Origin of the sequence: Burkholderia sp. Ac-20384 (assembly GCF_017104605.1) — a bacterium.
GTDB classification, from domain to species: Bacteria; Pseudomonadota; Gammaproteobacteria; order Burkholderiales; family Burkholderiaceae; genus Burkholderia; species Burkholderia lata.
In genome coordinates, this window is the sequence record NZ_JAAGPE010000008.1 from 1 (window position 1) to 82,874 (window position 82,874).

An 82,874-nucleotide genomic window follows, 5' to 3' on the forward strand; every position below is an offset into this window, starting at 1 on the left:
TGGGCCGCGCCGCGAACTCACCGCTCCGCTTGCGCCGGCAGCCGAAGCGCGACCATGAAGCCGCGCGCCGTATTGCGCATCAGGATCTGGCCGCGATGCCGCGCCGCCGTCGCGCGGACGAACGCGAGCCCGAGGCCAAAGCCGCCGCGCGCCGCGCCATGCGCGGATTCGAGCTGCACGAACGTCTCGGTCGCGGCCGTGCGCTGCTCCGGCGCGATCCCGGCGCCGGTATCCTCGACACCGATCAGCCATGCACCGTCCTCGCTGCTGAGCGTGCAGTGCACGTCCGTGCCGGCCGGGCCGTACTTCAACCCGTTGTCGATCAGGTTCGCGACCGCGCGCGTCAGCATCATGCGGTCGCCCATCGTCACGCATTCGGTATCGGGCACGTGCGCGGCGACCCGGCTGCCGAGCCCAGCCGCCTTCTCCCACAGCTGGTCGACGGCGTCGAGCACGATCTCGTTGAGACTCACGACTTCGTGCGCGCGGCGCTCGGACTGCGCGCGGGTCAGGTGGATGAAGCCGTCGGCCAGCGCGAGCGCGCGCCGCGCATGGCCGGCAATGCGCTCCATGATCGCCGGCATCTCGCCGTGCTCGGTCCGGTAGACGTCGAGCAGCGCGAGGATCGAGGTCTGCGGCGAACGCATGTCGTGCGACAGGAAATCGAGTGCCTCGTCGCGCTGCCGGGACATCAGGTAGGAATTCGAGTGATAGCGGATGCGGGCGGCCAGTTCCATCGCGTCGGGGAGCTTCACCAGATAGTCGTTCGCGCCGGCGATGAACGCCTCGCGCTTGACGATCGGCTCCTCCTTCGCGGACAGCACGATGATCGGCACGCGAGCGGTGCCGGCGTCCGCACGCCACGCGCGGACCAGATCGAGGCCGTCGATCTCCGGCATCACGAGATCCTGCAGGATGACAGTCGGCTTCACGTCGCGCGCCACCGCCATCGCCCGGTGCGCATCGGTGCACACATGCAGGTCGATGTCGTGTTCGCTGCGCAGCGCGCGGCGGATCACCTCACCGACGAACGGTTGATCGTCGACGAGAAGGACCGATAACCCCGATTCAAGACAATCCGAGGCATTATCACCGCTCGATTCTTTCATAAATACAGTTTCAAACGCCGATTCTCCAATCGATTCTTTCATAGGAGTTGTTTATCAGACTTGGACGCTATCTTATTTTGGCGGTTGAAAAACCCGCCTGATTCCGCCGATATGGCCTGTCGGCGCTGCCTTGCAGGGCTCCGGACGCCGATTTCTCCCCGTTGGCGGCCGCATTACCTCCGCATCCTTTCTCTCAATAAACATAACCGGCTGATTCTAAATGAAATTAGAACACAGCATCTATCTCCTTCCGGTTTAGTTTTGCCAAATATGCAGAATGAGACGGAAACAGTTAAATCAGATCATTTCCGGATTCGAAAGACGATAACGTTTGCGACACCGGCGCGATAAGGTTTGCATGCGCTGCAAGGCTGGCTGCCTGCCGCATTCAAGGGCCGGATTAGAATCCGCGCAATCGGCGGGTGCGGGAAAGAAAAAAAGCGCACCGGGCAGCGATCGGCCCGGGCGCGCTTCGGGCCGGCTGGCACCGGCTGCTCGATGGCGGGATGACGAAGGCGTGCGGCCTTACCCGCGCGCGTGCTGCGCGGACACTTCCTGCAGGTCGAGGTCGCGTTCGAGCGCGTGCAGCATCTCGTCGTGGATGTGGCCCGAACGGTGCAGGCGCAACAGTTCGGTGCGCCCGGCCTTGATCGCGGCCAGCACGACGTCGTAGTGTGCGGCACGCACTTCTGCCGGATACGTGGGCTCGTTCTTCGCCCGCTCGGTCAATTCCGCGCGATACGTGTACTGCTCGAGCAGGCGCGGATGGATCACGACCCCGTTCTCGTCGCGCACGAGCGGCTGGATCGCCGCGAGCTGCGCCGCCTCGATGTACGCCCACGTCTGCGGCTCGGTCAGGTGGTGCGCCGCGCGTTCTTCGCGCTGCGGCAGGCGCAGCAGCCGGATCAGCGGCCCGATCGTCGTGCCCTGCAGCAGCACGGTGACGAGGATCACCGCGAACGACGCGACCAGGATCACGTCGCGGCCGGGCATCGCCTCGGGCAGCGACAACGCGATCGCCAGCGTGACGACGCCGCGCATCCCGGCCCAGCTCATGATCGTCGCGGCTTTCCAGTCGGGCGCTTCGCCGCGCCGCGCGATCCCGCGCACCGGCCACTTCAGAGCCTCGACCGCGTAGATCCACACGAAGCGCGACACGATCACCGCCGCCAGCACCGCGAACATCGGCGACACCATCGTGGCGAGCACCTGCTCGAAGCCGCCGAGCCGGTGGATCGCGCCGCGCAGCGACAGCCCGATCAGCACGAACACCATCGCTTCGAGCAGGAACACGATGACCTGCCAGAATGCGGTGCCGCGCGTGCGCACGGCTGCCGAGAACACCTCGTGCTGGTGCCAGCCGACGATCATGCCGGCCGTGACGGTGGCGATCACGCCGGACACTTCGACCATTTCCCCGGCGATATACGCGATCCAGCCGGCAATCACCGCAACGGTGATCACGAGATAGTCGTCGTCGAGCAGCTTCAGGAACCACACGACGAGCTTGCCGACCACGATGCCGACCACCACGCCGCCGAGCCCGAGTTCCGCGAAACCCACGACGGCGTGGCCGAGGCTGAAGGTGCCCGACAGCGCCGCGACAACCGCAAAGCGGAACAGCACGAGGCCGGCCGCGTCGTTCAGCAGGCTCTCGCCTTCAAGCAACACCATCAGCCGGCGCGGCAGCGCGACGCGCTCGAGCACGGCCTTCGCGGCAACGGCGTCGGGCGGCGACACGATCGCGCCGAGTGCAAAGCATGCGGCCCACGGCAGCGACGGCGCCACCCAGTGCACGGCAAAGCCGACCGCGAATGTCGTGAACACGACCGCACCGATCGCCAGCAGCAGGATGCCGCCGACGTTGCGCTTGAACTCCTCCCACACCGAGAAGTACGCGCCATCCATCAGCAGCGGCGGCAGGAACACCAGCAGCACCAGTTCGGGATCGAGATTGATCGGCGGCAGGCCGGGGATGAACGCGATGCCGATGCCGCCGATCAGCAGCGCGGCGGCGGGCGGCAACCGCAGCCGCTTGGCGATGCATTCGAGCGCGACGATCGCAAGGAATGACAACAAAACCAGCTTGAATGCCGAGACGGGAGACATGAATCGACCTCGTGAAGAATGAATTCGCGCTTTCCGGTGTCGTACCCCGGTCGGCAGTTTGGCGCGATTACATCACGAGGCGCGGCCCGCAGTCGAGCGCGTTCGGGCAGCGCGCTACGGGCATATGGCAAGCCCGGTGCCGGCCCGGTGCGTGCGACGCCATGAAAAACGGCACGCGGGCCGGCCCGATCGCCCGCCCGCGTGCCGTCGCGGCACCGCGCTGCCTGCGCGTTACCGGCGCCGCACGACCATCAGTCGCGGCTCGGTCATGTCCTCGATCGCGTAGCGGATCCCTTCGCGGCCGAGGCCCGAATCCTTCACGCCGCCGTACGGCATGTTGTCGACACGGAACGACGGCACGTCGTTGATCACGACGCCGCCGACTTCCAGTTCGTCCCACGCGCGCTGCGCATGCGTGAGCGAATCGGTAAACACGCCGGCCTGCAGCCCGAAATCGCTGTCGTTCACGCGCGCGAGCGCATCGTCGAAGCGGTCGAACTTCTCGAGGATCGCGACGGGGCCGAACGCCTCCTTCCGGTACAGGTCCTGCTCGTGCCCGACGTTCTCCAGCAGCGTCGCCTCGAACATCGCGCCGTCGACCTTGCCGCCCGCGACGATCTTCGCGCCTGCCGCGACGGCCGCGTCCATCCAGCCCGACAGCCGGCGCGATTCGGATTCGGAGATCATCGGGCCGACGAACGTCGACGGATCCTTCGGATCGCCCATCTTCAGCGAGCGCGTCTTCGCGATCAGCTTCTCGCGCAGCGCGTCGTACAGATCGGCATGCACGAGGATCCGCTGCACGCCGATGCAGCTCTGGCCCGACTGGTAGTACGCGCCGAACGCAAGGCGCTCGACCACGTAGTCGAGCCGGTCGCGCTGGTCCGCATCGACGATCGCGGCCGCGTTGCCGCCGAGTTCCAGCACGACTTTCTTCTTGCCGGCCTTCTCCTTCAGCGCCCAGCCGACGGCCGGCGAACCCGTGAACGACAGCAGCTTGAAACGCTCGTCGGTCGTGAACAGGTCGGCGCCGTCGCGATGCGCGGGCAGCACCGAGAACGCGCCCTTCGGCAAGTCGGTTTCCGCGAGCACCTCGCCGATGATCAGCGCGCCGATCGGCGTGCGGCTCGCGGGCTTCAGCACGAACGGACAGCCGGCCGCAAGCGCCGGTGCGACCTTGTGTGCGGCGAGATTCAGCGGGAAGTTGAACGGCGAGATGAACGAGCACGGGCCGACCGGCACGCGCTTCGTGTAACCCGTATAGCCCTGCGCACGCGCGGAGATCTCGAGATTGATGATTTCACCGTCGATGCGCACCGATTCCTCGGACGCCACGCGAAACGTGTCGATCAGCCGCGTGACTTCGCCCTTCGAATCGTTGATCGGCTTGCCGGCCTCGATGCACAGCGCCTCGGCCAGCTCGTCGAAGCGCTCGCGAAAGCGCGCGACGCAATGGTCGAGCACGGCCTGCCGCTTGTAGGCCGGCAGCTCGCGCATCGGCTTCGCGGCATCCACCGCCGCGCCGATCGCCGCGTCGATGGCCTTCGCGTCGGCCAGCGCGACTCGCGTTGCGACCTTGCCGCTGAACTTGTCCGTCACTTCCAGATCGGTGTTCGCATAGACGGCTTCGTTGGCGAGGTAGTACGGATAGGTTTCCTTCAACATGGAACGACTCCTTCCTGTGAACGGGACATTCAGAGTTGCGCCGACAGGCGCTTGATCTCGCGGTTCAGCACGCGCTCGTTGTCCGAGTAGTCGATCGGCACGTCGATCACGTGCACGCCCGGCGACGAGAAACACTCGCGCAGCAGCGGCTCGAGATCGTCGGCCGATTCCACGCGATGCCCGTGCGCGCCGTAGCTTTGCGCATACGCGACGAAATCGGGGTTCTGCAGCGTCATCGCGAAATCGGGGAAGTTCATGTTCTCCTGCTTCCAGCGGATCATCCCGAACGCGTCGTCGCGCACGATCATCACGACGAGGTCGAGCTTCAGCCGCACGGCCGTTTCGAGCTCCTGCGAATTCATCATGAAGCCGCCGTCGCCGCACACGGCGATCACCTTGCGCTGCGGATGCACGATCTTCGTCGCGATCGCCGACGGCAGGCCCGCGCCCATCGACGCGAGCGCGTTGTCGAGCAGCAGCGAATTCGGCTCGTGCGCGCGCCAGTAGCGGGCGAACCAGATCTTGTACATCCCGTTGTCGAGACAGACGATGCCGTCGACCGGCATGGCGTTGTACAGATCGTTGACGATCCGCACCGGGTACATCGGGAAGCGCGGATCGTGCTGGCCCTTCTCCAGATGAGCGTCGAAATGCTCCTTGATCATCGCGAAGCGTGCGAAATCCCAGTGCGGCTGCGGCGCGAGCGCCTCCTTCATCTGCCACACCGCGTTCGCGATGTCGCCGACCACCTCGATCTGCGGGAAGTAGACGGGGTCGACCTGTGCACCGAGGAAGTTCACGTGGATCACGGTCTTGTCGTCGGTACGCATGAAGAACGGCGGCTTCTCGATCACGTCGTGACCGACGTTGATGATGCAGTCCGCATGCTCGATCGCGCGGTGCACGAAATCGCCGTCGGACAGCGTCGCGTTGCCGAGCCACAGCGGGTGCGTCTCGTCGATCACGCCCTTGCCCATCTGCGTCGTGAAGAACGGGATGCCCGTCTTGTCGACGAATTCGAGCAGCATCTTGCAGGTGGTCTTGCGGTTGCCGCCCGCGCCGATCATCAGCAGCGGATGGCGCGCGGCCTGGATCGCGTCGACCGCATGCGCGACCGCCTTCTCCTCGGCCACCGGCCGCCGGCTGTAGCTGCGCGGGATCGGCTTGCCGTCGCCCTCCTCGTGCGCGATGTCTTCCGGCAGTTCGAGGTGCGCGGCGCCCGGGCGCTCATCCTCCGCGCGACGGAACGCCTCGCGTATGGCCGACGGGATGTTGCCGATCGACACGATCTGCCGCGTGAACTTCGTGAGCGGCTGCATCATGTCGACCACGTCGACGATCTGGAAATGGCCCTGCTTGCTGGATTTGATCGGCTTCTGCCCGGTGATCATCAGCATCGGCATGCCGCCGAGCTGTGCATACGCGGCGGCCGTCACGAAGTTCGTCGCGCCGGGCCCGAGCGTGGCGATACATACGCCGGTGCGGCCCGTCAGGCGGCCGTAGGTGGCAGCCATGAACCCGGCCGCCTGCTCGTGCCGGGTCAGCACGAGCTTGATCTTCGATCGCCGCAGTGATTCGAGCAGATCGAGGTTTTCTTCGCCGGGAATGCCGAACACGTACTCGACGCCTTCGGCTTCCAGCGCCTTCACGAACAGATCCGATGCTTTCATGGGGACTCTCGGTTGATGCCGCCTGCCCGGCCTACGGACACGCAGCGTTCAGAACGCGCGCCGGCCTACGGCACGCGGACGCTTTACCTACTGGACACAAACCACGGCACTGCCCGCCGCGCAACGCGCGCTGCACGGCGGCGCCTCCGGAAGCCGGAGGACAAGCGGACCCGCCCGCGCGCGGCAAGCACGCACGGGCGGCAAAGACGTTTTTGATTGTAGACGGATTCGGAAGATCCCGACTTCGGCCGAACGGCCAATCGGCACGCAAACGAAGCGCGCGGCCCTACTGTAGCGGCAACGCAAATCAACACATCAGACTTGTGAACCATGGTTGACACATTGCAATCCGTGCCCTACAGTGCGCCTACGTTCAGCATCCGGACCACCGACGTCTTCGACGCCTGGTTTGCCGGCCTGCCGGATCGCGTCGCGAAGCGCCGCATCCAGGCACGCATCGACCGCCTCTCGATGGGCAATCCGGGCGACTGGAAGTCCGCCGGCTCGCCGGTCGTCGAGATGCGGATCGACCACGGCCCGGGCTATCGCGTCTACTACGTGAGGCGCGGAACGATCTGGGTCATCCTGCTCTGCGGCGGCGATAAATCGACGCAACAGGCCGACATCCGCGCCGCGCACGCGATGCTCGCGCATCTCGACATGGAGTAACCGATGGACAAGATCAGCACCCGGCCGTGGGATTCGGCCGACCACCTGAAAACCGAAGACGACATGGCCGACTACTTCGAAGCGTGCCTGCAGGAAGGCGGCGACGATCCGGCCTTCATCGCGCACGCGCTCGGCGTGATTGCGCGTGCACGCGGCATGTCGCAGGTCGCGCGCGATGCGGGCCTGTCGCGCGAAGGGCTGTACAAGGCGCTGTCGCACGACGGCAACCCGAGCTTCGGCACGATCCTGAAAGTCATCAAGGCGCTCGGCCTGCAACTGCACGGCTCGAAAGCGCACGCATGATGCGGGGGCGCGCCCCGTCGCGCCCGCCGCGCGATGCCGGTGGCCGCGTCAGTGCAGCCAGCCGGCCGCCCAGCGCGGCACCAGCGACACCAGGTACAACCCGAGCCCGATCAGCCCGCCGACCAGCGTGCCGTTGATGCGGATGTATTGCAGATCCTTGCCGATGTTCAGCTCGATCTGCCGCGACATCTCGCCCGCATCCCAGTTACGCACCGTGTCGCGGATGTGACGCATCAGGAAATCCGCGAAATCCGGCGCCATCTCGTGCACGGCCTTCTCGACGTGCTCGTTCAGCGACGCGCGCAATGCCGGGCTCTCCGAGAGCCGCGCCCCGAGCCAGCCGCCGAGCATCGCGGCCTGCCGGTGCAGCGTCGAATCGGGGCGCGCAAGATCGGCCTTCAGCCACGCGCGCAGCTGATCCCACAGGTCGCGCACATACTCGTTGAACGCGGCGCCGTCGCGGATATAGCGCTTGATCTCCTCGCCCTTCTCGATGAAGGCGGGATCGTGCTTCAACCGCTCGGTCAAGCGCACGACCGTCCGGTCGAAGCGCTGCCGCAGCTCGTGCTCGGGATCGGCCGCCACGCCTTCCAGCACGCGGCTCACCGCGCTCGCGAGCATCCGCGCGCCGTTCTCGCCAAACCACTGCGTCGGCATGATCTTCTCGACCTTCGGGTACTGCGTCTTCAGCCATTCGACGATGAAGCCCGCGATCACCTCGCGGTTCTCCTCCTTGTCGAGCACGTCGACCACCTGTTCGATCGCGTCGTCGAGCAGCGCCTGGTGGCGGCCGTCCTTCGTCAGCGTATCGAGGATCGCGCCGGCCGACTGCGACAGGTCGACCCGGTCGATCACCGCGCGAAACGCGTCGTGGACGAACGACTGGATCCGCGCGTCGTCGGTCATGTCGAGCGCGAAACTCATCAGCTTCGTCACATAGCCGCCGAGCGCCTCGGTGTTCGCCGGCTCGCCGAGCCACGCGCCGAGTTTCTGCGCGGGATCGTGCTGGCGAATCTGCGCGGCGAGCGCGTCGGGGCCGAGGAATTTCTCGCGCACGAACACCGCGAGGTTGTCGGCGATCTTGTCCTTGTTCTTCGGAATGATCTCGGTATGGCGCGACACGAACGGGATCGGCACGCGGCGGAACAGCGCTACGACCGCGAACCAGTCGGCGAGCGCGCCGACCATCGCGGCTTCGGCCACGGCCTTGACGCCGTCGACCCACGGGCCGCGCGGCAGCAGGATCGTCGTGACGAATACCGCGACGGCGGCCAGCAGCAGCCACAGTGCGCGGCGCTTGCTGCGTTTCAGTTCGAGGGCTTTGTCTGGCGTCATGGGCAACCGGTCGGGCGAACGATGCCGCCAATATGCACCGAGTCGACGGCCGCCGACAAATGACCGACCCTTTTTGATGAGCTGATCGCGGCAGCCGTGAACCGGGCGACCGAGCCGTTCACACCCCGCTTTTCAGCCGACGACCCACCCGCCTCCGGCTGGCTTCCTCCCTTCGCAACGACCGCCCCGGCACGTCCCGTCGCCCGCTCAGCCTTGCCAGCCGGACTGTCTCTCAATCTCGCGTTTACCCGGATAGCACGACGTCGTCGCGTCCGCTCAGACTGTATTCACATTTCGAGACACTGTCTCTCATATAGAGACGAACATCATGCTCAAGACACTCAGCAGCGCGCTGCAACTGATGCAGTACTTCACCGCCCAACAGGCCGTATGGGGCGTCCGCGAACTCGCGAAGGAAAGCGGCGTGCATCACGCGATCGTCCATCGCGTGCTTGCGACGTTCGCGGCCGAGGGCTATCTCGTGCAGGACGACGCGGGCCGCTACGCGCTCGGGCTGCGCTGGTTCGAGATGGGCGAGATCGTGCGGCGCTCGCTGTCGCCGTCGCAGATCGTCGAGCCCGCGCTGCACCGGCTCGCGCAGCAAAGCGGCGAGACCGTGTTCCTGTCGCTGCTCGACGGTTACGAAGGGCTGTGCCTCGACATCGCGCACGGCGACCAGCAGTTGCGTTTCTCGATCGAGGAAGGCCAGCGCTTCGCGCTGCATGCGGGCGCGCACGGCAAGGCGATCCTCGCGTTCCAGCCCGATGCGATGCGCGACGAAGTCTTCGCCCGCGCGACGAAGGCCGGCCAGACCGTCGACCGCGCGGCCATCGAGGCACGCCTCGACGTGATCCGCGAGAACGGCTGGGCCTATACCCGCGAAGAAGCGGCCACCGGCGTCGCGGGCCTCGCGGTGCCGCTCACCGCAAAGGGCAGCCGCTCGGTCGCCGGATCGCTCGCGATCTCCGGGCCGATGCAGCGTCTCGACGAATCGGCCGTGCCGCGCCTGCTCGACGCGCTGAACGACGCGCGCCGCAAGATCGAAAGCGTGCTCAGCCTGATGCGCTGAGCACGTTCCACCACCCGTTACCGCTGTCGCACACCACAACAAACGACAGGCATCCGGAGGAGAACCCATGAACGCCCTTCAAGACGCGCCGGCCGGCGAACCCGCCGCGCCCGCCACCCCGCCCGGCGCCACGCGCGTCCGTTTCGCCGAACCCGTGCTGCTGATCGTGTCGGTCGTGCTGTCCGTGCTCGGCGCGATCATCGGCATGCAGCTGATCGTGTCGCTCGGCATCTCGGCGAACACGTCGATCATCGGTGCGCTGATCGCCATCGTGTTCTCGCGCATCCCGCATGAACTCGCGCGGCGCTTCCGCGTGCTCGAACGCCAGAACCTCGTGCAGACGGCCATCTCGTCGGCCACGTTCGGCGCGGCGAACTCGCTGATGATCCCGATCGGCGTGCCGTACGCGATGGGCATGCCCGAACTCGCGACGCCGATGCTGATCGGCGCGCTCGCCGCGATGCTCGTCGACGGCACGATGCTGTACCTGCTGTTCGGCAGCCGGATCTTCCCGGTCACGGGCAGCTGGCCGTCGGGCGTCGCGACCGCCGAAGCGATCTGGGCCGGTGACCGTGGCGGTCGCAAGGCCGCGTTCCTCGGGATCGGCGTCGCGGTCGGCGTGGCCGGCGCGTGGCTCGGCATTCCGATGTCCGCGTTCGGCGCGGCCTTCCTCGGCAACCTGGCCGCACTGACGATGTTCGGCCTCGGCCTGCTGATCCGCGGCTACTCGGTCGCGCTGACCGGCGTCGACATCGCGAAGGCCTACATCCCGCACGGCGTGATGATCGGCGCGGGCATCGTCGCCATGCTGCAGGTGTCGACCGAGATCCGCCGCGCGCGCCGCGCGCCGGTCGACGAAGCGGGCACCAGCGACGTGTCGCCGCTGCGAGCTGGTCGCATCCTCGGCCTCGGCTACGTGGTCTACATGCTGATCGCGCTCGTGATCGTCGGCTGCACCGGCGGCTTCTCCGAAATGTCGACCGGCATGCTGATCGTGTTCGTGCTGTATGCGGCGTTTTCGGCGTACATCCACGAGCTGATCGTCGGCATCGCCGCGATGCACTCGGGCTGGTTCCCGGCCTTCGCGGTCGCGCTGATCACGCTGACGATCGGCATCCTGATCGGCTTCCCGGCGCCCGCGCTCGCGGTGCTGGTCGGCTTCTCGGCCGCGACGGGCCCCGCCTTCGCCGACATGGGCTACGACCTGAAGACCGGGTTCCTGCTGCGCGGCTCGGGCCAGGACCCGGCCCTCGAAATGGCCGGCCGCCGCCAGCAGTTCCTCGCGGCCACGCTCGGCTTCGTCGTCGCCGGCATCGTGGTCGTGCTGTTCCACCACGGCTTCTTCAGCCGCGACATGCTGCCGCCGGTCGATCGCGTCTACGCGGCGTCGATCAAGGCCGGCTCGTCGTGGGACATCGCACGCGACCTCGCGATCTGGGCCGTGCCCGGCGCGCTGCTGCAGTGGCTCGGCGGCGCGAAGCGCCAGCTCGGCGTGCTGCTGTCGACCGGCATGCTGCTCACGTCGCCGCTCGCGGGCTTCGCCGTACTGATCGGCCTCGCGATCCGCTTCATCCTGCTGCGCACGCGCGGCGAACGCGACATCGCCGAGATGAGTGCGTTCGCGGGCGGCGTGATCGCGGGCGATGCGCTCTTCAGCTTCACGCGCTCGCTCATCAAGCTCAAGTAATCCGTTTCACCGACAGGACTTCAGATGGACATCACTGCAATCCGCGCCGATACGCCGCTGACCGCATCGACGATCTACCTCGATACGGCCGCCGCGTCGCTGCCGCCCGAGCCCGTGCTCGACACCGTCAACGACTATCTACGCGACACCGGCCGCGTCGGCATCTACTTGCCCGCGTTCCGCAAGGCCACCTATGCGCGCGTCGATGCCGTGCGCACGCAGCTCGCCACCTTCCTCGGCGCACAGGCCGACGAGATCGCATTCACGAAGAACGCGACCGAAGCGATCTCGCTCGTCGCGCAGGGGCTGCGCTGGCAGCCGGGCGACGAAGTGCTCGTCGCCGATACCGAGATGCTCAGCAACCTGCTGCCGTGGAAGCGGCTCGAAGCGACGCACGGCATCGTCGTGAAGATGATCGCCGCGAACGACGAAGGGCTGCTCGCGCCGGACGCCTTCGCGCAGGCCATCACGCCGCGCACGCGCCTGCTCACGTTCTCGCACGTGCCGAACTCGTCGGGTGCGCTGCAGGACGCCGCCGCGCTGTGCGCGGTCGCGCGCGCACACGGCGTGCTGTCGCTCGTCAATGCATCGCAAAGCGTCGGGATGGTCCAGACCGACGTGCGCACGCTCGGCTGCGACTTCCTCGCGGGCTGCGGCCGCAAGGCACTGCGCGCGACGGAAGGCTCCGGCTTCCTCTACGTGCAGCGCGACCAAATCGACACGCTCGAACCGGTGCTCGCCGGCTGGTGGAACGGCGCGTACGACCGGACGACCGGTGCGCTGTCGTTCGTCGCCGGCGCGAAGCGCTTCGAAGCCGGCTGCCCGATCGTGCCGGCGATCCTCGGCCTTGGCGCCGCGCTCGACTACGCGCAGCGCATCGGCGTCGCGCAGATCGAGGCGCGCGTGCGCGACCTCACCGCGTACGCGGTCGAACGCTTCGCGACGCTGCCCGGCTTCGAGCTGTACGGCCCGCGCGATGCGGCGCGCCGCATCGGCATCGTGCCGTTCAACCTGCGCGGCATCGATCCCGCGACGATCGTCGCGGCGCTCGAGGCGCAGCACTGCATCATCGAAGCCGGCAACTTCATGGCCGACGCGATCCTCGCGCGCTACGGCGTGTCGACGATGGCGCGCGTGTCGCTGCACTACTTCAATACCCGCGAAGAAATCGACCGCGTCGCCGAGCTGATCCGCGCGGCGGCCCGCTGACCCCTGCCCTACCCGACCCGACTACCGATACAGAAACAGGAGCCACCATGAACCAACGCTTTCTGCTGATGAGCAGCTCCCGCAAGGACGCGCTCGGCTATCTCGAACACGCAACCGAACAGATCCACGCGCTGCTCCGCCACGAAGCGCGCAAGATCGTCTTCGTGCCGTACGCCGGCGTATCGTTCAGCTTCGACACCTACGAAGGCATGGTGAAGCCGGTGTTCGAGAAGCTCGGCTACGCGCTCGAATCGCTGCATCACAGCACCGACCCGCGCAAGACGATCGAGAACGCCGATGCGATCGCGGTCGGCGGTGGCAACACGTTCGCGCTGCTCAAACGCATGTACGACGCGAATATCGTCGACGCGATCCGCGCGCGCGTGCACGCGGGCGTGCCGTACGTCGGCTGGAGCGCGGGCAGCAACGTCGCGTGCCCGACGATCCGCACGACCAACGACATGCCGATCGTGCAGCCGCCGACGCTGCGCGCGCTCGGCCTCGCGCCGTTCCAGATCAACCCGCACTTCATCAGCGGCAAGCCGGCCGGCCACAACGGCGAGAGCCGCGAGGAACGTCTCGGCGAATTCCTCGACATCAACGCGCCCGAGCAGGTATTCGCGCTGCCCGAGGGCTCCGCGCTGCTGTCCGACGGCACGACGGGCACCGTGCTCGGCGAGCGCGGCGCGCTGCATTTCGCGAGCAAGACCGACGTGCGCACGCTTGCGGAGAACGTCACCTTCCCGCTCGCCTCGATCACCGGCCCGGCGGGTATCGACCCGTGGCCTGACTTCCAGAAATAAGCGCCGGTTACCCCTTTTAAAAAAACAGTCCCATATCGGTTAGGAGACCTTTTCATGAAGAAGCAGCTTGCCGGACTCGCGCTGTTGGCCGGCGCGACGGGCGTCGCGCATGCCCAGTCCACCGTGACGCTGTACGGCGTCATCGACGTCGCGATCGGTTACCAGACGCACACCAATCCGTCCGGCGATCGCACGATCGGCCTGCAGCAGGGCAACGAGGGCTTCCTGTCCGGCAGCCGCTTCGGCCTGAAGGGCAACGAGGCGCTCGGCAACGGCTGGAAAGCCGGCTTCACGCTGGAGAACGGCTTTCTCGCGAACAACGGCAAGCTCGACCAGCAGGGCCAGTTGTTCGGCCGCCAGGCGTTCGTGAAGCTCGGTCACGAGCGCTGGGGCGAGCTTGCGCTCGGCCGGCAGTACACGACCGGCAACACGATGCTGTACTACGTCGATCCGCTCGGCGTAGGCGCCGCGCCGACCAATTCATGGCAGGTCTACCTGGTCGGCCAGCGCTACGACAACGCGGTCAGCTACACCGGCACCTACGGGCCGATGCAGGTGATCGCCGAGTACGCGTTCGGCGGAATCGCAGGGGACACGCGGGCACGCTCGTCGATGTCGCTCGGCGTCAAGTACGAATCGGGCCCGGTGACGCTGATCGGCGATGCGCAGCAGACACGCGACACGCAAAGCCGCCGCGCGCGGATCTACCTCGCCGGCGCGAAAGCCGCGATCGGCAGCGTGAACGTGTTCGCGAACTACCTGCACAGCGATCGCGACGCCGGCTTCGATTCGTCGAACGGCGGCGCCGACACCGCGTCGATCACGAGCATGGCGTCCGGCTCGCCGACCGCCGCCGTCACGATCAACTCGGTGTTCGACTCGCATCGGCGTGACGACTTCTTCACCGTCGGCGCGAGCTGGCGCGCGACGCCCGTGTGGAACTTCGTGGTCGCGGGCATGCACAACCGCACGCTCGCCGACGGCTTCAACGGCGCGCGCAGCACCGTGTACGGCGTCGCCGACTACAGCCTCAGCAAGCGCACCGACGTGTACGTCGCGACGTCGTACGAATGGACGCGTGGCGGCTGGTCCGGCCTGTTCGGCAACACGACGACCAACGCGGCAGCCGCGAAAGGCTCCGCACTCAACGGCCGCAACGAGCAGCTTTCCGTGCTGCTCGGCCTGCGGCACTTCTTCTGACCCACCGCGCATTCGACCGATGCGGCCCGCGGCGCGGCGCACGACCGCCGCATCGGCAACCTGAATCAAGAGGCATTCGATGGCACTGAAACAGACCCTCGTCATTTTCGACGCGCTCGATGGCGCGACCGTCAACGGGCAGCACATTGCCGCGCTGTTTGCGCCGTATGCGGCGCATGGCGTGACGGTCGAGGTCACCACGGTCAATAACGAACCGCCGGAAGACCCGACGAAGACGACCGACTTCATCACGATCGTGATTCCCGGCTCGCGCGGCAAGACGGCCGGCGGCGATGCACGCACGCTCGGCATCGTCGGCCGCAACGGCGCGATCGGCGCGCGGCCCGCGAAGTTCGGGATGGTATCGGACGCGGACGGCCCGATCGGCTCGCTCGCGGCCGCACTGAAACTCGCGGAGATGAAGGCGAACGGCGACGTGCTGCCCGGCGACGTGATCGTCACGACGCACCTGTCGACCGATGTATCGATGAGCGAGAACAACGGTGTGCCGTTCATGGGGATGCCGGTTTCGTCGGCCACGATGAACCGCCATGAAGTGACGCCCGACATGGATGCCATCCTGTCGCTCGATGCGTCGAAGGGCAACCGGATCGTCAAGCAGCGCGGCTTCGCGCTGTCGCCGACCGCGATGCAGGGTTACATCCTGCGGATGGCGCCGGACCTCGTGTCGATCATGGAATCGACGACCGGCATGCCGGCCGTCACGTTCCCGATCTCACTGCAGGACATCACGCCGTACGACAACGGGCTGTCGCACTTCAACAGCATCATGCAGCCGCACGTCGGCACCGACAAGCCGGTGGTCGGCGTCGCGATCACCGCGCGCGCGGTGGTCGGCGGCAGCGATTCGAGCGCGAGCCACGAAGTCGATCTGGCCGAAGCCGTGCGCTTCTCGGTCGAAGTCGCGAAGCGCTTCACGGCCGGCGCGTGCGAGTTCTACGACGCGAACGAATGGCGCAAGATCCGCAATGTGTATCCGGACCTGAGCGTGTTCCAGGGTTACGGCAACGCCGCTTGACGAAGCAGCGTGCGGCGCGGCCGGATGATCGGGCCGCGCCTTCCCTGTTACATGAACGTCTTCAGATTGACTGCCGGATCCGCAAGCTTCACCGGGTCCGGCACCGCCCCCGCCGCAATCAAGCGACGCGATGCGCCGATGTCGCGCCCCAGGTTCGCCGCGGCCACCGCGACGATCTTGCCGTCATCCCCCAGCCCGAACACCGTGAACGGCCCGTTTGCGGGATCGCCGCGCACGACGACCGTGCGCTCGCTGCCGAACAGCCCGAGCATCTGCAGGTTGCAGTCGTACTGATCGGACCACAGCCACGGCAGCTCGGCATAAGTCTTGTCGGCGCCGAGCACGTTCGCGGCTGCGACGGCCGGCTGGTTTTCGGCCACCTGCCACGATTCGATCCGCACGTGACGCCCGAGCAGCGGATTGAAGTGCATCGTCACCTCGCCCGCCGCAAAGATCGCGGGATCGACCGTGCGGCAGCCCGCGTCGACGCGTATCCCGTTGTCGACATCGAGTCCGGCCGCCTGCGCGACCTCGACGTTCGGCACCACACCGATGCCGACCACGACGAGGTCGGCCGGCACGTCGCCACGATCGGTCTCGACGATCGCGCCGCCGCCCGGTGCGCGACGGATCGCGCGCGGCAGCGTCGCCATCTGGAAGACCACGCCGCGCGCATCGTGCAACTGATGCGCATACGCGCCGACTACTTCCGGCAACGCGCGCTGCAGCAAGCGCGGCGCCGGATCGATCACCGTCGCCTCACAGCCGAGCTGGCGCGCCGCCGCCGCGACCTCGAGGCCGATGAACCCGCCGCCGAGCACCGCCACGCGACGCCCCGGTGAAAGTTGCGCGCGCAACGTACGTGCATCGTCGACCGTACGGACGTAATGCGGCTTGACGCCTTCGTCGATCGCACCACCGAACGTGCGCACCCGCGAACCCGTCGCGAGCACGAGCCGCGCATAAGGGAGCGTCGTGCCGTCGTCGAGCCGCACGCGCTGAACATCGCGCTCGATCGCGTCGACACGCGTGCCGAGCCGTAACTCGATGCGCTGCGCGTCGTACCACGCCGCATCGCGCACGAACGCACGCTGCTCGCCGCCGTCGTTCAGCAGCGCATCCTTCGACAGCGCCGGCCGGTCGTACGGCAACTCGCGCTCGGCGCCGATCATCACGATGCGCGCCGCCGCATCGCGCTCGCGCAGCGCTTCGGCGGTGCGCCGCGCCGCATGCCCGGCGCCGACGATCACGAACGGATCAGCCGACATTGACTTCCACCTGCCCGCCGACGATCCGGATCGGATAGGTTCGCACCGGCTCCGTGATCGGCGCGCATTTCGGCGCACCGGTGCGGATGTCGATCAGCCCCTGGTGCAGCGGGCATTCGACGCAGCCATCCTCTACATAGCCTTCGGACAGCCGCGCATGGCCGTGCGTGCAGAGATCATGCATCGCGAACAGTTCGTCGCCGATCCGGAACACGGCGATCGGCTTCTGGCCGGCGACGCGCGCCGCCGGTTCGTCTTCGGAGAATTCGTCGAAAGCGCCGAGCGGATGCCACTCGGTAAGCGTTGCTTCGGTCATGTCTGTTCCTTGCTTCCGTATCAGATCGGGGTGGCGAGCAGCGTCTGCACGCGCGACGTGTCGTAGATCACCCGCTTGGTCTTGTAGCGCAGCCCGTCCGGCGTGCGCACGACCGTGTCGTAGTACTTGCCGGCCTGGTACACGTTCGACTCGCCGTTGCTGCGCGTCTGCACGACGACGTAGTTGCTCTCGGTGTCGATTTCGCCGTCGCGTTCCGCGACGATCGTCAGGCCCGACGTCATGTGCCGGTACGTGTGCTCTTCATAGATGTTCGCGTGCCGCAGCGACACCACGCGGTCGCGCAGCATCCGCTGGTTCGTGCAGTGGACGATCCCGACCGGCAGCCCGAGGTCGGCGTTTTCCTTCGGCACGATTTCGTACGTGCAGTCCTCGGTGAACATCGTCGGCCATGCTTCGAGCCGGTTGTTGTCGAGGTGCCCGATATAGCGGTTCTGGAGCATGTAAATCTCGAACCACGTCTTCATGTCTTCCGTCAGGTTTTCCATCATTCCGCGCTCCCGCTTCAATAGCCCATCAGCTTCTGGTAGCCGACCCAGAACTTGCGGATCAGGCTTTCGGTGATCACCGTGTCCTGCTGGTCCGGATTGCCGCGCGACATCTCGATCACCGACGTCGCGTCGCCGTCGCGCACCGTGCCGCGCTGCACGAGCTCGGTCGCCTCCGTGTCCTCCATCGAGATGTAGCCGGCCGGCCCGACGAGGTTCGCCTGCTTGATGCGCAGCGCGCGCAGCTCGGGCGTATCGTCCGCGTAGCCGAAGAAGTGGAAGATCAGTTCGAAGTTGTCGGGGCCTTTCGGCAGGATCTGCCGTGCGACCAGCGTGTTGTGGATCTGCTGGATCACGAGCTGCGGGAAGATCGGCTGGATATGGTTCGTGCAGTCCTCGTCGTATTCCGACACGAGGTCGAGAATCGATTCGTCTTCCAGATGAAAACCTTCGTCGAACGAGCGGATGTTCTGCTGCTTGTACGCGGCCGACGTATCGTCGCCCGTCTTCGTCACCGTGATGATGCTGTGCAGCCCGTGGTTCGCATCCGGGATCGAGCGCGCCTTCATCCCGACGCGGAAGATGTTGAAGGTCGTATGGAACAGGTGCAGCATGCTCGCGTGATACGGGTCCTTCACGTTCTCCATGTACAGCTTCCAGTTCGACTTCGAATACTGGCGCGTACAGCCGAGATACTCGATCGGCTTGTGGAAGATCCGGTCGATCCACGGCCGCATCTGCTCGCCGAGATAGTCGGGCAGCGGCATCACGTCGTCGCTGAAGGTGGCGAACACGAGCCCGCGATAGCTGTCGACGCGCAGCTTGCGCAGCCCGTGCTGCTTCGGATCGAAGTCGGCCGGCATCCCGGACATCCCCTTCTGGCCGCGCCGGAACGGCACGCCGAGCAGGTTGCCCGCGTTGTCGAAGCTCCATTGGTGATAGACGCACGTGTGCGAGCTCGCGTTGCCGCGCGACTTGCGGCACACCTGCGCGCCGCGGTGCGCGCAGCGGTTCACCCACGCGGACAGCGTGCCGTCCTCTGTGCGCGTGACGACCACCGGCGTATCGCCGACGAACGTGCTCTTGAAGTCGCCGGCGTTCGGGATTTCCGCTTCCAGCGCGACGAAGTTCCACGTCGGGCCGCGGAAGATGCGTTCCTGCTCGCGATCGTAGACCGCGCGCGAGCTGAACACCTTGTACGGCACGCGCGAGCCGTCTTCGTGCGGAAAGTTCACGTCGGATGCGTCGTCGCGCGTGGCGAAAACGACGGGCGATTCTGTCTGCTCCATGTCGGACTCCTGGTCGATCCGTTTCGTTGAATGCATGGAGCCGATTTTTGAAAAGCTAATATTCGCCGTCTATCCGGAAAGTGCGATTGCGGCGGTGCAATATCCACTTTCGGCGGATTTCTGCGCTAGCATGACGGCACACACGACCCGGCGCACGATCGCGACCCATTGATCGGATCGAAGCGCACGCCGTCTACACCAAGGCTGATGCCCATGTCCCCAACGTCGTTCGAGCCGCTCGCGCTGCGCGCGCACCGGCTGTTCGAATCCCGCGATCTCGACGAGACGCGCGAGCGGATCTCGCGCGTGATGCAGCCGCATGCGCTGCTGCCGAGCGGCCGCACGCGTGGTGCGTCGCACATGGATTTCGTCAGGCTCGGCGGGCTCGGGATCGGCACGATTGCGTTCGGCGACGCGATGCGCGTGCAGGTCGACGCGGTCGACGGCTACTATCTGCTGATGTTCTGTTTGTCCGGCCAGGCCGAGGTGCGCGCGATGGGGCGGCAGCTCGGCGTCGACGGCCAGACCGGCGTGCTGTGCGCGCCCGGCGAGCGCTTCGACGCGGTGCTGTCGGCTGATTGCGAGCAGTTCGTGCTGCGCATCGACGCGGCGACCGTCGGCTCGCTGACCGGCGACCCGCGCGCGACGCTCGATCCCGTGCTGCACGTCAGCGACGCCGCGCTTGCCGCGTGGCGCCAGCAGCTGATGCTCGTCGCACGGTCACCCGAACTGCTCGAACGCGCGAACGCGAACCCGCGCGTCGCGTCCCAGCTCGAGCACCTGCTGATCGACCTGCTGATCGAAGGCCACCCGCCGTCCGTACTGCAGGCATCGCACCGCGACCCGGCACCGGGCTTCGTGCGGCGCGCGCAGGAATTCGTGAACGCGCACTATGCGCAGCCGCTGCAGCTCGCCGATATCGTCCAGGCCGCCAACGTGCCGGAGCGGACCCTGCGCGACGCGTTCCTGCAGTTCCGCGGCATGAGCCCGATGCAATACCTGCGCGCGACGCGGCTCGACCATGCGCGCGAGCTGCTGCGCGGCTCGGCGTCCGACCGGCGGATCGCCGATGTCGCGCTCGATTGCGGGTTTACGCACCTGGGGCGATTCGCGATCGCGTATCGGGAGAAGTTTGGCGAATCGCCGTCGGAAACGCTCGACGGGAAGCGCTGACGCCGCGTACGCTCGCGCGGCCGGCGGCTTGCCCGGCCGGCTCTCGACCCTGCCCGGAACGACATGAAACCGCGACGCGCTCCCCGCATTTGCGGGCGACTGCCGAAACAGACCGTTAGTTGCGATTTATAGAAACAACGACGGTCGTCACCCCGCCGGCACGATCATTTCCCGCGCGATCGCGCAAAACGCCGCCGTGACGGCGCTTTCGCCGTGCAGCCGGCGGCTCATGATGATCGGCGACGTCGCGGCCGGCTCCGGCAACCGCCGGTAGACCACGCCCTTCACGCGCACGCCCTCCACACTCTCCGGCACCAGCGACACGCCGACCTGCGCGGCCACCAGCCCGAGCGCCGTCTGCAGCTCGCGCACCTCGTGAACGGCCGCCGGCACCATCGCGCCGTCGCGCAGCGCGGACAGCTGCTGATCGGCGAAGCTCGGCCGCGGCGTACTCGGATAGACGATCAGCGTCTCGCCCGCGATATCCGCGAGCGTCAGCGGCCGGGCCGGATCGGCAAGCGGATGCCCGACCGGCAGCGCCGCGATCAGCTTTTCCTCGATCAGCGCCTCGCGCACCAGCTGGTCGTCGTCGAAACGCAGCCGGCCGAACCCCACGTCGATCCGCCCGCCCTTCAGCGCGCCGAGCTGTTCGAGCGTGAACATTTCGATCAGCGACAGTTCGACGTCCGGCTGCGCCTCGCGAAACGCGCGGATCACGTCCGGCAGCGCGCCGTACAGCGTCGACGGCACGAAGCCGATCACGATCCGCTCCGACAGCTGCGCGAGCCGCCGCGTCAGCGGGCCGAGCTCGTCGGCCTGGTCGACGAGGCGCTTCGCCTGCGCATAGAACACGCGCCCCGCATCCGTCAGTTTCAGCGGCCGCGCACCGCGCTCGAACAGCGGCAGCCCGATCTCGTCCTCGATCGCCTGGAGCTGGCGGCTGAGCGGCGGCTGCGTCATGTGCAGCCGCTCGGCCGCCCGCGTGATGTTCATTTCCTCGGCGACGGCGATGAAGTAGCGGAGCTGACGCAATTCCATTTCATGCCTCAAAGGTATGGAAGTAGTCGGAAAGAGTGTTGGACGACGCGGGGCGGGAATTCCTACCATGTGCACCAACAGGAGGAATCGCATGATAGCAACTGCCGCCACCATCGAACGCATCGAGACGCTACTCGTCGACGTGCCGACGATCCGGCCCCACAAATTGTCGGTCGCCACGATGAATTGCCAGACCCTCGTGCTGGTCCGTGTTCGATGCACGGACGGTATCGAAGGCGTCGGCGAGGCGACCACCATCGGCGGCCTCGCGTACGGCGAGGAGAGCCCCGAAAGCATCAAGGTCAACATCGACACCTACTTCGCGCCGCTGCTGCAGGGCATGGACGCGACGCGTCCGGGCGCTGCGCTGGCGCGCGCCCGCAAGCTGTTCCAGGGCAACCGCTTCGCAAAGTGCGCGATCGAGACCGCGCTGTTCGACGCGCAGGCGCGCCGCCTCGGCGTACCGCTGTCCGAACTGTTCGGCGGCCGCCGAACCGATGCGGTCGATGTCGCATGGACGCTCGCGAGCGGCGACACGCAGCGCGACATCGCGGAAGCCGAAGCGATGCTCGACGCGCGCCGCCACCGCGCGTTCAAGCTGAAGATCGGCTCGAACGCCGTGGCCGACGACGTCGCACACGTGATCGCGATCAAGCGCGCGCTCGGCGAACGCGGCGACGTGCGCGTCGACGTGAACCAGGCATGGAGCGAGACCGACGCGATCTGGGCCGGCGCACGGCTGGCGGAAGCCGGTGTGAGCCTCGTCGAGCAACCGATCGCCGCGACCAACCGCGCGGGGCTGAGACGCCTCACGCAACTGGCGCAGGTGCCGATCATGGCCGACGAAGCGCTGCATGGCCCCGTCGACGCGTTCGCACTCGCGCAGGATCGCGCAGCCGACGTGTTCGCGGTGAAGATCGCGCAATCGGGCGGCCTGCAGGGTGCGGCGAGCGTCGCGTCGATCGCGGCGGCGGCCGGCATCGAACTGTACGGCGGCACGATGCTCGAGGGCGCGGCCGGCACGATGGCGTCCGCGCAACTGTTCAGCACGTTCGACTCGCTGAAATGGGGCACCGAGCTGTTCGGCCCCCTGCTGCTCACCGAGGAAATCCTCGTCGAGCCGCTGCGCTACGAGGATTTCAAGCTGCACCTGCCGGCGACGCCCGGCCTCGGCATCACCTTCGACTGGGCCCGCATCGAACGGATGCGACGCGACGCCCGTTGACCCCACACGACAACCGAAACCGGAGACACAGATGAACAAGCAAGCCATCGACGCACTGCTGAAGACCTTCGACGACGCCGCCGAGAAGCCGGGCAACCCGCGCGTGCGCGCGATCGTCAACCGGATCGTGAAGGACATCTGCTACACGATCGAGGACTTCGACGTGCAGCCGAGCGAATTCTGGACGGCGCTGAACTACCTGAACGAGGCCGGCAAGGAACTCGGCCTGATCGCCGCCGGTCTCGGCCTCGAACACTTCCTCGACGTGCGGATGGACGAAGCCGAAGCGAAGGCCGGTATCCAGGGCGGCACGCCGCGCACGATCGAAGGTCCGCTGTATGTTGCCGGCGCACCGGAATCGGTCGGCCATGCGCGTCTCGACGACGGCACCGATCCGGGCCAGACGCTCATCATGCGCGGCCAGGTGCTCGGCCACGACGGCGCGCCGGTCGCGAACGCGCTGGTCGAGGTGTGGCATGCGAACCATCTCGGCAACTACTCGTACTTCGATCAGTCGCAGCCCGCGTTCAACCTGCGCCGCTCGATCCGCACCGATGCCGACGGCCGCTACAGCTTCCGCAGCGTGCTGCCGGTCGGCTACAGCGTGCCGCCGGGCGGCAAGACCGAGCAGCTGCTCGACCAGCTCGGCCGCCACGGCCATCGTCCGGCGCACATTCACTTCTTCGTTTCGGCGGACGGTTATCGTAAGCTGACGACGCAGATCAACATCGATGGCGATCCGCATCTGTGGGACGACTTCGCCTTTGCAACGCGCGAAGGGCTGATTCCGGCAGTGAAGCAGGCGGAGGGCGCGGAAGGCAAACCGTATGGCGTCGACGGGCAGTTCGCGCTGATCGACTTCGACTTCTCGCTGCTCAAGGAAAAGCAGGACGTGCCGGGCAGCGAAGTCGAGCGAGCCCGCGCGCAGGCGTGAGTGGCCTTCCGATTCGACGAACCGATAAAGCAAGGAGTGCAGGATGCTGTTTCATGTGGAAATGACCGTCCGTCTGCCGACCGACATGGATCCGGTCAAGGCGGCCACGCTGAAGGCCGAAGAAAAGGCGATGTGCCAGCGACTGATGAACGAAGGAACCTGGCGGCACCTGTGGCGGATCGCCGGGCAGTATGCGAACATCAGCATCTTCGACGTCGAAAGCGTGCAGCAGCTGCATGACCTGCTGAGCCAGCTGCCGCTGTTCCCGTATATGGAGATGGAAGTGCGGGCGCTGTGCCGGCATCCGTCTTCGGTGCGGGAAGACGATCGCTAAGCACGCGGTCGAGCACTGACAGGAAAAACGGGCGGCCTGCGATTGCCTCGCAGGCCGCCCGTTTCATTGCGTCATCCGCAGCGGCGGATCAGGTTGCCGCGCGCCCTACTTCTGCTTCTCCGCCTCCATCTTGTCGGCGACTTCGTCGCCATACACCTTCGCGACGCGTCGCGCGACGATCGCCTCCATCAGCGTCTTGTCGAAATCGTCGGCGGTCTTCCAGCCGCTGCCATCCTTGACGAACGTGAAATCGCCCTTCAACTGCAACATCGACGGCGCGCCGATCGCACCGAGCAGCCGGTCGCGATAGTCGATCAGCAATGGACACGACACATGGTCGCCGTCGATCTGCTTGCAGTCGGCAGCCGGCATGACGCCCAGCACGTTGCTCGTCAGCGTTGTCGGCTTGTCATCGCCAAACATCGGCTTGCCATAGCTCGGCATGCGCGCCGACACCTCCTTGTCGAGTTGCGCGACGCCCGCCATGAAAGCCGTGCTGATGACGTCACGGCCGAGCGGTGCGCCGAGCTTCGGATTGAGGCCCTGCGCACTGTATCGAACCGTCACGTATTCGGGCGGAAACATCTGCACGACAAAGGCGCTCTTGTCCTTGTCGTCGTGCCGGACCACATAGCCGAGCGTCGCGTGCTCGTCGGCGATACTCACGTCCGCCAGGCAGCCGCGCGCGCGATTGGCCTCGTCGTAGCCGACTTCACGGGGGTTGCTGACGTGCGGAAACGACTTGCTGCCCTGGTCGAGCATCTGCATCGGGTTCTTGCGCATCATGTCCATGCGCGCGTCGAACATCAGCGAATTCAGTGCCTTGGTCGTGCTCGACGCGCTGCACGCGGGCGCCGATGCGGGCCACAACAGGTAGGCGCCGACCGCCAGCGCGGCAGCCAGGCCGCCGAAGCCGATCATCATCTGCTTCTTCTTTTGCTCGCGCTGCATCGATGCGACCGTTTCGTTCCGACGCTGTTCGAACCGGGGCGGATCGATCTCCTCCAGCACCGTCAGCAGGACGATTTTCGCGTTGCCGCTCGCGTAGTGGCCGTCCAGCAGTTCATGCGTGGCTTTCGCCTCGGCTTCCGCCGTCGTGTAGCCCTCGGCGATCAGCCAGTCGAGCAGTTTGCGCACGGAATCGGTATCGGGAAACTCGGCCGGTGCATCCCTCAGCCGCTGGGTGACGCGCGCCGCCTGCTCCTCCGTCAGATAGCCGCCTGCTTCGAGTTCGATCAGCAGGACGGCGCGGTTGTCATCGATCGGTTCTGCCTGGCCCGGTTGTTCGAAAGTCATCGTTGTTGTTCTCCGTCGAGACCGATTCGCTGCGCGGGCCATGCCGGCCTATTGTGCAGACGAATCGCGTCGATCTCCGGAAACTACTTGATTCCGGCGCAGGTGTCGATACGCCCGCGCGTCGCTTTCTCGCGCGGGCCGGCCATGCATCATCCATGTTCGTGCGCCAGATGCGCCGCGCACCCCACCTTCCCCGGTGCGATCTCGTCCTTCAGCGTCAACGCCGGAATCGCGTAATCGCCCGCGTTTTGCCGCCGGAACGGGATCGGCTGCGTGGTCCAAAGCGCATCCAGCCGCTTGCCGAGCGCCGCACGCGTTTCGTCGAAGCGCGCGTCGTTCATCTTCCCGGTGCGGTAGATCACGAACGGCGGCAGCACGTCGAAGCCCGGGTAATACAGCATCCCGTGCTGGATCGGGAACAGCACGTCGTCGATCGGCCCGTTGATCCCGCGCGGGCTGTAATGCGATTCCCACCCGCCCGCCGTGACGATCACCATCGCGCGCTTGCCGGCAAACGAGCCTTCACCGTAGCGATCGCCCCAGTGCGTATCGGAATGCTCGCCGACACCGTACGCAAAACCGCAGGCATACACGCGCTCGAACCAGCCCTTCATGATCGCCGGCATCGAGAACCACCACAGCGGGAACTGCAGGATCACCGCATCGGCCCACCGCAGCTTGTCCTGCTCGCGCACAATGTCTTCGCGCTGCGTGCCGGTTGCAAACGCATGCTTCGAGTCGTTCGACGGATCGAAACGCGCACCCGGCTCGCGCCGGGTCAGGTCATCCGCATCGAACGCCGCCTTCCAGTTCATCGCATACAGGTCGGTCACCTGCACCGTGTGGCCGGCCGCTTCGAGATGCTCGACGGCAAAGTCGCGCAACGCGCCGTTCAGCGAGCGCGGTTCGGGATGGGCATAGACGATCAGCACATTCATGTTCGGTACTCCGTTGATTGAATGACTGCAGGATGCCGTGACCAACGGTATATTTGAAATGAATTCCTGATATCCCAGGTATAGCCATGAATAATCTCAGACGACTCGATCTCAATCTGCTCGTCACGCTGGACGTGCTGCTCGCCGAGCACAACGTCACGCGCGCGGCCGAGAAACTGAACATGTCGCAGCCGTCGGTGAGCGTGCAGTTGCAGAAGCTGCGCGACCTGTTCGGCGATCCGCTGCTGCTGCCGGGGCCGCGTGGAATGCGGCCGACCGCGCGCGCGGAGGCGCTGCGCGAGCCGTTGCGCGAAGCGCTCGAAGCCGTCGAGCGTGCGGTCATTCCGGCCACCCCGTTCGATCCCGCGACCGCGACGAACACATGGCGCGTGGCCGCGACCGACTACGGCGAATCGACGATCGTCCTGCCCGCGCTGAGCACGCTGCGTTCGGCCGCGCCCGCCACACGGCTCGCCGTGGTCGAACTGGTACCGCCGCGCATCGAGCAGGATGCCGAACGAAATGGCATCGATCTCGCCTTCCATACGTCCGAAGGGTCGCCGCCCGGCATGCGGCGCTTGCCGCTGTTCGCCGAGCGTTACGTGCTCATCGGCCGCGCCGGGCATCCGAAGCTGAAGCGGCGTCCGACGCTCGCGCAGTTCGGCACGCTCGAGCACGTGATCGTGTCGCCCGACGGCGGCGGCTTCTTCGGCGTGACGGACGAAGCGCTCGCGAAGGTGGGTGCCACGCGGCGCGTCGTGCTGTCGGTGCCGCACTTCCTGTTCGTGATGTCGGCCGTGGCCAGTACCGATCTCGTCGCGATGCTGCCCGAGCGGCTGGTGCGCGACGTGCCCGCGCTGCGTGTCGTGGAAGCGCCGGTCGAGGTGCCCGGCTATGAAATGTCGATGCTGTGGCATGAACGCGTGCATCGCGATCCGGCACATCGGTGGTTGCGGGAGACGATCGCGGCAGCGGTGTAGATCGGTCGACCGCCTGGCGCGGCCGCCCGCGTCGATCGCCATCGCACGAAATCCTTCATCCGGGGCTTGAAACCACGCCGAACACTGTATATATTTACAGTGCTTTTGCACCATTTGACCCGAATTCCGTCATCCACAGACGAACGGACTTTTGTGAGGCGACCATGTTCCAGGCATCCGCATTCGATCCCGAGCAACCCGGCTTCAACCCCGTCCACTTCGAGCGCGCCGCGCAGCGAGCGGTCGTCGATCTGCAACGTGTCGCGGGCGGCCCCGCGCAGCGGGCGCTCGGCCTGCGGCGGCGCACCCATCCTGCGGCCGTCCGCACGATGAGCTGGCAGGCGCTGCTGAACGTCGAAGAGCTGGCATTCTCGAATGCCGGCTTCCTGAACCGCAACGAGCCGGCCGTCGTCGACGCGTTCATCCGGCTGCGCGACAGCCGCCTGGTCGCGGCAGACGTCGAGGAGCCGGTCGACTGGCGCCGCGACGATGACGACCTGCCGGCCATCTACCTGATCGTCAAGGCGATGCTGGACGCGGAAGAGGAAGAACGGGCCGAAGCGGCCTGAGCCGGATGATGACCGTTCGCGGTCGCGGTCTGTCGGGGTAGCGCCGCCACGTTGCGTGGCGACGCGGCCGGCGTTGCGGCTCTTCCCGGTCCTGCGCCAGCGAATCGGTGCAGCGGACGGAGAGCCACGAACCGCCGTGCAGACGGATCACCGCCTCGCGCAGTACGTCCGAGTACCCCCCGTTGCAGCGACTGCCCGTTACAGCCGAGCCGCGAGCCGTGAACCCTGATCGATTGCGCGCTTTGCGTCGAGTTCGGCCGCCAGTTCCGCGCCGCCGATCAGGTGCACCGAACGCCCGGCCGCCTGCAGCGGCGCGAGCAACGCGCGCTGCGGCTCCTGCCCCGTGCAGAGCACGATCGTGTCGGCTTCGATCAGCTCGTGATCGGTACGCTGCTCACCGTACGACACGTGCAGGCCGCGCGCATCGATCAGTTCATAGTTCACGCCGCCGATCATTTTCACCTGCTTCATCTTCAGCGTCGCACGGTGAATCCAGCCGGTCGTCTTGCCGAGCCCCTTGCCGAGCGGCGCGGCCTTGCGCTGCAGCAGCGTCACTTCGCGCGCGGGCGCCGTCACCTGCGCACGCGTCACGCCGCCACGCGTCGCGGCCGGGTCGGTCACGCCCCACTCGGCCTTCCACTCGTCCAGATCGAGCGCCGGCGATTCACCCTCCTGCACCAGGTACTCGGCGACATCGAAGCCGATCCCGCCCGCACCGACCACCGCGACACGCCGGCCGACCGGCTGCTTGCCCGCGAGCACGTCGATGTAGCTGAGCACGTTCGGCCCGTCTTGCCCCGGGATCTTCGGATCGCGCGGCGCCACGCCGGTCGCGAGCACGATCTCGTCGTAGCCGCCCGCGATCAGGTCGCTCGCGTCGACGCGGCGGTTCAGGTGCAGGTTCACGCCGGTCAGCTCGACCTGGCGGCCGAAGTAGCTCAGCGCTTCGTGAAACTCTTCCTTGCCGGGAACGCGCTTCGCCATGTTGAACTGGCCGCCGATCTCGGCCGCGCCGTCGAACAGGTCGACCTGATGGCCGCGCTGCGCGAGCACGGTCGAGCAGGCGAGCCCGGCCGGTCCCGCGCCGACCACCGCGATGCGCTTCGGCTGCGCGGCGGGCGTGTATTTCAGCTCCGTCTCGTGGCACGCGCGCGGATTCAGCAGGCACGACGCGATCTTGTTCTTGAACGCGTGATCGAGACACGCCTGGTTGCAGCCGATGCAGGTGTTGATCTCGTCGGCGCGGCCCTGCGCGGCCTTGACCACGAACTCGGCATCGGCAAGCAGCGGGCGGGCCATCGACACCATGTCCGCGCAGCCGTCCGCGAGGATCTGCTCGGCCACTTCGGGACGGTTGATCCGGTTGGTCGTCACGAGCGGAATGCCGACCTCGCCCTTCATCTTCTTCGTCACCCACGCGAACGCGCCGCGCGGCACCGACGTTGCGATCGTCGGCACACGCGCCTCATGCCAGCCGATCCCCGTGTTGATGATGGTCGCGCCCGCGCGCTCGACGGCCTTCGCGAGCTGCACGGTTTCGCTCCAGTCGCTGCCGTCCGGAATCAGGTCGAGCATCGACAGCCGGTAGATCAGGATGAAATCGCGGCCGACCGCTTCGCGCGTGCGCTCGATGATCTCGATCGGCAGCCGGATGCGGTTCTCGTACGAACCGCCCCACTGGTCGGTGCGCTTGTTCGTATGCATCGAGATGAACTGGTTGATCAGGTAGCCTTCGGAGCCCATGATCTCGACGCCGTCGTACCCCGCTTCGCGCGCGAGCTTTGCGCAGCGGACGAACGCGCGAATCTGCCGCTCGACACCGCGCGCGCTCAGTTCGTGCGGCGCGAACGGCGAGATCGGCGACTTGATCTTCGACGGTGCGACCGCGAACGGGTGATAGCCGTAGCGGCCCGTATGCAGGATCTGCAGTGCGATCTTGCCGTCCTCCGTGTGCACGGCGTCCGTGATCTCGCGATGTCGCCGCGCGGCAGCCGACGTCATCAGCGTGCCGCCGAACGGCTTGGTCCAGCCGGCCACGTTCGGCGCAAAACCGCCCGTCACGATCAGGCCCACGCCGCCGCGGGCGCGTTCGGCGAAATATTCGGCGAGCCGCGGCAGCGTCTTGCGGCTGTCCTCGAGGCCCGTGTGCATCGAGCCCATCAACACGCGGTTCTTCAACGTCGTGAAGCCGAGATCGAGCGGTGCAAGCAGGTGGGGAAAGGTCGTGGTCATGATGAGCGTGCCAATTCGTGCCGGTAAGCGATGCGTGACATCGTAGGCGCGCGCCGCCTTGAACGTGAGGGGGCAAACAGCCATAATGCTTGTCATTTCCGGCCAAAACGACATGACCTCCCCCCTCGCCAAGGATCGCCTCGGGCTGCGCCGGCCGACGATTCCGGTTGCTTATACGCGCCTGCTGCTGCAGGCGCTGGCCGCGCGCGGTGTCGATCTGGCCGCCGTGCGCGCCGGCACGGGCCTGCGCGATGCGGTGCTGGCCGAACCGGACGCGCGCGTCGCGCCGTCGCAATGGGGGCGGCTCGTGCTCAATGCGATCGAGATCAGCGGTGATCCGGGCATCGGGCTCGCGTTCGGGCTGCTGCTGAAGCCGACCGTGCACGGCTTTCTCGGTTACGCGACGCTGACCGCGCGGGACATCCGGGAGGCGCTCTCCGTCACGCAGCGCTACTTCCGGATGCGCAACCGCCAATATCGCCTGACCTATGACGAAGACGAACGCGGCGCGACGCTCGAACTGCACGGCGTGCAAGCGAGCCCCGTGCTGCAGCATCACGTGATGTTCGAGTTCGTGCTGACGGGGCTCGCGCAGAACATCTCGCAATGGGCCGGGCGCACGTCGCCGTCGATCAAGCTGCAATTCGCGTGGCCCGAGCCGCCCTATTTCGCGCGCCATCGAGACCAGTTGCCGCCGGTCGAATTCGGCTGTGCCGCCAACGCGCTGTGGATCGCGCACGACGTGCTCGACTGGCCGCTGCCGCTCGCCGACGAAGTCGCGCACCGGCAAGCGCTCGTGCAGGTGGAGCGCGAGTATGCGCAGGTGCGCCAGGAGGAAGGTGACTTGGTCGAACGCGTGCGGGCGGAGCTGGCACGCGGAGCCGGCGATTACCCGGGGCCGGAGACGCTCGCCGACGCACTGCTCGTGTCGACGCGCACGCTGCGGCGCCGGCTGGAAGACGCCGGTTCGAGCTACCGGCAATTGCTCGATGAAGCGCGGTTTCGCGACGCGAAGCAGTTGCTTGGCGCATCGGATCTCGACCTGAAAACCATCGCCGAACGGCTGCAATTTACCGACCCGGCGAATTTCACGCGCGCGTTCCGGCGCTGGGCGGGGCAGACGCCGAGTGCGTATCGGGAGGCGGCCGCGGGGCTGACGGTACAGAAGCCGGAAAGCGCACGCTAATCCGGTTCGATCGCGGAATCCAGGCTCGTCGACGAACGCGCCGTCAGGACCTCGACGAACATCCCGACGAGCGGCTCGACGACGGGCTGCGTGGCCGGGTCCTCACCGATCACGGCGACTTCGGACGCGGGCAGCGCCGGCCATTGCGCGGACGTCGGCAGGATTTTCATGCCGGCCTGCAGGAACGACTTGCCCAGCGCGGTGACCCCCAACCCGCCCGCGACGGCGGCCTGCACGCCGACGAGATTGCTGGCCGTGCAACCCACCGACCATTCGCGGCGTGCCGCATCCAGGCTTTCCGTCATCACTTCGCGATAGGCGCAAGGCGGCGGCATCATGACGAGGCGCGCGGGGCGGCCCGGGTCGTTCCGGTAGTTTTTCGCGGCCAGCCACACCAGCGGCTCGCGCCAAATTACGCGACCGCGCACTGGCGCGCCGTCGTGCGTCTGCCGGGCGAAAACCACGTCGAGCAGGCCGACCCGATGCGCGTCGGCGAGTTCCGGGCTCGATCCCGTGACGAGTTCCAGCTGAACGGCCGGGAAGCGCTCGCCGAAGCGCGCCAGGATGCGCGGCAGTTGCGCGTGCACGAGATTTTCGGACACGCCGAGCCGCAGCCGCTCGACCTGCGGCGGCTCCCGCAATTCGTTCATGAACGCGTCGTACTGCGCCAGCAACCGCCGCCCGCCGGCGAGCACGCGCTCACCTTCCTGCGTCAGCCTCAGCGAGCGGCTCGTGCGCTCGAACACGCGCACGCCCAGCGTATCCTCGAGCCGCAACACTTTCTGGCTGACGGCCGATTGCGAACGGCCGACGACGTCGGCCGCCGCCGTGAAGCTGCCCGTCTCGGCCACGGCAACAAACGCGTGCAGCAAATCCAGATCCAGCATCGTGCCCCATCCATTCGATAATCTTCTAGATGCAAGAAAGATTATTCGTTTGTCTTCTTGTTCGCAACTTCACACAATGGCTTCGTATCAGCCGGACTCGATGGCGAGTCGCGGCAGGAAACGGATCAACGTCGTTGTTTCAACGGAGCAGGAAGATGAGCAAACGCAATTCGGTCGAGATCGTCGAGCACTTCTGGCGGGAAGTCTGGCAGGGGCGCAACCCCGACGCGGTGGACGCACTCGTCGCCGAGGATTTCGCGATCACGTCGGGTGGTACGGTCATCCGCTCGCGCGCGGCATTCAAGACGTGGGTCGCGGCGTTCCTCGCGAGCATCGACGACTTCCGGTTCGAAGTCGTCGAAACGTTCCAGAACGAAGCAGGTGACCGCGTCGCGAGCCGCTGGCGCGTGACGGGGAAGAACAACGGGTTCATGGGATCGGCCCCGTGCGGGTCGCCCATCGACATGACGGGCACGGCCGTCTGGCATGTGCGCGACGACGGGCTGCTGCAGCACAACTGGGTCGAACGCAATGCGCTCGAAGTGCACCGCAACCTGAAGGGGTCGCAGCTGTAACGCCCGGGCGGCGGCGAACGGGAACGCTCGCCGCGCCGCGCGCGAATCGGTCAGGCCGAACGCGCCGCGTCGCCCAGATCAATCCGCGCGCCGCCATCCCCCTCGCCCGCCTCGATCCGCACCTCCCCCGTCGCGGCGACGATCGCGTCATACACATCATCGGTCACGCACACCACCGGCACCGCGATCGCATACAGCTCGGCCGCCACGATCGCGCCGATCGAGATGATCAGGTCGCGCTCCTTCAGCACGATCGCGACCGGCCCCGTGCCGTTGCGTACGGCTTCCGCGAGCACGCTGCTGCTCGAACTCGAGCCCTTCGCGTGCGGCATCACCATCACCTTGCCGGCGAGGCTCGCACCGGCCTGAGGGTGCCCGCGATCGACGATCTTTCCCGCACCGGAGTCGTAGCCGCCCCAGAAGCTGAGCGGCTTGTCGAGCACGAACGGGCGCGCGCATGCGCTGCCCGGCACGAGCGTATCGCCCGTCAATACCTTGCGCGCGGCCTCAATCATCGAATCGCACCTTTCCTTCGTACGCCGAACGCACGCATTCGCGCATGCTGCCGTACGCGACCGTCACGCCGATGTTCGCGGGCGCATACGACGCCCATTTCCCCGAATTGGTCATCACGAGCCCCGACAGTTGCTTCATCACCGGCGTGATGTACGTGCAGGTATCGACGACGATCTGGATGCCGCGTGCAGCGAATTTCTCCGCGAGGCCGGCTTCGTCCAGTTCCCACAGGATGAACCGGCTCGTGTTCACGTAGAAATCGCAGGCCGGCTTGCCGTCGAATGCATCGAGCAACGCATCGAGCGTGCGGAATTCGGCCAGCGAGAAATGCGGCGTGCCGAGCGCCACTGCGACGAGCGCATCGCCGGCCGCGCCGTGGTTCAGCGTGCGGCGAATCTCGTCGAGGTCGGCCATCGCGACATCGACCGTGCGTTGCGCCGCTTGCCCGTGCAACGCGGCGTCGAGCGTGGGCGCTTCCGGCGTCACGCCGACCGCATGGAACAGCGCGACAGCGCCGCTCGACGCGGCAGCCGCACCGAGCGCCTTGAGTTCGTCTTCGGTGGTGTCGGCCGGCAGCCCGACGATCGCCGGCACGACCGCGCCCGCGATCCGGCCGATCAGCAGCCCGAGCGCGGCGAAATAGATGTCGCGCGACGGCAGGCGGCTGAAGTCCGGCGCGTTGAACACGATCCGCGCGGCGCGGTTCGCTTCGACATGCAGCCCCGCATACGGCGCACGCCCGGTGATCGCGGCGGCCAGGTCGAGAAAATCGCCGTACCGGCTCGTCCGCGCGCCGAGCACCGAGTTCGCGAACACGATCGCGTTCGATTCGGCCCACGCGATCTGCTCGCCCTTCGCGGGACGGTTCTTCAGTTGATACGGCGCGCACGTGAAGCTCGATTCGCAACCGAGCTGCAGATGCGCGTCCATCAGGCGCTGCGCGTCGCGCTGGATCGTGCGGTCGCCGTGGTACAGCTCGGGATGGATCAGGTCGAGCGACCCGACGTTCAGCGTGGTCGGCACCGCGACCTTCGCGCCGGTGTCGACGAAATACTCGACGAAATCGAGGCTGGTCTGGCCGTGATACAGGCAGCCGTCGATATGCGCGGACGTGATGTCGATCAGGTGCGGCGCGGACATCACTTGCGCCGTGCGCGCGACGATCCGCATCGCGCGTGCGACGCCATCGCCGAAATCTCCGCGCAGCATCGCGCTGTCGCGGTCACTCAACCGCAGCATCGGTTGCTCCTCTGACGCGCACCGGCGGCGCCGGCCCGTGAAATCTGTCAGAGGACTCTACAACTGGAAATAAAAACTGTCCAGATCGCGATCGATCCGGACAGTTTAAAAACCAATTCCCACTCTGGAACGCCAATGAAGTGGCCAATGGCTCGAATTTAGCTCCAGTTTGCCGCCAGCCCGCCGTCTAGCGTTCCGCGGTCACACTGAACAGTTCGTCGCGCAGCGCCTTCGCGCGGTCGTGGCCGAACTGCGTCTCGAATTCGTCCTGCGCGGCCTGCCACGCGACCTTCGCCTGCGCGAACGTGCGCTCGCCCAGCTTCGTGAGGCTCAGCGCGTGCGCACGCGCATCGTGCTCGGACGCGGCCGTTGCGACGAAGCCGTCGCGCTGCAGCGGCTTCAGCGCGCGCAGCAACGTCGTGCGATCCATCACGAGCGCATCGGCGAGTTCGCTCATCAGCAGGCCAGGCTGGCGCGTCAGGTTCGCCATGATCGAGAACTGGGCGGGCGTGACGCCAACCGGGGCCAGATGGCGCTCGTACAGTTGCGTGACGAAGCGCGCCGCCTGACGCAGCGCGAGACAGTTGCACGCCTGGGCAATCGAGGTGTCGTTCATGCTTCGCAATTTATATGTGCATATGCATAAAGTCAATGTACACTCCGCCGTAACAAGGCCGGTGGCCGGCCTCGCGTCAAGGAGACGGACATGGACTACATCGACAAGCTGCGGATTTTCCGGTCGGTGGTGGAGATGCGCAGCTTCACGCGCGCCGCGGACATGCACGGCCTCGCACGGCCTGTCGTGTCGCGCGCGGTTGCGGATCTGGAGGCGCGTTTCGGCAGCCGGCTGCTGCACCGGACCACGCGCCAGGTGTCGCTGACCGAAACGGCCGAGCGCATCTACGAGCGCTGCGCGGCCGTGCTCGACGAACTCGACTCGCTCGAAGCGGAAGCGCAGGCGCCGACGCGCGAGCCCGAAGGCCTGCTGCGGCTCGTCGCGCACACGACGGCCGCGCTGAACCGGCTGGTGCCGCTGATCGCCGGCTTCAAGGCCGCACACCCGAAGGTGCGCCTCGACGTGACGCTGACCGAGCGGCCCATCGATCTCGTCGGCGAAGGCTACGACATCGGCATCGTCGTGCCGTACATGCTGACGAACGAATCGACCGTCGTGCGGCTGGTCGAACGGATTCCGCTCGTGATCGTCGCGACGCCCACGTACCTGCGCGCCCATTCGCGCCCGGTCACACCGGCCGATCTCGCCGACCACCCGTTCGTGCCGATGTCACCGTCGCTGCGCCGGCCCGCGCTGTCGTTCCGCGTCGACGGCGACCTGCTGACCGTGCCGTTCCGCTTCGACATCTCGTCGAACAGCCCCGTCTTCAACCGCGAAATGGTGATGCACGACTTCGGCATCGGCGTCGTGCCGAAAACGCTCGTCCAGGCCGAACTCGCGTCGGGTGCGCTCGTGCAGTTGCTCGCGGATGCCGATCTCGTCGACAAGTTCGTCGAGATCAAGCTCGCGTACGCGAACCGCGCGCTGCTGCCCGCGAAGGTCAAGGCGTTCATCGACTACACGGCCGCCTACTGCGACCGCGAAGGCTGGATCGTTCCGGCGGCAGCCTGACGCCGATTGGTACAGCCATGACAACAATCTGATCACGCCCCGCCGCTCGCTTCGCGCCCTATTGCCCCCTAACATGTGTACATGCACAAGACCACGCTCACCGATGACGATTGCTTCGCGGTCCGGCAAGCCGCCCGCCGGATCTCGCAGTTCTACGAGCGTTATCTGTCGCGGGCGGGCGTGACGTCGTCGCAGTACAGCATTCTCGCGCTGCTGCGCGACCGGCCGGGCCTGACGATGGCGACGCTGTCGGCCGTGCTGGTGATCGAACGCACCGCGCTGCTGCGCGCGCTCAAGCCGCTCGTCGGCGCGGCGCTGGTGGCCGGCCGGATCGAGCCGCGATGCCGCCGCCAGACGTTCGCGCTGACCGCTCACGGCGAAACGAAAATCGCCGACGCGCAGGTGCACTGGCTCGCCGCGCAGGAAGCGTTCGAGCAGCGGTTCGGGTCGACGCAGGCGGCCCGCCTGAGAGACGAATTGTTCCGGATCACGCACAACCTGCCGGAACGCTAGCCCCTTCCCCGATCGACGACCCGTCGTCGATCGACTTGATAAGTGTATATACATAGGTGAATCGATGGATACGACCCAAGCCGCTGCTACATCCCGTGAAGCAGCCACACTCGACCAGCCCGCGAAGCAACAGCGCCGCGTGCCGTGGATGCGCATCGCGGTGGGTGCCGTCGTCATCGTCGTCGTCGCCGCCGCGCTCGACTGGCTGTTCGTGCTGCGCTTCCAGGAGAGCACCGACGATGCGTATGTCGGCGGCGACGTGACGGTGCTCGCGCCGAAGGTCAACGGCTTCGTTGACAAGATCCTCGTGACCGACAACCAGCGTGTGAAGGCCGGCGACGTGCTCGTGCAGCTCGATGCGCGCGACTACGACGCGAAGCTCGCGCAGGCCAGCGCCGAAGTCGACAGCGCCCGCTCCGCCGTGACGGAACTCGCGGCGAAGCAGCAACTGCAATACGCGGTGATCGGCCAGCAGGCGGCCGACAAGAACGCGTCGTCGGCCGAGCTGACACGTGCGGCGTCGGACCGCGTGCGCTATCGCGAGCTCGTCAAATCCGACGCCGTGTCGAACCAGATCGTCGAACGCGCGGACGCCGACTACTCGAAGGCCGGCGCCGCCGTCGAACGCAGCGACGCCGCGCTGCTCGCGTCGAAGCGGCAACTCGACGTACTCGGCGCGCAGCTCGCCGATGCGCAAGCCCGCGTGAACACAGCGCTTGCCGCGCAGCGCGTCGCCGCGCTCAACGTCGAATACACGACGATCCGCTCGCCGGTCGATGGCTACGTCGGCAACCGCACGGGCCGCGTCGGGATGCTCGCGAACGTCGGCGTGCCACTGCTGACGGTCGTGCCGGCTTCCGGACTGTGGGTCGACGCGAACTTCAAGGAAGACCAGCTTCGCAAGATGCACGCGGGCGATCGCGTCGACGTATCGCTCGATGCGTCGAGCACGAAACTGCACGGCCGCGTCGACAGCCTCGCGCCCGCGACCGGCGCGACCTTCAGCGTGCTGCCGCCCGAGAACGCGACCGGCAACTTCACGAAGATCGTCCAGCGCATACCGGTGCGCGTGCATCTCGATCCGCAGCCGGGCCTCGACCACGTGCTGCGCCCCGGCCTGTCCGCGGTCGTGACCGTGCATACCGATCACGCGAACTGAACGGGAGATGACGATGACCACCGCGTTTTCCGGCGACCCCGCGTCGCAACCCACCAAGCAGCGCGTGTTCGCTTTCGCGCTGATGTGCGTCGGCTTCTTCATGGCGACGCTCGACATCCAGATCGTCGCATCGTCGCTGCGCGACATCGGCGGCGGGCTTTCCGCCAGCCAGGACGAATTGTCGTGGGTGCAAACGGCCTACCTGATCGCCGAGATCATCGTGATCCCGATGTCGGGCTGGCTGTCGAAAGTGATGTCGACGCGCTGGCTGTTCGCCGCATCGGCGGTCGGTTTCACGATCACCAGCATGCTGTGCGGCGTCGCATGGGACATCAACTCGATGATCCTGTTTCGCGGGCTGCAGGGTGCGCTCGGCGCCGCGATGATCCCGACCGTATTCACCACCGCGTTCGTGCTGTTCCCCGGCAAGCAGCGGCTGATCGCCTCGACGACCATCGGCGCGCTCGCGTCGCTCGCGCCGGCGATCGGCCCCGTGATCGGCGGCTGGATCACCGACCAGTGGTCGTGGCACTGGCTGTTCTACCTGAACCTCGTGCCGGGCATCGCGGTGGCCGCGCTCGTGCCGCGCTACGTGCACATCGACGAACCCGATCTCAGCCTCATCAAGCGCGGCGACTATCTCGGCATCGTGCTGATGTCGGGCTTCCTCGGCTGCCTCGAATACGTGCTGGAAGAAGGCCCGCGCAAGAACTGGTTCGGCGACGACGCGATCGTGATCTGCGCGTGGATCTCCGGCATCTGCGGCTTCCTGTTCATCGTGCATGCGCTGACCGCGAAGGATCCGATCGTCGACCTGCGCGCGCTCGTCGTGCGCAACTTCGGGATCGGCAGCCTGCTGTCGTTCGTGACCGGCATCGGGATCTTCGTGACCGTGTTCCTGACGCCGCTGTTTCTTGCGCAGGTGCGCGCATTCAGCTCGCTGCAGATCGGCATGGCATTGCTGTCGGTCGGCGCGTTCCAGCTGGTCGCGCTCTGTGCGTATGCGTTCGCCGCGCGCTTCTTCAGCCTGCGCGCGCTGCTCGTGTTCGGGTTGATCTGTTTCGGGCTCGGCTGCTACCTGTACACGCCGATCACGCACGACTGGGGCTGGCGCGAACTGCTGCTGCCGCAGGCACTGCGCGGCATCGGCCAGCAGTTCAGCGTGCCGCCGATCGTGACGATGGCGCTCGGCTCGCTGCCGCAGTCGCGCCTGAAATCGGCGAGCGGCCTGTTCAACCTGATGCGCAATCTCGGCGGTGCGATCGGCATCGCGGTGAGCGCGACGATGCTCAACGACCGGCTGAACTTTCACTACCTGCGCCTGAACGAGCACGTGAGCGCCGGCCAGCCGCAGGTCTCATCGCTGCTCGATCGCCAGGCCGCGTACTGGACGTCCGTGGCCGGCAACACGCTGGACACCGCGCAAGCCGGGCTCGCGAACCTGCACCACCTGATCTATCGCGAAGCGCTGACGCTCACCTACGCGGATGCGTACTACGCGCTGTCGCTGTGCTTCGTCGTCGCGCTGATCGCGGTCGTCTTCTCCAAACCCATTTCCCTGAACGCGCCGCCGCCGGACGCGCACTGAGGTTGAGGTCATCACCATCATGAAAAAACTTCTCGTCGCCCTCGCCGTCAGCGCACTCGCCGCAGGATGTGCGGTGCAGCCCGCGCAGCATCCGGCGCTTCAGGATTCGGTTCGAACGCTCGCGCCGGATGGTTGGGATACCGAGGTGCCGCGCGCGGACATCGACGCCGCCGCGTGGTGGGCGCAATTCCACGATCCCGTGCTCGATCGGCTGATTGCCACCGTGCTCAATGACAACCTCGATCTGCAGGCGGCCGCCGAACGCGTGAAGCAGGCGCAGGCGCTGACCGTGCAGAAGCGCGCAGTGCTGCTGCCCGAACTCGATGCGACCGCGCATGCGGCCGACGCACGCCAGAACACGCCGCCGCCGCTCGGTTATGTGCGGCAGGCCGGTGCGGGGCTCGCGCTGAGCTGGTCGCCTGATGTGTTCGGCGGCGAACGGCTCGATCTGCTTGCCGCGCAGGCCGAGCTCGTCGGGCAGAAGCATGCGGAAGATGCGATGCGGCTCGCGCTCGCGGCCGATGCGGCTTCCGCGTATGTCGATCTGCGCTGGGCGCAGCAGGAATTGAAGATCCTGCAGGACAACGCGAAGATCCGGCAGCATGCGCTCGAGCTCACGCGCAAGCGGCAGGCGTTCGGGTTGTCGACCGAGCTTGACGTCACGCGTGCGCAGAACCAGCTCGATGCACTCGAAGCGCGGATTCCACCAACGCAGGCGCAGGTTTCGCATCAGCTCAATCTGATCGCCGTGTATTCGGGGCGCACGCCGGAATCGGTCGATCGGCTCGTGCTCGCGCAGGCTGGGGAGATTCCCGCGCCGCCGGTTGGATCGCCAGGGACGTTGCCTTCGCAGGCGTTGCTGCGGCGGCCGGATGTGCTGACCGCGTACGCGCAGGTCGAGCGGCGTGCGGCGCAAGTCGGGGTGGCGAAGGCCGAGCGGTATCCGAAGTTTTCGTTGAACCTGACGGACGGGATTCTGGCGGCTTCGTATCTCGGGTTGCCTACGTTGACCGATAACCTGTTCAGTGCCGCGTTGAGTGCGACGAGCCCGATCTTCAATGCGGGACGGATTACTGCCGATATCTCGCAGAGCGAAAGCAGGATGCGCGAGTCCGAACTCGGGTTGCGGCAGACGATGCTGCAAGCGTTGAGGGAAGTCGAGGATGCGCGGGCGAATCTCGTCAGTTCCGATGAGGCGTCTCGGAGGCTGGGTAGTGCGCTGGCTGCTTCGGATAAAGCGCTTGGATTGGCGAATCAGCTTTATAAGGGCGGTGCGACGGATTTTCTGGATGTGCTGTCGGCGCAGGAGGTGTATCTGCGGGATTCGGATTCGCTGAATCAGGTCAAGCGCGAGCATGCGCTGGCGGCGGTGGCGCTTTATCGGTCGCTTGGGGGTGGGTGGAGCAGGAATGACGCAGCGGGCGGGCCGGAGGTGGAGGCTGTGGCGAAGAACTAAGCGTGATCACGATACGGCGCCGGCATCAACACTTGCCGGCGCCCCGCCCGTCAGCCACACGATCCCAGACATTGGACCGACGACAACGCGATCAGATAAACCGCCGCCCACGCAATACCCAGTCCTGCGATAACGGCGACGATAACGGTGAAGATACGCGTGATGGGTTTGTGCCAGAACCGGATCGCAACGAACACGCCTGCAGCCAGCAGGAGCACGATGAGGATCGGGCCGAGCACACTCATTGCAGCGTTATCGGTCGAGTGCCAGCTTCGCGCCGAGCCCCAGCAGGATCGTCCCCATCACCGCGTCGATCGGCTTGCGCAGTTTCGCGTAGCCGACTTGCACACGGTTCGTCGAGAACAGCACGGCGACCGTGCAGAACCACGTCAGCGATACGGCGACGACCACGGCCAGCGTCGCGCCATGCACCCATGCCGGCGCATGCGCGGGCAGCAGCGTGACGAACAGGCTGCCGAAGAACGCCGCGGCTTTCGGGTTGGTCAGGCCGACCAGCAACCCTTTCCGGTAGGCGTGCACGCCGCCGCGAACGACCGGCTGGCTTGCAGCCTCAGCCTGCTGTGCCGACTGGCGCAGGCCCGACAGCGTCTTGATGCCCAGATAGATCAGGTACGCGGCACCGGCGATGCGGATCGCCTCGTACAGCCACGCGAGCTTCGCGACGATCAGCCCGAGCCCGAAAATCGCCATCGCCGCCCAAACCGCATGCGACGACGCGATGCCCAGCGCGGCCAGCAGGCCAGCGCGGCGATTGCCGAGTGCATGGGACGAAACGGCGATCAGGTCGGGACCGGGGCTGACGCACGCCAGCAACATCACGCCGCCGACTGCGGCTAGTTGGGGAAGATAGCTCATGGCGGTTCGGGAGGATTCGAGTGAAGGGGGAAAGCCGGCTTACTCTAGCACGCTGATTTTGGTTGCATGCGGGACGGTCTGAGACGCGGCGCGGCGGCAGCCAGCCCCGCTCTTTCGAGCCGCCGCCGCGCTCGTTGCGCCCACGAATTACAGCGGCGGCCGCTTCAGCTTCACCCAGCGCTGCACCGACGGCCGCTCCCACTGCGCACGCGCATAGTCGGCGAGGCGCTGCGGCACCGGATCGTCATTCAGCACCAGACGGTTCAGCATCACCGCCAGATCGACATCGGCAATGCTCCATTCGCCGAACAGGTTTGCCGCGCCCGGTACGAGCAGTTTGTCGGCGGCCGCGAACAGTTTCTGCGCGGCGGCTTGCGCCAGACTCGACAGCGGCTCGCTCGACGGCCCGTAGAACAGCACTTCGGTCGACCGCTCCGTACGAACCGGCATCAAGTCGCTGCGCAGCCATGCCTGCACCTGGCGTGCGCGTGCGCGCTGGCGCGGATCAACCGGATAGAGCCGCGTGCCCGGGAAAGTCTCGTCGAGATATTCGGTAATCGCCGACGATTCCGACAGCGCGAAATCATCGTGTACGAGCGTCGGCACGCGCTGCGTCAGGGATGTCGCCGCGTAGTCGGGCGCGAAATGCGCGCGGTTGCCGAGATCGACGGTCACCAGTTCGTAAGGCAGCGATTTTTCCTCGAGCGCAACGAAGACCGACATCGCGTAAGGGCTCGTGTATTGCGTATCCGCGTAGAGACGGAGATTACCGGTTTGCACTGCTGGCTCCTTGTGGGTGCGGAGGTCGGCGGTTGCTCGTTGATGCACCGACGGCCTCCGGGTGGGTCGTTATTTGTGTGATTGCGTGACAGATTAGCAGCGGCGGAAAAGGCGGTGTTTGCTGTTTTGTGACCGCTGTCGCCGCGAGATCATCCTGCGACGGGCCAGCGGTAACCGATCACTTCGTCCAACGGGTACGCGAGTTCGCGCACTTCTTCCAGTTGGTTGCCGCCGAAGAGATACACCTGTTCGTCGTCGTGACGCAGGTAGAAACCGACATGCCCTTTCCAGCTCGCGGGATCATCACGCGTCAGGATCGCGATACAACCGTAGACGGGGCGCTCCAGCGGCCTCCCCCATTCGAGCCACGAACGCGCAAGCGCGGAGCCCGTGCCGCGAATACCGGCGTGCGTCATGCACCAGTTGACGAACGACGAGCACCAGGAAATCTTGTCGTCGTAGCCGACCAGGTTCGTCTGGTTGTTGTATTCGACGATGCGCGGGTTGATGCTGCCGGGCGGGTGGCGGCGGATGCCGAGTTCGGCCATCGCGACGGGCATCCACGGCGGATGGGCGGCGTCCGGTTTGCTCTCAGGGTTGAATAGGGTCACGTCGTTCTCGGGCGAGTGTGTTGTGCGGTCAATCTTCGCATGAATGCGGCAGCGCGACAGCGCCCTTTCGGCTTGTGATTGCCTTTCAGTCCGCGCCGGTCGTATCGCTTTTTACCGTCAACCGGCCTCCGGGGGGTGGGCAGACACGCCCGCGAGATCGACTACCATATGACAAAACCAACCGGTCTCGACCGCCTCATCCGCGCACCATGACGACACCTTCCGACGACTCCGCCTCGCCCGAACTCGACCGCACGCCGACTCGACCGGAGCGGGATGCGGAATCGACGCCGCGGATCATTACGCTGCCGGCGCATCTGCACAGCATCCCTTCCTGCGAAGGCGTTCCCGATCTGTTCAACACGTACCTCGTCAATATCGGGCTGGCGCTGCTGTTCGGCACGATATTCACGGGGTTGCTCGTCAGTCCGTTTTACGACGGGTCGTTTTTCAACAAAGGCTTCATCGTGTTCATCCTGTGGCTCGTGCTGCTGGGTGTGATCGCGTGGGCCGTGAAGATCTTCATTGGCGGGGCAAGACATGCCGGCGCCTGGTTCGAGGTCGACTCGACCGGTTTCCGCTATGGTCTCGGCAAGCGTCCGGAAACGGCCGCCATCCCGAAAGCACAGTGCATCGAATGGCGCGAAGCCGTTGCCAACCCCGACCGACCCTATGACGTCGAATACAACACGGCGTCCGGCGTCACCAGGAGCCCCGCGAACTTCCAGTTCTGGCGACGCGCCACGCGCGAACCCGTCGCGGCCTATACGCTGCGCATGAATCTCATCCCGACCGACGCCGACGATGCCATTCGCTGCGCGGGCTTCAAGAATCGTCACGACCTGCTCGTCGCCCTTCTGTGCGGCCTCGCGCATCAGGGGCTGCGCTTCAATCGCAATACCTTCATTGCCGCCGGCATTCACCCGGAGACCTGGCAGAAACTCAGAACGCCGTGGCGCAAGGCCGTCGTCTTTTTCTCCATTCTTACCGCGCTCGGCCTGCTGGCCTTCTTCATCTGGGGGCGCCTCTCCCTGATCTTCTCCTTCGCGATCTGGATCGTTTCGTTTTTATATTATTGCGGCGAGGGGAAGTACGACTTCTCTCCGGATATCAAGAACTATCCGCGAGGGCCGATCGTTTTTCGCATCGACGATAGCGAGACGGCCGACGAAAGCCGCCGTTGAAGCAGCGGGCACACTGCAGCGGGTCGGGCTTTTGCCCATGCGCGGGCTTGCGATTCCCTCGCGATCCCCGCTTATGATGTCGTGAGCCACACGCCCCTCACACCCGCCATGCGCATCACGCCCCTGCCGCCCCTTCAGTGCCTCATCGCGTTCGAAGCCGCCGTGCGGCATGCGAGCTTCACGCGCGCGGCCGCCGAGCTGCACCTGATCCAAAGCGCCATCAGCCGGCAGATCCAGCAGCTCGAGGAATTCCTCGGCCGCTCGCTGTTCGTGCGCGAACAGCGTTCGCTGCTCGCTGACGATCGCCGGCGAGCAATACGCAGCGCAGGTGCACCGTCTCCTCACGCAATGCGCGGAAGCCACGCATGACGTGATGAAGCCGTACGGCGATCTCGAACTGACGATCGCGTGCTCGTCCGGTGTGGCGCTGCTGTGGCTCACGCCGCGCCTGCCCGAGTTTCGCGCCGCGTACCGTCAATGCCAACGTAAGCAATCGACCCGTTGCAGTCCTTCGAAAGCGTAGATTCGACGCCACAAAGCGGACGCTCGTTCTGTGTTTCCGCGCTCTACCCACTTGGATAGCCTACCTAAGAAATGGGAAATCTGTTCCAAGATCCTTTCCAGAGTACGCCTCGCGCGTTCCATAGTGCACGATAAACTGATTCATCAAAGTGATGAACTCGGCAGAACTCTTAACGTCCTGAGCTTTAACGAGACCATTACGGTCCGTGGTGGGAGTGCCTGTCGCGAGAAGGAGCAGCCGACTTGTCAAGGCGCAGACCACCAAACATTTGGGGCTATCCATAGAGGTCGACTCAAATGTCTTGTGGTCCACGCAGAACAGAGGCGTATCCGTGGTGCAGAGCGGTCCGGCTCCTGCATTGCCGGGAAAGTAACGAAAGTCCCAATGCAGGCCCTCAAGGGTTGAGAAGACGTCATTCAAGTGTGCGCTCTGAGCCTTCAAGAATGGCTCCCGGTCGGCGATGCCTGCGAGCGTTGCGTCCATGTTGGTCGGCGTGCTATCAACCATGGAGTGAAAAGCGTCCCGGCCGTACTGCGTGCTTAAAGGGGGAATCACTGCCTGGCCTTGCGCGACCTTCGCTACCCCTACCATCCGCGGGTTCCGCAAATGCAGGCTTGCGAGGAACCTGCAAGCTGTCGTGCGCGCCTGCTTTCCAGGCGAAAAGTCGATTTTAAGCGGATCTTCGCGCATCTCCCTCCACAGGTTCCCTGACGCCGTCTCAATCACTTGCAGCGCCCGGTCAACGCTGGGGTCCCATCCCGCGCCGTCGTTTGTATGGTTGGGTACGAACGTGTTGTCCGGCAGGGCGGAGGAGTAGAGGTGGTCCATACAGGCCACCTTATCCAGCGCCTTCGTCACGGCGGTAGGATTACCTGCATACGCAGCCTTGATGTCAGTGACCACGACTTTTCCGCTATTGGGCGCCGTCGTGAACCCACGAAGGTAGAACTGGGGAACCCAGTGCTGATTGATAGCTAAGGCCATGTTATCTCTCCCCCTTCTTGTTGCACGGATGCGCACCGTTTTCCGTGCGCCAAGGCACGGCACGTTCGCGCTGCACGAAAGAAACGTCAAATTGCCAGATAGCCATGAGTTGTGAGTGTGACGGGTAACGTTGCAGGCAAACCATCAAGCGGCCATTCGCGACTGGCTGCTCCTGGCCGAAACCGGACGACCAACTGGACATCACTAGATGCCCTTTCGAGTTCGCACAAGCCCGCCCCTCAGAACTCGATGTGTTTCTCCATGAAAATACTCAATGGATCATCCGTGTAATCACCAAATGGTCCCCGATGCTGATATCCGGCAGACGCATACAAAGCCAGCGCCTCGTTTTGATAAGGTCCGGTTTCAAGCGTGAACAACTTGCAACCTAGATCGATTGCCCGTGCCTCGAGCACGCTGATGAGCTTCTGGGCCACACCCTGCCCGCGGCCGCGCGGGCTGACATACATCCGCTTCAATTCACCGAATTCGGCGTTGAGGACAATCGCCCCGCATCCAATTGCCTTACCTTCGCTGTCCCGCGCTACGGCGAACAGCACATTGGATTGCTTGAGCGACGCAATATCCAGAGCGTGCCGGCTCTCAGGGGGATACAGGGTGTCCTGGTACGCATCCAGATCGGCGATGAGAGCGATCACGTCGGGTTGGTCGGGAGACTCGAAAGCGATAGTCATGGCAGACAAAGCTATGAAAAAAAGAGAAATTGAAGTACCCGCCGAAGTAGCAGCACTCAACATCGATGACCATCCGGTCTTCAGCCGCTGATTGTCAGTGATGTATCCGGTACTGTCGAACCTCTCAAAAATGCGGGCGAATCCGATCGCCCCGTGATATCGCACGACTCAGCGACCATCAAGACAATTGCCTCCTATTGAACAACCGCATCGACCATCGCCTGCGCTTCGGACACAAACCGTGAAAAACGCCTTTGCTTGGGCAATTGCTGCGCGAAACAGGCTGGCCGCTGCTCCTCTGCCACGTGCCCCGCACTGCAAGCGACGATCGTCGGCAACGTCGCATCCCGCCACATGAGATAAACCCGTGCGCCCTGCTTGACCGACACCATCAACGTATTTGGCCCATCCGGCATCCCGTCCTGGCTGTCACCCAGCAGCAACGCCTTCACCACCGCATCAGTCGGTTTCCGCTTCACCGGCACTTCGGCAAACCGAAACTCCGCAGCGTCGCCACCCAGTACGTCGGTGTAAAACGTCTCGTTATCGAAGATAACGGCAACATCGTCCGTGGACTTGATCCCCGCATCCGCCGTCGCAGCCCAAGCCTTCAAAAGCGGAACCGTCGTCGCAACGAGATTCACCTTCCCGTCATTCGACTTCAAGAGCAGTCCATCCGGCCCGGGCGTCATCCCGTTGTCGATGTAGAGGGTATCCACGGTACTCCCCGCCTTCGCGGAAAAACCTTTCGCCCTGACCGTCCCGACAAGCTTAACCAGTCGCGCATTCACCTCAGCCGTATATTTCTTGTCCAGATCCGCCTGATCTTCCATCCGCGCCGCTGTAATCGTGTCGACGGCTTTCTTCCGATAGGCGAGATAAGAATCAGTAGGCGACGCAATCACCTTCGCCCCCACCGCAGCCGCCACCACGACGAGCACCGCCGCCCCCACCCCGATCTTCCACTTGGAAATGCGTTTCATTTTTATAGACGTCACCGAATCCCGCACCAACATACAAAAACGGCTGCCGTGAACCCACGGCAGCCGTCCCTCAGAAACATCTCATTTTAAATCGCGAATACCTGCTCTGCGTCCGCGATCGATGCCTGGGCATTCCCGCGCAGTTACGCGTCAACGCCAGCCGCGATGCCAGCCGTAGTGCGGATGCCACCATCCCCACCCATAGTGCGGGTGATAGCGCCACGAATAACCGGGAGCCGGCATCACGCCGACCGGCGCAACGTAGACGACGCCCGCGGGAGCGACCGCCGGCGGTTCAGCCGGCGCCACCACGCAGCCGGATAGTGACGCGCCCAGCAGCAGCGACGCGACCAGGGTGTAACAGGTTTTAGATTTCATGATCGATCATCCAGACATCGTGGCCATGTGAAGCGAACAGGGGTTACTGCCAGCCCGGATGTCGCGCGCGGTAGTACTCGAGCGCGGCGTTACGCTCCTGCTCGGCCTGCCGTGCCAGTTGCTCGGCACGCGCCATGTGGCCACCGAACTCGCCGCCATGTTCCTGCTGGATCACGTGCATCTCTTCGATGGACCGCTGAAGATCGTGCGTGGCGGCCATCGCCTTGTTGTGAAGCTCGTCGGCGAACGCGGCATTCGCCATCAGCGCAGCGCACAGAATCACGGGAATGGATTTGAGTTTCATGAGTACAGTTCTTCCGTCTTGTCGTGAAAAGGATTGTTGCTGCAGTAGTGAACGCCCCGTCCCTGCCCACTGTTGACGCCGCATCGCCCGGACTTTGTAAATCTGTATTACGCCCCGGACGGTCGGGCTTTCCCCCATGCGTCAGCTTGTGATTTCCTTTCGATCCGCGCTTATGATGTCGCGAGCCACGAGACCTTCACACCCGCCATGCGCATCACGCCCCTGCCGCCCCTGCAGTGCCTCATCGCGTTCGAAGCCGCCGTGCGGCATGCGAGCTTCACGCGCGCGGCCACCGAGTTGCACCTGACCCAAAGCGCCATCAGCCGGCAGATCCAGCAGCTCGAGGAATTCCTCGGCCGCTCGCTGTTCGTGCGCGAACATCGTTCGCTGCGGCTGACGATCGCCGGCGAGCAATACGCAGAGCAGGTGCACCGTCTCCTCACGCAATGCGCGGAAGCCACGCACGACGTGATGAAACCCTACGGCGATCTCGAACTGACGATCGCATGCTCGTCTGGTGTCGCGCTGTTGTGGCTCACGCCGCGCCTGCCCGAGTTTCGCGCCGCGTATCCGGACATCAAGCTGCGGCTGATCGTGCGCGACGGGCTCGCGTCGATGTCGCCGGCGGAGTTCGACGTGGGCGTCTACTACGTGCGCCAGCAGGCGCCCGCCGAATACACCGCGCGCCGTCTGTTCGACGAGGAAGTGTTTCCCGTCTGCGCGCCGGGTTACCTGGCCTGCCGCACGCTCGACGCGGCCGATCTCGCGAACGAGACGCTGCTGCGCCTCGAGGACGGGCAGCGACAGTGGATGTCGTGGTCCGAATGGTTCGACCAGAACGATATCGACCGGCAAAAGGCTCAGCCGCAGGACATCACCATCAACTCGTATCCGCAGATCGTGCAGATGACCATCCTCGGCCAGGGCATATCGCTCGGCTGGCGCTACATGATCGACGCATGCATCGAGGCCGGGCTGCTCGTGCGCGTGACCGACGCATCCGCGAGCCACGGTGGCGGTTACTACGTGATCTCGCCCAACGACCGCGCGCAGAACCATGCCGCGCGCCTGTTCACCCGCTGGCTGTTCGAACAGGCGGAGCGGCAGACGGCGCCCTGACGCATCCGGAACGCAACGCATGCGTCCAGCGCATGCGTGCATGCGAATCTTTCGTTTCAGAAAAAAATCGCGCTGTCCTTAGCATGGGGTTCACGCGGGGCGCCCGTCCCGTCTTCTGCCCAAGGAAGAGACCATGCAAGGAACGCTTTCCCCGCGCGCCGCGCCTGCCGTCGATGCGGCGGTGCAGCAGCGCCGCCGCGCCATCGTCGCGACCGTGATCGGCAACGGTCTCGAATGGTTCGATTTCACCGTCTACAGCTTCTTCGCGGTCATCATCGCGAAACTGTTCTTTCCGACCGGCAACGAACTGACGTCCGTGCTGCTGACCGTCGCGACGTTCGGCGTCGGCTTCTTCATGCGGCCCGTCGGCGGCATCGTGCTCGGCATCTACGCCGACAAGGTCGGGCGCAAAGCCGCGCTGTCGCTCACCATCCTCATGATGGCAGCCGGCACCGCGCTCATCGGGCTCGCGCCGACCTACGAACAGGCCGGCATCGCCGCGCCGCTGCTGATCGTCGTCGCGCGGCTGCTGCAAGGTTTCTCGGCCGGCGGCGAGATGGGCGGTGCCACCGCGTTCCTCACCGAATACGCGCCGCCGGAGAAGCGCGCGTACTACTCGAGCTGGATCCAGTCGAGCATCGGCTTCGCGGTACTGCTCGGCGCGGCGACCGGCACCTTCGTCACGACGTCGCTCGACGCGCAGGCGCTGCATAGCTGGGGCTGGCGACTGCCGTTCCTGCTCGGGATCATCGTCGGGCCCGTCGGCTACTTCATCCGCAGCCATATCGACGAGACGCCCGCGTTCAGTGCCGTCGAAGCGCAGGCGAAAGAAAGCTCGCCGCTGAAGGAAGTGCTGTCCACCTACCCGCGCGAGACGTTCGCGAGCTTTTCGATGGTCATTCTGTGGACCGTCTGCACCTACGTGCTGCTCTTCTACATGCCGACGTATTCCGTGCGCACGCTGCATCTGCCGCAATCGACCGGCTTCGCAGCCGGCATGGTCGGCGGGCTGATGATCATGTGCTGCTCGCCGATCGTCGGCCGGCTCGCCGACGTGTGGGGACGGCGCGTGTTCCTGTCCGGATCGGCGCTGGCCATCCTCGTGCTCGCGTGGCCGATGTTCGCGTGGATCAACCATGCGCCCGGGTTCACGTCGCTGATCGTGTTCCAGGCCGTGTTCGGCGTGCTGATCGCGATCTACACGGGGCCGATCCTCGCGGCGTTCGCCGAACTGTTCCCGACCAAGGTGCTGTCGACCGGGCTGTCCGTCGCGTACAACTTCGCGGTCACGATCTTCGGCGGCTTCGCACCGTTCCTGATCACGTGGCTCATCGCCCGCACCGGCAGCAACATGGCGCCGGCTTTCTACGTGACCCTCGCGGCGGCCGTCAGCTTCATCGGGACGCGCTTCGTTAAGGACGCCAAGCGTGGCGCTTCCGTCAATCGATAAGGATCTCTCTCCATGACCATTACCGTGCTCCAAGGCGGCAACGTACTCGATCTCGAACGGGGCGTGCTGCTCGATCATCATCATGTCGTGATCGACGGCGACCGGATTGTCGAAGTCACCGATCGGCCAGTGGATTTTCCGAATGCGCAGGTGATCGACGTGCGCGGCAAGACCGTGATGCCGGGGTTCATCGATTGCCATGTGCATGTGCTGGCTTCGAATGCGAATCTCGGCGCGAATGCGACGCAGCCGAATATTCTTGCCGCGATTCGGTCGTTGCCGATTCTCGATGCGATGTTGTCGCGCGGTTTTACCAGCGTGCGCGATGCGGGCGGTGCGGACTGGAGTTTGATGCAGGCGGTCGAGACCGGGCTGGTGTCGGGGCCACGGATTTTTCCGTCGGGAAAGGCGTTGTCGCAAACCGGTGGGCATGGGGACTTTCGGCCGCGTGGGGACTTGCTGGAGCCTTGTTCTTGCTGTTTCAGGACGGGAGCGATTGCTCGGGTGGTGGACGGGGTCGAAGGTGTACGGCTCGCGGTACGTGAAGAAATTCAGAAAGGCGCGACGCAGATCAAGATCATGGCGTCAGGTGGCGTTGCTTCGCCAACCGACCCGATTGCGAACACGCAGTACTCCGAGGACGAGATTCGGGCCATCGTGGATGAAGCCGAGGCCGTGAATACTTATGTGATGGCGCATGCGTATACGGGGCGGGCGATTGCGCGGGCGGTGCGCTGTGGGGTTCGGACGATCGAACACGGGAATCTTGTGGATGAGGCTGCGGCGAAACTGATGCATGAGCGTGGGGCGTTTGTGGTGCCCACGCTTGTCACTTATGACGCGCTTGCCAAACACGGCGCGGAGTTCGGGATGCCGCCCGAATCGGTGGCAAAGGTGGCCTCCGTTCAGCAGAAGGGACGCGAATCGCTGGAAATCTATGCGAACGCCGGCGTGAAGATGGGGTTCGGGTCGGATCTGCTTGGGGAAATGCATGCGTTTCAGTGCGGAGAGTTCCGGATTCGGGCAGAGGTGCTCGGGAATCTAGAAGCGCTCAGGTCAGCGACGACCGTGGCGGCGGAGATCGTCAACATGCAAGGGCAGCTTGGGGTGGTTGCGGCGGGAGCGATCGCAGATCTGGTCATGCTCGATGGGAATCCGCTTGAGGATATTGGGGTGGTGGCCGGTCAGGGGGAGCGCGTCGAATATGTGTTGCAGCGGGGGAAGGTTGTGAAAGCGCGCGCGGGTTAGGGTTTGCGGTTGCGCGGGTCCCTCCCCATACAGCGGTCGTGACAATCGTTGAAGGTGAGCATCAACACGGGCGCGGCGCCCGCAATGGCCGCCGCTCTCGGTTGTGTTCCGGCGGAATCTGCAATCCAGTAGTAAGGGCCGCGCGAAGCGGCCCTTGCCGCTTATGACTATTCCTTTTCTTGGGCCGCCGCACCGTACGGCTGCTCTCGCCAGTTCAGCGCGCTGCGGTCAGGTTTGATCGTGACGAACCGAAGATCGAAATTGAACTCGAGATATACACGATCACCTGGCAGGAATCCGAACATCTCGAAATGCGCGTCGATCGCGCGCATCCACGGCATGTACGGCTGACCCTTCTGCGGAAGGTCAGGCTTGTTGTCGAGGATCAGCTCAACCTCGGGATACTGTTTGAGCTTCTTGGGACGTGTCTTACTATAGGCGTTAGCCATTGCCGACTCCTGTGTTGAGTTGGTGGTGGTCAGCGGGTCGTATGGGTTGCCGCCCATGCGGCCCGCGCTTCTTTGATGCCTTGGGTTTCCCCTTCTTTTTCCCCCTTCGCTACGTCTTGTTGGGCAAGACGACTTACGGTCGACCATCGGTGCGAAGGGGACTGCGCTCTACTCCCGATGACGAGAAGCAAGGCTTCATGACCAGTGTAGTCGCGCTGGCATCTCAGAAATGGGGGATTGCTAGATATTAGCCGTTAGGTGTAGGGACGTGCGTGCCCATGCCTGATGCTCCAGGTCAGCAATTTGGAGGACTTTTACCCTACGAATCGCTACTGCTGATCAATCCACTGCTCGGCTCAGCAAACCCGACGACTTGCGACTGCTAACGCTCTAGCTCGATGTAACGACCACTAGTGGTCGAGCCTAGACATACGGCACTGGAACGTCTATTACATACGACCGCCTCCAGTACCATCATCTGCAGCCGATAGCCGCCTCTTGCCTCCGTCCGCAACTGGCCAAACGGCCAAATGGCGAACTTCACGCTTGTACGTTCAGATCGCTGGTAAACTCAGACCGCCAAGGTTACTCTTCCGATCACATGAGTACCCAACCCAACGACGTATTTGCAAACTTCACTCCGATGATGCAACACCTTATGCGATAAGGCTCCATTCGAAAATCTCTGCTAAAGCCTAAGGTCCTCTGCCGGAAGTAGCCACTACCAACCTGGCACGATCCTTTGGCCCCAGATCGATGTTAAGCGGCTTGCAGTTAAACTTACGTGGAGCCGGGCGAATGGCCTGAGTCACACATCCGGTAACGCGAACACCATTTAAAAATAATCTATTGATAAAAGAGAGGTAGCCTTGAGAGTATTTTTGAGCTACGCCAAAGAAGACGGCGCGATCGTCAAAGAATTCCATGATCACCTCAAGGCGCTGGGTCTTGATCCTTGGATGGATCAAGAGCGACTTTTGCCGGGCCAAGCGTGGGAACGCGAAATTGAAAAGGCTCTAAATGAAGCGAACGTCGTTATTCTTTTCATGAGCCCAAGTTCTGTCAAGAAGCGCTCGTTCGTGACGCGTGAGGCCAACACCGCCGTTCAGAATCTGCAGTATAAGCACGCCGATGATATTTACGTCATCCCAGTGCTTCTTGAGCAATGCGACGTACCTTACGAGATTTCTAAGCGTGCTCAATATATTCAATACAGTGAACCAGGTGCGAAAAACAAGATTATCGCATCGATCATGCGAGCGGCGGAACAGCAAGATGTTGCGATACTTGACAGCGTTGAGCATGGACCTTACAAGGTATTCTCTCGTACAATCACGGAAAAGCAAGCTGGCCAACCAGGGTACGCAATTTCTATTGACTATCCCGATTTTTCTTCCGATCAATTTCCGGAAGCTGCTGAGAGCTTAAACAGGATTTTTCTCGGAAGGGCGACTCAGCTGTTAGTCAGCAATCGTACAAAGCCGTGGGATATAGATCAAGATCTATATCCAGCACCTGACGGCGAACTTAATGCCTTCCACATGAACGGTCGATGGGATAATTTCGGTATAGCATCGGCCACCGCGAAAAATATTAGCGTCTACTACAATTGCAGCTGGTATGGCGCAGGAGCCGCACACTCAAACGAATTTCACGAAACTTTTAATTTCGCAGCCACAAAAGACTACCTTCTTCCATTCAGCTTGTGGGAACTATTTTCTGACAACGATATGGCCGCCGAGATTATAAGTCAAGAGTGCAGAAAATCGATAGCCCGAGAATATTGGAATAGATGCGGAACTGATATCAAAGCGGACGATTACCGGAATGAAACATTTCTGACCGCAACCGCGCCAAACCTCTCTAACTTTGAGACGTTCACGATAACAAGTGAGAAGCTCACCTTTTACTTCCCTCCATATACAGTAGCCGCATACTCATTTGGCTCATGGATCGTCGATGTACCTTTGTACGACCTAAAGGACACCCTGAAAAAAGGAGAAAAATCTCCCTTTGAATTCCAATAAAAACCCCAAAAAAATATACCCATACATCACACCAATAAAATAGAGATTGCAAATAAATATCTACTCAACCAAAATAGAAAACATGAAAAGAATGCCATGAAAGTGCCAACGAGCTATCGGGGATGGCATATCGCAGCAGCCGTTGGGACCGCGACTCTCGCTGGCCTACTCTTCTATTTCCGGCCGGCGCTGGGGAAGGACACGATCACTCTTATTGGAAGCATTGGGTCATTCATAACTCTTTACGGCACGCTCCTAGCAATCATCGAGCTAAAACGCGCCAAATCCGCCGTCGAAGAATCCACCTCAGCAGCAAAACGTGTTTTCAGCGGAATGACTAAAATCATAGATGCGGAACGAATCACGGAATGCCGATCCGCGATAAAAACAGCAGTGACATGCATCGAAAATGATACCGCAATTCCACAAGCAATCATTATCGAGATTCTAGAATCTTACGAACGAGTATTTCATGCGGAATTAGACGATGAAAAATCGATACACCGTGAAAACAAAGCCCACATCCTGACTTATCGATACATCAAGAAATCGACGCGAAGCACAAAATACAATAGCGAGTCCATAGGAAATGCGCCGTCCGGCGAGGATCTTCCTTATGAAAAAACTCGAGCAGCACTATTATCCATCACCACACAATTTAGTTCGCGCCAAAGCAAGCAAATGACTTTTTCGGAGATAACAGAATGATTCCAGCAACCCTTCAATCATTCATGGCACAACTCCACGAAGAAACTGAGAAAGGGAATTTCCAGTGGTTCATGGGTGATCACAGAGCGTATTTTTGCAATCACAAAAAATTTACACTTAGCATTGACAGATTTTACGATCCCGATCGAGAAGTTGATTCATTTCATTTTAGCTTGACCAAAGGCATTAAAAATTCACCGTTCAGCGTCTACGACACCGAGTCCGATTATCGATTTATGAAAAATTTCTACGAAGCTGTAATTGCAAATGCCAATGGGGTTTCCACAGACATTGAAGGATTTTTTGATTAGCAAGGTGAATCATATCACCCATTACCCATCACCACATTAATAATCTATTTTCACATAAACTATCCGCCCCCTAAAAAAACACCACGCGCAAATAGCCCGCTCAAAGCGGGCTCTTCCAAGATAAACCTACATCGTCAAATTCTGAGCAAACTAGATATATACACCTAAGCGGCATACGAAGAACTGGAGTCACATCCATCGACACCGCGATCAGAATTATCGCTCGCGAACTCCCATCAAAATTAAGCCACCTCATACTCATTGATATACATTTGACGCCTCAGCACAGACACCATTTCCCGACAGGCACAAATACAATATCAAAATTACCCTACCCTCTTTGTCCGCGACCGATACTCAGGCGTCAAGCTCGAACGAATCGACGAGCAATTTCTCGAGTTAGCTTTCCCACGGGCCGCTAGAGCTAATTCGATCGCTTACCTACTAATATAATCAATGGCGAGATAGCGTTGTGGCGACAGCAACAAGTCTCACCCGTCATTGCAAAGAAAGATAAGATTGGCTGAATATCCTTGATGACAACTCCCGCTCCTCACGATTTCTTTAGAGTAGAAACACCCCGAAACAAAACTTGCCGGCTCACCACTTGGCAAGCTTAGAGTTGCACGCGGCCTCCGTTGACGCAACTGAATCACACTGCTGACCGCAGCGCGATAACTGGCCAACTCCCTCACTCCACTGCTCTCTGCAAGCAACCAACTATCCTGGAACATGAAGAGACATTAAGCCTCGCGAATTATATTAAGCACCTCCTCTTTTGACGCGACGCTTCGGCGATAACGATATTCATTCAGCCCGTCTATTTCACCGGCGATTCTTGGTTGCCCGAACGGCACAGAGTTAGTTAACACTACTGTAATCGTTGTCGCGTCCTTTTCGTGACTCGAAGAGTGAAAGACCCCGGCCTCTACATTATAAAATTGACCAACCTCATACCTCTCCTCATGCTCTACCTCCAGGGAGATTTCACTCTCCCCTCGAGTCAATACAGATTCATCACCTTGGTAACTCGCCAAATACAAGTGATAATTTTTCAGACACCTCGACTCGCAATAAACAGTATTAAGAAGCCGCCCGTGCAATATCCAACTCCGCATATTAAAAATATGATCGTGAATTGGCCACGCCGGATTCTGCTCACGACCACCACCTCTTGGCCATATATGAATTCGAAGTGTCAACGGAGGCTCTTCGAATAACTTCGATACAAGAAATCCCAAGGGATGCCAGAAATAATCCTTTCCAACGTCGTAAGGATAAGCTGCAAGTTTTTTAGCCACATACTTTCCAGTCTCGAGCCGCTCAATAACATCAGCAATATTTTTCAAATCAGCCCCTTCTTCTTTGGAGCGTATGGATCAACCGGACTATTCACTAGCTCCAATATTTTCTTAAAATTGAGATCATCAATCTGATTCTGTGAGAACACCTTCAAATCACCAACGATCGACTTTAAAATCTCTTCGGTTAGGGCAGTACCGCCGGGTATTGGCTTTGCGTAATCAATGAATTGAGATTGCAACTCCGTGAGCCGCAGATCGTCTTTATAAGAGTCGTAAAAATAAGAATCCACGTCCGCCAACAAACCAGCAGCCTCCTTATCCTCCTTAGTTACAATAGTATATAGATCAGAAATATCCAACCTGAACGACGAGAAATAATTAGCCAAAGAAATCTGTATGTCGAGCAATGGTTCATCATGTTTGGTCCGCAACGCAGCGACTATAGTTGCGACTATTTCCGATTGAACGATCTCCGTAGTCCACGGTTCTCCATCGTGAGCCGATTTCAAACTACGTCGATAGGTTGCGTAATGATCGCACAACTCCTCATTAGATGGATTAAGAAGCGAGATTCTAATATCTCTACCAAAACCCTGATTCCTAGCAGCATGAGCCATAAGTGGAATAGTCACCGCTCGAGTATATCTTCCGCAACCACCTTTATAAGCCCAATAACGAGAATCAGGAACAGCCCTTCTCAGAAGTGAGTTTATTTGCTTCGGCTCAATAACTTCAACAGTGGATTTTTGCATCACCTTTGGCGTAAGCCAAAAAACAAATGATCCAACAAATATTGTAACGAGAAGACTCTGCGCGACGACTTGCAAAGTAAGCGCAACAAATCCAGAAAACTCAAAAGCCAATGCCGGATTTAAATATGGAATCGCAAAAACACGCAACAACACACATACAATCAAGAACAACAAAACAACAACAAAAAAATCTTTCTGTATTCAGCCTTCTTTAGTATTTCATTCATTTAATGCGACCCCGTATTATTAACTACTTACCAACCAGATAAAATAATTTGCCAACAGACCACCCATCTTCGCAAGACACATTACCCCCAGAGGGACGTCGCCGGGGCTACCTACTGATAAGTCCGCTGATCCCACGTGACACTCTTTCATCTTCTACTAGATTGCTTTGCTGGAGAGATTTCAATATCCACCTCAGGGAACCTCCTATTGAACAACGCCATCCATCATTGCCTCCACCTCTGACACAATCCGCGAGTAGCCCTTCAGCACATGCAAATGCTTTGTGAAACAATCCTGCCACCTCTCCTCAGCCACCTGTGCCACCCCACAAGCCACTATCTGCGACACCGTCACATTCCTCCAGAGGATATAAATCCGCTCCTTCTGCTTAATCGCGACAGCCAACGTATTCGGCCCCTCCGGCACCCCATCCTGGCTTTCCCCGAGCAGCAACGCCTTCACCACCGCATCAGCCGGCTTCCGCTTCACCGGCAACTCGGCGAACCGAAACGCCGCTGCATCGTCGGCGAACACATCCGTATAAAAAGTCTCGTTATCGAAGATAACGGCAACATCATCCGTGGACTTGATCCCCGCATCCGCCCTCTTCGCCCAAGCCGTCAAAAGCGGAACTGTCGTAACCAGAAGACGCACCTTCCCATCATCTGACTTCAAGAACAGCCCATCCGGCTCGGGGGTCATCCCGTCATCGGCGACAACGCTCTGCACGTCACTCCCTGCCGCCCTAGAAAACCCTTTCACCTTGACCGCCCCAACAAGCTTAACCAGCCGCACATTCACCTCGGTCGTATATTTCTTGTCTAGATCCGCCCGATCTTCCACCCTGACCGCACCCACCTCCGCCGCAACCTTCTCCCGATAGGCAAGATAAGAATCAGTAGGCGACGCAATCACCTTCGCCCCCACCGCAGCCGCCACCGCGACTAGCACCGCCGCCCCCACCCCGATCTTCCACTTGGAAATGCGTTTCATTTTTATAGACGTCACCGAATCCCGCACCAACATGCAAAAACGGCTGCCGTGAACCCACGGCAGCCGTCCCTCAGAAACGCCCTATTCTAATTCGCGAATCAGACTTTACTCATCCACCTTGAAAGCCGACACCAACCGGGTCAATTCCGCCGCCTGCTGCTTCAAGCTCGCCGCGGCCGCTGCGCTTTCTTCCACCAGCGCCGCATTCTGCTGCGTCATCTGATCGAGCGACTGCACAGCATCCCCGATCTGATCGATCCCGGCGCTCTGCTCCAGGCTCGCCTCGGCGATCTCGCTCATCATCGCGCTCACGCCCTGCACCTGCGACACGACATCGCGCATCACCTTCCCGGCCTCACTTACCAGCCGCGACCCGGTATTCACCGTCCCAGCGCTATGCTCGATCAGCACCTTGATCTCCTTAGCCGCCTGCGCGCTGCGTTGCGCCAGATTCCGCACTTCCGAAGCAACCACCGCGAACCCGCGCCCCTGCTCCCCGGCCCGCGCCGCTTCCACAGCCGCATTCAACGCCAGAATATTCGTCTGGAACGAGATGCTATCGATCATCACGATGATCTCGGAGATGCGCTGCGACGCATCGCTGATCTCCTGCATCGTGGTCACGACTTCACCCACCACCTGCCCGCCGCGCGCCGCCGTATCGGAAGCGCCGTTGATCATCTTCGCGGCCGTCGTCGCCGTTTCGGTGTTGTTCCGCACCACGGCCGTGATCTCTTCCATCGACGAAGCCGTGCGCTCCAGGTTGCTCGACTGCCCTTCGGTGCGTTCGCTGAGGTCCGCATTCCCCGTCGCAATCTGCGCCGACCCGGTCGCAATCGACGAGGAAGCCGCGCGAATGCTGTGCACCAGCGTCGACAGCGACGACACGAACCGGTTGAACGCATCCGACAACTGCCCGATCTCGTCCTCGCTCTCGACCGTCATCCGGCGCGTGAGGTCGCCCTGGCCGCTGGCGATCTCCGACAGCAGCGTCGCCGCGCGACGAATCGGCGCGGCAATCGCACGCCCCACCAGCCAGATCACCAGCAGTGCAACACCCAGCCCCACCACCGCAGCAACCAACGCAGCGCTACGAATCGCACGCGTCACCGGCCCGAGCAACTCAGCCTGCGGCACCTCGACGACCACATACGCATTCAACTCCGGAATAAACGACGTCGCGATGAACCGCGCGCCACCGTCGCCGTTGTAGCTCAGATACGCATACGGCTGCCCGGCCAGCAGCGTCGACGACGCATCACCCGGCAGCCCCGGCTGATCCTTCATGAAATGCTTGCCGTCGATCAGCGCCGTATCGCGATGCATCATGATCGCGCCATCGGGACGCACGAGATACGCAAACCCGGTCTCACCAATCCGATAAGCAGCAATACCCTTCGCAAGCGCATCGACAGACAAGCTCATACACGCCGCGCCGATCGGCACGCCATCAAGCTCGACGCGGCTGTTGATGAACATCATGTAGCCGCCGACCGTCACCTCGCGGTCCATGTTCACGTCGAACGCCTTGCCGGACGACAGGAAGCCGGTCAGCCACTGATCCTTGTCGGTCACCTTCCGCTGCAGGCCGGATTCGTTGTAGTAGTTGCCGCTCTTCACGGACACCCACTGCACCGACGCGGCCTTCTGCTCGTCCTTCACGTTCTTCGCGAGCTGGATCCAGTTGCGCGTGCCGGCGTCGGGTTCGCCGTCGGCTTCCCACTGCAGCAGGAACGCGTCGCGCGCGAGAATCCGCGACGCGGCGATCGGCCCGGCCATCTGCCGCTGCACGTCCGCGCGGATGCCGTTCACGGCCGTCGGCAGCTCTTCGCGGACGACGCGATCGCGCACCGCGTTGCCGATCAGACGGATACTGAGTCCGCTCGAGATCGCGACGAACACGAGCAGGCAACTCGTCATGCTGAGAATCAGCTTGTTCTGTATGGAAAGCTTGCGCCAGAAATGCATGGGGAACCCTCGATAACCGCTCGGTCTGAGCCAGATTGGGTTATCGGCATGCACGCGCAGAACCGCATCGCTGAATTCACATGTTCATCATGCGAGATTCGTTATGTTGTTGTCAGGCGGACATATGCGGCCGCTTATAGATGCGCGAACAACGAAAATTCAGCGCGAATCAGTATGCAACGAAGATCGTGACACGCCGGTTGCGCGCCCGCGCAGCGGCATCGTCGCCCGCGACGAGCGGCTGCGTATCGGCCCGCCCGATCGCCGCGAGCCGGTGCGGGGCGACACCGCGCTCGGTCAGGTAGCGCACGACGCTCCCCGCGCGCGCCGACGACAGCTCCCAGTTCGATTCGTATTTCGCGTTCGCGATCGGCACGCTGTCGGTGTGCCCTTCGACGAGAATGTCGCCGGTCGCGTGATCGCTCAGCGCCTGTGCGATCTGGTTCAGCACGGGCGACGAATCGGGCAGCAGGCGCGCATCGCCGACATTGAACAGGATCTTCGCGTCGATGCCGATCTCCACGCCGTGCGGCGCTTTCACGAGCGAGATCCGGCCGTTCGACTTCAACGAATCGAGCAACGCGAGCCAGGGCGGCGAGTGCTCCGGCGTCACGGCAGTGGTACCAGCAGCGGATGCGCTCGCCGCGCTCTCGGCATGCCGCGCGAGCGTCTGGTACCGCGCATCGAGCGCGTTGTATTTCGCGAGCTGGAGCACGTACAACGCGAGAAACAGCACCATCAGCGTCGTGATGAGATCCGCGTACGAAATCAGCCAGCGGCCGGATTGCGCGCCGTCGAGTTCGTCGTCGTCGCGATCGGCAGCGGATGCACCGTCAGTTCGAGCAGTCATGCGGTTGGAATTCCGGGTTCGTCGTATGACACACGCGCATCACGCGAGCGATTCGACCGCGCGCCCGCGCACGTCGCCGGTCAGGCGCGTCTCGATCGTATGCGGCGATTCCTTGCGCGAAATCGCCAGCAAGCCGTCGAGATACAGCTTGCGAAACCGCAGCTCGCTGTCGATCTGCGCGCGCAGCTTGCCGTAAAGCGGCAGGAATACGAGGTTGGCGAACGCCAGCCCGTACAGCGTCGCGATGAACGCAACCGCGATGCCCGGCCCGAGCTGCGCCGGTTCGAGAATATGGCTCGTCACCTGCACGAGCCCGAGCACCGAGCCGAGAATGCCGAACGTCGGCGCATACCCGCCGGCCTGCTGCCATACACGTGCGGCGGCCAGGCGGCTGCGTTCGTAGGCATCGAGTTCGCGCTGCAACGCGTCTTCGAGCACGGCGGTCGACACACCGTTCGCCAGCAGTTCGAGCCCACGGCGCGCGAACGGATGAATGCCGCTCACGTCCATCGATTCGAACGCGAGCAGCCCGTCGAGCTTCGCGCGGTCGCCCCATTCGAGCAGGTCGGACAGGTTCTTGCGATCGACTTCGCGCGCACGCACGAACGCGAGCCGCAACTGCTTCACCGCGTCGAAGAAGCGCGCCCACGTGTTCTGGATCATCACCGCGCCGAGCGTGCCGCCGAGCACGATCACGAGCGCCTCGAACTGGAACAGCATCGAGAAATGCCCGCCTTCCAGCGCGAAACCGAACACGATCGCCGCGCCGCCCAACACCACACCGGCCAGGGTCAACAGATCCATACGCGCTCCCTTGTCATGCATCCGATGCCGATGCGACAGGCGCAGTGCCCGCCGCCGGCGCCTTCGCCGCACGAACGGCATCCAGCACGCGCCGCTCGATGTCCTCGATCTCGACCGGATCGAGCTTGAGCTCGCGGCGCATCACCCACGACACCTCGTTGCGCCGCGCCTCGGTCATCACGGAGAACAGCTTGTCGGCCACCGCGCGATCGTCGAGGTTCGCGATCAGCTTCGCGAGATCGTAGGTATCGAACGCGCTGATGACGTCGAACAGCGTGCGCTGGTCGATCCACACGAGATCCTCCAGTGCGCGCACGTCGCCGCCGCGTCGCGCATTGCGCCGCGAGAAGTACGTCACGCCCTTCTGTTCGACGTAGCTGAGCACCTTCGATTTGCGGAACGCGAACAACTCGTCGGCAATCTCGCCGTTCGACAACTTGTTGAGCAGCATCGTCTTCTCGACGCCGATCAGCGCTTCAAGATCGGCCAGCTCGATGAGTTCGAGTTCGCTGTTGATCGACAGGTCGAGATCGTGATCGGCCACCTGTTGCGCGCGATCGATCACGCGCGCGGCGTCGAACGTGACGACCTGGCGCGCATCCGACGATGCCGCATAGTCGACCGCCCCGCCCGCATGGTCCGCCTGCGCCGCTTCGATCGTGACGAGATTGAGCTTCTCCATGCGTCGCAGCATCGCGAGCACGTGCGGCCGCGAGTGGCCGGCAATCGCGCGGCATTTGCGGATCACTTCGGCAAGCGGCACCGAGGTTTCGGCCGCATGGGTCTGCATCGGCCGGCGCGCCCAAGAGTCGCCGCCATCGCGCGCTTCGGCGCCGGCCATCAGCGACAGCACATGCGCATACGACAGCACGCCCGGCATGAAATCGGCATGCGTGTAGGTGGCGAGCTGGTCGTCCTTGCGCTTCACGCGGCGGATCATCGTTCGCACGATGTGGCGCAGCAGCGCCGACACGCGCTCGATTTCCTCGTCGAGCATGCCGGCCGGCACGACCGTCAGCTGACAGAATGAAAGCGCCTTCGCGGTATGGGCACGCGGCTCGGCCGCGAGCAACGCCGATTCACCGAAGAACTCGCCGCGGCCGAGCGTCGCGACGACGACGCGCTTGTCGTCGCATCGCGTGGACAGCTCGACCTTGCCGTCGGTGATCAGAAAGATGACGGGCTCGCCCGCAAAACCCTCGGAGTAAATGATCTCCCCAGGCGCCGCCGTACGCGTCCATGATTGCTGACGATTCAAGTCGATTCCCCTGCTGCGCTGAATGTTGCGGACTGCGCGTCGCATGTCGAAAGCATGCGATCACGAGTCGTCCCCGTGACCCGTTTACGTCATCGGGCTCAACATCCTTTAGGGAATTCGTCCTCGTTTCGAACCGAAATCAAGGTAAAACGTTTGCGGGTCACGCAGACACACTGGAAAGTTCATTTCGATGCCTGCGTGTGTAGTGCAATTGAAAGCGCAAGCGAACCCGCGCGTCAGAACTCCATGTCGAGTTCGTCGATGTCTTCGTGCTCCGCCTTCGCCGCATCGATCCACTCGGCGACGAACGGATGCGCGAGCACCTGCATGCAGTACTCGGCAATATCGGGTTCCAGCTTCACGTCGTAGGTCAGGAAGCGCGTGACGACCGGCGCATACATCGCGTCGGCGATGCCGATCTCCGCGCCGAACAACCAGGGGCCGCCGTACGCGGCCAGGCACTCGCGCCAGATCGTCACGATCCGCTGGATGTCGTGCTGCGCGCGCGACCAGATCCGGAAGCCGGGGAAATGCGCACGCAGGTTCATCGGCAACGCGGATCGCAACGCGCTGAAACCGGAATGCATCTCGCCGCAGATCGACCGGCAATGCGCGCGGGCTCGCCGGTCTTCAGGCAGCAGCCGCGCCTGCGGCCGGATTTCGTTCAGGTATTCGGCGATTGCGAGCGTGTCCCACACGGTGTTGCCGTCGTGCGTCAGGCACGGCACGAGAATCGACGGCGACAGCAGCAGCAACTCTGCACGTGACGCAGCGTCGATCGGCACGCTGACCGTCTCGAACACGAGCCCGCTCAGCTTCGCGAGCAGCCAGCCGCGCATCGACCACGACGAGTAGTTGCGGCTGCTGATGGTCAACGTCGTCTGTCCGGTGACTTCCATGTCGCTCCCCTGTTCAAAGCCGTTCGTGCCCCTGCACCGAAACGGACACCACGCGGCATCGCCCGCACCATGCCGGTGCCGCGCATTCGCCGAACTGGCGCAGCCCCGCACGCTGTCGCGGCACGTGCCGCACGCCGGATCGGCTCGACCACGCATTGCGTGCGGCTGCCGGTTGTCGCATGCTGCCTGCATCGCAGCGTTCCCGAACCGCGTGCAACGCGCGTGCCAGCCGCAGGCTGGCACATCGCTTGCCTCGTTCCATGCAACGCGGCATAACGAGTGACGGCCATGAATCTGCTTGCCTATCCGTTCTATCAATGGTCTGCCGAATGCACGCGCCCGGCGCGCGCATGGGCCGCCGCCGCCCGCGCGACGATGTCGCTGTGGCCGCCCGCCACCGCGACGCCGAGCGGCCGCATGCTCGACGCAGTGTGCGAACTGCTCGAATGCTGCGCGTTCTCGCATCGGCGTCCGCCGTTCGGCATCGCGTCGATCGTCGTCGACGGCGAGACGGTGCCGATCGTCGAGGAAGCGGCCGCGGCCACACCGTTCGGCACGCTGCTGCATTTCCGCAAGGCGCTGCCGGTCGCGCGCCAGCCGCGTGTGCTGATCGTCGCGCCAATGTCCGGGCATTTCGCGACGCTGTTGCGCGGCACCGTGCATACGATGCTCGCCGACCATGACGTGTACATCACCGACTGGCACAACCCGCGCGACATCCCGCTGACGGCCGGACGCTTCGGCTTCGACGAGTACGTCGCGCACGTGATCGACTTCATCCACCAGATCGGCCCGGACGCGCATGTGCTCGCGATCTGCCAGCCGACCGTCGCCGCACTCGCGGCGGTCGCGCTGATGGCGGCCGGCGGCGATCCGGCGCAGCCCGCGAGCCTGACGCTGATGGCAGGGCCGATCGATTGCCGTGTCAATCCGACGAAGGTGAACGCGCTCGCGACGAGCCAGCCGATCGAATGGTTCGCGCGCAACCTGATCAGCGTCGTGCCGGCGGGCTTCGTCGGTGCGCAACGCTGCGTGTATCCGGGCTTCGTGCAGGTCGGCGCGTTCATGTCGATGAATCCCGATCGCCACGCAGCGTCGTTCGCCGACCTGTATTACGAGCGTGCGAAAGGCGATCCGGATAAAGCCGACACGCTGCGGCACTTCTACGACGAATACTTCGCCACCGCCGATCTCACGGCGGAGTTCTATCTGGAAACGGTCGAGAAGGTGTTCCAGCAATACGCACTGGCACGCGGCGAGCTGACGGTCGGCGAGCGGCTCGTCGAGCCGGCGGCGATTCATCGCACCGCGCTGTTGACGATCGAAGGCGAGAAGGACGACATCTGCGCGGTCGGCCAGACGGTGGCCGCGCAGGAGCTGTGTTCGGGGTTACCGCCGTACCTGAAGACGCACCACGTGCAGACGGGCGCAGGCCACTACGGCGTGTTCAACGGCAGCCGCTGGGAAACGCAGATCTATCCGATCGTGCGCGCGACGATCCACGACAACGAGCCATACGATCGCACCGCGGGGGCGGCAGGCGATGCGAACGGCACGCACTACGTGACGCTGCGCGCGCTGCTCGATGCCCGCGCAACCGCACACGATGCAGCGGCCGAAACGCAATCGCATCACACCCACTGAAGCCGGACGGCGCAGAAAATGAAACGCCCCGCCGGGGGTGGCGGGGCGTGAGGTGCCGCGGCGGGCGGACGACGCGCGAGGGAGCGGCTCGCGCGTCAACCTGCGTTACGAACAGGCCTTGCCGTGCGATGCGTGATAGCCCTTCGCCTTCGCGTCGGCTTCCGACATGTAGCTGCCGTGCTTCGTCTTGCCGTAGTACTTGTCGGTCGAGCAGTGATAGACCTTCGTGCTGTCGTTGGCCCACACCTTGCCCGGGCCGCCGCCCGGCGCTGCGGCCGCGGTCGCTGCGGTCGTTGCAGCTGCGCTCTTCGCCGGCGCGGTGCCCGATGCGGGGGCTGCCGAGGCGGCCATGACCGGCGCGGCGGCCGGTGCGCTCGCGGCGGCCGCCGACGATGCGCCGTACCAGGTCTTCACTCCCTTGTGGCCCGCGCATGCGCCCTTCTTCGACGCGCCCGAGTAGAACGAGCCGTCCTTGCACAGACCGGTCGTGCCGGCCGGCGCGCTGGCCGGAACCTGCGCGAATGCACCGATCGACAACCCCATGCCGGCGACCAGCGCGGCGATCAACATCGTCTTTTTCATAGTCCTCTCCTGATTTGCCTGAATAAAGAATGCGTTCCGGGGATCCCCGGGAAAGTCGCGATTACCGCACCCAGCGGCACACGCGATGGTGGTGATGATCGACGTGGCACACACGGTGCGAATGCGCTTCGGCCAGTGCCGGAGCAAGGACGGCACATGCCACTGCGGTGGCCGTCAGGATCTTCGCGATGCGCTTCATGAAACTCTCCCGGGTAAGTCAACCGGTGATCCGGCTGGTACCTCCTTAACGCCGGTCGTCGACAGGCCGTGCACCGCATCCACTCGCAATTGACGATCTTTGACATCGCGGCGCCATCAACGCATCGAAGCTGACGAATGTCTTTCTTTTCTTTCCGGATCTTCAGCTCCGCGACCCTTCGGAATTCGAAAGAATGTGAAGCAGGGAAAGCGGATCGCACGGCAACCTCCGTGGAAGGCCCAACAAAAAACCGCCCGAGGGCGGTTTGTCACAAACGAGCGTTCCGATGATGCATGCGTCGGGGAACCAGGCAGCTACGCCCCCGCCTCTCCCCACGGTGTCGGCGGCGGCACCGCGCACGGCCCTTCGACATCGATCGACTTGAAATCGGCGGGCCCGACGATCTCGAGATACTCCATGTCCGGCGAATAGTCGAACAGGTAGTGGACGATCCCCGGCGCCTGATGCACGCAGTCGCCCGCGCTGACCAGCGTCTCCCGTTCGCCGTACATGAAGCGCGCCCAGCCCTTCAGCATGATCACGATATGGAACTCGGCCTCGTGACGGTGCCAGCCGGTGCCCGCCTCCGGTGCATGATTCGCCCTGACGAGTTGCGCGACGACCTTGCCGTTCGTCGCGGCCGCGATGCCGAGATCGCGGTACAGGAAGAAGTCGCGCAGGCCTTCGCCGCGATACGCGGTGTCCTGCGGCTTCACATGGGAAAAAGCGGTGGGGGTCGGTGTGCTCATCGCGCTGCTCCTTCATCGAAAGGATCCCGCGTGACAAGCATTTAGCGTTCCAGTGTGCGACAGCGCGAAGCCGCGCCCGATCGCTACCGCTTGCGCCGCTTCCCGGTCAGCAGCGTCTGCGCGATCACCGCGAGCAGCAGGAACGCGCCGCTCGCGAGGTTCTGGTAGTACGGGCTCAACGTCCCGACCTGGTTGATCACGTTCTCGATCACGCCGAGCAGCAGCACGCCCGCGAGCGGACCGAACAGCGTGCCGACGCCGCCCGTCAGCAGCACGCCGCCGATCACCGCCGCCGCGATCGACTGCAGCTCGTAGCTGTTGCCTGCGCCCGGCAGCCCCGAATCGAGCCGCGACGCGAGCAGCGCACCAGCCAGCCCGGCGAGCGCCCCGCTCAGCCCGTACGTGACGATCTTGAGCCCTTCGACGTTCACGCCGAGCATGCGCGCCGCCTCCTCGTTGCCGCCGATCGCGAACACGCCCGCGCCGTAGCGCGTGTGATTCAGCACGAACGCGGCGACGAGATACGCGACGACCACGATCCACACCAGGTTGCCGATGCCGAACAGCGAGCCGTTCGCGATCGTCGCAAAGAACCCCGGGTTGGCGATCAGCATGTCCTGGCTCGCGAGCACGAGCGACAGCCCTTTCAACCCGAGCAATGCGGCGAGCGTGACGATGAACGGCGCCATCCGCGCCCGCGCGATCAGCCAGCCGTTCGCGAGCCCGACGATCAGCCCCGCGCCAACAGGCGCGACCAGCGCGGCGCCCCAGCCATACGGCGCCGCATACGCGGCGATCACGGTGCCGAGCCCGACGAGCGAGCCGACCGATAGATCGAACCCGCCGAGGATGATCACGAAGCTCTGCCCGATCGTGATCAGCGCAACGAACGCGGCGGCCGCGACGATGTCGAGCAGGTTCGGCGCGCTCAGGAAATGCGGAAACACGCGGCCGGCGATCAGGCACACGAGCACGAGGATCGCGATCGCGCCGCGCGCCTGCACGAGCCGGACAACCTGCGCGCGTCGCGCGCGGCTCGCGTCCTGCGCAGTGTGCGTGGAAATCGGCGCGGTCGACATGTCAGGCTCCCGAGCGCTGCAGGTACAGCGCGCCGAGGATGAACGCGGCCTTCAGGATCTGCGCATAGGTGAAGCTGATGTTGTTCATGATGAAGCTGGCATCGAGCAGTTGCAGCAGCAGCACGCCGAACACGGTGCCGACGATCGACACGCGCCCGCCGGAGAGCGGCGTGCCGCCGATCACCGACGCGGCGATCGCATCGAGTTCGAAGTTCACGCCGACGTAGTTCGGATCGCCCGCACCGAGCCGTGCGGTCGCGAACAGGCCAGCGAGCCCCGCAAGCGCTCCGCTCGCCGCATACACGGCGAGCAACGTGCGCCGTACCGGCACGCCGGCGAGATGCGCGGCATCGCGGCTCGCGCCAACGAGAATCGTGTAGCGCCCGAAGGTCGTATTGCGCACGACGAAGAACACGATCGCCGCGCAAGCGAGCGCGATCAGCATCACGACCGGCAACCCTAAAAACGACCCGATGCCGATGAAATCGAACGCATCGGAAGGCGGCAGGCTCACGCGCGAACCGCCGAGCAATGCCTGTGCAAGCCCACGCGCGGCAACCAGCAACGCCAGCCCGGAAATCAGCGGATCGATGCCGAGCCGCGCGACGAGCCCGCCGTTGAAGAGGCCGACCGCGAGCCCGATCGCAATCGCCGCGGCGAACGCGGCGCCCGTTCCGTACGGCAAACACACGGCAATGATCGCGCTCGACAGCGCCATCACCGACCCGACCGACAGGTCGATCCCTCGCGTCGCGATCGCGAGGTTCTGCCCGAGCGCGATCAGCACGATCGGCGCGGCCTGGAACAGCAGGCTGCGCGCGGCGAGCGGATTCGAGAACCCGGGCGTGACGATCAGGTTGAAGACCGCGAGCGCGATGAACGCGAGATACACGCTGTGGTCGCGCGCCTGCACGAACAGCGAGCGGCGCGACGTGCGGCGTGCGCCTTCCGGTTCGCTCATCAGGTTGGCTAGATTCACGCTTTCCTCATTCTCTGGTCGATGTCAGGCGCGTTACGCCTGGTTCGCGAGCAGCGCGGTCACGTCGTCGGGGCTCGCGCCACGCGTCGACAGCTCGCCGCTCGTCGCGCCTTCATGCAGGATCACGAGCCGGTCGGCCAGCTCGAGCAGTTCTTCCATCTCCGACGATGTCGCGACCACCGCCAGCCCCGCATCGGCGAGCCGTTTGACGAGGTCGTGCACTTCCGCCTTCGCGCCGACGTCGATGCCGCGCGTCGGATCGTCGAGCAGCAGCACCGTCGGCTCGGTCGACAGGCAGCGCGCGATCAGCGCCTTCTGCTGGTTGCCGCCGGACAGCGTCGAGATCGGCGCGCCCGCGTGCGACGTCTTGATGCCCAGCTCGCGGATATAGCGTTCGACGAGCGCCTCCTGCTTGCGCACGGAAATGAAGCCGAACCGCGCGATACGCGGCAGCACGCACACGACGATGTTCTCGCGCACCGACAGCTTCGAGAAAATGCCTTCCGAGCGGCGATCCTCGGACAGGAACGCGAGCCCCGCGCGAATCGCGCGTGCCGGGTCCGCGCCGTCGAGTGCATGTCCGCCTACACGCACCGCGCCGCCGTCCGGCTGCTGCGCGCCGAACACGGCCTTGAAGGTTTCGGTGCGGCCCGCGCCGAGCAAGCCCGCGAGCCCGACGATTTCCTTCGGCGCGACACGGAACGTCACGTCGCGCAGGCGCGTGCCCCAGCGCAAGCCGTCGACGGCGAGCGCCGGTGTCTGCGTCGTATCGGCAGCGGCCGCTTCCGCCTGTTCGCGTGGGCCGTGCGCGCCAACCTCGCGGCCGAGCATCGCCGAGATCAGCGCCATACGCGGCAGCCGGTCGGGCGTATCGCTGCGCACGACCGCGCCATCGCGCAGCACGGTTAGCCGGTCGCACATCCGGTAGCACTCGGACAAGCGATGGCTCACCAGCACGATCGCGATGCCCGTCGCGCGCAGTTGATCGACGACACCGAACAGCACCTCGACTTCCGCCCCGCTCAGCGCCGACGTCGGTTCGTCGAGAATCAGCACGCGCGCACCGAGCGACACGCCGCGCGCGATCGACACCATCTGCTGCTGGCCGAGCCCGAGCGACCCGACTTTGTCGGCTGGATCGACCGCGAGCCCGTAGCGCTCGACGATTTCGCGCGTGCGCGCCAGCATCTCGCGCCGGTCGATCCACGGGCCGAAGCGGCGCGGCTCGTGACCGAGAAAGATGTTCTCGGCCACGCTGCGTTCGGGGATCAGGTTGATTTCCTGGTAGACCGCGCAGATGCCCGCACGCTGCGCGGCCCGCGGACTGTCGAACGAGACGGGTGCGCCGTCGACGCGGATCTCGCCCGCATCGGGCTGGTGGAAGCCGGTGAGGATCTTGATCAGCGTCGACTTGCCCGCGCCGTTCTCGCCCATCAGTCCGTGCACCTCGCCCGCGCGCAGCGTCAGCGATACGCCGTTGAGTGCGCGCACGACCCCGAAAGTCTTGCCGACGCCGCGCGTCTCGAGCACGACGGGCTGCGCGTCACCGCCGTCGGCGGCATCGGTTGCGGCGGGAAGCTGTGCGTCCATCGCGCCTCGCGTTCAGGGTGGCGCGTTTGCGCGCCGGTCGATCGACAGGTCAGTAGACGAGGTTCGCTTCGAGCGAATGCTTCGCGTTCGCCTTGTCGTACAGCGCGTCGTCCATGATCTGCTTCTGCGCAACCGGCTTGCCGGCGAACCATGCTTCGAGCGACTTGAACGCGAGCGGGCCGAAGCGCGGGTTCGTCTCGACGCTCGCGGCCGCCGAGCCGTTCGCGATCGCGGTGACGAAATCCTTCGTGCCGTCGATCGACACGACCGTCACGCCGCGCTGCTTGCCGGCCTGCCGCAGTGCCGTCATCGCGCCGAGCGCCATCGTGTCGGCCTGCGCGTAGACGGCGGTCACGTCCGGATGCGCGAGCAGCACCTGCTCCATCACCTTCTGCGCTTCGGTGGCCGACCAGTTCGCCGTCTGCGATGCGACGATCTTCATGTTCGGGAATTTCTTCAGGCCGTCGGCGAAGCCGTCGGTGCGCTGGCTCTCGACCGTATTGCCGTAGCCGCCCTGGATCTCGGCGATCGTGGCTTTGCCGCCCGTCGCATCGGCAAGCGCCTGCGCGGCGCGCTGCCCTTGCCGGAAGAAGTCGGAACCGAGGAACGTGATGAAATCCTGGCACGGCGTGCCGGCGGTCTGCCGGTCGATCGTCACGACCGGGATGCCCTTCGCGCGCGCCTGCGCGAGCGCGGGCTGCAGGCCGGTCGAATCGTTCGGCGCGACGATCAGCGCCTGCGCGCCCTGGTTGATCATGCTTTCGATGTCGGCGACCTGTTTCGCCTGGTTCGCGTTCGCATTCGTATACAGCAGCCGCTTGACGCCGGCCGCCTTCGCCGCCGCCCGCACCGACGCGGTTTCGGTCGCGCGGAACGGGTTCTGCTCGTTCTCCGACTGCGAGAAGCCGACCACGAGATCGCTCAACTTCACGCTGCCCGGCTTCGGGTTCGTGCAGGTCTGCGCGGAGCTGGACCCGACCTTCTGCGCATTGTCCTGCGCCTGCGCGATCGCGACGCATCCGAGCGTCACACCCATCGTCACCACGATACGTTGCAGCTTTGCACGGCTCGGCATCATCGTCTCCAAGTGTTGTGATCGGTCCGCACGCCGTCGCACATGGCTGGCATCGGCCTCACGAACTAATATTATTACTCGATATTATCGCCCGCCCGACTCGGGATAATCCCGTACCGCCGCACCCGTCAGGCGGGGCCCGGCGTCCACCGCAACGTCGCCTGCAGCGATTCGCCGGGCGCCAGCACGCAGCCGCCGACGAGCGATGCAGGTTCCTTCGCATTGAAGCTGTCCGTCGTGTTCGTGACGGGCTCGACGCACAGCGCGTCGGCGCCGGCCGGTGCGTACACGACGAGCTGGTCGAACGGCCGCTCGGCCCGCAGCACGACCTGGCGACCGCGCTCCGGCCAGATCACCGCGGCTTCGCGTGACCAGCCGACGAAATTGTTGTCGAGATCGAACGCGTCGGCCGGCATCCCGTTGCGCAGTGCGTCGACGGCAGGATGCGCGCCGACGTGGAGCGGCAGCACATCCGCATCGGCGTGCCACATCGCATCGACGTGCGCCTTCACGACGGTGTGCGGCGTGCGCAGGTAATACGGGTGATGGCCCATGCCGAACGGCATCGGTAACGCGCCGAGGTTGCGCGCAGAGAGCGTGATCGACAGCGCATCGCCGTCGAGCCGGATCGACTGGCGCGCCTCGTAATGGAATGGCCAGTCGCCGGCGCGGCCCGCTTCAGGACGATGCTCGAAATGCAGGTCGACCTGCGTGTCGTCGAGCCGTTCGACCTGCCAAGGCCGCCGCCAGCCGTGGCCGTGCAGCGCATGACGGTACGCATCGTCCGGGCCGGACAGGTCGATCGTGCGGCCGTCGAAGTCGAACTTCGCGTCGCGGATGCGGTTGCAGTACGGAAACAGCGGAAAGCTCGCCATGCCGAGCGGATCGCCGCTCGCGAGCGCCGCGTCGGTAGCCGGCCGGAACCAGTGTCGCGGGCCGTCGGGCGCGGCTTCGTAGTACGCGGCGATCGAGCCGCCGGCCTGCGGCGCGACGCTCACGCGGGTCGCGCCACTGGCGAGTTCGATCAGGTCGGCGTTGCGGGGCGTTCCCATCGGCATCGTTCATCCCGGGATGACACTGGCGACCCCGCCGGCCGAATTGCTGCGCCTGGCCGCGGGCATGTGCGGCAAAGCATGGCACGGTGCGGCACGCGCGGTCAATAATATTTGTTGATATTATTATCTGGGAAACGGCAGCCCCGGCGGGCCACGCGTAAAGCTTGATTGCCGGCCCGGTTGGCCGATGTTACCGTCGGTCAGATTGATCCGACCCGCTGTTTATCGCCGTCGTTATTTGTTCATCCTGTCGAGGCCGGACCGCGCTCCTACCGTGAAACGCTCTACTCAACGTCGCCCCACGATGACCGACATCGCCAAGCTTGCCGGCGTGTCGCAATCCACCGTCTCCCTCGTGCTGAACAACGCGGCGGGCACGAAATTCTCGGACGCCACGCGCGACAAGGTCGTGAAGATCGCGCAAGAGCTCGGCTACCGCTTCCTGCCGCGCGAAGTGGCGATGACGCACGACGGCGAGCGCGACCTGATCGTCTATCTCGCCGACGAAATCTCGACGAGCCCGCACCCGGTCGTCAACATCGACGGCGCGCGCGACGCGGCCTATGCGAACGGCAAGCTGCTCGCCGTGTACTCGACGCACGGCAACGTCGACATCGAGCGCCAGGTGCTCGAATCCGTGCTCGCGATGCCGAACCTGCTCGGCGTCGTCTATGCGACCGTCTACACGCGCAAGGTCACGTTGCCGTCCGAACTGCTGCGCGTGCCGGCCGTGCTGCTCAACTGCTATACGGCGGAAAGCGGGCTGTCGTCGATCGTGCCGGCCGAAGTCGCGGGCGGCCATGCGGCCACCGAATACCTGCTGCGCGCGGGCCACCGGCGCATCGGCTACATCAACGGCGAGCCGTGGCAAGACGCCGCGAAGGACCGCCTGAAGGGCTATCGCACCGCGCTCGCGACGGCCGACATCCCGTTCGCGCCGGAACTCGTGCGCGACGGCGACTGGGGTTCGGATACCGGCTTCGAGCAGACGCTGTCGCTGCTGCGCGAGCCGCATCCGCCCACCGCGATCTTCTGCGCGAACGACCTGATGGCGCTCGGCGCGATCGAGGCCGTCAAGCATCTGGGGATGCGCGTGCCCGACGACGTGTCGGTGCTCGGCTACGACGACCAGGAAATCGCGCGACACACACACCCGCCGCTGTCGACGATCGTGTTGCCGAACTACGAGCTCGGCCGCTGGGCGGTCGAGATCCTGCTGCAGGAAGAGCAGAACCGCGCGGTCGGGATGCCCGTACGCCGTCGCGCGATCAAGCTCGACGGGCCGCTGGTCGAGCGCGGGTCGGTGCGCGCCGTCGAGACGGTCACGCAGTCGGCGAACGCGTAAACCCCTCCTCCTCCTCTGAACAGGGCTCGGGCAGCGCATGCGCTGCCCGTTCTTCGTGTTGTGCTGTACGCCCTCCATTCATCCCCGGCCATTACCCCGCCCGGCTCACCCGCGAGCCAATGCCAGCTTCAGGGTAAACACCATCACTAAATTATTAGTAATAATTTCAAAGCATTTCTATACTTGCGTCGGCGTCGGGCACAACCCCGCGCCACGACACAGCAGCACGACGAGACGGTGACCGGAAGCGAATGCGCGCGAACCCGCCGCGCTGCCCGCTCCGCCCGTCCGCACCTCACACGTCTACCGTCCCGCGACGCTTCCTGTCCGGACACCGCTTCATCCGCATCGAGTCACCAGTCGTCCGCTTCTCCTCATTGATCCGGAGTCCAGAATGACTATCACGTCTCGTCTCAAGCCCGCCGCGCTCGCGGTCGTCATCGTGCTCGCGTCGTGCGGCGGCGATGATTCATCCGCACCATCGGCCTCGGCGCTCGCCGCACGCTCGTCCATCGACGCCGCGTCGAGCGACAGTGCCGCCACCACTGCCGCCGCCTCCAGCGATTTCATGAACACGGGCTACGGCGGCCCGTCGCGTTTCCCGAACCAGCTCGTCACGCTCGGCCTGCCGGGGCCGACGCCCGCGTTACGCGTGTCGTCGCGCGGCGTCCCACCGTATGCACCGCCGGCTCCGCCCGTCGCAACCGACACGCAAACGCTGACGCTCGCCGACTTCGATACCTACGGCCCGGCCTGGACGAGCGGCGCCGGCAACACGATCCAGATCAGCGGCACGAGCACGGACGGCGCGAAGCTCGTCACGAACGCGCAGCATCCGGCCTACGGCCACGCGTCGTATGAAGCGGACGTCACGATCGGCGCACCGGCGCCGGGCGCGACCACCGCGAACGCGGGCTTCATCGTGCACGTGACGAACCCGACGGTCGGCACCGACGCGCTGACGGGCTATTACATCGGGCTCGATGCGGTGCGCCACGTGGTGCAGGTCGGCCGCGAACAGGACAACTGGACCGACTTCATCGACTACCCGGCGCCCGCGGTCGTCGCGGGTAGCACGCATCACCTGAAGGTCGTCACGCGCAACAACGCGATCGACGTGTACGTGGACGGCACGCAGGTGATCAGCATCAACGACGCGACAAGCGGCCTGACGACCGCATTGCGCGCGGGCGCGTTCGGGCTGCGCCGCTTCGGCGCGAGCGTCGCGTTCAGCAACGTGACGGTCAGCCGCTATCCGGACGTCGCGCCGAAAACCTACGACTTCTCGCGCGTGGTCGGCGCCGTGTACAACCCGTGGAATGCGGTCAACGCGATCGACTTCTGGGAGAACTACGATCCGGCCATCGTCGACCGCGAGCTCGACTACGCGCAGACGTACGGGATGAACACGATCACCGTGTACCTGCACTACCTGAACTGGGTCAACGATCGCGACGCATTCCTCGCGAAGTTCGACAGCCTGCTCGGCATCGCCGCGCGCCACGGGCTGAAGGTCGCGCCGATCTTCTACGACGACTGCTGGCACGTCGATCCCGCGTACGGTCCGCAGGCCGCGCCGATCTTCGGCGTGCACAACAGCCGCTGGGTGCAGTCGCCCGGGCAGTCGGTCGAGCAGCAGTATCTGCAGCCGATCGCGGCCGGCACATCGACCACCTACAAGCAGGACCTGCAGCACTACATCGCCGACTTTGTGTCCGCGCACCGCAACGATCCGCGCATCCTGTACTGGGAACCGATGAACGAGCCGGGCTGCAGCGGCAACGGCGCGTTGCAGCCGACCCGCGCGCTGATGATGAACGACGCGCGCATCGCGATCCTCAATGCGGGCGCGACGCAGCCGATCAATTCGCCGAACGTGCAGGAACCGGAAGGCGACTACTTCTCCGATTTCCACGCGTTCCATCCGTACGCGAAGAATGCGACGACGCCCGACTACTCGCTACCGCCGAGCCTGCTCGACAGCCTGAATTCGGAAACGCTGCAGCGTGGCTGGCCGGGCGGCCAGGCGGGACAGACGATGGCCGGTATTGCCGGCACCTACGGCGGCAAGACGGGCTTCCTCGTGTGGGAACTGATGATCGGCCGCACGAATACGCGCTTCCACTGGGGGCAGACGGCGTCCGCGCCCGCGACCGTCGAACCGGCGACGCCGTTCCAGGGCACGCTCTACCCCGACGGCCACCCGTGGAGCACGGACGAGGTGCAGGCGCTCGCGAGCGCATTCAGCTCGAGGCTGCGCGTGCTGAACGCGACGTACTACAACGACACGACGTTCACGACGCCGGTGTTCTCGTCGATCACGCCACTGGTCGATTTCGACCTGAACACCGAGCGCGGCACCGATTCGCCGGATGCGTCGAAGGGGATGAATGCGACGAACTATGCGATCCGCTGGACCGGCGCGCTCGACATTCCGAAGGCCGACAACTACACGTTCAGCGTGACGAGCGACAACGTCGCGCGCGTGTGGATCGACGGCCGCAAGGTGATCGACAAGGAACAGCCGGGGCTCGCGACCGCGAAGGGCCGCATTCACCTGACGCAGAAGCGGAACGTGCCGATCCGCGTCGAGTACGTGCATGCGAGCGGGCCCGCCAGCATGCATCTGCAATGGTCGAGCCCGAGCGCGGGCCGCGACAATCTGGTGCGTGTTGCGCAGCGGCCTTTGACGGACGCGCTTGCGCAACAGTAGGCGTCGTTCGCATCAACGCCCGTGGCGCCCTTGCGGCGTCACGGGCGCTAAGGCAATGCTCACGCTCGACCTTACTTCAACCGCCCCGACAGGAACTGCCCGAGCCGTTCGCTCTTCGGATTCACGAGAATCTCCTGCGGATTCCCTTCTTCCTCGATCTTCCCCTGATGCAGGAAGATCACGTGGTTCGACACGTTGCGCGCGAAGCCCATCTCGTGCGTGACGACGACCATCGTGCGGCCCTCCTCCGCGAGCTTCTGCATCACCTTCAGCACTTCGCCGACGAGTTCCGGATCGAGCGCCGACGTCGGCTCGTCGAACAGCATCACTTCCGGCTCCATCGCGAGCGCGCGTGCAATCGCGACACGCTGCTGCTGGCCGCCCGACAGGTGCGACGGATACATGCCCTCGACACGCGGCGCGAGGCCGACCTTCTCCAGGTACTTGCGCGCCCGTGCGATCGCTTCGTCCTTGCTGACCCCGAGCACGGCCATCGGCGCTTCGATGATGTTCTCGAGCACCGTCATGTGGGCCCACAGGTTGAAGTGCTGGAACACCATCGACAGCTTGGTGCGCATCCGCTGCAGCTGCTTCTGGTCGGCCACGCGCAGCGAGCCGTTGCGGTCGCGCGTGGTCTGGATCGGCTCGCTGCCGATCGTGATCTGCCCCGAACACGGCTGCTCGAGGAAGTTGATGCAGCGCAGGAACGTGCTCTTGCCGGAGCCGCTCGAGCCGATGATGCTGATCACGTCGCCGGCCTTCGCCTTCATCGACACGCCCTTCAACACCTCGTTGTCGCCGAACTTCTTGTGCAGGTTGTCAACGGTAAGCTTGTACATGCTGGGTCCTTCCTTGCGAATCTGCGAATGCATTAATGGCCGCGCGGCGAGAGGTACGCGAGCCAGCGCGTCTCGAGCTTGCGGAACGCCCAGATGAGCGTGAACACGACGACGGCGTACAGCACGGCTGCGATGCCGTAGGCCTGGAACGACATGTACGTCGCCGAATTGACGTCGCGCGTGACCTTCAGGATGTCGGGCACGGTCGCGGTGAACGCGAGCGTCGTCGCGTGCAGCATCAGGATCACTTCGTTGCTGTAGCTCGGCAGCGAGCGGCGCAACGCGGAAGGCAGGATGATCCGCGTATAGAGCTTGAAGCGCGACATCCCGTAGGCCATGCCGGCCTCGATCTCGCCGGCCGACGTCGCCTTGATCGCACCCGCGAAGATCTCGGTGGCATACGCGCATTCGTTCAGCACGAACGCGAGCAGCGTGCAGTTCATCGCGTTGCGGAAGAACGTGTCGAGCAGCACGTGGTTGTGCACGACCTGCAGGCTGTAGATGCCCGTGTAGCACATCAGCAGCTGCACGTAGAGCGGCGTGCCGCGAAACACGTACGTATAGAGCCACACCGGGCCGGAAATCCAGCGGTTCGACGATGCGCGCGCGATCGCGAGCGGCACGGCGAGCGCGAAGCCCAGTGCGATCGACACCACCAGCAGCCACAGCGTGATCGCGAGGCCGCTGAAGCGGTAGCCGTCGGTGTAGAGATAGCTTTGCCAGTACTGGCTGACGAGTTCGATCACAGTGCGAGCCTCCGGACGCCGACGGAATAACGCTTCTCGAGGTGATGCAGCACGACGTTGGACACCGTCGTGATCGCGAGGTAGATCGCGCCTGCAGCCAGCGTGAAGAAGAAGAAATCGAGCGTGCTCTTGCCCGCGTCCTGCGACGCTTTCACGACATCGGCGAGGCCGATGATCGACACGAGCGCGGTGGCTTTCACGAGCACCTGCCAGTTGTTGCCGATGCCGGGCAGCGCGAAGCGCATCATCTGCGGGAACAGGATGCGGCGGAACACGCGCCAGCCGCTCATCCCGTACGCGAAGCCCGCTTCGAGCTGGCCGCGCGGCACCGCGAGGAACGCACCGCGGAACGTCTCGGTGAAGTACGCGCCGTAGATGAAGCCGAGCGTGATGACGCCGGCCACGAACGGATCGATGTCGATCTGGTCCCAGCCGAGCATGTCGGTGACGTTGTTCAGCAGGATCTGGATCCCGTAAAACAGCAGCAGCATCAGCACGAGGTCCGGCACCGCGCGGATCAGCGTCGTGTAGAAGGTGCCGATCGACTTGAGCATGCGGTTCGTCGACAGTTTCGCGCTTGCGCCGATGAGGCCCAGCACGAGCGACGCAGCGAGCGACAGCACCGCGAGCTTCACGGTTTCCACCGTGCCGGCCCACAACAGCGGGCCAAATCCTTGGAAGATCATATGAGGGATCCAGAACGATGTGGCTGGATTTTCGACAGCCATTAACCCCGCATCAAACGATATCTGCGCACTACCTGATGCAGCCTGCTCATCAAGTCGGACGCATCACGCGACGCGGGTTGCACCCACGACCGACGCGGCGCGCCCCGCAACCGATGCGCGCCGCATGGACGGTCAGCCGCCGTAGACGTCGAACGCGAAGTACTTCTTCTCGAGCTTCTTGTACGTGCCGTCCTTGATGATGTCGGCGATCGCGTGGTCGATCTTCGCCTTCAGGTCGGCGTCGTCCTTGCGCAGCCCGATGCCGGCGCCGTTGCCGAGCGTCTTCGGATCGTCGATGTCCTTGCCGGCGAATTCGAAGTTCGCACCGCGCGGCGTCTTCAGGAAGCCGATGTCGGCCTGCACCGCGTCCTGCAGCGCCGCGTCGAGGCGGCCCGACATCAGGTCCTGGTACACGCCGTCCTGGTTCTGGTAAGGCACGACCTGCACGCCCTTCGGCGCCCAGTAGGCTTTCGCGTAGGTTTCCTGGATGGTGCCCTGCTCGACACCGACCGACTTGCCCTTCAGCGATTCGGCCGTCGGCTGCAGGTTCGCGCCCTTCTTCGTGACGAGGCGCGTCGGCGTGTTGAACAGCTTGTCGGAGAACGCGATCTGCTCGGCACGCGCCGGCGTCATCGACATCGACGACAGCACGCCGTCGAACTTCTTCGCCTTCAGCGCGGGGATCATCCCGTCGAAGTCGTTCTCGATCCACACGCATTTCGCCTTCAGGCGCGCGCAGATCTCGTTGCCGAGATCGACGTCGAAGCCGACGACCTTGCCGCTTGCGTCCTTCGATTCGAACGGCGGATAGCTGGCGTCGACGCCGAACCGGATCGTCGACCAATCCTTGGCGTGGGCACCGACCGCGATGCAGGCAAGGGCAATACTGAGCGCGAGTTTCTTCATGGCGTTCCTGTCAGAGGCGAACTGGGCAGGGGTCCCGTCGGGCGATTCGCACCGGTGTGGCCGGCACGGCGCCCCGCCGTGAACCCTTCCAACCCGGAAATCGCCCATTCCGGCGACACCCCAAGTTGTACATACAACTTTGCCTTTTCCGCAGGTTAGCCAGCAATCCGTGTTTATCACTAGTTGTCGGCGGATTGTTTCACTAATGGCATTTTTCCTTAATTTTCAATTAATTACGAATTACGACAAGCTAAACAACAGCTTTCTCCACCCGTACGCGCGCCGCCCGGCGCGAGCTTTCACTTGTCTAGACCTGGCAATGCCGCACCGCGCGGCCCGTCCGCCATGCCGACCGTTTCCAGACCGACCAGCCGGTAGCCGAACTGCAACTCGGTCAGCAGGTGTCGCGGGCGCGCCGGCACCGGTTCGAGCTTCTGCCGCAGGTTCGTCATGTACACGCGCACGTAATGCGCACGGTCCGCGTCGTGGATGCCCCAAACCTCGGCCAGCAATTGCCGCGCGGCGATCACACCGCCCCGCGCACGAATCAGCGCGGCGAGCAGCCGGAATTCGAGGCGCGTCAGATGGACCGGCTCGCCGCCGCGCGCGACTTCGTGCTTGCCGAGATCGACCGTCACGTCGCCGAACCGCACGATCGACGACGATTGACCGTCGGCCGATACGAACGCCGCGCGCCGCAACTGCGCGCGTGCCCGCGCGAGCAGTTCGGGCACGCCGAACGGCTTCGGCAGGTAATCGTCCGCGCCCGCATCGAGCGCGGCGACCTTCTCCACTTCCTGCTGCCGCGCCGACAGCACGATCACCGGCACCGTCGACCACTCGCGCAGCTCGCGGATGAAGGTCTTGCCGTCGTCGTCCGGCAGCCCGAGATCGACGATCACGAGATCGGGCTTGCTGCTCGACGCATACATCCGCGCCTCGCGGGCCGTCGACGCCTCGCACGTGTCGAGCCCCTCCTGTTCCAGCGCCATCCGCACGAAACGGCGGATGTCCGATTCGTCCTCGACGATAAGTACGCGCGATCTGATCATGTCCGGCTCTCGTGTTCGATATCGGGCGGCGCGCCCAGGGGCAGGCGAATCTCGAACCGCGCGCCGTGCGGATCGAGCGGCACCGCGCGGATCGAGCCGCCGTGCGCGTTGACGATGCTGCGGCACAGCGCGAGCCCGAGGCCCACGCCGCTGATCGACGATTCCTTGCGTTCGCGTTCGAACGGCTCGAACAGCGGCTCGGTGTTGCGCGCGATGAAGCCGGGCCCGTCGTCCTCGACGAATACGTACAGCGTTTCGCCGAACACGCGGGCACGCACCGCCACGGCCGCGTCCGTTCCCGCGTACTTCGACGCGTTGTCGAGCAGGTTCATCAGCACGCGCTCGATCAGCAGCGCGTCGACGTCGATCAGCGGCAGGTCGGCCGGCAAGTCGGCGCTCACGTCGCGGCCGGCCAGCACGCCGGCCGAATGCGCGAGCGCGCTGCCGACGATCTCGTCGAGCATGTGCCACTCGCGATTCAACCTCACGCCCTCGCTCTGCATGCGTGCGAGATCGAGCAGGTTCACGACGAGCCCGTGCAGCGCTTCGGCCTGGTTGCGGATGCCGTGTGCGAGCGCGGCCGGCTGACCGTCGGCCAGCCGCTCGGGCCGCTCCAGCGTCTCGGCAAGCCCGCGGATCGCGGTCAGCGGCGTCTTCAGGTCGTGCGACACCGCTGCAAGCAGCGCATTGCGCAGCCGCTCGCCTTCGATGCGGACCAGCGTGTGCTGCGCGACGCCGACGTAGTGCACACGTTCGAGCGCCATCGCAATCGACGAGCACAATGCGTCGATCAGGCGGCGATCGTCGGGGTCCGTGGGGACCGGCTGTGCGTCTCCGAACAGCACGAGCACACCGCGTACGCGCATCGGCGCCTTCAGCGGCAGGTACTGCGCGGCCGCGCGCTCGAACGGCGGCAGCCCGCATCCGGCGCTGCGCGCGTTCTCGTAGACCCAGCGGGCGATCGGCGCTTCGACGAAACGTGCGTGCTGCGCCGACGTCAGATGGTCATCCGCATCGGGCAGCACGAGCGCGACGCGCACGCCGAGCAGCAGCGCGATCGTGCCGGTGCAGATCGATGCGATCTGCTCGGTCTCGATCGCGGCCGACAGGTCATGCGCCACGCGCGCAAGCGCTGCCGAGCGCTTCTCGTTCGCGCGCGCAGCCCGCGCCTCCGCGCGCAGGCGCGCCGCGAGCTG

General features: G+C 64.3%; 80 protein-coding genes and 1 pseudogene. 32 read left to right on the forward strand and 49 right to left on the reverse strand.

All coding sequences use genetic code 11. From position 1 onward, the window contains the following. Positions 1–17 precede the first annotated feature (17 nt). The 4 genes from G3O00_RS02815 to G3O00_RS02830 form a co-directional block, all read right to left on the reverse strand. Positions 18–1,151 carry a hybrid sensor histidine kinase/response regulator gene (locus tag G3O00_RS02815; RefSeq protein ID WP_011355902.1) on the reverse strand — a complete coding sequence of 378 codons (1,134 nt, stop codon included), beginning with the start codon at positions 1,149–1,151 and terminating at the stop codon, positions 18–20. A gap of 483 nt (positions 1,152–1,634) precedes the next feature. Beyond that, a complete protein-coding gene (locus G3O00_RS02820; RefSeq protein ID WP_011355903.1) occupies positions 1,635–3,218 on the reverse strand; it encodes a Na+/H+ antiporter in 1,584 nt (527 codons plus the stop codon). 231 nt (positions 3,219–3,449) lie between these two features. After that, entirely contained in the window at positions 3,450–4,883 is a 1,434-nt protein-coding gene (locus G3O00_RS02825) for an aldehyde dehydrogenase family protein (RefSeq protein WP_096474907.1), read from the reverse strand. A 29-nt stretch (positions 4,884–4,912) separates the two neighbouring features. After that, the gene (locus tag G3O00_RS02830) at positions 4,913–6,553 is read right to left on the reverse strand and encodes an acetolactate synthase large subunit (protein WP_174931860.1); all 1,641 of its coding nucleotides are present in this window, start codon (positions 6,551–6,553) and stop codon (positions 4,913–4,915) included. Positions 6,554–6,883: 330 nt separating this feature from the next. Here G3O00_RS02830 and G3O00_RS02835 point away from each other — a divergent pair, with 330 nt between their 5' ends. After that, a complete protein-coding gene (locus G3O00_RS02835; protein WP_175013291.1) occupies positions 6,884–7,222 on the forward strand; it encodes a type II toxin-antitoxin system RelE/ParE family toxin in 339 nt (112 codons plus the stop codon). Positions 7,223–7,225: 3 nt separating this feature from the next. After that, entirely contained in the window at positions 7,226–7,525 is a 300-nt protein-coding gene (locus tag G3O00_RS02840) for an addiction module antidote protein (RefSeq protein ID WP_069251007.1), read from the forward strand. A 48-nt stretch (positions 7,526–7,573) separates the two neighbouring features. Here the strand turns inward: G3O00_RS02840 and G3O00_RS02845 are convergent, their stop codons facing one another. Then, positions 7,574–8,860, reverse strand: a complete 1,287-nt coding sequence (locus tag G3O00_RS02845) for a DUF445 domain-containing protein (RefSeq protein WP_206141975.1) — start codon at positions 8,858–8,860, stop codon at positions 7,574–7,576. 328 nt (positions 8,861–9,188) lie between these two features. Between G3O00_RS02845 and G3O00_RS02850 the strand changes: the two genes are divergently transcribed. From G3O00_RS02850 to G3O00_RS02875, 6 genes are all read left to right on the forward strand, one after another. Then, positions 9,189–9,929, forward strand: a complete 741-nt coding sequence (locus G3O00_RS02850) for an IclR family transcriptional regulator (RefSeq protein ID WP_206141976.1) — start codon at positions 9,189–9,191, stop codon at positions 9,927–9,929. A gap of 67 nt (positions 9,930–9,996) precedes the next feature. Beyond that, on the forward strand, positions 9,997–11,616 hold the full coding sequence (locus tag G3O00_RS02855) for an OPT/YSL family transporter (RefSeq protein ID WP_206141977.1): 1,620 nt from the start codon (positions 9,997–9,999) through the stop codon (positions 11,614–11,616). A 24-nt stretch (positions 11,617–11,640) separates the two neighbouring features. Continuing rightward, positions 11,641–12,825, forward strand: coding sequence for an aminotransferase class V-fold PLP-dependent enzyme (locus G3O00_RS02860; RefSeq protein WP_206141978.1), 1,185 nt, complete (start codon positions 11,641–11,643; stop codon positions 12,823–12,825). A gap of 47 nt (positions 12,826–12,872) precedes the next feature. Beyond that, complete coding sequence (gene pepE / locus G3O00_RS02865) at positions 12,873–13,628, forward strand: dipeptidase PepE (protein WP_206141979.1); 756 nt, start codon at positions 12,873–12,875, stop codon at positions 13,626–13,628. 54 nt (positions 13,629–13,682) lie between these two features. Beyond that, the gene (locus G3O00_RS02870) at positions 13,683–14,828 is read left to right on the forward strand and encodes a porin (RefSeq protein ID WP_206141980.1); all 1,146 of its coding nucleotides are present in this window, start codon (positions 13,683–13,685) and stop codon (positions 14,826–14,828) included. A 79-nt stretch (positions 14,829–14,907) separates the two neighbouring features. Continuing rightward, positions 14,908–15,867: a DUF1177 domain-containing protein gene (locus G3O00_RS02875; protein ID WP_206141981.1), complete on the forward strand. Its 960-nt coding sequence runs from the start codon at positions 14,908–14,910 to the stop codon at positions 15,865–15,867. A 47-nt stretch (positions 15,868–15,914) separates the two neighbouring features. On the opposite strand, the gene andAa is transcribed toward G3O00_RS02875, so the two are convergent. The 4 genes from andAa to andAc are packed head-to-tail and all read right to left on the reverse strand — an operon-like array spanning position 15,915 to position 19,246. After that, positions 15,915–17,135, reverse strand: coding sequence for an anthranilate 1,2-dioxygenase system ferredoxin--NAD(+) reductase (gene andAa, locus G3O00_RS02880; RefSeq protein ID WP_206141982.1), 1,221 nt, complete (start codon positions 17,133–17,135; stop codon positions 15,915–15,917). After that, positions 17,125–17,451 (reverse strand): anthranilate 1,2-dioxygenase ferredoxin subunit AndAb, encoded by a 327-nt coding sequence (andAb, locus tag G3O00_RS02885; RefSeq protein ID WP_174931851.1) that lies wholly within the window; start codon positions 17,449–17,451, stop codon positions 17,125–17,127. Before andAb ends, andAa begins: the two co-directional genes overlap by 11 nt. 20 nt (positions 17,452–17,471) lie before the next feature. Continuing rightward, complete coding sequence (gene andAd, locus G3O00_RS02890) at positions 17,472–17,960, reverse strand: anthranilate 1,2-dioxygenase small subunit AndAd (RefSeq protein WP_011355917.1); 489 nt, start codon at positions 17,958–17,960, stop codon at positions 17,472–17,474. 14 nt (positions 17,961–17,974) lie between these two features. Beyond that, on the reverse strand, positions 17,975–19,246 hold the full coding sequence (andAc, locus tag G3O00_RS02895; RefSeq protein ID WP_174938784.1) for an anthranilate 1,2-dioxygenase large subunit AndAc: 1,272 nt from the start codon (positions 19,244–19,246) through the stop codon (positions 17,975–17,977). A 213-nt stretch (positions 19,247–19,459) separates the two neighbouring features. On the opposite strand from andAc, the gene andR reads away from it, so the two are divergent. After that, positions 19,460–20,419 carry an anthranilate 1,2-dioxygenase regulatory protein AndR gene (andR, locus tag G3O00_RS02900; RefSeq protein ID WP_174931849.1) on the forward strand — a complete coding sequence of 320 codons (960 nt, stop codon included), beginning with the start codon at positions 19,460–19,462 and terminating at the stop codon, positions 20,417–20,419. 147 nt (positions 20,420–20,566) lie between these two features. Here andR and G3O00_RS02905 read toward each other — a convergent pair whose 3' ends face one another. Next, positions 20,567–21,457 (reverse strand): LysR family transcriptional regulator, encoded by an 891-nt coding sequence (locus tag G3O00_RS02905; RefSeq protein ID WP_206141983.1) that lies wholly within the window; start codon positions 21,455–21,457, stop codon positions 20,567–20,569. 91 nt (positions 21,458–21,548) lie between these two features. Here G3O00_RS02905 and G3O00_RS02910 point away from each other — a divergent pair, with 91 nt between their 5' ends. From G3O00_RS02910 to catC, 3 genes are read left to right on the forward strand one after another with little or no spacing between them, the layout of a single operon-like run. Next, positions 21,549–22,682, forward strand: coding sequence for a muconate/chloromuconate family cycloisomerase (locus tag G3O00_RS02910; RefSeq protein ID WP_206141984.1), 1,134 nt, complete (start codon positions 21,549–21,551; stop codon positions 22,680–22,682). A 31-nt stretch (positions 22,683–22,713) separates the two neighbouring features. Further along, complete coding sequence (gene catA / locus G3O00_RS02915; protein ID WP_206141985.1) at positions 22,714–23,616, forward strand: catechol 1,2-dioxygenase; 903 nt, start codon at positions 22,714–22,716, stop codon at positions 23,614–23,616. 43 nt (positions 23,617–23,659) lie between these two features. Beyond that, positions 23,660–23,950, forward strand: coding sequence for a muconolactone Delta-isomerase (catC, locus tag G3O00_RS02920; protein WP_206141986.1), 291 nt, complete (start codon positions 23,660–23,662; stop codon positions 23,948–23,950). A 105-nt stretch (positions 23,951–24,055) separates the two neighbouring features. On the opposite strand, the gene G3O00_RS02925 is transcribed toward catC, so the two are convergent. Together G3O00_RS02925 and G3O00_RS02930 are read right to left on the reverse strand one after the other, a co-directional pair. After that, positions 24,056–25,246 (reverse strand): hypothetical protein, encoded by a 1,191-nt coding sequence (locus G3O00_RS02925; RefSeq protein ID WP_206141987.1) that lies wholly within the window; start codon positions 25,244–25,246, stop codon positions 24,056–24,058. Between the two features lie 149 nt (positions 25,247–25,395). Further along, entirely contained in the window at positions 25,396–26,184 is a 789-nt protein-coding gene (locus G3O00_RS02930) for an NAD(P)H-dependent oxidoreductase (RefSeq protein WP_206141988.1), read from the reverse strand. 86 nt (positions 26,185–26,270) lie between these two features. Between G3O00_RS02930 and G3O00_RS02935 the strand changes: the two genes are divergently transcribed. Then, positions 26,271–27,164: a LysR family transcriptional regulator gene (locus G3O00_RS02935; RefSeq protein WP_206141989.1), complete on the forward strand. Its 894-nt coding sequence runs from the start codon at positions 26,271–26,273 to the stop codon at positions 27,162–27,164. Between the two features lie 164 nt (positions 27,165–27,328). Next, positions 27,329–27,733: a DUF2471 family protein gene (locus G3O00_RS02940; RefSeq protein ID WP_011355927.1), complete on the forward strand. Its 405-nt coding sequence runs from the start codon at positions 27,329–27,331 to the stop codon at positions 27,731–27,733. A gap of 198 nt (positions 27,734–27,931) precedes the next feature. Here G3O00_RS02940 and G3O00_RS02945 read toward each other — a convergent pair whose 3' ends face one another. Further along, the gene (locus tag G3O00_RS02945; RefSeq protein ID WP_206141990.1) at positions 27,932–29,965 is read right to left on the reverse strand and encodes an NADPH-dependent 2,4-dienoyl-CoA reductase; all 2,034 of its coding nucleotides are present in this window, start codon (positions 29,963–29,965) and stop codon (positions 27,932–27,934) included. 85 nt (positions 29,966–30,050) lie between these two features. Here G3O00_RS02945 and G3O00_RS02950 point away from each other — a divergent pair, with 85 nt between their 5' ends. After that, a complete protein-coding gene (locus G3O00_RS02950) occupies positions 30,051–31,151 on the forward strand; it encodes an AraC family transcriptional regulator (RefSeq protein ID WP_206141991.1) in 1,101 nt (366 codons plus the stop codon). Here the strand turns inward: G3O00_RS02950 and G3O00_RS02955 are convergent. After that, positions 31,148–32,038 carry a LysR substrate-binding domain-containing protein gene (locus tag G3O00_RS02955; protein ID WP_206141992.1) on the reverse strand — a complete coding sequence of 297 codons (891 nt, stop codon included), beginning with the start codon at positions 32,036–32,038 and terminating at the stop codon, positions 31,148–31,150. The two genes, G3O00_RS02950 and G3O00_RS02955, sit on opposite strands and share 4 nt — an antisense overlap. A 155-nt stretch (positions 32,039–32,193) precedes the next feature. Here G3O00_RS02955 and G3O00_RS02960 point away from each other — a divergent pair, with 155 nt between their 5' ends. Next, positions 32,194–32,613: an ester cyclase gene (locus G3O00_RS02960; protein WP_206141993.1), complete on the forward strand. Its 420-nt coding sequence runs from the start codon at positions 32,194–32,196 to the stop codon at positions 32,611–32,613. 50 nt (positions 32,614–32,663) lie between these two features. Here the strand turns inward: G3O00_RS02960 and G3O00_RS02965 are convergent, their stop codons facing one another. The 3 genes from G3O00_RS02965 to G3O00_RS02975 all read right to left on the reverse strand — a co-directional run bounded on the left by G3O00_RS02965 (position 32,664) and on the right by G3O00_RS02975 (position 34,984). Then, positions 32,664–33,128: a DUF126 domain-containing protein gene (locus G3O00_RS02965; protein ID WP_206141994.1), complete on the reverse strand. Its 465-nt coding sequence runs from the start codon at positions 33,126–33,128 to the stop codon at positions 32,664–32,666. After that, complete coding sequence (locus G3O00_RS02970; RefSeq protein WP_206141995.1) at positions 33,121–34,368, reverse strand: aconitase X; 1,248 nt, start codon at positions 34,366–34,368, stop codon at positions 33,121–33,123. The genes G3O00_RS02965 and G3O00_RS02970 overlap by 8 nt, the downstream gene beginning before the upstream one ends. Before the next feature lie 187 nt (positions 34,369–34,555). After that, positions 34,556–34,984, reverse strand: coding sequence for a MarR family winged helix-turn-helix transcriptional regulator (locus G3O00_RS02975; protein WP_206141996.1), 429 nt, complete (start codon positions 34,982–34,984; stop codon positions 34,556–34,558). 90 nt (positions 34,985–35,074) lie between these two features. Here G3O00_RS02975 and G3O00_RS02980 point away from each other — a divergent pair, with 90 nt between their 5' ends. From G3O00_RS02980 to G3O00_RS03000, 5 genes are all read left to right on the forward strand, one after another. Further along, positions 35,075–35,995, forward strand: a complete 921-nt coding sequence (locus G3O00_RS02980) for a LysR family transcriptional regulator (protein ID WP_174931837.1) — start codon at positions 35,075–35,077, stop codon at positions 35,993–35,995. Between the two features lie 81 nt (positions 35,996–36,076). Next, the gene (locus G3O00_RS02985) at positions 36,077–36,508 is read left to right on the forward strand and encodes a MarR family winged helix-turn-helix transcriptional regulator (protein WP_011355936.1); all 432 of its coding nucleotides are present in this window, start codon (positions 36,077–36,079) and stop codon (positions 36,506–36,508) included. 64 nt (positions 36,509–36,572) lie between these two features. Next, entirely contained in the window at positions 36,573–37,667 is a 1,095-nt protein-coding gene (locus G3O00_RS02990; RefSeq protein WP_206141997.1) for an HlyD family secretion protein, read from the forward strand. A 13-nt stretch (positions 37,668–37,680) separates the two neighbouring features. Further along, on the forward strand, positions 37,681–39,255 hold the full coding sequence (locus G3O00_RS02995) for a DHA2 family efflux MFS transporter permease subunit (RefSeq protein ID WP_206141998.1): 1,575 nt from the start codon (positions 37,681–37,683) through the stop codon (positions 39,253–39,255). A 19-nt stretch (positions 39,256–39,274) separates the two neighbouring features. Further along, positions 39,275–40,711, forward strand: a complete 1,437-nt coding sequence (locus tag G3O00_RS03000) for an efflux transporter outer membrane subunit (RefSeq protein WP_206141999.1) — start codon at positions 39,275–39,277, stop codon at positions 40,709–40,711. A gap of 50 nt (positions 40,712–40,761) precedes the next feature. On the opposite strand, the gene G3O00_RS03005 is transcribed toward G3O00_RS03000, so the two are convergent. The 4 genes from G3O00_RS03005 to G3O00_RS03020 form a co-directional block, all read right to left on the reverse strand. Beyond that, complete coding sequence (locus tag G3O00_RS03005) at positions 40,762–40,956, reverse strand: hypothetical protein (RefSeq protein ID WP_041493365.1); 195 nt, start codon at positions 40,954–40,956, stop codon at positions 40,762–40,764. Positions 40,957–40,963: 7 nt separating this feature from the next. Then, complete coding sequence (locus G3O00_RS03010; protein WP_206142000.1) at positions 40,964–41,587, reverse strand: LysE family transporter; 624 nt, start codon at positions 41,585–41,587, stop codon at positions 40,964–40,966. A 147-nt stretch (positions 41,588–41,734) separates the two neighbouring features. After that, positions 41,735–42,367, reverse strand: a complete 633-nt coding sequence (gene yfcF / locus G3O00_RS03015; protein WP_206142001.1) for a glutathione transferase — start codon at positions 42,365–42,367, stop codon at positions 41,735–41,737. A 149-nt stretch (positions 42,368–42,516) separates the two neighbouring features. Next, positions 42,517–42,927 carry a TIGR02594 family protein gene (locus tag G3O00_RS03020; protein ID WP_011355942.1) on the reverse strand — a complete coding sequence of 137 codons (411 nt, stop codon included), beginning with the start codon at positions 42,925–42,927 and terminating at the stop codon, positions 42,517–42,519. A gap of 260 nt (positions 42,928–43,187) precedes the next feature. Between G3O00_RS03020 and G3O00_RS03025 the strand changes: the two genes are divergently transcribed. Together G3O00_RS03025 and G3O00_RS43875 are read left to right on the forward strand one after the other, a co-directional pair. Beyond that, entirely contained in the window at positions 43,188–44,162 is a 975-nt protein-coding gene (locus G3O00_RS03025; RefSeq protein ID WP_206142002.1) for a hypothetical protein, read from the forward strand. A gap of 108 nt (positions 44,163–44,270) precedes the next feature. Next, positions 44,271–44,634 (forward strand): annotated as a pseudogene (locus G3O00_RS43875) (LysR family transcriptional regulator); the annotation flags it as partial. A 111-nt stretch (positions 44,635–44,745) separates the two neighbouring features. On the opposite strand, the gene G3O00_RS03035 reads toward G3O00_RS43875, so the two are convergent. From G3O00_RS03035 to G3O00_RS03055, 5 genes are all read right to left on the reverse strand, one after another. Next, entirely contained in the window at positions 44,746–45,669 is a 924-nt protein-coding gene (locus G3O00_RS03035) for a DUF4238 domain-containing protein (protein ID WP_206142003.1), read from the reverse strand. Between the two features lie 239 nt (positions 45,670–45,908). Further along, complete coding sequence (locus G3O00_RS03040; RefSeq protein WP_174931830.1) at positions 45,909–46,364, reverse strand: GNAT family N-acetyltransferase; 456 nt, start codon at positions 46,362–46,364, stop codon at positions 45,909–45,911. A 194-nt stretch (positions 46,365–46,558) separates the two neighbouring features. Continuing rightward, positions 46,559–47,347: a hypothetical protein gene (locus tag G3O00_RS03045; protein WP_206142004.1), complete on the reverse strand. Its 789-nt coding sequence runs from the start codon at positions 47,345–47,347 to the stop codon at positions 46,559–46,561. 150 nt (positions 47,348–47,497) lie between these two features. After that, a complete protein-coding gene (locus G3O00_RS03050; RefSeq protein WP_011355943.1) occupies positions 47,498–47,725 on the reverse strand; it encodes a hypothetical protein in 228 nt (75 codons plus the stop codon). 43 nt (positions 47,726–47,768) lie between these two features. Continuing rightward, complete coding sequence (locus tag G3O00_RS03055; RefSeq protein WP_174938825.1) at positions 47,769–48,029, reverse strand: hypothetical protein; 261 nt, start codon at positions 48,027–48,029, stop codon at positions 47,769–47,771. A 207-nt stretch (positions 48,030–48,236) separates the two neighbouring features. On the opposite strand from G3O00_RS03055, the gene G3O00_RS03060 reads away from it, so the two are divergent. The 3 genes from G3O00_RS03060 (at position 48,237) to G3O00_RS03070 (ending at position 51,846) form a co-directional block, all read left to right on the forward strand. Continuing rightward, complete coding sequence (locus tag G3O00_RS03060; protein WP_206142005.1) at positions 48,237–49,148, forward strand: LysR substrate-binding domain-containing protein; 912 nt, start codon at positions 48,237–48,239, stop codon at positions 49,146–49,148. A gap of 133 nt (positions 49,149–49,281) precedes the next feature. Continuing rightward, the gene (locus tag G3O00_RS03065) at positions 49,282–50,598 is read left to right on the forward strand and encodes an MFS transporter (RefSeq protein WP_206142006.1); all 1,317 of its coding nucleotides are present in this window, start codon (positions 49,282–49,284) and stop codon (positions 50,596–50,598) included. Between the two features lie 12 nt (positions 50,599–50,610). Further along, positions 50,611–51,846 (forward strand): amidohydrolase family protein, encoded by a 1,236-nt coding sequence (locus G3O00_RS03070; protein ID WP_206142007.1) that lies wholly within the window; start codon positions 50,611–50,613, stop codon positions 51,844–51,846. A 167-nt stretch (positions 51,847–52,013) separates the two neighbouring features. On the opposite strand, the gene G3O00_RS03075 is transcribed toward G3O00_RS03070, so the two are convergent. Beyond that, positions 52,014–52,352, reverse strand: coding sequence for a hypothetical protein (locus G3O00_RS03075; RefSeq protein WP_241024913.1), 339 nt, complete (start codon positions 52,350–52,352; stop codon positions 52,014–52,016). An 824-nt stretch (positions 52,353–53,176) separates the two neighbouring features. Between G3O00_RS03075 and G3O00_RS03080 the strand changes: the two genes are divergently transcribed. From G3O00_RS03080 to G3O00_RS03090, 3 genes are all read left to right on the forward strand, one after another. Next, a complete protein-coding gene (locus tag G3O00_RS03080) occupies positions 53,177–54,322 on the forward strand; it encodes a TIR domain-containing protein (RefSeq protein ID WP_206142008.1) in 1,146 nt (381 codons plus the stop codon). A 96-nt stretch (positions 54,323–54,418) separates the two neighbouring features. Continuing rightward, on the forward strand, positions 54,419–55,030 hold the full coding sequence (locus G3O00_RS03085) for a hypothetical protein (protein ID WP_206142009.1): 612 nt from the start codon (positions 54,419–54,421) through the stop codon (positions 55,028–55,030). Further along, a complete protein-coding gene (locus tag G3O00_RS03090) occupies positions 55,027–55,341 on the forward strand; it encodes a hypothetical protein (RefSeq protein ID WP_206142010.1) in 315 nt (104 codons plus the stop codon). The genes G3O00_RS03085 and G3O00_RS03090 overlap by 4 nt, the downstream gene beginning before the upstream one ends. Positions 55,342–56,084: 743 nt before the next feature. On the opposite strand, the gene G3O00_RS03095 is transcribed toward G3O00_RS03090, so the two are convergent. The 8 genes from G3O00_RS03095 to G3O00_RS03130 all read right to left on the reverse strand — a co-directional run bounded on the left by G3O00_RS03095 (position 56,085) and on the right by G3O00_RS03130 (position 64,397). After that, entirely contained in the window at positions 56,085–56,690 is a 606-nt protein-coding gene (locus tag G3O00_RS03095) for a hypothetical protein (protein WP_206142011.1), read from the reverse strand. Then, entirely contained in the window at positions 56,687–57,550 is an 864-nt protein-coding gene (locus G3O00_RS03100) for a hypothetical protein (RefSeq protein ID WP_206142012.1), read from the reverse strand. Before G3O00_RS03100 ends, G3O00_RS03095 begins: the two co-directional genes overlap by 4 nt. 279 nt (positions 57,551–57,829) lie before the next feature. Further along, positions 57,830–58,618, reverse strand: a complete 789-nt coding sequence (locus tag G3O00_RS03105; protein WP_206142013.1) for a hypothetical protein — start codon at positions 58,616–58,618, stop codon at positions 57,830–57,832. A 105-nt stretch (positions 58,619–58,723) separates the two neighbouring features. Next, positions 58,724–60,586 carry a methyl-accepting chemotaxis protein gene (locus G3O00_RS03110; protein ID WP_206142014.1) on the reverse strand — a complete coding sequence of 621 codons (1,863 nt, stop codon included), beginning with the start codon at positions 60,584–60,586 and terminating at the stop codon, positions 58,724–58,726. 169 nt (positions 60,587–60,755) lie between these two features. Continuing rightward, entirely contained in the window at positions 60,756–61,436 is a 681-nt protein-coding gene (locus G3O00_RS03115) for an OmpA family protein (RefSeq protein ID WP_206142015.1), read from the reverse strand. A gap of 39 nt (positions 61,437–61,475) precedes the next feature. Next, positions 61,476–62,240: a flagellar motor protein gene (locus tag G3O00_RS03120; RefSeq protein WP_011355952.1), complete on the reverse strand. Its 765-nt coding sequence runs from the start codon at positions 62,238–62,240 to the stop codon at positions 61,476–61,478. Positions 62,241–62,253: 13 nt separating this feature from the next. Then, a complete protein-coding gene (locus G3O00_RS03125) occupies positions 62,254–63,498 on the reverse strand; it encodes a cyclic nucleotide-binding domain-containing protein (protein ID WP_206142016.1) in 1,245 nt (414 codons plus the stop codon). A gap of 236 nt (positions 63,499–63,734) precedes the next feature. Continuing rightward, positions 63,735–64,397: a glutathione S-transferase family protein gene (locus G3O00_RS03130; protein ID WP_174931822.1), complete on the reverse strand. Its 663-nt coding sequence runs from the start codon at positions 64,395–64,397 to the stop codon at positions 63,735–63,737. 288 nt (positions 64,398–64,685) lie between these two features. Here G3O00_RS03130 and phaZ point away from each other — a divergent pair, with 288 nt between their 5' ends. Continuing rightward, entirely contained in the window at positions 64,686–66,041 is a 1,356-nt protein-coding gene (gene phaZ, locus G3O00_RS03135) for a polyhydroxyalkanoate depolymerase (protein WP_206142017.1), read from the forward strand. A gap of 105 nt (positions 66,042–66,146) precedes the next feature. On the opposite strand, the gene G3O00_RS03140 is transcribed toward phaZ, so the two are convergent. The 8 genes from G3O00_RS03140 to G3O00_RS03175 form a co-directional block, all read right to left on the reverse strand. Further along, on the reverse strand, positions 66,147–66,623 hold the full coding sequence (locus G3O00_RS03140; protein WP_206142018.1) for a hypothetical protein: 477 nt from the start codon (positions 66,621–66,623) through the stop codon (positions 66,147–66,149). Between the two features lie 61 nt (positions 66,624–66,684). Further along, positions 66,685–66,822 carry an HHHH-motif protein gene (locus tag G3O00_RS03145; protein WP_167316040.1) on the reverse strand — a complete coding sequence of 46 codons (138 nt, stop codon included), beginning with the start codon at positions 66,820–66,822 and terminating at the stop codon, positions 66,685–66,687. Positions 66,823–67,136: 314 nt separating this feature from the next. Next, positions 67,137–67,571 (reverse strand): cupin domain-containing protein, encoded by a 435-nt coding sequence (locus G3O00_RS03150; RefSeq protein ID WP_174931819.1) that lies wholly within the window; start codon positions 67,569–67,571, stop codon positions 67,137–67,139. A gap of 83 nt (positions 67,572–67,654) precedes the next feature. Next, positions 67,655–68,650, reverse strand: coding sequence for an ABC transporter permease (locus G3O00_RS03155; protein ID WP_206142019.1), 996 nt, complete (start codon positions 68,648–68,650; stop codon positions 67,655–67,657). Between the two features lies 1 nt (position 68,651). Next, entirely contained in the window at positions 68,652–69,629 is a 978-nt protein-coding gene (locus G3O00_RS03160) for an ABC transporter permease (protein WP_206142020.1), read from the reverse strand. Positions 69,630–69,662: 33 nt separating this feature from the next. After that, on the reverse strand, positions 69,663–71,219 hold the full coding sequence (locus G3O00_RS03165) for a sugar ABC transporter ATP-binding protein (RefSeq protein ID WP_206142021.1): 1,557 nt from the start codon (positions 71,217–71,219) through the stop codon (positions 69,663–69,665). A 49-nt stretch (positions 71,220–71,268) separates the two neighbouring features. Beyond that, complete coding sequence (locus G3O00_RS03170; RefSeq protein WP_081436693.1) at positions 71,269–72,297, reverse strand: ABC transporter substrate-binding protein; 1,029 nt, start codon at positions 72,295–72,297, stop codon at positions 71,269–71,271. Positions 72,298–72,422: 125 nt separating this feature from the next. Further along, positions 72,423–73,352, reverse strand: coding sequence for an aldose 1-epimerase (locus G3O00_RS03175; protein ID WP_206142022.1), 930 nt, complete (start codon positions 73,350–73,352; stop codon positions 72,423–72,425). A gap of 301 nt (positions 73,353–73,653) precedes the next feature. Here G3O00_RS03175 and G3O00_RS03180 point away from each other — a divergent pair, with 301 nt between their 5' ends. Together G3O00_RS03180 and G3O00_RS03185 are read left to right on the forward strand one after the other, a co-directional pair. Then, entirely contained in the window at positions 73,654–74,694 is a 1,041-nt protein-coding gene (locus tag G3O00_RS03180) for a LacI family DNA-binding transcriptional regulator (RefSeq protein WP_011355966.1), read from the forward strand. Between the two features lie 394 nt (positions 74,695–75,088). After that, positions 75,089–77,407 (forward strand): PA14 domain-containing protein, encoded by a 2,319-nt coding sequence (locus G3O00_RS03185; RefSeq protein WP_206142023.1) that lies wholly within the window; start codon positions 75,089–75,091, stop codon positions 77,405–77,407. A gap of 71 nt (positions 77,408–77,478) precedes the next feature. Here the strand turns inward: G3O00_RS03185 and G3O00_RS03190 are convergent, their stop codons facing one another. The 6 genes from G3O00_RS03190 to G3O00_RS03215 form a co-directional block, all read right to left on the reverse strand. Further along, positions 77,479–78,246, reverse strand: coding sequence for an ATP-binding cassette domain-containing protein (locus G3O00_RS03190; protein WP_041493635.1), 768 nt, complete (start codon positions 78,244–78,246; stop codon positions 77,479–77,481). 32 nt (positions 78,247–78,278) lie between these two features. Next, complete coding sequence (locus G3O00_RS03195) at positions 78,279–78,992, reverse strand: ABC transporter permease (protein ID WP_011355969.1); 714 nt, start codon at positions 78,990–78,992, stop codon at positions 78,279–78,281. Then, positions 78,989–79,678 (reverse strand): ABC transporter permease, encoded by a 690-nt coding sequence (locus tag G3O00_RS03200; protein WP_041493367.1) that lies wholly within the window; start codon positions 79,676–79,678, stop codon positions 78,989–78,991. Before G3O00_RS03200 ends, G3O00_RS03195 begins: the two co-directional genes overlap by 4 nt. 174 nt (positions 79,679–79,852) lie before the next feature. Continuing rightward, positions 79,853–80,626 carry an ABC transporter substrate-binding protein gene (locus G3O00_RS03205; RefSeq protein ID WP_011355971.1) on the reverse strand — a complete coding sequence of 258 codons (774 nt, stop codon included), beginning with the start codon at positions 80,624–80,626 and terminating at the stop codon, positions 79,853–79,855. Between the two features lie 299 nt (positions 80,627–80,925). Next, positions 80,926–81,678, reverse strand: a complete 753-nt coding sequence (locus G3O00_RS03210; protein ID WP_174931812.1) for a response regulator — start codon at positions 81,676–81,678, stop codon at positions 80,926–80,928. Next, the coding region (locus G3O00_RS03215) for an ATP-binding protein (RefSeq protein ID WP_206142024.1) at positions 81,675–82,874 on the reverse strand (1,200 nt) is incomplete at its 5' end. The genes G3O00_RS03210 and G3O00_RS03215, both read right to left, overlap by 4 nt.

What these genes read in the sequence shown, in the direction of transcription:
- G3O00_RS03090 (WP_206142010.1), top strand. Translation starts at nt 55,027, where the DNA reads ATGATTCCAGCAACCCTTCAATCATTCATGGCACAACTCCACGAAGAA.
- G3O00_RS03020 (WP_011355942.1), bottom strand. Translation starts at nt 42,927, where the DNA reads ATGCCCGTCGCGATGGCCGAACTCGGCATCCGCCGCCACCCGCCCGGC.
- catA (WP_206141985.1), top strand. Translation starts at nt 22,714, where the DNA reads ATGAACAAGCAAGCCATCGACGCACTGCTGAAGACCTTCGACGACGCC.
- G3O00_RS03185 (WP_206142023.1), top strand. Translation starts at nt 75,089, where the DNA reads ATGACTATCACGTCTCGTCTCAAGCCCGCCGCGCTCGCGGTCGTCATC.
- G3O00_RS02830 (WP_174931860.1), bottom strand. Translation starts at nt 6,553, where the DNA reads ATGAAAGCATCGGATCTGTTCGTGAAGGCGCTGGAAGCCGAAGGCGTC.
- G3O00_RS02975 (WP_206141996.1), bottom strand. Translation starts at nt 34,984, where the DNA reads ATGAACGACACCTCGATTGCCCAGGCGTGCAACTGTCTCGCGCTGCGT.
- G3O00_RS03115 (WP_206142015.1), bottom strand. Translation starts at nt 61,436, where the DNA reads ATGACTGCTCGAACTGACGGTGCATCCGCTGCCGATCGCGACGACGAC.
- G3O00_RS02960 (WP_206141993.1), top strand. Translation starts at nt 32,194, where the DNA reads ATGAGCAAACGCAATTCGGTCGAGATCGTCGAGCACTTCTGGCGGGAA.
- G3O00_RS02985 (WP_011355936.1), top strand. Translation starts at nt 36,077, where the DNA reads ATGCACAAGACCACGCTCACCGATGACGATTGCTTCGCGGTCCGGCAA.
- G3O00_RS02845 (WP_206141975.1), bottom strand. Translation starts at nt 8,860, where the DNA reads ATGACGCCAGACAAAGCCCTCGAACTGAAACGCAGCAAGCGCCGCGCA.
- G3O00_RS03180 (WP_011355966.1), top strand. Translation starts at nt 73,654, where the DNA reads ATGACCGACATCGCCAAGCTTGCCGGCGTGTCGCAATCCACCGTCTCC.
- G3O00_RS03175 (WP_206142022.1), bottom strand. Translation starts at nt 73,352, where the DNA reads ATGCCGATGGGAACGCCCCGCAACGCCGACCTGATCGAACTCGCCAGT.
- phaZ (WP_206142017.1), top strand. Translation starts at nt 64,686, where the DNA reads ATGAATCTGCTTGCCTATCCGTTCTATCAATGGTCTGCCGAATGCACG.
- G3O00_RS02905 (WP_206141983.1), bottom strand. Translation starts at nt 21,457, where the DNA reads ATGGAATTGCGTCAGCTCCGCTACTTCATCGCCGTCGCCGAGGAAATG.
- G3O00_RS03170 (WP_081436693.1), bottom strand. Translation starts at nt 72,297, where the DNA reads ATGATGCCGAGCCGTGCAAAGCTGCAACGTATCGTGGTGACGATGGGT.
- G3O00_RS03050 (WP_011355943.1), bottom strand. Translation starts at nt 47,725, where the DNA reads ATGAAATCTAAAACCTGTTACACCCTGGTCGCGTCGCTGCTGCTGGGC.
- G3O00_RS02850 (WP_206141976.1), top strand. Translation starts at nt 9,189, where the DNA reads ATGCTCAAGACACTCAGCAGCGCGCTGCAACTGATGCAGTACTTCACC.
- G3O00_RS03150 (WP_174931819.1), bottom strand. Translation starts at nt 67,571, where the DNA reads ATGAGCACACCGACCCCCACCGCTTTTTCCCATGTGAAGCCGCAGGAC.
- G3O00_RS02820 (WP_011355903.1), bottom strand. Translation starts at nt 3,218, where the DNA reads ATGTCTCCCGTCTCGGCATTCAAGCTGGTTTTGTTGTCATTCCTTGCG.
- G3O00_RS02910 (WP_206141984.1), top strand. Translation starts at nt 21,549, where the DNA reads ATGATAGCAACTGCCGCCACCATCGAACGCATCGAGACGCTACTCGTC.
- andAa (WP_206141982.1), bottom strand. Translation starts at nt 17,135, where the DNA reads ATGTCGGCTGATCCGTTCGTGATCGTCGGCGCCGGGCATGCGGCGCGG.
- catC (WP_206141986.1), top strand. Translation starts at nt 23,660, where the DNA reads ATGCTGTTTCATGTGGAAATGACCGTCCGTCTGCCGACCGACATGGAT.
- G3O00_RS02925 (WP_206141987.1), bottom strand. Translation starts at nt 25,246, where the DNA reads ATGACTTTCGAACAACCGGGCCAGGCAGAACCGATCGATGACAACCGC.
- G3O00_RS02980 (WP_174931837.1), top strand. Translation starts at nt 35,075, where the DNA reads ATGGACTACATCGACAAGCTGCGGATTTTCCGGTCGGTGGTGGAGATG.
- G3O00_RS03140 (WP_206142018.1), bottom strand. Translation starts at nt 66,623, where the DNA reads ATGAAAAAGACGATGTTGATCGCCGCGCTGGTCGCCGGCATGGGGTTG.
- G3O00_RS03025 (WP_206142002.1), top strand. Translation starts at nt 43,188, where the DNA reads ATGACGACACCTTCCGACGACTCCGCCTCGCCCGAACTCGACCGCACG.
- G3O00_RS02855 (WP_206141977.1), top strand. Translation starts at nt 9,997, where the DNA reads ATGAACGCCCTTCAAGACGCGCCGGCCGGCGAACCCGCCGCGCCCGCC.
- G3O00_RS02835 (WP_175013291.1), top strand. Translation starts at nt 6,884, where the DNA reads ATGGTTGACACATTGCAATCCGTGCCCTACAGTGCGCCTACGTTCAGC.
- andAd (WP_011355917.1), bottom strand. Translation starts at nt 17,960, where the DNA reads ATGATGGAAAACCTGACGGAAGACATGAAGACGTGGTTCGAGATTTAC.
- G3O00_RS03010 (WP_206142000.1), bottom strand. Translation starts at nt 41,587, where the DNA reads ATGAGCTATCTTCCCCAACTAGCCGCAGTCGGCGGCGTGATGTTGCTG.
- G3O00_RS03145 (WP_167316040.1), bottom strand. Translation starts at nt 66,822, where the DNA reads ATGAAGCGCATCGCGAAGATCCTGACGGCCACCGCAGTGGCATGTGCC.
- G3O00_RS02870 (WP_206141980.1), top strand. Translation starts at nt 13,683, where the DNA reads ATGAAGAAGCAGCTTGCCGGACTCGCGCTGTTGGCCGGCGCGACGGGC.
- G3O00_RS02965 (WP_206141994.1), bottom strand. Translation starts at nt 33,128, where the DNA reads ATGATTGAGGCCGCGCGCAAGGTATTGACGGGCGATACGCTCGTGCCG.
- G3O00_RS03200 (WP_041493367.1), bottom strand. Translation starts at nt 79,678, where the DNA reads ATGATCTTCCAAGGATTTGGCCCGCTGTTGTGGGCCGGCACGGTGGAA.
- G3O00_RS02860 (WP_206141978.1), top strand. Translation starts at nt 11,641, where the DNA reads ATGGACATCACTGCAATCCGCGCCGATACGCCGCTGACCGCATCGACG.
- G3O00_RS03155 (WP_206142019.1), bottom strand. Translation starts at nt 68,650, where the DNA reads ATGTCGACCGCGCCGATTTCCACGCACACTGCGCAGGACGCGAGCCGC.
- G3O00_RS02995 (WP_206141998.1), top strand. Translation starts at nt 37,681, where the DNA reads ATGACCACCGCGTTTTCCGGCGACCCCGCGTCGCAACCCACCAAGCAG.
- G3O00_RS03085 (WP_206142009.1), top strand. Translation starts at nt 54,419, where the DNA reads ATGAAAGTGCCAACGAGCTATCGGGGATGGCATATCGCAGCAGCCGTT.
- andAb (WP_174931851.1), bottom strand. Translation starts at nt 17,451, where the DNA reads ATGACCGAAGCAACGCTTACCGAGTGGCATCCGCTCGGCGCTTTCGAC.
- G3O00_RS03210 (WP_174931812.1), bottom strand. Translation starts at nt 81,678, where the DNA reads ATGATCAGATCGCGCGTACTTATCGTCGAGGACGAATCGGACATCCGC.
- G3O00_RS03110 (WP_206142014.1), bottom strand. Translation starts at nt 60,586, where the DNA reads ATGCATTTCTGGCGCAAGCTTTCCATACAGAACAAGCTGATTCTCAGC.
- G3O00_RS03040 (WP_174931830.1), bottom strand. Translation starts at nt 46,364, where the DNA reads ATGACTATCGCTTTCGAGTCTCCCGACCAACCCGACGTGATCGCTCTC.
- G3O00_RS02825 (WP_096474907.1), bottom strand. Translation starts at nt 4,883, where the DNA reads ATGTTGAAGGAAACCTATCCGTACTACCTCGCCAACGAAGCCGTCTAT.
- andAc (WP_174938784.1), bottom strand. Translation starts at nt 19,246, where the DNA reads ATGGAGCAGACAGAATCGCCCGTCGTTTTCGCCACGCGCGACGACGCA.
- andR (WP_174931849.1), top strand. Translation starts at nt 19,460, where the DNA reads ATGTCCCCAACGTCGTTCGAGCCGCTCGCGCTGCGCGCGCACCGGCTG.
- G3O00_RS03005 (WP_041493365.1), bottom strand. Translation starts at nt 40,956, where the DNA reads ATGAGTGTGCTCGGCCCGATCCTCATCGTGCTCCTGCTGGCTGCAGGC.
- G3O00_RS03055 (WP_174938825.1), bottom strand. Translation starts at nt 48,029, where the DNA reads ATGAAACTCAAATCCATTCCCGTGATTCTGTGCGCTGCGCTGATGGCG.
- G3O00_RS02875 (WP_206141981.1), top strand. Translation starts at nt 14,908, where the DNA reads ATGGCACTGAAACAGACCCTCGTCATTTTCGACGCGCTCGATGGCGCG.
- G3O00_RS02930 (WP_206141988.1), bottom strand. Translation starts at nt 26,184, where the DNA reads ATGAATGTGCTGATCGTCTATGCCCATCCCGAACCGCGCTCGCTGAAC.
- G3O00_RS02950 (WP_206141991.1), top strand. Translation starts at nt 30,051, where the DNA reads ATGCTTGTCATTTCCGGCCAAAACGACATGACCTCCCCCCTCGCCAAG.
- G3O00_RS03065 (WP_206142006.1), top strand. Translation starts at nt 49,282, where the DNA reads ATGCAAGGAACGCTTTCCCCGCGCGCCGCGCCTGCCGTCGATGCGGCG.
- G3O00_RS03130 (WP_174931822.1), bottom strand. Translation starts at nt 64,397, where the DNA reads ATGGAAGTCACCGGACAGACGACGTTGACCATCAGCAGCCGCAACTAC.
- G3O00_RS02935 (WP_206141989.1), top strand. Translation starts at nt 26,271, where the DNA reads ATGAATAATCTCAGACGACTCGATCTCAATCTGCTCGTCACGCTGGAC.
- G3O00_RS02945 (WP_206141990.1), bottom strand. Translation starts at nt 29,965, where the DNA reads ATGACCACGACCTTTCCCCACCTGCTTGCACCGCTCGATCTCGGCTTC.
- G3O00_RS03075 (WP_241024913.1), bottom strand. Translation starts at nt 52,352, where the DNA reads ATGGGCGGCAACCCATACGACCCGCTGACCACCACCAACTCAACACAG.
- pepE (WP_206141979.1), top strand. Translation starts at nt 12,873, where the DNA reads ATGAACCAACGCTTTCTGCTGATGAGCAGCTCCCGCAAGGACGCGCTC.
- G3O00_RS03105 (WP_206142013.1), bottom strand. Translation starts at nt 58,618, where the DNA reads ATGAAACGCATTTCCAAGTGGAAGATCGGGGTGGGGGCGGCGGTGCTA.
- G3O00_RS03070 (WP_206142007.1), top strand. Translation starts at nt 50,611, where the DNA reads ATGACCATTACCGTGCTCCAAGGCGGCAACGTACTCGATCTCGAACGG.
- G3O00_RS03035 (WP_206142003.1), bottom strand. Translation starts at nt 45,669, where the DNA reads ATGGCCTTAGCTATCAATCAGCACTGGGTTCCCCAGTTCTACCTTCGT.
- G3O00_RS03000 (WP_206141999.1), top strand. Translation starts at nt 39,275, where the DNA reads ATGAAAAAACTTCTCGTCGCCCTCGCCGTCAGCGCACTCGCCGCAGGA.
- G3O00_RS02990 (WP_206141997.1), top strand. Translation starts at nt 36,573, where the DNA reads ATGGATACGACCCAAGCCGCTGCTACATCCCGTGAAGCAGCCACACTC.
- G3O00_RS02840 (WP_069251007.1), top strand. Translation starts at nt 7,226, where the DNA reads ATGGACAAGATCAGCACCCGGCCGTGGGATTCGGCCGACCACCTGAAA.
- G3O00_RS03165 (WP_206142021.1), bottom strand. Translation starts at nt 71,219, where the DNA reads ATGGACGCACAGCTTCCCGCCGCAACCGATGCCGCCGACGGCGGTGAC.
- G3O00_RS02815 (WP_011355902.1), bottom strand. Translation starts at nt 1,151, where the DNA reads ATGAAAGAATCGATTGGAGAATCGGCGTTTGAAACTGTATTTATGAAA.
- G3O00_RS03120 (WP_011355952.1), bottom strand. Translation starts at nt 62,240, where the DNA reads ATGGATCTGTTGACCCTGGCCGGTGTGGTGTTGGGCGGCGCGGCGATC.
- G3O00_RS03060 (WP_206142005.1), top strand. Translation starts at nt 48,237, where the DNA reads ATGCGCATCACGCCCCTGCCGCCCCTGCAGTGCCTCATCGCGTTCGAA.
- G3O00_RS03205 (WP_011355971.1), bottom strand. Translation starts at nt 80,626, where the DNA reads ATGAAGAAACTCGCGCTCAGTATTGCCCTTGCCTGCATCGCGGTCGGT.
- G3O00_RS03045 (WP_206142004.1), bottom strand. Translation starts at nt 47,347, where the DNA reads ATGAAACGCATTTCCAAGTGGAAGATCGGGGTGGGGGCGGCGGTGCTC.
- G3O00_RS03190 (WP_041493635.1), bottom strand. Translation starts at nt 78,246, where the DNA reads ATGTACAAGCTTACCGTTGACAACCTGCACAAGAAGTTCGGCGACAAC.
- G3O00_RS02970 (WP_206141995.1), bottom strand. Translation starts at nt 34,368, where the DNA reads ATGCTGCGGTTGAGTGACCGCGACAGCGCGATGCTGCGCGGAGATTTC.
- G3O00_RS02940 (WP_011355927.1), top strand. Translation starts at nt 27,329, where the DNA reads ATGTTCCAGGCATCCGCATTCGATCCCGAGCAACCCGGCTTCAACCCC.
- G3O00_RS02955 (WP_206141992.1), bottom strand. Translation starts at nt 32,038, where the DNA reads ATGCTGGATCTGGATTTGCTGCACGCGTTTGTTGCCGTGGCCGAGACG.